Annotated in this window: 103 protein-coding genes and 1 pseudogene (2 of these 104 running past the window's edge); 37 read left to right on the top strand and 67 right to left on the bottom strand. The window is 55.8% G+C overall.

Annotated elements, in window-relative coordinates:
• Positions 1 to 387, top strand: partial view of a nitrite transporter NirC gene (gene nirC, locus ACA108_01600; protein ID XEX96271.1) — the final stretch only. The gene continues 420 nt to the left of window position 1, outside the view; the window shows 387 of its 807 coding nt (coding positions 421–807); its start codon lies off the left edge, out of view; the stop codon is at positions 385 to 387.
• Positions 388 to 400: 13 nt separating this feature from the next.
• Positions 401 to 1,774 (top strand): siroheme synthase CysG, encoded by a 1,374-nt coding sequence (cysG, locus tag ACA108_01595; protein XEX96270.1) that lies wholly within the window; start codon positions 401 to 403, stop codon positions 1,772 to 1,774.
• Between the two features lie 106 nt (positions 1,775 to 1,880).
• Here the strand turns inward: cysG and trpS are convergent, their stop codons facing one another.
• The 12 genes from trpS to pilM all read right to left on the bottom strand — a co-directional run bounded on the left by trpS (position 1,881) and on the right by pilM (position 12,039).
• Positions 1,881 to 2,885, bottom strand: a complete 1,005-nt coding sequence (trpS, locus tag ACA108_01590) for a tryptophan--tRNA ligase (protein ID XEX96269.1) — start codon at positions 2,883 to 2,885, stop codon at positions 1,881 to 1,883.
• On the bottom strand, positions 2,878 to 3,591 hold the full coding sequence (locus ACA108_01585) for a phosphoglycolate phosphatase (protein ID XEX96268.1): 714 nt from the start codon (positions 3,589 to 3,591) through the stop codon (positions 2,878 to 2,880). Before ACA108_01585 ends, trpS begins: the two co-directional genes overlap by 8 nt.
• Positions 3,584 to 4,261, bottom strand: a complete 678-nt coding sequence (gene rpe / locus ACA108_01580) for a ribulose-phosphate 3-epimerase (protein XEX96267.1) — start codon at positions 4,259 to 4,261, stop codon at positions 3,584 to 3,586. Before rpe ends, ACA108_01585 begins: the two co-directional genes overlap by 8 nt.
• A 43-nt stretch (positions 4,262 to 4,304) precedes the next feature.
• Positions 4,305 to 5,123: an adenine-specific DNA-methyltransferase gene (gene dam / locus ACA108_01575; GenBank protein XEX96266.1), complete on the bottom strand. Its 819-nt coding sequence runs from the start codon at positions 5,121 to 5,123 to the stop codon at positions 4,305 to 4,307.
• A gap of 64 nt (positions 5,124 to 5,187) precedes the next feature.
• Positions 5,188 to 6,534, bottom strand: a complete 1,347-nt coding sequence (damX, locus tag ACA108_01570) for a cell division protein DamX (protein XEX96265.1) — start codon at positions 6,532 to 6,534, stop codon at positions 5,188 to 5,190.
• A 96-nt stretch (positions 6,535 to 6,630) separates the two neighbouring features.
• Positions 6,631 to 7,719: a 3-dehydroquinate synthase gene (aroB, locus tag ACA108_01565; GenBank protein ID XEX96264.1), complete on the bottom strand. Its 1,089-nt coding sequence runs from the start codon at positions 7,717 to 7,719 to the stop codon at positions 6,631 to 6,633.
• 57 nt (positions 7,720 to 7,776) lie between these two features.
• The gene (gene aroK / locus ACA108_01560) at positions 7,777 to 8,298 is read right to left on the bottom strand and encodes a shikimate kinase AroK (protein XEX96263.1); all 522 of its coding nucleotides are present in this window, start codon (positions 8,296 to 8,298) and stop codon (positions 7,777 to 7,779) included.
• A gap of 319 nt (positions 8,299 to 8,617) precedes the next feature.
• A complete protein-coding gene (pilQ, locus tag ACA108_01555; GenBank protein ID XEX96262.1) occupies positions 8,618 to 9,865 on the bottom strand; it encodes a type IV pilus secretin PilQ in 1,248 nt (415 codons plus the stop codon).
• Positions 9,804 to 10,190 carry a HofP DNA utilization family protein gene (locus tag ACA108_01550; GenBank protein ID XEX96261.1) on the bottom strand — a complete coding sequence of 129 codons (387 nt, stop codon included), beginning with the start codon at positions 10,188 to 10,190 and terminating at the stop codon, positions 9,804 to 9,806. The genes pilQ and ACA108_01550 overlap by 62 nt, the downstream gene beginning before the upstream one ends.
• Positions 10,180 to 10,650, bottom strand: a complete 471-nt coding sequence (locus ACA108_01545) for a hypothetical protein (GenBank protein XEX96260.1) — start codon at positions 10,648 to 10,650, stop codon at positions 10,180 to 10,182. The genes ACA108_01550 and ACA108_01545 overlap by 11 nt, the downstream gene beginning before the upstream one ends.
• On the bottom strand, positions 10,631 to 11,179 hold the full coding sequence (locus ACA108_01540) for a PilN domain-containing protein (protein XEX96259.1): 549 nt from the start codon (positions 11,177 to 11,179) through the stop codon (positions 10,631 to 10,633). Before ACA108_01540 ends, ACA108_01545 begins: the two co-directional genes overlap by 20 nt.
• A complete protein-coding gene (gene pilM / locus ACA108_01535; protein ID XEX96258.1) occupies positions 11,176 to 12,039 on the bottom strand; it encodes a pilus assembly protein PilM in 864 nt (287 codons plus the stop codon). Before pilM ends, ACA108_01540 begins: the two co-directional genes overlap by 4 nt.
• 80 nt (positions 12,040 to 12,119) lie before the next feature.
• On the opposite strand from pilM, the gene mrcA reads away from it, so the two are divergent.
• A complete protein-coding gene (gene mrcA, locus ACA108_01530) occupies positions 12,120 to 14,672 on the top strand; it encodes a peptidoglycan glycosyltransferase/peptidoglycan DD-transpeptidase MrcA (GenBank protein XEX96257.1) in 2,553 nt (850 codons plus the stop codon).
• 147 nt (positions 14,673 to 14,819) lie between these two features.
• Here mrcA and ACA108_01525 read toward each other — a convergent pair whose 3' ends face one another.
• A complete protein-coding gene (locus tag ACA108_01525) occupies positions 14,820 to 15,095 on the bottom strand; it encodes a PAAR domain-containing protein (GenBank protein XEX96256.1) in 276 nt (91 codons plus the stop codon).
• Between the two features lie 216 nt (positions 15,096 to 15,311).
• Here ACA108_01525 and ACA108_01520 point away from each other — a divergent pair.
• The 5 genes from ACA108_01520 (at position 15,312) to ACA108_01500 (ending at position 20,538) form a co-directional block, all read left to right on the top strand.
• A protein-coding gene (locus ACA108_01520) for an IS3 family transposase (GenBank protein XEX96255.1) occupies positions 15,312 to 16,447 on the top strand; the annotation gives its coding sequence in 2 pieces (ribosomal slippage) (positions 15,312 to 15,558 and positions 15,558 to 16,447; 1,137 coding nt in all).
• Positions 16,444 to 16,839, top strand: coding sequence for a hypothetical protein (locus ACA108_01515; protein XEX96254.1), 396 nt, complete (start codon positions 16,444 to 16,446; stop codon positions 16,837 to 16,839). The genes ACA108_01520 and ACA108_01515 overlap by 4 nt, the downstream gene beginning before the upstream one ends.
• Positions 16,836 to 19,112, top strand: a complete 2,277-nt coding sequence (locus tag ACA108_01510; GenBank protein ID XEX96253.1) for a DUF3274 domain-containing protein — start codon at positions 16,836 to 16,838, stop codon at positions 19,110 to 19,112. Before ACA108_01515 ends, ACA108_01510 begins: the two co-directional genes overlap by 4 nt.
• Entirely contained in the window at positions 19,109 to 19,825 is a 717-nt protein-coding gene (locus ACA108_01505) for a hypothetical protein (protein XEX96252.1), read from the top strand. The genes ACA108_01510 and ACA108_01505 overlap by 4 nt, the downstream gene beginning before the upstream one ends.
• Positions 19,822 to 20,538: a hypothetical protein gene (locus ACA108_01500; GenBank protein XEX96251.1), complete on the top strand. Its 717-nt coding sequence runs from the start codon at positions 19,822 to 19,824 to the stop codon at positions 20,536 to 20,538. The genes ACA108_01505 and ACA108_01500 overlap by 4 nt, the downstream gene beginning before the upstream one ends.
• A 57-nt stretch (positions 20,539 to 20,595) precedes the next feature.
• On the opposite strand, the gene nudE is transcribed toward ACA108_01500, so the two are convergent.
• Positions 20,596 to 21,156 carry an ADP compounds hydrolase NudE gene (gene nudE, locus ACA108_01495; protein ID XEX96250.1) on the bottom strand — a complete coding sequence of 187 codons (561 nt, stop codon included), beginning with the start codon at positions 21,154 to 21,156 and terminating at the stop codon, positions 20,596 to 20,598.
• Between the two features lie 330 nt (positions 21,157 to 21,486).
• On the opposite strand from nudE, the gene ACA108_01490 reads away from it, so the two are divergent.
• The 5 genes from ACA108_01490 to pckA all read left to right on the top strand — a co-directional run bounded on the left by ACA108_01490 (position 21,487) and on the right by pckA (position 27,585).
• A complete protein-coding gene (locus tag ACA108_01490; GenBank protein ID XEX96249.1) occupies positions 21,487 to 23,628 on the top strand; it encodes an intracellular growth attenuator family protein in 2,142 nt (713 codons plus the stop codon).
• Between the two features lie 58 nt (positions 23,629 to 23,686).
• Positions 23,687 to 24,364: a GMP/IMP nucleotidase gene (gene yrfG, locus ACA108_01485; protein ID XEX96248.1), complete on the top strand. Its 678-nt coding sequence runs from the start codon at positions 23,687 to 23,689 to the stop codon at positions 24,362 to 24,364.
• 2 nt (positions 24,365 to 24,366) lie between these two features.
• The gene (gene hslR / locus ACA108_01480; GenBank protein XEX96247.1) at positions 24,367 to 24,768 is read left to right on the top strand and encodes a ribosome-associated heat shock protein Hsp15; all 402 of its coding nucleotides are present in this window, start codon (positions 24,367 to 24,369) and stop codon (positions 24,766 to 24,768) included.
• 24 nt (positions 24,769 to 24,792) lie between these two features.
• Complete coding sequence (hslO, locus tag ACA108_01475; protein ID XEX96246.1) at positions 24,793 to 25,671, top strand: Hsp33 family molecular chaperone HslO; 879 nt, start codon at positions 24,793 to 24,795, stop codon at positions 25,669 to 25,671.
• Positions 25,672 to 25,965: 294 nt separating this feature from the next.
• Positions 25,966 to 27,585 (top strand): phosphoenolpyruvate carboxykinase (ATP), encoded by a 1,620-nt coding sequence (pckA, locus tag ACA108_01470; GenBank protein ID XEX96245.1) that lies wholly within the window; start codon positions 25,966 to 25,968, stop codon positions 27,583 to 27,585.
• Positions 27,586 to 27,714: 129 nt separating this feature from the next.
• On the opposite strand, the gene envZ is transcribed toward pckA, so the two are convergent.
• Positions 27,715 to 29,067, bottom strand: coding sequence for a two-component system sensor histidine kinase EnvZ (gene envZ, locus ACA108_01465; GenBank protein XEX96244.1), 1,353 nt, complete (start codon positions 29,065 to 29,067; stop codon positions 27,715 to 27,717).
• Positions 29,064 to 29,783, bottom strand: coding sequence for a two-component system response regulator OmpR (gene ompR / locus ACA108_01460; protein ID XEX96243.1), 720 nt, complete (start codon positions 29,781 to 29,783; stop codon positions 29,064 to 29,066). Before ompR ends, envZ begins: the two co-directional genes overlap by 4 nt.
• Before the next feature lie 238 nt (positions 29,784 to 30,021).
• Between ompR and greB the strand changes: the two genes are divergently transcribed.
• From greB to feoC, 5 genes are all read left to right on the top strand, one after another.
• Positions 30,022 to 30,495 (top strand): transcription elongation factor GreB, encoded by a 474-nt coding sequence (gene greB / locus ACA108_01455; protein XEX96242.1) that lies wholly within the window; start codon positions 30,022 to 30,024, stop codon positions 30,493 to 30,495.
• Between the two features lie 131 nt (positions 30,496 to 30,626).
• Positions 30,627 to 32,960, top strand: coding sequence for a Tex family protein (locus ACA108_01450; protein XEX96241.1), 2,334 nt, complete (start codon positions 30,627 to 30,629; stop codon positions 32,958 to 32,960).
• 568 nt (positions 32,961 to 33,528) lie between these two features.
• On the top strand, positions 33,529 to 33,753 hold the full coding sequence (gene feoA / locus ACA108_01445) for a ferrous iron transporter A (GenBank protein XEX96240.1): 225 nt from the start codon (positions 33,529 to 33,531) through the stop codon (positions 33,751 to 33,753).
• A 55-nt stretch (positions 33,754 to 33,808) separates the two neighbouring features.
• Positions 33,809 to 36,130, top strand: coding sequence for a Fe(2+) transporter permease subunit FeoB (feoB, locus tag ACA108_01440; protein XEX96239.1), 2,322 nt, complete (start codon positions 33,809 to 33,811; stop codon positions 36,128 to 36,130).
• Positions 36,131 to 36,147: 17 nt separating this feature from the next.
• Positions 36,148 to 36,387, top strand: a complete 240-nt coding sequence (feoC, locus tag ACA108_01435) for a [Fe-S]-dependent transcriptional repressor FeoC (GenBank protein XEX96238.1) — start codon at positions 36,148 to 36,150, stop codon at positions 36,385 to 36,387.
• Between the two features lie 7 nt (positions 36,388 to 36,394).
• Here the strand turns inward: feoC and bioH are convergent, their stop codons facing one another.
• Entirely contained in the window at positions 36,395 to 37,171 is a 777-nt protein-coding gene (bioH, locus tag ACA108_01430) for a pimeloyl-ACP methyl ester esterase BioH (protein XEX96237.1), read from the bottom strand.
• Positions 37,172 to 37,209: 38 nt separating this feature from the next.
• Here bioH and gntX point away from each other — a divergent pair, with 38 nt between their 5' ends.
• Complete coding sequence (gntX, locus tag ACA108_01425; GenBank protein XEX96236.1) at positions 37,210 to 37,893, top strand: DNA utilization protein GntX; 684 nt, start codon at positions 37,210 to 37,212, stop codon at positions 37,891 to 37,893.
• Between the two features lie 58 nt (positions 37,894 to 37,951).
• A complete protein-coding gene (gene nfuA / locus ACA108_01420) occupies positions 37,952 to 38,527 on the top strand; it encodes a Fe-S biogenesis protein NfuA (GenBank protein XEX96235.1) in 576 nt (191 codons plus the stop codon).
• A 136-nt stretch (positions 38,528 to 38,663) separates the two neighbouring features.
• On the opposite strand, the gene malQ is transcribed toward nfuA, so the two are convergent.
• On the bottom strand, positions 38,664 to 40,745 hold the full coding sequence (gene malQ, locus ACA108_01415; protein XEX96234.1) for a 4-alpha-glucanotransferase: 2,082 nt from the start codon (positions 40,743 to 40,745) through the stop codon (positions 38,664 to 38,666).
• A gap of 9 nt (positions 40,746 to 40,754) precedes the next feature.
• The gene (gene malP, locus ACA108_01410; protein XEX96233.1) at positions 40,755 to 43,157 is read right to left on the bottom strand and encodes a maltodextrin phosphorylase; all 2,403 of its coding nucleotides are present in this window, start codon (positions 43,155 to 43,157) and stop codon (positions 40,755 to 40,757) included.
• Positions 43,158 to 43,676: 519 nt separating this feature from the next.
• On the opposite strand from malP, the gene malT reads away from it, so the two are divergent.
• Complete coding sequence (gene malT / locus ACA108_01405; protein ID XEX96232.1) at positions 43,677 to 46,382, top strand: HTH-type transcriptional regulator MalT; 2,706 nt, start codon at positions 43,677 to 43,679, stop codon at positions 46,380 to 46,382.
• A gap of 85 nt (positions 46,383 to 46,467) precedes the next feature.
• Here malT and glpD read toward each other — a convergent pair whose 3' ends face one another.
• Positions 46,468 to 47,976 (bottom strand): glycerol-3-phosphate dehydrogenase, encoded by a 1,509-nt coding sequence (gene glpD, locus ACA108_01400; protein ID XEX96231.1) that lies wholly within the window; start codon positions 47,974 to 47,976, stop codon positions 46,468 to 46,470.
• Between the two features lie 204 nt (positions 47,977 to 48,180).
• Here glpD and glpE point away from each other — a divergent pair, with 204 nt between their 5' ends.
• The 3 genes from glpE to ACA108_01385 all read left to right on the top strand — a co-directional run bounded on the left by glpE (position 48,181) and on the right by ACA108_01385 (position 50,187).
• Positions 48,181 to 48,510, top strand: a complete 330-nt coding sequence (glpE, locus tag ACA108_01395) for a thiosulfate sulfurtransferase GlpE (GenBank protein ID XEX96230.1) — start codon at positions 48,181 to 48,183, stop codon at positions 48,508 to 48,510.
• Between the two features lie 65 nt (positions 48,511 to 48,575).
• On the top strand, positions 48,576 to 49,409 hold the full coding sequence (gene glpG / locus ACA108_01390) for a rhomboid family intramembrane serine protease GlpG (protein XEX96229.1): 834 nt from the start codon (positions 48,576 to 48,578) through the stop codon (positions 49,407 to 49,409).
• 19 nt (positions 49,410 to 49,428) lie between these two features.
• Positions 49,429 to 50,187, top strand: coding sequence for a DeoR/GlpR family transcriptional regulator (locus tag ACA108_01385; GenBank protein XEX96228.1), 759 nt, complete (start codon positions 49,429 to 49,431; stop codon positions 50,185 to 50,187).
• A gap of 52 nt (positions 50,188 to 50,239) precedes the next feature.
• Here ACA108_01385 and glgP read toward each other — a convergent pair whose 3' ends face one another.
• From glgP to asd, 6 genes are all read right to left on the bottom strand, one after another.
• The gene (glgP, locus tag ACA108_01380; GenBank protein XEX96227.1) at positions 50,240 to 52,687 is read right to left on the bottom strand and encodes a glycogen phosphorylase; all 2,448 of its coding nucleotides are present in this window, start codon (positions 52,685 to 52,687) and stop codon (positions 50,240 to 50,242) included.
• A 20-nt stretch (positions 52,688 to 52,707) separates the two neighbouring features.
• On the bottom strand, positions 52,708 to 54,141 hold the full coding sequence (gene glgA, locus ACA108_01375) for a glycogen synthase GlgA (protein ID XEX96226.1): 1,434 nt from the start codon (positions 54,139 to 54,141) through the stop codon (positions 52,708 to 52,710).
• A 109-nt stretch (positions 54,142 to 54,250) separates the two neighbouring features.
• Positions 54,251 to 55,534 (bottom strand): glucose-1-phosphate adenylyltransferase, encoded by a 1,284-nt coding sequence (gene glgC / locus ACA108_01370; protein ID XEX96225.1) that lies wholly within the window; start codon positions 55,532 to 55,534, stop codon positions 54,251 to 54,253.
• Between the two features lie 14 nt (positions 55,535 to 55,548).
• Complete coding sequence (gene glgX, locus ACA108_01365) at positions 55,549 to 57,531, bottom strand: glycogen debranching protein GlgX (protein XEX96224.1); 1,983 nt, start codon at positions 57,529 to 57,531, stop codon at positions 55,549 to 55,551.
• Entirely contained in the window at positions 57,528 to 59,714 is a 2,187-nt protein-coding gene (gene glgB / locus ACA108_01360; protein ID XEX96223.1) for a 1,4-alpha-glucan branching enzyme, read from the bottom strand. The genes glgX and glgB overlap by 4 nt, the downstream gene beginning before the upstream one ends.
• 245 nt (positions 59,715 to 59,959) lie before the next feature.
• Positions 59,960 to 61,066: an aspartate-semialdehyde dehydrogenase gene (gene asd, locus ACA108_01355; protein ID XEX96222.1), complete on the bottom strand. Its 1,107-nt coding sequence runs from the start codon at positions 61,064 to 61,066 to the stop codon at positions 59,960 to 59,962.
• Positions 61,067 to 61,227: 161 nt separating this feature from the next.
• Here asd and ACA108_01350 point away from each other — a divergent pair, with 161 nt between their 5' ends.
• Complete coding sequence (locus ACA108_01350; protein XEX96221.1) at positions 61,228 to 61,824, top strand: YhgN family NAAT transporter; 597 nt, start codon at positions 61,228 to 61,230, stop codon at positions 61,822 to 61,824.
• Between the two features lie 200 nt (positions 61,825 to 62,024).
• Here the strand turns inward: ACA108_01350 and ACA108_01345 are convergent, their stop codons facing one another.
• The 7 genes from ACA108_01345 to ACA108_01315 all read right to left on the bottom strand — a co-directional run bounded on the left by ACA108_01345 (position 62,025) and on the right by ACA108_01315 (position 70,563).
• Positions 62,025 to 63,980 carry a bifunctional 2',3'-cyclic-nucleotide 2'-phosphodiesterase/3'-nucleotidase gene (locus ACA108_01345; GenBank protein ID XEX97998.1) on the bottom strand — a complete coding sequence of 652 codons (1,956 nt, stop codon included), beginning with the start codon at positions 63,978 to 63,980 and terminating at the stop codon, positions 62,025 to 62,027.
• Positions 63,981 to 64,042: 62 nt separating this feature from the next.
• Positions 64,043 to 65,224: a NupC/NupG family nucleoside CNT transporter gene (locus ACA108_01340; GenBank protein XEX96220.1), complete on the bottom strand. Its 1,182-nt coding sequence runs from the start codon at positions 65,222 to 65,224 to the stop codon at positions 64,043 to 64,045.
• A 347-nt stretch (positions 65,225 to 65,571) separates the two neighbouring features.
• Positions 65,572 to 66,912, bottom strand: a complete 1,341-nt coding sequence (gene gntU, locus ACA108_01335; GenBank protein ID XEX96219.1) for a gluconate transporter — start codon at positions 66,910 to 66,912, stop codon at positions 65,572 to 65,574.
• Complete coding sequence (gntK, locus tag ACA108_01330) at positions 66,909 to 67,439, bottom strand: gluconokinase (protein XEX96218.1); 531 nt, start codon at positions 67,437 to 67,439, stop codon at positions 66,909 to 66,911. Before gntK ends, gntU begins: the two co-directional genes overlap by 4 nt.
• Before the next feature lie 168 nt (positions 67,440 to 67,607).
• On the bottom strand, positions 67,608 to 68,603 hold the full coding sequence (gene gntR / locus ACA108_01325) for a gluconate operon transcriptional repressor GntR (protein XEX96217.1): 996 nt from the start codon (positions 68,601 to 68,603) through the stop codon (positions 67,608 to 67,610).
• A 102-nt stretch (positions 68,604 to 68,705) separates the two neighbouring features.
• Entirely contained in the window at positions 68,706 to 69,401 is a 696-nt protein-coding gene (locus ACA108_01320) for a pirin family protein (protein XEX96216.1), read from the bottom strand.
• 124 nt (positions 69,402 to 69,525) lie between these two features.
• The gene (locus tag ACA108_01315; protein ID XEX96215.1) at positions 69,526 to 70,563 is read right to left on the bottom strand and encodes an oxidoreductase; all 1,038 of its coding nucleotides are present in this window, start codon (positions 70,561 to 70,563) and stop codon (positions 69,526 to 69,528) included.
• A gap of 438 nt (positions 70,564 to 71,001) precedes the next feature.
• Between ACA108_01315 and yhhY the strand changes: the two genes are divergently transcribed.
• Positions 71,002 to 71,499 (top strand): N-acetyltransferase, encoded by a 498-nt coding sequence (gene yhhY, locus ACA108_01310; protein XEX96214.1) that lies wholly within the window; start codon positions 71,002 to 71,004, stop codon positions 71,497 to 71,499.
• Between the two features lie 94 nt (positions 71,500 to 71,593).
• On the opposite strand, the gene ggt is transcribed toward yhhY, so the two are convergent.
• The gene (gene ggt / locus ACA108_01305; protein ID XEX96213.1) at positions 71,594 to 73,348 is read right to left on the bottom strand and encodes a gamma-glutamyltransferase; all 1,755 of its coding nucleotides are present in this window, start codon (positions 73,346 to 73,348) and stop codon (positions 71,594 to 71,596) included.
• A 123-nt stretch (positions 73,349 to 73,471) separates the two neighbouring features.
• Here ggt and ACA108_01300 point away from each other — a divergent pair, with 123 nt between their 5' ends.
• Positions 73,472 to 73,909 carry a DUF2756 family protein gene (locus ACA108_01300; protein XEX96212.1) on the top strand — a complete coding sequence of 146 codons (438 nt, stop codon included), beginning with the start codon at positions 73,472 to 73,474 and terminating at the stop codon, positions 73,907 to 73,909.
• Between the two features lie 45 nt (positions 73,910 to 73,954).
• Here the strand turns inward: ACA108_01300 and ugpQ are convergent, their stop codons facing one another.
• From ugpQ to livK, 10 genes are all read right to left on the bottom strand, one after another.
• Positions 73,955 to 74,698, bottom strand: coding sequence for a glycerophosphodiester phosphodiesterase (gene ugpQ, locus ACA108_01295; GenBank protein XEX96211.1), 744 nt, complete (start codon positions 74,696 to 74,698; stop codon positions 73,955 to 73,957).
• The gene (locus ACA108_01290) at positions 74,695 to 75,780 is read right to left on the bottom strand and encodes a sn-glycerol-3-phosphate import ATP-binding protein UgpC (protein XEX96210.1); all 1,086 of its coding nucleotides are present in this window, start codon (positions 75,778 to 75,780) and stop codon (positions 74,695 to 74,697) included. The genes ugpQ and ACA108_01290 overlap by 4 nt, the downstream gene beginning before the upstream one ends.
• Before the next feature lie 3 nt (positions 75,781 to 75,783).
• Positions 75,784 to 76,629, bottom strand: coding sequence for a sn-glycerol-3-phosphate ABC transporter permease UgpE (gene ugpE / locus ACA108_01285; protein XEX96209.1), 846 nt, complete (start codon positions 76,627 to 76,629; stop codon positions 75,784 to 75,786).
• Entirely contained in the window at positions 76,626 to 77,513 is an 888-nt protein-coding gene (gene ugpA, locus ACA108_01280) for a sn-glycerol-3-phosphate ABC transporter permease UgpA (protein XEX96208.1), read from the bottom strand. Before ugpA ends, ugpE begins: the two co-directional genes overlap by 4 nt.
• Before the next feature lie 107 nt (positions 77,514 to 77,620).
• Entirely contained in the window at positions 77,621 to 78,940 is a 1,320-nt protein-coding gene (gene ugpB / locus ACA108_01275) for a sn-glycerol-3-phosphate ABC transporter substrate-binding protein UgpB (GenBank protein XEX96207.1), read from the bottom strand.
• Positions 78,941 to 79,364: 424 nt separating this feature from the next.
• The gene (livF, locus tag ACA108_01270; GenBank protein ID XEX96206.1) at positions 79,365 to 80,078 is read right to left on the bottom strand and encodes a high-affinity branched-chain amino acid ABC transporter ATP-binding protein LivF; all 714 of its coding nucleotides are present in this window, start codon (positions 80,076 to 80,078) and stop codon (positions 79,365 to 79,367) included.
• 1 nt (position 80,079) lies between these two features.
• On the bottom strand, positions 80,080 to 80,847 hold the full coding sequence (livG, locus tag ACA108_01265) for a high-affinity branched-chain amino acid ABC transporter ATP-binding protein LivG (protein XEX96205.1): 768 nt from the start codon (positions 80,845 to 80,847) through the stop codon (positions 80,080 to 80,082).
• Entirely contained in the window at positions 80,844 to 82,130 is a 1,287-nt protein-coding gene (locus ACA108_01260) for a high-affinity branched-chain amino acid ABC transporter permease LivM (protein ID XEX96204.1), read from the bottom strand. The genes livG and ACA108_01260 overlap by 4 nt, the downstream gene beginning before the upstream one ends.
• Entirely contained in the window at positions 82,127 to 83,053 is a 927-nt protein-coding gene (gene livH / locus ACA108_01255) for a high-affinity branched-chain amino acid ABC transporter permease LivH (protein ID XEX96203.1), read from the bottom strand. The genes ACA108_01260 and livH overlap by 4 nt, the downstream gene beginning before the upstream one ends.
• 67 nt (positions 83,054 to 83,120) lie before the next feature.
• Positions 83,121 to 84,230 (bottom strand): high-affinity branched-chain amino acid ABC transporter substrate-binding protein LivK, encoded by a 1,110-nt coding sequence (gene livK, locus ACA108_01250; protein XEX96202.1) that lies wholly within the window; start codon positions 84,228 to 84,230, stop codon positions 83,121 to 83,123.
• Positions 84,231 to 84,651: 421 nt separating this feature from the next.
• Between livK and panM the strand changes: the two genes are divergently transcribed.
• On the top strand, positions 84,652 to 85,032 hold the full coding sequence (gene panM, locus ACA108_01245) for an aspartate 1-decarboxylase autocleavage activator PanM (protein ID XEX96201.1): 381 nt from the start codon (positions 84,652 to 84,654) through the stop codon (positions 85,030 to 85,032).
• Positions 85,033 to 85,130: 98 nt separating this feature from the next.
• Here the strand turns inward: panM and ACA108_01240 are convergent, their stop codons facing one another.
• The 5 genes from ACA108_01240 to ftsY all read right to left on the bottom strand — a co-directional run bounded on the left by ACA108_01240 (position 85,131) and on the right by ftsY (position 90,941).
• On the bottom strand, positions 85,131 to 86,234 hold the full coding sequence (locus ACA108_01240; protein XEX96200.1) for a branched-chain amino acid ABC transporter substrate-binding protein: 1,104 nt from the start codon (positions 86,232 to 86,234) through the stop codon (positions 85,131 to 85,133).
• Positions 86,235 to 86,456: 222 nt separating this feature from the next.
• The gene (gene rpoH / locus ACA108_01235; GenBank protein ID XEX96199.1) at positions 86,457 to 87,311 is read right to left on the bottom strand and encodes an RNA polymerase sigma factor RpoH; all 855 of its coding nucleotides are present in this window, start codon (positions 87,309 to 87,311) and stop codon (positions 86,457 to 86,459) included.
• Between the two features lie 267 nt (positions 87,312 to 87,578).
• A complete protein-coding gene (gene ftsX, locus ACA108_01230) occupies positions 87,579 to 88,634 on the bottom strand; it encodes a permease-like cell division protein FtsX (protein ID XEX96198.1) in 1,056 nt (351 codons plus the stop codon).
• On the bottom strand, positions 88,627 to 89,292 hold the full coding sequence (gene ftsE / locus ACA108_01225) for a cell division ATP-binding protein FtsE (protein XEX96197.1): 666 nt from the start codon (positions 89,290 to 89,292) through the stop codon (positions 88,627 to 88,629). The genes ftsX and ftsE overlap by 8 nt, the downstream gene beginning before the upstream one ends.
• Positions 89,293 to 89,294: 2 nt before the next feature.
• Positions 89,295 to 90,941 (bottom strand): signal recognition particle-docking protein FtsY, encoded by a 1,647-nt coding sequence (gene ftsY / locus ACA108_01220; GenBank protein ID XEX96196.1) that lies wholly within the window; start codon positions 90,939 to 90,941, stop codon positions 89,295 to 89,297.
• A 194-nt stretch (positions 90,942 to 91,135) separates the two neighbouring features.
• Here ftsY and rsmD point away from each other — a divergent pair, with 194 nt between their 5' ends.
• Together rsmD and ACA108_01210 are read left to right on the top strand one after the other, a co-directional pair.
• Positions 91,136 to 91,729 (top strand): 16S rRNA (guanine(966)-N(2))-methyltransferase, encoded by a 594-nt coding sequence (gene rsmD, locus ACA108_01215; protein ID XEX96195.1) that lies wholly within the window; start codon positions 91,136 to 91,138, stop codon positions 91,727 to 91,729.
• Positions 91,723 to 91,995, top strand: a complete 273-nt coding sequence (locus tag ACA108_01210) for a DUF1145 family protein (protein XEX96194.1) — start codon at positions 91,723 to 91,725, stop codon at positions 91,993 to 91,995. The genes rsmD and ACA108_01210 overlap by 7 nt, the downstream gene beginning before the upstream one ends.
• A 7-nt stretch (positions 91,996 to 92,002) precedes the next feature.
• Here the strand turns inward: ACA108_01210 and ACA108_01205 are convergent, their stop codons facing one another.
• Positions 92,003 to 92,368 carry a DUF2500 domain-containing protein gene (locus tag ACA108_01205; protein XEX96193.1) on the bottom strand — a complete coding sequence of 122 codons (366 nt, stop codon included), beginning with the start codon at positions 92,366 to 92,368 and terminating at the stop codon, positions 92,003 to 92,005.
• A gap of 140 nt (positions 92,369 to 92,508) precedes the next feature.
• On the opposite strand from ACA108_01205, the gene ACA108_01200 reads away from it, so the two are divergent.
• Both ACA108_01200 and zntA read left to right on the top strand, forming a co-directional pair.
• Complete coding sequence (locus tag ACA108_01200; GenBank protein XEX96192.1) at positions 92,509 to 93,135, top strand: lysoplasmalogenase; 627 nt, start codon at positions 92,509 to 92,511, stop codon at positions 93,133 to 93,135.
• Positions 93,136 to 93,218: 83 nt separating this feature from the next.
• Positions 93,219 to 95,420 (top strand): Zn(II)/Cd(II)/Pb(II) translocating P-type ATPase ZntA, encoded by a 2,202-nt coding sequence (gene zntA, locus ACA108_01195; protein ID XEX96191.1) that lies wholly within the window; start codon positions 93,219 to 93,221, stop codon positions 95,418 to 95,420.
• A 200-nt stretch (positions 95,421 to 95,620) separates the two neighbouring features.
• On the opposite strand, the gene ACA108_01190 is transcribed toward zntA, so the two are convergent.
• The 4 genes from ACA108_01190 to tusA form a co-directional block, all read right to left on the bottom strand.
• The gene (locus tag ACA108_01190; GenBank protein ID XEX96190.1) at positions 95,621 to 96,907 is read right to left on the bottom strand and encodes a TRAP transporter large permease; all 1,287 of its coding nucleotides are present in this window, start codon (positions 96,905 to 96,907) and stop codon (positions 95,621 to 95,623) included.
• Between the two features lie 17 nt (positions 96,908 to 96,924).
• Positions 96,925 to 97,434 (bottom strand): TRAP transporter small permease, encoded by a 510-nt coding sequence (locus tag ACA108_01185; protein ID XEX96189.1) that lies wholly within the window; start codon positions 97,432 to 97,434, stop codon positions 96,925 to 96,927.
• Between the two features lie 30 nt (positions 97,435 to 97,464).
• Positions 97,465 to 98,448, bottom strand: a complete 984-nt coding sequence (locus tag ACA108_01180) for a TRAP transporter substrate-binding protein (GenBank protein XEX96188.1) — start codon at positions 98,446 to 98,448, stop codon at positions 97,465 to 97,467.
• A 194-nt stretch (positions 98,449 to 98,642) separates the two neighbouring features.
• Positions 98,643 to 98,888 carry a sulfurtransferase TusA gene (gene tusA, locus ACA108_01175; protein ID XEX96187.1) on the bottom strand — a complete coding sequence of 82 codons (246 nt, stop codon included), beginning with the start codon at positions 98,886 to 98,888 and terminating at the stop codon, positions 98,643 to 98,645.
• 188 nt (positions 98,889 to 99,076) lie between these two features.
• On the opposite strand from tusA, the gene ACA108_01170 reads away from it, so the two are divergent.
• From ACA108_01170 to ACA108_01160, 3 genes are all read left to right on the top strand, one after another.
• A complete protein-coding gene (locus tag ACA108_01170; GenBank protein XEX96186.1) occupies positions 99,077 to 99,742 on the top strand; it encodes a 7-cyano-7-deazaguanine/7-aminomethyl-7-deazaguanine transporter in 666 nt (221 codons plus the stop codon).
• A 73-nt stretch (positions 99,743 to 99,815) separates the two neighbouring features.
• Complete coding sequence (locus ACA108_01165) at positions 99,816 to 100,373, top strand: DcrB family lipoprotein (protein XEX96185.1); 558 nt, start codon at positions 99,816 to 99,818, stop codon at positions 100,371 to 100,373.
• 142 nt (positions 100,374 to 100,515) lie between these two features.
• On the top strand, positions 100,516 to 101,574 hold the full coding sequence (locus tag ACA108_01160) for an AI-2E family transporter (GenBank protein ID XEX96184.1): 1,059 nt from the start codon (positions 100,516 to 100,518) through the stop codon (positions 101,572 to 101,574).
• An 18-nt stretch (positions 101,575 to 101,592) separates the two neighbouring features.
• On the opposite strand, the pseudogene ACA108_01155 reads toward ACA108_01160, so the two are convergent.
• From ACA108_01155 to ACA108_01115, 9 genes and pseudogenes are all read right to left on the bottom strand, one after another.
• Positions 101,593 to 101,706, bottom strand: a pseudogene (locus ACA108_01155) (phenolic acid decarboxylase).
• A gap of 32 nt (positions 101,707 to 101,738) precedes the next feature.
• A complete protein-coding gene (locus ACA108_01150; protein ID XEX96183.1) occupies positions 101,739 to 103,019 on the bottom strand; it encodes an MFS transporter in 1,281 nt (426 codons plus the stop codon).
• Positions 103,006 to 105,426 carry a lantibiotic dehydratase gene (locus tag ACA108_01145; GenBank protein XEX96182.1) on the bottom strand — a complete coding sequence of 807 codons (2,421 nt, stop codon included), beginning with the start codon at positions 105,424 to 105,426 and terminating at the stop codon, positions 103,006 to 103,008. The genes ACA108_01150 and ACA108_01145 overlap by 14 nt, the downstream gene beginning before the upstream one ends.
• On the bottom strand, positions 105,423 to 106,208 hold the full coding sequence (locus ACA108_01140; GenBank protein ID XEX96181.1) for a hypothetical protein: 786 nt from the start codon (positions 106,206 to 106,208) through the stop codon (positions 105,423 to 105,425). The genes ACA108_01145 and ACA108_01140 overlap by 4 nt, the downstream gene beginning before the upstream one ends.
• Positions 106,195 to 107,109: a DUF692 family multinuclear iron-containing protein gene (locus ACA108_01135; protein XEX96180.1), complete on the bottom strand. Its 915-nt coding sequence runs from the start codon at positions 107,107 to 107,109 to the stop codon at positions 106,195 to 106,197. Before ACA108_01135 ends, ACA108_01140 begins: the two co-directional genes overlap by 14 nt.
• Positions 107,110 to 107,163: 54 nt before the next feature.
• Entirely contained in the window at positions 107,164 to 107,295 is a 132-nt protein-coding gene (locus ACA108_01130; protein ID XEX96179.1) for a TglA family RiPP precursor, read from the bottom strand.
• A 14-nt stretch (positions 107,296 to 107,309) separates the two neighbouring features.
• Positions 107,310 to 108,422, bottom strand: a complete 1,113-nt coding sequence (locus ACA108_01125; protein XEX96178.1) for a M50 family metallopeptidase — start codon at positions 108,420 to 108,422, stop codon at positions 107,310 to 107,312.
• Positions 108,391 to 109,332, bottom strand: coding sequence for a class I SAM-dependent methyltransferase (locus tag ACA108_01120; protein XEX96177.1), 942 nt, complete (start codon positions 109,330 to 109,332; stop codon positions 108,391 to 108,393). Before ACA108_01120 ends, ACA108_01125 begins: the two co-directional genes overlap by 32 nt.
• A gap of 10 nt (positions 109,333 to 109,342) precedes the next feature.
• On the bottom strand, positions 109,343 to 110,101 hold the full coding sequence (locus ACA108_01115; protein XEX96176.1) for a methyltransferase domain-containing protein: 759 nt from the start codon (positions 110,099 to 110,101) through the stop codon (positions 109,343 to 109,345).
• A 391-nt stretch (positions 110,102 to 110,492) separates the two neighbouring features.
• Between ACA108_01115 and ACA108_01110 the strand changes: the two genes are divergently transcribed.
• Positions 110,493 to 110,669, top strand: a complete 177-nt coding sequence (locus ACA108_01110; protein XEX96175.1) for a hypothetical protein — start codon at positions 110,493 to 110,495, stop codon at positions 110,667 to 110,669.
• A 40-nt stretch (positions 110,670 to 110,709) separates the two neighbouring features.
• Positions 110,710 to 112,113, top strand: coding sequence for a M24 family metallopeptidase (locus ACA108_01105; protein ID XEX96174.1), 1,404 nt, complete (start codon positions 110,710 to 110,712; stop codon positions 112,111 to 112,113).
• Here ACA108_01105 and ACA108_01100 read toward each other — a convergent pair whose 3' ends face one another.
• The 4 genes in view from ACA108_01100 to ACA108_01085 are tightly spaced (at most 7 nt apart) and all read right to left on the bottom strand, a layout consistent with a single transcriptional unit that may run on beyond the window.
• Entirely contained in the window at positions 112,114 to 112,905 is a 792-nt protein-coding gene (locus ACA108_01100; GenBank protein ID XEX96173.1) for a helix-turn-helix transcriptional regulator, read from the bottom strand.
• Positions 112,868 to 113,833, bottom strand: a complete 966-nt coding sequence (locus ACA108_01095; GenBank protein ID XEX96172.1) for a DMT family transporter — start codon at positions 113,831 to 113,833, stop codon at positions 112,868 to 112,870. Before ACA108_01095 ends, ACA108_01100 begins: the two co-directional genes overlap by 38 nt.
• Before the next feature lie 7 nt (positions 113,834 to 113,840).
• On the bottom strand, positions 113,841 to 115,100 hold the full coding sequence (locus tag ACA108_01090) for an ATP-grasp domain-containing protein (GenBank protein XEX96171.1): 1,260 nt from the start codon (positions 115,098 to 115,100) through the stop codon (positions 113,841 to 113,843).
• Positions 115,100 to 115,343, bottom strand: the 3' portion of a protein-coding gene (locus ACA108_01085; protein XEX96170.1) for a class I SAM-dependent methyltransferase. The gene runs 500 nt beyond the window's last position; 244 of the gene's 744 nt are visible here — the last part of the coding sequence; its start codon lies beyond the right edge, outside the window — the gene reads right to left on this strand; the stop codon is at positions 115,100 to 115,102. The genes ACA108_01090 and ACA108_01085 overlap by 1 nt, the downstream gene beginning before the upstream one ends.

Here is a 115,343-nt window from a genome sequence, read left to right as displayed (position 1 = left end):
GTTGCGCTGGCAAAAACCACAGCTCCGGCCACGGTGCTGTTCTTTAAAGGGGCGCTGTGTAACTGGCTGGTTTGTCTGGCGATCTGGATGGCAATCCGTACCGAAGGTGCGGCGAAGTTCATCGCTATCTGGTGGTGCCTGCTGGCGTTTATCGCCTCCGGCTATGAGCACTCCATCGCCAACATGACGCTGTTTGCGCTCTCCTGGTTCGGTCATCACAGCGAGGCCTATACGCTTGCCGGTATCGGTCATAACCTGCTGTGGGTGACCCTCGGTAATACCCTTTCAGGTGTAGTATTCATGGGTCTGGGTTATTGGTATGCTACGCCAAAAGCCGAACGCCCGCAGCCTGAGCGCATCGCAACTGCTGAGACTGCACGCCAATAATTGAGGACCGTACGTGGATCACCTGCCGATATTTTGTCAGTTACGAGGTCGCGCCTGCCTGTTAGTTGGCGGTGGCGACGTCGCAGAACGTAAAGCACGTTTATTGCTGGAGGCAGGTGCGCTCGTCACCGTTAATGCCCTGGAGTTTACCCCGCAGTTTCAGGCGTGGGCGCAACAGGGCATGCTTACCCTTGAACAGGGTCCTTTCTCCCCTTCACTGCTCGATGTCAGCTGGCTGGCCATCGCCGCCACCGACGACGATGCGGTGAACCAGCAGGTCAGCGATGCCGCTGAGTCCCGCCGTATTTTCTGCAACGTGGTAGACGCCCCGAAGCAGGCCAGCTTTATCATGCCGTCGATTATCGACCGCTCGCCGCTGATGGTTGCCGTCTCTTCCGGTGGTACCTCTCCCGTGCTGGCGCGCCTGCTGCGTGAAAAGCTGGAGGCTATTCTTCCGCTGCACCTGGGCAAAATTGCGGGCTATGCGGGTACGCTGCGTGGCCGCGTCAAAGCGAAATTTGCCACGATGGGCGAACGCCGTCGCTTCTGGGAAAAGTTCTTCACCAATGACCGTCTGGCACAGTATCTGGCTAACGAAGACCAGAAGGCCATCGACCAGGAAACCGAATCGCTGTTTAACCAGTCGCTGGATCACCGCGGTGAAGTGGTGCTGGTCGGCGCGGGGCCGGGCGATGCGGGTCTGCTGACGCTCAAAGGCCTGCAACAGATCCAGCAGGCGGACGTGGTGGTTTATGACCGCCTGGTATCGGATGACATCATGAACCTGGTACGCCGCGATGCGGACCGGGTGTTCGTCGGTAAACGCGCTGGCTTCCACTGCGTGCCGCAGGAAGAGATCAACCAAATCCTGCTGCAAGAAGCCCAGAAGGGGAAACGCGTAGTGCGTCTGAAAGGCGGCGATCCGTTTATCTTTGGGCGCGGTGGCGAAGAGCTGGAAACGCTGTGCAACGGCGGCATTCCGTTCTCTGTAGTTCCGGGCATTACCGCCGCTTCCGGCTGCTCTGCCTATTCCGGTATCCCGCTTACCCATCGTGATTACGCACAAAGTGTGCGCCTGGTTACCGGGCACCTGAAAACAGGTGGCGAGCTGGACTGGCACAACCTGGCGGCTGAAAAGCAGACGCTGGTGTTTTACATGGGCCTGAACCAGGCTGCCGCGATTCAGGAAAACCTCATCAAGCACGGCATGCCGGCAGATATGTCCGTGGCGCTGGTCGAAAACGGCACGTCCGTGAAGCAGCGTGTAGTGAACGGTGAGCTGAACCAGCTTGGCGAGCTGGCAACCCAGGTGGAAAGCCCGGCGCTGATCATTGTTGGCCGCGTGGTTGCTTTGCGCGACAAGCTGAACTGGTTCTCTAATCACTGATCCAAAAGGGAAGCTTTCTCTCTCTTTTTGATCCATGCCTACAACCTGCCATCAAAATAAAAAAACCCGCCGAACAGGGCGGGTTTGTAAGCCAGATAAATATCGCTTACGGCTGAGGCACGAAGCCGATGACTTCGTAGACCTTTTTCAGCGTCGCGCTGGCGTGGCTGCGGGCTTTGGCAGCACCGTCTTTCATCACCTGCTGCAGGAAGGCCTCGTCGTTGCGGAAGCGGTTATAGCGCTCCTGCAGTTCGATAAGCATGCCGGAAACAGCTTCTGCCACTTCGCCCTTCAGGTGACCATACATTTTGCCTTCAAAATGCTGTTCCAGCTCCTGAATGGATGTGCCCGTCACGCCGGACATGATATCCAGCAGGTTGGACACCCCGGCTTTGTTCGCTACGTCATAACGTACTACAGGCGGCTCTTCCGAGTCAGTGACCGCGCGCTTGAGCTTTTTCACCACGGACTTCGGATCTTCCAGCAGGCCGATCACGTTGTTGCGGTTTTCGTCCGACTTGGACATCTTACGGGTCGGCTCAAGCAGAGACATGACGCGTGCACCGGATTTAGGAATAAATGGCTCCGGCACTTTGAACACTTCGCCGTACAGGGCGTTGAAGCGGGCGGCGATATCGCGGCTCAGCTCCAGGTGCTGCTTCTGATCTTCCCCCACCGGCACCAGGTTGGTCTGATAAAGCAGGATATCGGCGGCCATGAGCACCGGGTAGTCGAACAGGCCGGCGTTGATGTTTTCAGCGTAGCGCGATGACTTGTCTTTAAACTGGGTCATGCGGCTCAGCTCGCCAAAGTAGGTGTAGCAGTTCAGCACCCAGCTCAGCTGCGCATGCTCCGGCACGTGGGACTGCACGAAGATGGTACTTTTTTCCGGGTCGATGCCGCAGGCCAGGTAGAGCGCCAGCGTATCAAGCGTTGCCTTGCGCAGCTTAGTGGCATCCTGACGCACGGTGATCGCATGCTGGTCAACGATACAGTAAACGCAGTGGTAATCGTCCTGCATCTGAACCCACTGACGCAGCGCACCCATGTAGTTGCCGATGGTTAATTCGCCAGAGGGCTGCGCGCCGCTAAATACGATGGGTTTACTCATGATCTGCTTCCTGATTATCTTTGCAAGAGAGCCCGAACGCGGGCAATAGGTCACTGAACTTATCCAGTATGTAATCTGGTTTGCTCAGCGCTATGGACTCGCCATAGTTGTAGCCGTAGGTCATCCCAACGCTCGGGCAGCCTGCGGCCTGCGCGGCGAGGATATCATTGCGGGAATCCCCGACAAACAGCATTTCAGCCGCGCTGATGTTCAGCTTTTCCATCACCTTAAACAGCGGTTCCGGGTGCGGCTTTTTGTTCTGCACGTCGTCGCCGCCGATGATGACGGTGAAGTGTTTCGCGATGCCGAGGCTTTCAAGCAGCGGCAGCACGAACAGCGTAGGCTTATTGGTGACCAGCCCCATCGGCACACTTTTTTCAGCAAGCATTGCCAGCGTATCAGCAACGCCGGGGAACAGGAAACTGCCTTCGTCGACGGTTTGCGCATAGTAGCTGTCGAAGAGCTTACGGGCCATCAGGCACTGGTCGAACGTCGGCTCCTGGCCTTTCAGCGCCCAGGTCAGCGCGCGCTGTACCAGCACGTCCGCGCCGTTGCCAATCCACTTCTCGACGTTCTCTTCCCCTGCCGTTGGCAGTTCGAGGGCATAGAGCGCCTGATCCATCGCCTGGGCCAGGCCCAGCGCAGTATCCACAAGGGTGCCGTCTAAATCAAAGGCGACACCGCGAATTATTTCTAACTTATCCATGACTTACCTTTGCCAGCTCGTCGCGCATGCGATCGATGACTTCTTTATAATTCGGTTGGCTGAAGATGGCTGAGCCAGCAACAAACATGTCGGCGCCCGCTGCGGCTATCTCGGCGATATTATCAACTTTCACGCCACCATCGACCTCAAGGCGAATATCGTAGCCGGAGGCATCGATACGTTCACGGACCTGGCGCAATTTTTCCAGCGTATGCGGTATAAAAGATTGCCCGCCGAAGCCCGGGTTGACCGACATCAGCAGGATAACGTCCAGCTTATCCATTACGTGATCCAGCCAATTCAGGGACGTTGCCGGGTTAAACACCAGGCCTGCCTTACAGCCGTGCTCTTTAATCAGCTGAAGCGAACGGTCAACATGCTCGGAGGCTTCCGGGTGGAAGGTAATAATACTCGCGCCCGCACTGGCAAAATCGGGAATGATGCGGTCGACGGGTTTGACCATCAGATGAACATCAATGGGTGCGGTAATACCGTAATCACGCAGGGATTTGAGCACCATCGGGCCTATGGTCAGATTGGGAACGTAATGGTTATCCATAACATCGAAATGGACGACGTCACTACCTGCAGCCAGCACGCTGGCCGTGTCTTCACCCAGACGGGCAAAATCGGCAGACAGGATTGAGGGGGCAATCAAATACTGTTTCATCCGCTTCTCCAGTAGCATTTCATTTTGAGGCGAACGAAACGGCTCAGGCTACCCCATAGAGCGCCAGCAGTTCGTCCACCTTGTTACGCGTTCCACCATTGCTGCTGATGCTGCGTCTGACCTGTAGCGTCAGCAGCTGCGTCGCCTGTTGATACCAGACGCGGGTCAGCTCCGTCGCATGGTTCGATATCAGCACAGGCACATTGTTTCGTTGCAGACGTTCCGCCAGTTCAGCCAGATGCTGCTGCTGCGTCATGCTGAAGCTGTCCGTATGGTAGGCCGTGAAATTCGCCGTGGCCGATAACGGCGCATACGGCGGATCGCAGTAGACCACCGATCCCGGCGCGACGCCCGTCATGCTGACATCATACGACTGGCAGATAAAGGTGGCATTTTGCGCGCGTTCGGCAAAGTTATGCAGCTCTTCTTCCGGGAAGTAGGGCTTGCTGTAACGACCAAACGGCACGTTGAATTCCCCACGCAGGTTATAACGGCACAAGCCGTTGTAACAATGACGGTTCAGGTATAAAAACAGCACCGCGCGACGGAACGGATCCGTACACTGGTTAAACTCCATGCGGAAGCGATAAAACACTTCGCTGTCGTTGCACTCGGGCGTAAACAGGCTGCGTGCTTCCTGAACATACTCGTCAGTTCGCGCTTTGACAATGTTGTAGAGGTTAATCAGATCGCTGTTGATATCCGCAAGGATATAGCGGGAGTAGTCAGTGTTCAGAAAGACTGAGCCTGCTCCTACGAACGGCTCAATCAGACAATCACCTTCTGGCAGGTACTTCTTAATGTCATCGAGCAGGGGGTATTTCCCCCCTGCCCATTTCAGAAAAGCGCGATTTTTTTTCATGCTGCCTAACTATTTACACCTTCTCCAGCTGTGGAAAAGTTCCGACAGCGACTGCGCTTCTTCATTACTTCAGATCGGACTGCACCTGATGTATTGGTTTTGCCCACGGGTTTTTTGCCTGCACGTCAGCTGGCAGTGTTGCAACTGCACGTTTCGCTTCTTCCTTGCTGGCATAAATCCCGCTGACCAGTACATACCACGGCTGCCCGTTACGCACGGTCTGGTAAACCATATAGTGCTGCAGATTCTCTTTCTTCGCCCACGCGTTCAGGTTGTTCGAGTTAGAAGAAGAGCTGAGCTGCAAGGTGTAATGGCTGCCCGGTGCGCCTTTAATCGCACCCGCATCACCACTAACCGCAGCGCCGCTGGCAGCCGGTGCCGGAGTGCTACTGGTTCCCGCCGTCGCTGTACCGGCAGCAGAAGTCGTTGCCGTAGGGCCGACCGCTTTCGGTGTAGACGTGGATGTCGTAGCCGGAGCTTTCACAGGTTCTTTCGCTGCAGCTGGTGCGCTGACAGGTGCGCTGCTCTTAGTTGTAGCAACCGGTTTTGGCGCAGCTTTTGGCTCACTCGTAGTGGTTTTCGCCGTTGTCTGTGGTTTAGTCGCTACGGGCTGAGTCTTACGCGGCTCAATCACGGTTTTCTTACGTTCAGGGCGTGAAGCAGTATGGTGTGCAGGCTGGCTGTTCGTTGCATGGGCTGGTTCGGTCGTGGAATTACTTCCCGCCATGCGAGCAACCGTTGCAGGCTGGGTCGGCAGCGTAGAGCCGCTGGCCGCATTGTCGATCTGGCCCTGCTGCTGAGTCAGCGCATTGTTCAGATCGCCCGGAACCTCTACCCGCTGCTGGCCTTGCGGCGCTGGCTGCGTTTGCGCTTCAGTCGGGGTTGACGAGATAGGCGGCAGATTAACTTCCTGCGGATTTCCCGCGTTGCCCTGCTGAGGCTGGCCATGGGTCATCTGGGCGGCGTTATTAGGCTGAGCGCCGGTGTTCAGGTCGATATTTTTCTCAGCGCCAGCGTTAGTATTGGCGGTCTCAGTATCGGAGGACGGCGACTTCAGCGCGGAGCCAATACCAATAATCAGTAGCAGCAGAACCAGAATACCGATGCCCATCATCAGGTGCTGACGTGACACAGGGACTTTCTGCTTAGGTGCTTTTTTGCGGCCACGCGCAGGGCGGCGTTCGGCGGCTTCAACTTTGAGCTCGTCTCTCAGCTCATCTTCTTCTTCGTATGCTTCTTCTTCGTTACGCGGTCGGCGGGAGCGCGATGGGCGAGGCTCATCGGCATCCAGGTCGACATCATCGACATTTAGCTGAGGTTCGTTATCGAACTCTTCAGATTTGCGCGTACGGTCCCGACGGCGATCGCTGGGATCGGGTTTTAGCTCGTCTTCCGGTTTAAATTCATCCATTTAACACCCCACTCAAAGGCTCATGCCAGCGTTAGCTTATGCAATAAGCTTGAAGTTAAAAGTCGCCAGATTGCAACGACCAATTATTTCTAATAGTTACGCCTGCTGACAATCAGCAATGGCGGACAAAACGACATTGTGTGGCACTCCGCCACGTACTTCACTCTTCCCTATAGCAAGCGGCAGTACAAGACGCAGCTCACCTGCCAGTACTTTCTTATCACGCATCATGTGGGGCATATATGCGTCTGCTGACATTTCCTGCGGCCCGGTAACGGGCAGCCCGGCACGCTGTAAAAGCATAATAACCCGCTGAACATCGGCTTCACTAAATTGCCCCAGACGAAACGCTGTGCGGGCGGCCATAACCATGCCAGCCGCAACCGCTTCACCGTGTAGCCATTTTCCATAGCCCATTTCAGCTTCAATCGCATGACCAAACGTATGGCCCAGATTGAGTAAAGCACGTAAGCCGCTTTCGCGCTCGTCCGCTGCAACAACTTCTGCTTTTAGCTCACAACAACGACGAATACAGTAAGCCATCGCTTTACCGTCAAGGGCTAACAGCGCATCGAGATTCTCCTCAAGCCAGCGAAAGAAAGCCGTATCGAGGATTATCCCATACTTGATCACTTCAGCCAGGCCCGACGCCAGTTCCCGTTTCGGTAAGGTATTAAGACAGTCAAGATCCACCACCACCGAAGCCGGCTGGTAGAACGCGCCAATCATATTTTTACCAAGGGGATGGTTAACGGCCGTTTTGCCGCCAACGGAGGAGTCCACCTGCGAAAGCAGCGTGGTCGGAACCTGGATAAAGCGAACGCCCCGCTGATAACTCGCTGCGGCAAAACCGGTCAAATCTCCCACGACGCCGCCACCGAGGGCGATTAGCGTTGTGTCACGACCGTGAGGTTTTTCCAGCAGTGCCGTAAAGACGGTATCGAGTACAGCCAGACTTTTGAATTGTTCGCCATCCGGAAGGATGACGGAATCGACTTTAACGCCCGCCTGCTCAAGCACACCACGAACCTTATCCAGGTAAAGTGGCGCAAGGGTTTCGTTGGTCACCAGCATCGTCTGATCGCCCGCCTGTAGCGGCCAAAAAGACGCCGAGTCATTAAATAACCCGGCCGCAATGGTGATAGGGTAACTACGTTCCCCGAGAGTAACTGCTAACCTCTCCATAACGCGAAGTCCACCTTTTGAAGCTTTGCCCGCAGGCGTTTTTCGATTAAGCCAGAATCAATTGCTTTCCAACATATGAATAATCTGGTTAGCAACCACTTTGGCACTTTGGTCGTCAGTGCGAATCGTCACATCAGCAATCTCTTCATACAGAGGATTGCGTTCTTGCGCCAGGGCTTCAAGAACTTCACGCGGCGGTGTTTCAACCTGCAGCAACGGACGCTTTTTATCACGCTGTGTACGAGCAAGCTGTTTCTCGATTGTGGTTTCAAGATACACCACAACGCCACGGGCTGAGAGGCGGTTACGGGTTTCGCGAGACTTCACAGAGCCGCCACCAGTCGCCAGCACAATGCCCTGTTTTTCAGTGAGTTCGTTAATGATTTTCTCTTCGCGATCGCGGAAGCCATCTTCGCCTTCAACGTCGAATACCCAGCCCACATCAGCTCCGGTACGTTTCTCAATCTCTTGATCAGAATCGAAAAATTCCATATTGAGTTGCTGAGCTAACTGACGCCCAATAGTGCTTTTGCCGGCACCCATAGGCCCAACCAGAAAGATATTGCGTTTCTCTGCCATTTTTTCGGTACTACTAAGACAATTCGTTGATGATAAACCCACCGGGTAACATACTGCTGCGGCGGGACATGAACTGAAACCTCATAAGCGATAGTGCGAGAGTCAGACTAAAAATTATCTCAACACTCAAGGTAGTTTGGCAACCGATTAAATCACTCAACGTCTTCAGGGAGCGATAAAAGCATAAATCAGGTTTATCGGTCACAGGATTTCATTACCCTGCCTCTCGAAACGGTACACCTTGTAAGCTAATTCCTCTCTGGCGTCAAACACCTGAGCAGGGATTGGCAGAAAAACCCCTGGATTGCGCAGAAAATGACTACGGATGGGGAATAAGTCTTGGGGTGATAAAAACCACCAGCTCCCGGCGTTGACGATCTTTCGCGTCATGCCGGAAAAGACCGCCCAGCAGCGGTATACTTCCCAGTAAGGGGACGCTGTCCCTGCTCTCTTTATTATGCTGCTGAAAGATACCGCCCAGCGCCAGCGTCTCTCCCTCTTTCACCGAGACAACCGTTTCAATTTCCTGCTTATCTATAGCCAGCACTTCGCCCTCTGCCTGTTGAATACTTCTGCCGGGCATGTTCTGGCTAATTCGCAATTTCAGACGAATATTGCCCTGCGGTTGAATAGTAGGCGTAACTTCCATACCTAGCACGGCTTCTTTGAATTCAATTGACGTCGCTCCGCTTTCACCGCTGGAAACCTGGTAGGGAATTTCCGTTCCCTGCTTAATGCTCGCCGGCTGCTGGTGCGCCGCCATCAGCCGAGGGCTGGCGATAATCTCCAGCTGCTGCTGTTGCTCCAGGGCAGAGAGCTCCATTTCCAACAGGCGACCGTCGATGCGCGCAATATTAAAACCGGCGTGCGCCGTTGCAGCAGCCACGGCGACATCGGCACTTAAGGAATCCGGGTGAGGCAATATCTTACTCTTCTCCCCGTCCGCAAGGCTCCACTTCACGCCCAGCTCGCGCAGCTTGTTTTGATTGATCGTCACGATATGCGCGGCGATCTCTACCTGGCCCATCGGCAGATCCATCTCATTCACCCACCCGGCGACGTTTTTTAACACCGCAGCCGTATCCTGGATAATCAGACGATTAGTTCTGCCGTCTACCGACACGCTGCCGCGTGGGCTGAGCAGTTTATCTCCCATTCCTTTCAGGGATTCCGCAAGCGCGCCAGCTTCAGCGTGGACCGGCGAAAAAACTCGATGGGCCAGAGGCAGCTTAAGCGCCCGTTGTTTCTGCCGTTCCTCTTCAAGCACCTGCATCTGCCGCTGGCGCTCCTTCGGCCAGATCTGCACCACGCTCCCTTCCCGTTGCTGGGCCAGCCCGGCGGATTTTAGCACCAGCGCAAACGCCTGCTTCAACGGGATATTTACCAGATGCAGGGAAACCGCCCCCTCCACGCCCGGCGCAATCAGCAAGTTGATATTTTGATTCACTGCCAGCGCCTGAAGGACCTGAGCCACCGGCGCGTTATCGAGCACCAGCGAGACACCTTTATCGCCAAGGCTTACCGGCGGCCATGCCGCCAGCAGCACGAACATTCGCATCCATGTCATGATTTACTCCTTTGATTTTCCATTGATAAACAGACGGCCCACACTTTGCGGGCAGAGCGGCCGTTAATTGCTGTTGAGAGATGCTGGTGACCGGCGTACCGGGCTCGGTATCCATCCCAGTGGTGATTCGCCGCCAGCGCCCGCTGGGATCCTGCATAATTGCAATTGCGTCAGCCGCTGAGCTGACCACCCCCTTAAGCTGCCACTTATCCAGGCTGCCGGTCAGGGCATCGCAGGGCGTAACCAGTGGCTGGAAGGGATTGCGAGGCATAGCGCCTGATGCCTGCGCCGCCATCAGTAATAACAGAAGCAGATTACGGGGCATTGGCGAGCTCCAGCCTCAGAGTCAGGCGTAAGCGAGTGCCTACAGGTTCGATAGAAAAAGCCTGCAGATGAACGGCATCGTAACCGGACAGTACGGCAAACAGCCCGGGCAGCTTTTCCCAGGCCATGCGCAATTCCAGCGTGGCCGGTTTATCCGCCGGTAACCATTTGTGCAGCTCACCGCCGCTTGCTGACAGCAGCTCTACCAGAGAGAACGGGCGAGGAGAGGCTTCTGCGCTGGAGCGTGTGCGCGCTCGTGTTGAAACAGCCAGTCCGACGACCTTATGCCGAAGCTGAGCGACTTTAAGTCGGGCCTGTTGCTGCGCCACAAGCGCTTCATGAAGCCTGGCCTGACGTGGCTGAAGGACAGCAAACTCAAAAATTGTCGTCAGAAGACCGCAAGCGGCAAGCAAACTTAACGCCTTCGCCCAGGCCGGGCCGCTAATCCAGCGTTCGACCATCCTTACCTCCCTGCGCCAGACCCATGCTCATTGCAAAACCGATACGACCTTCGCCTTCCTGATTCACCTCACCCCACTGGACGGTATCGACACCGTCCAGTGTTTGAAAATGCCTGCCGGCCAGATGAATGTCCTCAGCCGCTGCCGCGTAACCCTGCACGTTCACTTTATCGCCGGTAAGAGAAAGGGCCTTCAGCCACACGCCGACCGGTAACCCGGCGGCCAGCTGGATAAAGCGTGACTCCCACGCCTTTACCCTCTGTCGCCGGACTTTAAGCTGCTGCTCTGCCTGCTGCTGGCGTTCAAGCTCCAGCAGCGTCTGCTGTTTATGCTGCAACGCGCCCTGTAGGTCCGCCAGGGAGCCCTCGTACAGGCGTTGCTGCGCCGCCTGCCCGCTAAGCGATACGGCCCGGGCAAGCTCCGTAAGCAAAAGCGCCAGCAAACAGCCTGCTGCCAGCAGGCTCCAGAAGCGCAGCCGAATAAGGCGCTGATGCTGCCGCCACGGCAGAAGATTGATAACGCCTCTCATCGACAAATCCGCCCGATTGCCAGAGCAATAGCAACGGTGAAGCAACCGCCGTGCCGCGGCAGCGGAGGTTGCAAACGCGCCAGCGCCCGCCAGGCATCGAGAAGCTGTACTCCCGGTGGCAACGGCTCCGGTAGCGAACTACTGAGGGCGATTTCATGCGGTGCAGCGTGCAGATGCAGACAGAGATCGGCGAAGGTTGCGGCCTGGCGGCTATCCACCCACCCCCACTCCGCAGGCTCGTCTGTTGTGGCCCACAGCCAGTGGTCGACTTCCCTGTGCACCAGCAGCCGGGGAGTGTCCGGCTGACAACATTTGCTCAGCGCGGACAGGACGCTGGCAGCGGGCGTCAGCGTCGCAGGAAAAAGCCTTTGTTTTGTGAAGCAATGAAGAAGCGCATCCACATCGCTGCGCCGGGCTGCGGTGACCAGACGCTTATCGGCATCCTGAGGCTGTATCTCGTAATCCCAGCTAAGCTGTGCTGGGGACATCTGAAGTTGCCTGGCAGCTGCGGCGGCGAGATAAGCCTCGCGCTCCGGCTCCCGCAGACGGTTATCAGGGGCGGGGACGGGCCGTTGCAGGGTACGCTGTGAAGGAAAGGCAACGCGGAGCTGATGGCGTAAGGGGAGTTCCCGCCGCCACTGCGCCAACACTTTAATCAAGCTTTCTGATGACTGCACCACGCCATCGCGGAAGGTGTGCTCAGGCACAGGGAGCTGCCACCAGTGGCGTAGCTGCCAGCCCTGACGCTGCCGCTGAACGGCCACGGCGCACAGCATTTCCCGTTGAATTTCCAGGCCTATTTGCCAGGTATTGATAACCATAGTGACGATCTCCGTATCGTTTGCTTGCGAATTTGGCATATCAAAGCTACTGGCTTGCCTTTATACTACTGCGCTTTTGTTTATAAACTGCCCAGTGGAAACGTAATGGGAAATTTAAGGTGAAGTTCGTAAAGTATTTATTAATCCTTGCAGTCTGTTGCATTCTGCTGGGAGCCGGCTCGATTTACGGTTTGTACAAATTTATCGAGCCGCAGCTGCCCGATGTCGCCACACTGAAAGATGTGCGTCTGCAGATTCCAATGCAGGTCTACAGCGCTGACGGGGAATTAATTGCCCAGTACGGTGAGAAGCGTCGTATTCCGCTGACCCTCAGTCAGATCCCGCCCGTCATGGTGAAGGCATTTATTGCCACCGAAGACAGCCGTTTCTATGAGCACCATGGCGTTGACCCGGTGGGGATCTTCCGTGCGGCGAGCATTGCGCTGTTCTCAGGCCACGCATCCCAGGGCGCGAGTACCATTACTCAGCAGCTGGCGCGTAATTTCTTCCTGAGCCCCGAGCGCACGCTGACTCGTAAGATCAAAGAAGCCTTCCTCGCGATTCGTATTGAGCAGATGCTGAGCAAAGACGAAATTCTCGAGCTGTATCTGAATAAGATCTACCTCGGTTACCGCGCATACGGCGTGGGTGCCGCAGCACAGGTTTATTTCGGAAAACCTGTCGATCAGCTGACGCTCAGTGAAATCGCGGTCATTGCCGGTTTGCCTAAGGCACCGTCAACGTTTAACCCGCTGTATTCGCTTGAAAGAGCAACATCTCGTCGTAATGTCGTGCTCTCTCGTATGATGAGCGAGGGTTACATTACCCAGTCCCAGTACGATGAAGCCCACAGCCAGCCTATCGTTGCCAACTACCATGCCCCGGAAATCGCGTTCTCTGCGCCTTATCTGTCCGAACTGGTCCGTCAGGACATGGTTAGCCGCTACGGCGATAAAGCCTATGAAGACGGCTACAAGGTTTACACCACCGTTACCCGTAAGATTCAGCAGGGTGCGCAGCAGGCCGTGCGTAACAACGTGATGAACTACGACATGCGCCATGGCTACCGCGGCCCGTCTAACGTGCTATGGAAAGTAGGTGAAGGCGCATGGGACGATAAGAAGATTATCGACTCGCTGAAAAGCCTGCCGGTCTACGGCCCGCTGTTCCCGGCGGTTGTGACCCAGGCGAGCCCAGCGGAAGCCACGGCACTGATGGCCGACGGCACGTCAGTGGCGCTGAACATGGAAGGCATGCGCTGGGCGCGACCGTACCGTTCAGATACTTCGCAAGGCCCAACGCCGCGCAAAGTCACCGACGTGGTACAGGCAGGGCAGCAAATCTGGGTTCGCAAGGTTGATGACGCATGGTGGTTAGGCCAGGTGCCGGACGTCAACTCCGCGCTGGTGTCTATCAACCCGCACGACGGTGCCGTGATGGCGCTGGTCGGCGGCTTCGACTTTAACCAGAGCAAATTTAACCGTGCTACTCAGGCGCTACGCCAGGTTGGATCGAACATCAAACCGTTCCTCTACACCGCGGCAATGGATAAAGGCCTGACGCTGGCGAGCATTCTCAACGATGTGCCTATTTCCCGTTGGGATGCCGGTGCCGGTTCCGACTGGCGTCCGAAGAACTCCCCGCCGCAGTACGCCGGGCCGATTCGTCTTCGTCAGGGTTTAGGCCAGTCGAAGAACGTGGTCATGGTTCGTGCAATGCGTGCAATGGGCGTGGATTATGCAGCCGAGTACCTGCAACGCTTCGGCTTCCCGGCACAGAACATCGTGCACACGGAATCCCTGGCGCTGGGCTCCGCGTCGTTTACGCCAATGCAGGTGGCCCGCGGTTACTCGGTAATGGCAAACGGCGGCTTCCTGGTCGACCCTTACTTCATTGCGAAGATTGTGAACGACAGCGGCGACACCGTGTTTGAGGCCAAACCGAAAGTTGCCTGTCCGGACTGCGATCTGCCGGTGATTTACGGCAATACGCCAAAATCTGACGTGCTGGAAAATAAGGACGTTGAGGATGTTGCAACGTCCCAGGAACAGCAAAACGCCGCCGTGCCGATGCCAAAACTGGAGCAGGCCAATAACGATTTGGTTGCGCAGACTACCGCGCCAGACTACGCGCCCCACGTGATTAACACGCCGCTGACCTTCCTGATTAAAAGCGCGCTTAACACCAATATTTACGGTGAGCCGGGCTGGCAGGGTACGGGCTGGCGCGCAGGTCGCGATCTGAAGCGCCGCGATATCGGCGGTAAAACAGGCACCACCAACAGCTCGAAAGATGCCTGGTTCTCCGGCTACGGTCCTGGCGTAGTGACTTCCGTGTGGATTGGTTTTGACGATCACCGTCGCAATCTGGGCCGCACTTCTGCAAGCGGCGCCATTAAAGACCAGATCTCCGGCTATGAAGGCGGCGCGAAGAGTGCGCAGCCAGCATGGGATGATTTCATGAAGGTGGCGCTGGACGGCGTACCGGAAGAGCCGCTGACGCCGCCGCCGGGCATCGTGACGGTGAATATCGACCGCAGCACGGGCCAGCTGGCCAACGGCGGTAACAGCCGCGAAGAGTATTTCATTGAGGGCACGCAGCCAACGCAGCAGGCGGTGCATGAAATGGGTACCACGATTATCGATAACGGCGAGACGCACGAGCTGTTCTGATACCAAGCGGTTGGACGATTCGGCAGGTGTATCACAACAAGCCTCATCATTTCGATGGGGCTTTTTTCATTCTTGCAGCCTGGCTCGAAGAGCCTCAACCCGGTCTGAACACGGATCAGCACACGATGGGCGCGTCGGCCCCTGACCTTATCCTTTCGCCCCCGTTTCTGATATACCCGTTTTAAAACGGCTAATTACTCTGGCTCCGCAGGTCGTTGTATCACCATGCAGCACCCGACGCTGACCATTAACCGTTACATGACTCGATCCGATTAAAGTTGCCTCTCTGCCGCATTGGGGACAATTGAACTTATGACAGGTGATAACCATTGGAACACATTCAACCGTGTGCGTGTATAGGCCCTGAATGATTGTGCCGCCGTGTGTAGTAGTGTCGCCCACCAGAATAAATCGCTGATTCATCTCAATCCGTCCTTGCGTGAAATATCTCAAAATAACTCAAAAAATTGCGTTGCAGCATATTTATACAGATAACCACTCAAAAACCACGGCCTTTTATTGTATGGTTTGTCATCAGTCTGAATAGACCCGGATTTCCTAGACGGTTCAGTGCCTCATGTGGACTGACCCCGCCCCGGTAGACGATCCTGCCCTATAGTTTGAGCATAGGAGGAGCGTATGGGCACACCACGATTTACACCTGAATTTAAGGAAGAGGCTGTCCGTCAGATAACGGAACGCGGTTATTCCGTCGCCGAAGTATCTGACCGTCTGGGCGTTTCTGCACACAGCCTCTACAAGTGGCTACGGGCGATTAAACCCGATAACAGCGAGCAGCATGCCCGGGATTTACTGGAGGCCAAAAGCGAGATCCTGAAACTACGGGCGCAGCTAAAACGTACCGAAGAGGAACGGGATATTTTGAAAAAGGCCGCGCGGTACTTTGCAAGGGAGCCCGACTGAAGTACCGCTTTATCAATGAGCACCGCACTGTATGGGGTGTGATGACGATGTGTCGGGTACTCAATGTCGCCCGGGCCGGGTTCTATGCGTGGCTGCACAACCCGGTCTCGGCACGTGATAAAGATAACCAGCGCCTGCTGACGCTTATCCGTGACTCATATTCACTGAGCGGAGGCGTATACGGTTACCGGCGGGTTCATGGCGACCTGAACGAAATCGGGGAAACCTGCGGCAAAAACCGGGTGGGTCGTATTATGCAACTGAACCGGATCAAAGCCGTACGCGGCTATAAAGCGCCGCGTCGTATCGCTGGTCGACCTTCAGTGGTTGCCCCGAATCGCGTGCAGCGGCAGTTTACTGTTGTCCGGGCCAATCAGGTCTGGGTCACCGACATCACTTACATCCGCACCTGGCAGGGCTGGTTGTATCTGGCGGTGGTTATCGATCTCTTCGCCCGTAACGTGGTCGGCTGGTCGATGAAACCCACTCTCTCACGCGAACTGGCGCTGGATGCGCTGATGATGGCGGTCTGGCGACGTAAACCCGACGGCGAGGTTATCGTGCACTCAGACCAGGGCAGCCAGTACGGCAGTGACGACTGGCAGCGCTTCTGCCGGGCCAATAACCTGGCTCCGAGCATGAGCCGGCGTGGCAACTGCTGGGATAATGCGGTGGCCGAATCGTTCTTCAGTTCACTGAAAAAAGAGCGCATCAGGAAGAGAATATACAAAACCCGGGATCTGGCCCGGGCGGATATCTTCGATTACATTGAAGTGTTCTATAACCGGTCCCGGCGCCACCGTCATCTCGGCGGCGTCAGTCCGGAGGCCTTTGAACAGGCCTCATCGTGAGGACAGAATTTGTCTACTGTCGTGGGGTCAGTCCACTTTTGCTGATGTGCGGAGGCGCTGGCATCCGTCTCAAAGATGGTGAAATTGAGTTTATCGCACCGCATTACGTCAGGTTTAAAGCGCCTGCCGTCGATTACATGGCGAAGGCGAGCCTTGATCATCTGAAGCCAACCTTTGCTGCAGGGGAGTTGGCCCAACAGTTCCGGCTGCATGCCCCTGACGACCCGGATCATATTCTGAAAGGTCAACGTTTCAGGCTCCATAAAAAAGGCGAAGTCATTGAGGGGATCACCGATGATAACGGTGAATCGCCACTGCTGAACACATCTGAACTTGACACCTGGTCGCTCGAATTAGTCCATGATATTGAAACCACGGAAGGAACCGTATGAGTGAGTCATCTGATACGCAGAATGCCAACCCATTTGATCAGTCTCCAGAGCCACAAGATCCGCAAAGTTTCGGCGCACACAATAACCGTTACCTGGCACAGCAGTGTATCGGCGTTCCGGTAAATGCCGGTAAACCGATGTACACCACGAACTGCCCTGTTCACCGTCCAATGCCCGGAATTGTGATATTGGTTCATGGCGTCAATGACGTGGGGGAAGCCTATCAGAACCAGGAACGCGGCATCATCGAAGGGCTGAAAAAGCGGCTTGGCCGCGATGATTTATGGCCGCATGAGTGGGAAGAAAAAACCTACGAAATCCGTAATGCGGAAGGGGTAATGGAGGACTGTACCGATACACAGAAAAAGCAGATGGTCTGCACCAGCACCGCGGTGCGCTCACCGGTAATCCCGTTTTATTGGGGTTATCGTCCGGTAGATAAGGAAATATGGGAGGAAGACCAGCGAACGTATCGTGAGGCCATGCGCAACAGCGGCAACAGCCCACAAACTCCTTTACCGTATGATGCCTATCGCGAAAATGACCCGGCGATTCTGAAACGTTTCGGTGGCAAGCATGCGATGGACTACTTTCATAATACCCTGGACTTAAACGGTGTCTGGGGCGGTGGGACGTTCGCCAACGCCACAACAAACATCCCTGATTTGCTTGGGCCGGGGGCCGGAGGGGCGGCGCTGGGCGCAGTCGGATTTTTGAGTCGTAGCGAACTGGCAAACGGCGGTGACTTTACCCAGCCGGTCTACAAAAATCCGCACAGGATTTACCAGTTTTATGCAGCACAAAGGCTGGCAAACCTGATATTAAGAATTCGGCGTAACCCGGCTACTCGCACCGATACGATTAACATTGTGGCGCACAGTCAGGGCACCATTATCACCATGCTGGCAAACATGCTGGTTAAGCAGGCAGATATGGCACCGGCTGACTGCGTGATCCTCAATCACTCCCCGTATTCTCTGGAAAATCGTTGGCTTGAGAACGGCCAGCCTGGTCATCATCAGACCGATACCGCCCGGCAGCAAACCTTTGAGAACTTTTGCCGCCTGATGGCGACGAACGAGAAGTTCGCGGCCAGCGGCGATGGCCTGATGAGTGCCGCCGACCAGAAGGCGCTTCTCGATACGATGACGCTCCCGCGCAAGGCATTCAGTAGCAGCTGGTATGATACTCCGTTAAATCAGCGCAACAATTTCGGAAAGGTCTATAACTATTTTTCCCCGCATGACGGCACGGTATCCCTGCTGCCTGTACAGGGCTTTGGCTGGCGCGGTGTTTCTCAAAAGCTGGCCGACACCATCCCCAATTTACGCCAACGCGTATTTTTCCAGAACGGCAGCGTCGGCCATGCGCCGGACGGAAAACCGTTTCGTAAGCCTGCTGCGGGAAAAGGCGATTTCGCTTATTCAGCGCTGACGAACGCAAGCTGGGATTTTGGGGACGTGGTGGCCAATGGTGAACAACTGCCAGAGCCATTTATCTTCACGCTGATGGGGCAGCCAGACCCGCTCGATACCCAATCCGACCAAAACAACGCCTACAAAACCCCCGTTAGTGGTAATGACGAGATGGTTTCGTATAACGCGAAAGCTGGGGCAGCCAGCCATGCCCGGCGCACAAAAGAGGAAGTGTTCAACTGCCCGCCTTACGATCCCTTTAAACATCTTCAGCCCGGTCACGTTCTTACCCAGAGGGAAATTGATGTGCTCAGAAACTGGCGGCAAATGGATATCGTCAGCGGCAAAATCACCGGCGTAAACGACGCTAACAAAAAGATCGTCGTTCGCCGTAATTTGACCGAAGCCGAGCGGCATAAGCTATTCACCTCCTCTGACGATGTGATGTTCAGCCAGCATTCATCAATTGTCATGTCGCCTAAAGTACCGGAACTGGCGATGGCTTACGACCTGGCTATCGGCCCCTGCAAGTCGTTTGATTATGAGCATGGTGCATTCTGGCGGGAATTAATCGCATTGGCCGACTGGCGTAGTTGGTCAACAGATAGCTATGCCAGGAACTATTATCGGACAGGAGAGCTGCCGGAACCGGAAACCAAAATTTTCATGAACAAGCCCGATCAGATCTTACCGCAAGGGGAATTTGGCGTGGTGAACCAGTTTATGAATGCCACCCGCGTGATCCCGGCTCGTTATCCGGAAGTCCATAATCGTGAAGTAGCAAATCTGCAATGGCCGATGCCCCCGGTTCAAGGATTTAATACTGTTCCCTCTGAACCGAGAAGGAAAATCGGATGACATCAAGAACTTTAAGCGTAGCGCTCCTGACTACACAGTTATTAGTTGCAGGATGTACGTCCTCGCAGGAGCCACCTACACAGGTGATTTATCGCTTTGACGATCATCGCTATCTGGAACTGAAGGGCTGGAACTGCCAGGGGGCGTTGTACTACGTTGACCCGGTCCGCGGGATCCGTTCTGAAGTCGCAAGCCAGTTTTATCGGGCATTTGCTGATAAATATATACATCCTTCGGAGCGCTATATTGCCGTTCCTTCGTGGGATTCTTCTGCCTTCCTTGTTTCAAAAAATTACGGTGAGACCTGGCAGGTCGCGCATTTTGATACAGGATTTCATACCGTTGAACCGGACGGCTCAAGCAGTCCATCCAGAGAAAATATGCTCTCGTTCACGGTCGTAAACGATCAGGGATTTTTGCTTACTCGCCAGGGCAATCTTTACATGAGCTCAAAACCCTTCGATGATCCGCGCATAATGCCGGGGGGAAAAGGGGTTGATTATATTGATGAGGACGGAGATAAGCACCATATGCGGCCAGGCTTTGCAGGGCCAGGATGGGGACTGTCGTATATTCCACCGAAAACAATCGACCAGTTAACTTACCAGTACCTGACTAACTGGCAGAACCTGCCGATCCGCGTGCCAGAGGTCAGCAATTACAAGGGCTGGGACCATATGCAGTGCAACCCGGATCGTGGGGTTAAGGAATGAACAACCTGATTCGGGTAATCCAGACGCTCTGCATGGGGATATTATTAGCGGGATGTACGGCCGCGCAGGAGTCGCCGACGCAGGTTATTTACCGGTTTGACGATCATCGTTACCTGGAGTTGAAGGGTTGGAACTGTGAGGGGGCATTATTCTACGTTGACCCGCAGCGCGGTATACGTTCAGAAGTTTCTAGCCAGTTTTACCGGGCCTTTGCTGACAAGTATGTGCATCCTTCCGAGCGCTATATTGCCATTCCGTCCTGGGATACGGATGCCTTCGCAGTTTCAAAAGATTACGGAAAAACATGGCAATCAGCAACGTTTAACACTGGGTTTCATACGGTCGAACCGGACGGCTCAAAGAGTCCATCCAGAGAAAATATGCTCTCGTTCACGGTCGTTAACGATCAGGGCTTTCTCTTAACTCGCCAGGGCAATCTTTACATGAGTTCAAAACCCTTCGATGACCCACGGATTTTGCCCGGCGGCTCCGGCGTTGATTATGTCGATGAAGACGGTGATAAGTATCATCTTCGACCGGGCTTTGCAGGTGCAGCCTGGGGGTTATCGTACATTCCACCGAAGTCTCTTAAGTACTTAACGGCTTCTCAGTTAGCTAACTGGCAGAACCTGCCGACCCGCGTACCAGAAGTCAGCAATTACAAGGGCTGGGATCACATGCAGTGCAACCCGGATCGGGGGCTTAAAGAGTGAGCACGGTGAATTAAATCATCTAAAGTGAGAACACTTTCAAACGAGGTGTTTTAAACGCTACAGGCGGCCCTGCTCTTTCAGCCATTCGCGCAGCAGGAACAGCGCGCTGACGTTTCGCGCCTCGCTGAAGTCTTCTTCATCCAGCAGGTCGAGCAGTTTTGCCAGCGGCCAGCGCACCTGCGGCAGCTCTTCCGGCTCATCCCCTTCCAGTGACTCAGGGTAGAGGTCTTCGGCGACCACGATATTCATCCTGCTGGAGAAATAAGAAGGCGCCATGGTGAGTTTTTTCAGGAACGTTAGCTCGTTGGCTCCAAAGCCAACCTCTTCCTTCAGCTCGCGGTTCGCAGCTTCAAAAACGGTTTCACCCGGGTCAATAAGCCCCTTAGAAAAACCGAGCTCGTATGATTCCGTCCCAACCGCATATTCACGAATCAGAATGACATGATCGTCGACCACCGGGATAATCATTACCGCTTCGCGCGAAGAAGGCCGCATGCGTTCGTAAACGCGGCGTACGCCATTGCTGAACTCCAGGTCCACGGTCTCGACATTAAACAGGCGTGAACGCGCCACGGTCTCAACATGTAAAATGGTCGGCTTCTGTAAGGATTTGCTCATCGTGACTGGTTTAAAGAGTGGGACAGGTGTGTCATTGTGCGGTATGCCGCACACCTCGTGCAATGCACATTGGTTATTATTTACATTTTTGTAACCTTATCCGATCGTTCATAGCGGTGCATGTATCTGTCAAGCATGCGCAATGAAATAGGAATTTGCTGATATTTGCCGGGAAGTCGCTTTGCTAACATCAAGTTACCGCAGGTTTTACCCTACAAAAGACTCAAGTTCACATTTGTACCTGCCGATAACAACTCATACACCCATAATGCTTTAAGGTGTGCATCTTGCTGCGCTTGAATAAGAAAACGATGATTTAATGGGGATGGCATGAGCACCTTACTCCTTTTTTTAGCTGCTATGCTGGCCTGTGTAATCATTGCCGGATGGTTGGTCTGGCGCAGCCTGCGGCTGCGTTCCCGGCCTGCAAACGTACAATCCTTTACCGGTGCTACCGCCCGTAAACTCACCGCTGAAGAGCGCACTGCCGTTGAAGCTTATATCGAGACGCTGACCCGAACCCAGGACATCGTCGGGCCAACCGGTGCCAGTACGGCGCCCGTGAGGCTGGTGCTCAACGCGCAAAGTAGTACCGTCCTCTCGCTTACTCGCTCCATTACCCGCTACGGACTGTCGACGGATGACGCCAACAAATGGCGCTACTACCTCGATTCCGTGGAGGTCCACCTGCCGCCGTTCTGGGAGCAGTACATCACCAACGATAATAACGTTGAGCTGATCCGTACCGAGACCGTGCCGCTGGTTATCTCGCTGAATGGTCATACTCTGGGGGAAGAGAGGATTGATAACCGCGGCTTCGCGCTGGAACGGGCGACTAACAGCCAGGCCTCGATTCGCGGCGAAGAGAGCGAGCAAATCGAACTGCTGAATATCCGCCAGGAAACGGCAGAGGAAGCAGCCCTCAGCCGCCCGGACGGACTGCGCGAGGCGATTCTGTTATGCGTCGCGTTTGTCATGCTCTATCTGTGCCTGGTCAGCCCGATTGTCGTGCTGCCCTGGCTGCTGGGCGGCGCGATTATGCTGCTGGCCGCAAGCCTCTGGGGGCTGTTTGCCCCTCCGGCTAAAAATACGCTGCGTGAGATCCACTGTCTGCGCGGCACGCCCAAGCGCTGGGGTCTGTTTGGCGAATCCAACCAGGAGCAGATTAACAATATCTCGCTGGGCATTATTGACCTGATTTATCCGCCGCACTGGCAGCCCTACGTCGCACAGGATCTCGGGCAGAAGACCGATATTGATATCTATCTCGACCGTAACGTGGTGCGCCAGGGGCGCTTCCTCTCGCTGCACGATGAGGTTAAAAACTTCCCCATTCAGCACTGGATGCGCAATCTGGTTATCGCCACCGGCGCGCTGGCGGTGCTGCTGATGCTGCTGATTTGGGTGCCGCTGGAAATGCCGCTGAAATTAAGCATCTCCTGGCTTAAGGGCGCGCAAACAATCGAGGCGACGACCGTTGCGGATCTGCAGAAAACTCAGCTGCGAGTTGGCGACACCCTGCGCGTCTCCGGCACCGGCATGTGTAATATTCATCTGCCCGGCGCCTATCCGACAAAACAGAACAACCCGTTTACGCCTTTCGACTGCTCACAAATTGTCTGGAACACGGCCCGGCCGCTGCCGCTGCCGGAGTCTGACGTCATGGATAAAGCCACGGCGTTAACCCAGGCGGTCAGCAGCCAGCTCCATCCGCAAACGGAAGCAGACTCGAAGGTTAACCCGCAGCTAAGAACGGCCATTCAGAAATCGGGTATGGTGCTGCTGGATGATTTCGCCAGCATCGTACTGAAGACCCAGGCGCTCTGTACAGCGGACGATGAATGCGTTCGCCTGAAGAACGCACTGATCAATCTGGGCAATACCAAAGACTGGGAATCGCTGCTCAAAAGGGCCGATGCCGGCAAGCTGGACGGCGTGAACGTGCTGCTACGACCGGTGAGCGCCGAGTCCCTTGATAACCTCGTCACCACCTCCACCGCGCCGTTCTTTATCCGCGAAACGGCCCGCGCCGCACAGAAGCTCAACAGCCCGGCTCCCGGCGGTTTTATTATCGTCAGCGACGAAGGCAGCGATCTTGTCGATCAACCTCTGCCGCCGGTTTCGCTGTATGACTTCCCGGCCCAGGAGCAGTGGGAAGAGTTTCAGCGCCTGGCCGATATGCTACTGCGTACGCCGTTCAGCGCCGAGGGGATTATTACCGGCCTGAGCACCGATGCTAACGGCACCCAGCACGTGACGCTGCACCGCATTCCTGACAGCAGTAGCCTGTGGCGCTATATCGCAACTACCCTGCTGCTGTTGAGCATGCTGGTTCTGGCACTGTTCAACGGCGTGCTCGCCTGGCGTCGCTACCACCGTAGCCGCAACCGTCTGGCACAAATTCAGCAGTACTATGAAAGCTGTATGAACCCTTCGCTCACGGCTATCCCGGCGGTACGCCCACTGTTCTGACCTCACGCGGCAGGTTGTGCTAACCTGTCGCGCAGTTTCCTTCAATCAGGTTTACCCCATGCATATTGATATTGCCTGGCAGGACGTTGACACCGTTCTGCTCGATATGGACGGCACGCTGCTGGATCTCGCCTTTGATAACCATTTCTGGCAGAAGCTGGTCCCGGAAACCCTCAGTCTCGATCGCGGCATTCCTCTGGATGAAGCCCACCAGCTTATACGCCAGGAATATCACGCCGTGCAGCATACGCTAAACTGGTACTGTCTGGACTACTGGAGCGAGCGGCTGGGGCTGGATATCTTTGCCATGACCACCGCACAGGGGCCAAACGCGATACTGCGTGAAGATACTGCGCCATTTCTGGCGGCGCTGAAAGCGTGCGGGAAAAGGCGAATTCTGCTGACCAATGCGCATCCGCACAACCTGGCCGTGAAGCTTGAACACACTGGTTTAGCCCAGCACCTTGATTTATTGCTTTCCACCCACACATTTGGTTATCCGAAAGAGGATCAGCGTTTGTGGCAGGCCGTCGCCGCGCATACCGGGCTTGAAGGGGCGCGCACCGTCTTTATTGACGACAGCGAGCCGATTCTGGACGCCGCGGCGCAATTTGGTATTCGTTACTGCCTGGGCGTCACTAACCCTGACTCCGGCGTGGCAGACAAAACCTGGCAGCGCCATCCCGCGCTGAACGACTACCGCCGCCTGATCCCTTTGCTTTCCGTAAAGGAGTAGCCATGAAAGAAAAGCCCGCGACAGGCGTACGCCTCGACAAATGGCTTTGGGCCGCCCGCTTTTACAAAACCCGCGCCGTGGCGAGGGAGATGGTTGAGGGCGGCAAGGTGCATTACAACGGACAACGCAGCAAGCCCAGTAAACTTGTTGAACTGAACGCGATGCTGACGCTGCGTCAGGGCAACGACGAACGTACGGTGACCGTCCTCGGCATTACCGAACAGCGCCGCCCGGCAGCGGAAGCGGCGCTGCTGTACGAAGAGACGGCGCAAAGCGTCGAAAAACGGGAAAAGGTGGCGCTGGCCCGCAAGATGAACGCGCTGACCATGCCGCACCCCGACCGTCGCCCGGATAAAAAAGAGCGTCGGGATCTGATGAAATTTAAACACGGTGGCAACGAGTAGCTGCCGCCTGACCGAGAGAAAATTATGGCTCAACACGACCAACTCCACCGTTACCTGTTTGAAAACTATGCCGTGCGCGGCGAGCTGGTGACGGTTTCCGAAACCTGGCAGCAGATCATGGAAAACCATGACTATCCGCAGCCGGTAAAAACGATCCTCGGCGAACTGCTGGTTGCCACCAGCCTGCTGACGGCAACGCTGAAGTTTGACGGTGATATCACCGTGCAGCTGCAGGGCGACGGCCCGATGAACCTCGCGGTGATCAACGGCAATAACAAGCAGCAGATGCGCGGTGTGGCTCGCGTTCAGGGCGATATTCCTGCGGACGCGGACATGAAAACCCTGATCGGCAACGGTTATCTGGTGATCACCATCACCCCAAGTGAGGGCGAGCGCTACCAGGGCGTTGTTGGGCTGGAGGGCGATACGCTGGCCGAGTGTCTGGAAGATTACTTCCTCCGGTCCGAACAGCTGCCAACGCGCCTGTTCATCCGTACCGGCGACGTGGATGGCAAAGCCGCTGCGGGCGGTATGCTGCTGCAGGTACTACCGGCGCAGGACGCCCAGGCCGATGACTTCGCGCACCTGGCCGCGCTGACCGAAACCATTAAAGCGGAGGAGCTGCTGAACCTGCCTGCTAACGACGTTCTGTGGCGCCTGTACCACGAAGAAGAGGTCACGCTCTACGATCCGCAGGCCGTTGAGTTCAAATGCACCTGCTCCCGCGAACGCTGTGCCGACGCGCTGAGCACCCTGCCGGACGAAGAGGTGGACAGCATTATTGCCGACGACGGCGAAATCGACATGAACTGTGATTACTGCGGTAACCACTATGTGTTCGACGCAATGGACATCGCAGCTATCCGCAACAATGCCTCACCGGCGGATCCGCAGGTACATTGATCGTTGAAGCTCCCTCTCTCACAGGAGAGGGAGCAAAAAAAACCTCGTTTGCACGCAAACGCGCGCTCAATCACAAAGCGTCCGTTTATCGCACTAATTTTTAACATATTCAGACTATTTTCCCCGACCTTTTGCCATTTCCTGCCATACTCTCCACCCGTTGTGACCAGCCTCACAGCGTTTTCCGCTACCCGATTTGAGTCGGATGCTCAAATCTATGAGTTTGGTCGCGGTTAACAACCAATAAACAACCCTACAATCTAAGGCAGTACAAATTGGCTAAGGAGCAGTGAAATGCGAGTTAAAGGCATAACCCCGCAGGATCTCAAGGCTTATGGAATTCACGATGCGAGTGAGGTGCTTTACAACCCCGATTACGAAACGCTGTACCGCGAAGAGCTGAACCCCAGTCTGCAAGGCTTTGAGCGTGGAGTAGAAACAAGTCTTGGTGCGGTGGCAGTCGATACCGGTATATTTACCGGCCGCTCACCGAAGGATAAGTACATCGTCCGTGACGATACTACCCGCGACACCCTGTGGTGGGCAGACAACGGCAAAGGCAAAAACGATAATAAACCCCTTTCTGAAGAGACCTGGCGCAGCCTGAAGGGTCTTGTCACCGAACAGCTCTCTGGTAAACGTTTGTTCATTGTCGACGCGTTCTGCGGTGCCAATGCAGACACGCGTCTGTCGGTACGTTTTATTACCGAAGTGGCCTGGCAGGCTCATTTCGTTAAAAACATGTTTATCCGCCCAACCGACGAAGAGCTGGCAACATTTAAACCTGATTTTGTGGTGATGAACGGCGCCAAATGCACCAATCCTCACTGGCAAGAGCAGGGACTGAACTCTGAGAACTTCGTAGCCTTTAACCTTACCGAGCGCATGCAGCTGATTGGCGGCACCTGGTACGGCGGCGAAATGAAAAAGGGCATGTTCTCCATCATGAATTACCTGCTGCCGCTGAAGGGCATTGCTTCCATGCACTGCTCGGCAAACGTGGGTGAAGATGGCGACGTGGCCGTGTTCTTCGGGCTTTCCGGCACCGGCAAAACCACCCTGTCCACCGATCCGAAACGCCGCCTGATTGGCGATGACGAACACGGCTGGGACGACGACGGCGTGTTCAACTTTGAAGGCGGCTGCTACGCGAAGACGATCCGCCTGTCTGAAGAGGCGGAGCCGGACATCTTCCACGCTATCCGTCGCGACGCGCTGCTGGAAAACGTCACCGTGCGTGCCGACGGCTCCATCGACTTTGACGACAGCTCAAAAACGGAAAATACCCGCGTCTCCTACCCGATTTACCACATCGACAATATCGTTAAGCCGGTGTCGAAAGCGGGCCACGCGACGAAAGTGATTTTCCTGACCGCAGACGCCTTTGGCGTGCTGCCTCCGGTATCCCGCCTGACGGCAAACCAGACGCAGTACCACTTCCTGTCTGGCTTTACCGCGAAGCTGGCAGGTACCGAGCGCGGCGTCACCGAACCAACGCCAACCTTCTCCGCCTGCTTCGGCGCGGCATTCCTGTCGTTGCACCCAACGCAGTACGCGGAAGTGCTGGTGAAGCGCATGTTGGCATCCGGCGCACAGGCTTATCTGGTGAATACGGGCTGGAACGGCACGGGCAAACGTATCTCGATTAAAGATACCCGCGCGATCATCGACGCAATACTGGATGGCTCGCTGGACAACGCCGAGACCTTCACGCTGCCGATGTTCGATCTGGCGATCCCCATCGAGCTGGGGGGCGTTGACCCACATATTCTCGACCCGCGTTGCACCTACGCGTCCCAGGAACAGTGGCAGGAGAAAGCAGAGCAGCTGGCAAAGCTTTTCGTGGCTAACTTCGAGAAGTACACCGATACCCCGGCGGGGGCTGCATTAGTGAGCGCAGGGCCTAAGATCTAAGTTCTTTGTCGGTGGTAGATGGCGCTGGCGCTTATCCACTCTACGACTCGAACGATTTGTAGGTCGGATAAGCGCCATCCGACATAAAAAAAACGAACCCCGAGGGGTTCGTTTTTTATTTTCAGCGCATCAGGCTTCTTTGGTTTGCGTCACGACCTTACTTATCGGCAGTGACAGATAAGCCCTGATCCGTAAACCACCGCGTTCGCTGCTGCCGATATCAAGCAGGCCGTTATGGTTGTCGATAATACGCTGGACTATCGCCAGGCCCAGCCCTGTGCCGCTGGTGGTACGGGCACTGTCACCGCGCACAAACGGCTGGAACAGGTGCTTAAGCTGCTCGGGCTTGATCCCCGGGCCGTCGTCTTCCACCTGGAACCAGGCACGGTTCAGCTCGCCGCCGCTGCTGACTTTGATCCAGCCGTTACCGTAGCGGGCAGCGTTAACCACCATATTGGCAACCGCACGCTTAATGGAGAGCGGGTGGATGTTGACCAGCAGTTCCCCCTCCTGCAAATCTGTTTCGATTTCGCGTTCGTAGCCGCTTTCTGCGGCCACTACTTCGCCCAGTACGCCGTTCAGGTCCGCCGTTTCCAGCGGCATCTCCTGCCCGGTGCGCAGGTAGTCGATAAACTGTTCGATAATCGCGTTGCACTCTTCGATATCTTTATTAATCGACTCGGCGAGATAGCCATCTTCCTGGCCCATCATCTCCGTAGCAAGACGGATACGCGTCAGTGGCGTTCGCAGGTCATGGCTGACCCCTGCCATCAGCAGCGTACGGTCATCCGCCAGCTGTTTAACGCCCGCTGCCATATGGTTGAACGCACGGGTTACCGAGCGGACCTCCGAGGCACCGTATTCGCGCAGCGGCGGCGGAATAATACCTTTACCGACCTGAAGCGCAGCGTGCTCGAGGTCGACCAGCGGTCGGTTCTGTATGCGGATAAACAGCCACGCGCCCCCTATCGCCAGCAGCATAATGGCAAGCGTATAGCGGAACAGCGGCGAGAAATCACCCTGGTGAATTTCAGTGAGCGGAACGCGGACCCAGATATTCGGCGACAGCCAGGTCTTCAGCCAGACTACCGGCGAGCTTTTGTTGACTTCGACGCGGACCTCCGTCGGGCCGCCCAGTTGCTGCGCCATCTGCTGGCTTAAAAACTCATAGTGCTGCGCCCAGCGCAGGCCGGCATCTTCCGCCGCCTCGTTGGAATACAGAGAAATGCCCAGCTCGCGGTAAATCTCACGGCGGAAGGCCGGCGGCACCACCAGCTGCGTGCCGTCTTCAAGCTGCAGTTTATCCGTCATCAGCATACGGACTTCGTAGGCGAGGACTTTATTAAACTGCTGCAGGCTTGGCAGGATCGCGAAGTTAAGCACCACAAGGTAGGTCGTCACCAGGCTGACAAACAGCAGGGTGACGATCAGGAGCAACGTACGGGCAAACGAGCTTCTTGGTGAGAAGCGGACTCGCCTCATGCCTTAGAACCGTCCGGCACGAAGACGTAGCCCAGACCCCATACGGTCTGAATATAGCGCGGATGCGCCGGGTCCTCTTCCACCATGCGGCGCAGGCGGGAGATCTGTACGTCGATAGAACGTTCCATGGCGCTGTACTCACGGCCACGGGCAAGGTTCATCAGTTTGTCACGGGAAAGGGGTTCACGCGGATGGCTTACCAGGGCTTTCAGTACCGCGAATTCACCGCTGGTCAGCGGCATAGGCTCATCTTCACGGAACATCTCGCGGGTGCCGAGGTTCAGTTTGAACTTGCCGAAGGCGATAACCGCTTCTTCCTGAGAAGGCGCGCCCGGCAGTTCGTTCGCCTGACGACGCAGGACTGCACGGATACGGGCTAACAGCTCACGCGGGTTAAACGGTTTTGGAATGTAGTCATCAGCACCGATTTCCAGGCCCACAATACGGTCCACTTCTTCACCCTTGGCGGTGACCATAATGATCGGCATCGGGTTGCTCTGGCTGCGCAGGCGGCGGCAGATAGACAGGCCATCTTCGCCGGGCAGCATCAGGTCCAGCACCATCAGGTGGAAGGACTCACGGGTTAACAGACGATCCATCTGTTCCGCGTTGGCGACGCTACGAACCTGGAAGCCCTGTTCGGTCAGGTAACGCTCCAGCAGAGCACGCAGACGCATATCATCATCCACGACCAGAATTTTATAGTTCTCTTGCATTCTTATAACTCCCAAAGGCTCGAACAGTTGAGTGCGTATTCTTAAAAAACTGTGTCAATACGACCAGTCAAATCTGGTATACATTCTAGTCGAAATTGTTACAAAGCATATTAAACAGATGGTTATCAGCTCCTTTTCACCAAAAAGAATGACCTGACTCGCAAATACCGGGGATTGCCATCATCCTGATATTTCGGTTTAAATCACTCCCATTGTTCCCGACGCCAAAGGCTTACTGATGAAAACGCCGCTGATTACCCGAGAAGGCTACGAAAAGCTCAAGCAAGAAAAGGATTACCTGTGGCGAGAAGAGCGTCCGGAGGTGACCAAAAAGGTCACGTGGGCGGCAAGCCTTGGCGATCGCAGTGAAAACGCCGACTACCAGTACAACAAAAAACGGCTGCGCGAGATAGACCGCCGCGTACGTTATCTGACGAAATGCCTCGAATACCTAAAGATTGTCGACTATTCCCCCCAGCAGGAGGGCAAAGTGTTCTTCGGCGCCTGGGTCGAAATTGAAAATGACGATGGTAATCAGCTGCGCTTCCGCATTGTCGGCTACGATGAAATCTTCGGTCGTAAAGACTACATCTCCATCGACTCGCCGATGGCCCGCGCCCTGCTGAAGAAAGAAGAGGGCGACCTGGCGGTCGTGCAGACCCCCGGCGGCGAAGCCCAGTGGTACGTTAACAAAATTGAATACGTGAAGTAGCACGATGCCGGTCACAGAACCGTCCGATTAATCGCCACTCAGGGGCTGCGGCTGGCATTTTCACCCTCCAATCCGTATAACTGTCCCCTGATTTTTGCACCTAATGACCTACTCAACACAGATGAAAAGCCATGATGAATGATTCGCTCTGCCGCATTATTGCAAGTGAGCTTCATGCCAGAAACGAACAGGTGGAAGCCGCCGTTCGTCTTCTTGATGAAGGGAATACCGTGCCGTTTATTGCACGTTATCGTAAGGAAGTCACCGGCGGTCTGGATGACACGCAGCTGCGTCAGTTAGAGACCCGTCTTAGCTACCTGCGCGAGCTTGAAGACCGCCGCCAGGTCATTCTGAAATCCATTACCGAGCAGGGTAAACTGACCGACGAGCTGGCGAACGCGATTAGCGGCACGCTGAGCAAAACCGAGCTGGAAGATTTATACCTGCCGTACAAGCAAAAGCGCCGCACGCGCGGGCAAATTGCCATCGAAGCGGGCCTTGAGCCGCTGGCTGACCTGCTGTGGAACGAACCGTCCCACGAGCCGGAACAGGAAGCCGCCCGCTTTGTGGATGCCGACAAAGGCGTCGCCGATACCAAAGCCGCCCTTGATGGCGCACGCTATATTCTGATGGAGCGCTTCGCGGAAGACGCAGCCCTGCTGGCGAAAGTTCGCAACTACCTGTGGAAGAACGCGCACCTCGTTTCCACGGTTGTCAGTGGCAAGGAAGACGAAGGCGCGAAATTCCGCGACTACTTCGATCATCACGAACCTATTGCTACCGTGCCGTCCCACCGCGCGCTGGCCATGTTCCGTGGCCGCAACGAAGGCATTCTGCAGCTGGCGTTGAACGCCGATCCGCAGCACGATGAGCCGCCTCGTGAAAGCTACTGCGAACAGCTGATTATCGAGCACCTCGCCCTGCGCCTGAATAACGCCCCGGCGGATGCCTGGCGTCGCGCCGTGGTGAGCTGGACCTGGCGCATCAAAATACTGATGCACCTGGAAACCGAGCTGATGGGCACTGTGCGCGAGCGCGCCGACGAAGAAGCCATCAACGTCTTTGCCCGTAACATGCACGACCTGTTGATGGCCGCCCCTGCCGGCCTGCGCGCCACGATGGGGCTGGATCCCGGCCTGCGTACCGGCGTAAAAGTCGCGGTTGTCGATGCAACCGGTAAGCTCGTCGCCACAGACACTATCTATCCACATACCGGCCAGGCTGCGAAAGCCGCCGCTGCCGTAGCTGCGCTGTGTGAGAAGCACAACGTGGAGCTGGTGGCGATTGGCAACGGCACCGCCTCCCGCGAAACCGAACGTTTCTACCTTGACGTTCAGCAGCAGTTCCCGAAAGTTACCGCCCAGAAGGTTATCGTCAGCGAAGCGGGTGCTTCCGTATATTCAGCATCCGAGCTGGCTGCTCTGGAATTCCCGGATCTCGACGTATCGATCCGTGGCGCGGTGTCCATCGCCCGCCGCTTACAGGACCCGCTGGCAGAACTGGTGAAAATCGATCCGAAATCCATCGGCGTGGGCCAGTACCAGCACGACGTCAGCCAGTCGCAGCTTGCTAAGAAGCTGGATGCGGTGGTTGAAGACTGCGTGAACGCCGTTGGCGTGGATCTGAATACCGCTTCAGTCCCGCTGCTGACCCGCGTAGCAGGCCTGACACGCATGATGGCTCAGAATATTGTTAACTGGCGCGATGAGAACGGCCGCTTCCAGGATCGCCAGCAGCTGCTGAAAGTCAGCCGCCTGGGGCCAAAAGCCTTTGAGCAGTGCGCGGGCTTCCTGCGTATCAACCACGGCAACAATCCGCTGGATGCCTCGACCGTTCACCCGGAAGCCTATCCGGTGGTTGAGCGCATTCTTGCCGCTACCGAGCAGGCGCTGGCAGACCTTATGGGCAACGGCGAAGCGCTGCGCGGCCTGAAGGCGAGCGAGTTTACCGACGAACGCTTTGGCGTGCCGACCGTTACCGACATCATCAAGGAGCTGGAAAAACCGGGTCGCGATCCGCGCCCTGAATTCAAAACGGCGAAATTTGCCGACGGCGTGGAAACCATGAACGACCTGACGCCGGGCATGGTGCTGGAAGGCGCGGTAACCAACGTTACCAACTTCGGTGCCTTTGTGGATATCGGCGTGCACCAGGACGGACTGGTCCACATCTCTTCACTCTCCGACAAGTTCATCGACGATCCGCATAAGGTGGTGAAGGCCGGTGACATTGTTAAAGTGAAGGTGCTGGAAGTGGATTTGCAGCGTAAGCGTATTGCGCTGACCATGCGTCTTGACGAGCAGCCGGGCGAAACCAACGCCCGCCGCAGCAGCGCGCCACGCGAGCAAAACAACGGCCGCCGCCCTGCCCAGCAGCAGGCAAAACCGCGCGGGCGTGATAACGCCAGCAGCGGCAACAGCGCGATGGGTGACGCGCTGGCAGCGGCGTTTGGTAAGAAGAGCTAACCTTCCGGCGGATGACGCTGCGTTTTCCCACTCTGCTCCCTTTTATGGGTCAGCGTGGATAAACAAAGCGTCATCCACCGTATTTAGCACAATTTGTTCTAATTTCCCGACGCACCATTCATAAATAACATTTCATTATCAGCCGGGTTATTTCCTCAACCATTATAAAGCGTTCCCCGCCCGCTATATTTCTGCGAATGTTTAATTAATAAACCTGCGCGCATCATTCATGTAACACATGAAATGCCTGCGCAACATTAATCCACGAAATATAATGACGTTACGCTTTATTCACGTTCTTAAGCCTTTGTAATAATTTGCTTAAATTAAAGACCCATGTTAAATATTTCCACACTGATATCATCACCCACCGTGGCATTTAATAATAAAAAATGAGCGCTGATTCATAAAATAACTATTGCTGATAGAAACCATTCTCATTATCATTGTGGTGTTTATTACGCTTACCTTACCTTTAAAGATAAAGGCGATCGCCGCGCAACGGGACGTGCCGGTGAAATCAGTAGCTCAGCCAGCGGGAAATCTGCGTCTCGCTTAAGAAGGTCCTATGCACTTCATACCGAAAAGCACCTGGAAAATAACCGGCTTTGCCCGTGACATAAGCCCGGCGTACCGTCAGAAATTATTATCTCTGGGTATGCTTCCCGGCTCCTCTTTTAACGTTGTTCGCGTCGCCCCTTTAGGCGATCCGGTGCATATCGAAACGCGTCGCGTGAGCCTGGTGCTGCGTAAAAAAGATCTCGAATTATTAAACGTCGAAGTCGTTGCCTGAAAGGCGGGTTGGGCGTACGCGCTCTGGTTTTAATTCTCTCTAGTTCACGAAAAAAATGAAAAACTTAACTATAGGTTTAATCGGTAACCCCAATTCAGGCAAAACCACGCTGTTTAATCAGCTGACCGGTTCACGTCAGCGCGTGGGCAACTGGGCGGGCGTGACCGTCGAACGAAAAGAAGGACAGTTCTCCACGCTGAACAATAAAGTCACGCTGGTTGACCTGCCGGGCACCTACTCCCTGACCACCATCTCGTCGCAAACGTCGCTCGACGAGCAAATCGCCTGTCACTACATTCTGAGCGGCGACGCCGACCTGCTGATTAACGTCGTCGACGCGTCAAACCTTGAGCGCAACCTTTACCTGACGCTACAACTGCTGGAACTGGGCATTCCCTGCGTTGTGGCGCTTAATATGCTCGATATCGCCGAGAAGCAGGCCATTCGTATCGATATCGATGCCCTTGCCACTCGCCTTGGCTGCCCTGTCGTGCCGCTGGTTTCAACCCGTGGGCGCGGCATCGAAGGGCTGAAACTCGCCATCGACCGCCGGGAACCTAACAGCCGCCCAGACCTGGTGCTTTACCCCCCCGCCCTGCTTAAAGAGGTCGACAGCCTGGCGGCGGATATGTCCGGCGAGATGCCGGAACAGCAACGCCGTTGGCTGGCCCTGCAAATGCTTGAAGGCGATATTTACAGCCAGGCCTTTGCCGGCAGCACTACGGGCAAGCTCAAAAAAGCGCGTAAAAATCTCTCTCAAACCCTTGAAGATCCGGCCCTGCTGATTGCCGATGCGCGCTACCAGTGCATTGCAGCAGTATGCGATACCGTCAGCAACAGCCTGACCGCCGAGCCAAGTCGCATGACGGCGATGATGGATAAAATCATCCTTAACCGCTTCCTCGGCCTGCCGATCTTTTTGCTGGTCATGTACATCATGTTCCTGCTGGCGATTAACATCGGCGGCGCGCTGCAGCCAATATTTGACGGCGGCTCTGCGGCCATTTTTATTCACGGCATCCAGTGGATTGGCGCCACGCTACACTTCCCGGACTGGCTAACCATCTTCTTAGCCCAGGGCATCGGCGGCGGTATTAACACGGTGCTGCCATTAGTGCCGCAAATCGGCATGATGTACCTGTTCCTCTCCTTCCTTGAGGATTCCGGGTACATGGCCCGAGCGGCGTTCGTAATGGACAGGCTGATGCAGGCGCTCGGCCTGCCGGGGAAATCCTTCGTACCGCTGATTGTCGGCTTCGGCTGTAACGTGCCGTCCGTGATGGGCGCCCGTACCCTGGACGCCCCGCGTGAACGCTTGATGACCATCATGATGGCACCGTTTATGTCCTGCGGTGCACGTCTGGCAATCTTCGCCGTCTTCGCCGCCGCGTTCTTTGGCCAGGACGGGGCGCTGGTGGTCTTCTCTCTCTATATCCTCGGCATCGTGATGGCGATCCTGACCGGGCTGATGCTCAAGTACACCATCCTGCGCGGCGAAGCGACGCCGTTCGTGATGGAGCTGCCGGTTTATCACGTGCCACACCTGAAAAGCCTGCTGATGCAAACCTGGCAGCGCCTGAAGGGCTTCGTGCTGCGCGCCGGTAAGGTGATTGTCATCGTCAGTATTTTCATCGGTGCCCTGAACAGCTTCTCGTTCAGCGGCAAGCCGGTGGACAACATCAACGACTCCGCGCTGGCCTCCGTCAGTAAAGTTTTGACGCCGCTGCTTAAGCCAATAGGCGTACATGAAGATAACTGGCAGGCCACAGTAGGGCTGTTTACCGGTGCGATGGCGAAAGAGGTCGTCGTCGGGACGCTCAACACCCTCTACACCGCAGAAGACATGCACAACGAGGCGTTTGATGCCGCCAGCTTCAACCTGTGGGACGAACTGGGTGGTGCCGCCGGGGAAACCTGGCAGAGCCTGAAAGACACCTTCAGCCTGAGCGTGCTGGCCAACCCCATCGAAGCCAGCAAAGGCGACGGTGAAATGGCGACCGGCGCAATGGGCGTGATGAGCGATAAGTTCGGCAGCGCGGCGGCAGCTTACAGCTACCTGATTTTCGTCCTGCTCTATATCCCGTGCATTTCGGTAATGGGCGCGGTTGCCCGTGAGTCGAGCCGCGGCTGGATGACCTTTTCCATTCTTTGGGGGCTGAATATCGCTTATTCCCTCTCCACGCTCTACTACCAGACCGTGTCGTTCAAAGAGCATCCTCAGTACAGCCTGATCTGCATTCTGGTGGTGATCCTGTTTAACGTGGTGTTAATGGGCGGCCTGCGCCGCGCCCGAAGCCGCGTGAACCTCAGCCTGCTGGCAACCCGAAAAACGGCAGCAGCGGCCTGCTGCGAAACCAGCACCGGCGACTGCCACTAAGGCAACAGGGGAAAGTTATGGCGAGCTTAATTGATATCCGCAACGCGCTGGCTCTGCAGGGCCGTATGGATGCCGCACAGATAAGCCAGCTGCTCGCCACCCCGCTGCCGCTGGTGAACGCTATGCTCGGTCGCTTAGAGGCGATGGGTAAAGCGATGCGGATTCAGGAAGACCCGCGTGACTGCCTGGCGGGTGGCTGTAAGAGCTGCCCCGAAGGAAAAAAATGCCTGCGGGAAGTCTGGATGCTGCAGGGCTAAACCATCGCTATTCATCAACAAGCTTTGCGAACCGGTCAATCTGCTCGCAGAACTCAGCGGGATGCGAAATAAACGGCGCGTGGGCGGCCTTAGGAAAAATAGCGGACCCGCTTTGCGGATAGCGCTCATCCAGCAGCGCCGCGATTTTGCGCGGCACCAGCCCGTCGAGATAGCCGTAAAGCCGCAGGAACGGCACGGTGAGCGTGTCCATCTCCTCGCGCAGGTCGACAGTTTTCAGGATCTCCAGCCCGCCGTTAAGCACATTCACCTCCGGCATTGGCTGTTCCAGCACCACCGCTTTTAACCGGCGAGCGTCCTGACGGGCCGTTTCCGTGCCCAGCGTCTGCAGCGCGAGGAAGCGCTCAACGGTACGCTGAAAATCTTCACTTAACTGCCGCTGGAAACCAGCGAGCACGTCCGGCTTGATGCCAGGCCACTCTTCATGGGCGGTAAAACAAGGCGATGAAGCAACGGTGATTAATCCGCGCACGCGTTCAGGGTGCCCAAGTGCGACCCGGCTTGCCACCAGCCCGCCCAGACTCCAGCCCAGCCAGATAGCCTGCTGTGGAGCCTGCGCCAGCACCACCTCCGCCATCTCTTCCAGCGTCAGCGCGCCAAAACCCTGGCTGCGGCCATAGCCGGGCAGATCCACAAGATGTAAACGAAACTGCGAGCCGAGTTCCTCGCCAATGCAATGCCATACCTCGGCGTTCAGCCCCCATCCGTGCAGCAGCACAAGATCGCTTTTTCCTTCACCTTTTGTCTGCCACCAGAGCTTGCTCATCAGTTATTGTTCTCGTTTTGCCATACAGGGAGGTGGCTATGCTAACAATCCCGGGGCTGTGTTGGCTATGCCGGATGCCGCTTGCCTGCCCTGCATGGGGGATGTGCTCACGCTGCAAGGCGGCCATGCCGGTGGTTCCACCTTGCTGCCCGTGCTGTGGCCTCCCGGCCATGTGGACAGCATCGCCCTGCGGCAGGTGCCTGCAAAATCCTCCGTTGTGGGACCGATTGCTGTTCGTCACGGACTATCAGCCGCCGCTGAGCAAGCTTGTTCATCGCTTTAAGTTTGAGGGTGCCACCGCGCTCGCCCCGGCGCTGGCCCGCTTACTTTTGCTAAAAGTGCTGGATAGCCGCCGTCGGGGGGATTATTTCAGGCCGGACGTCATCGTTTCAGTCCCCCTCCACACCCGCCGGGCCTGGCGTCGGGGATATAACCAGAGCGCCCTCCTCGCCATCCCCCTCGCCCACTGGTTAAACTGTGAATATCAGCCCAAAGCCGTCCGGCGCGTCAGGCCAACGGCCACTCAGCATCAGCTCACCGCAAGGCAACGGCGAGGCAATCTTAAGGGGGCGTTCAGGGTTGATATTCCGGTGGCGGGACGCCATATGGTTATTGTGGATGATGTCGTCACGACGGGCAGTACCGTGGCGGAAATTGCGCGACTGCTGAAAAAGCAGGGCGCGGCGACTATCCAGGTATGGTGCCTTTGTCGAACCTTGTAGACCCTCGATGATGGGCGTATTATAACCGACTAAAATAGTCAACTATTGAGCAATCGTTATGATCCGTATTTCCGATACTGCACAATCCCACTTCGCCAAACTGCTGGCGGGACAGGAAGAAGGGACGCAAATTCGCGTATTTGTTATCAACCCTGGTACTCCAAACGCGGAGTGCGGGGTGTCCTATTGCCCGCCGGATGCGGTAGAAGCTTCAGATACAGCGTTGAAATTCGAGCAGCTGACCGCCTACGTGGACGAGCTGAGCGCGCCTTACCTCGAAGACGCTGAAATCGACTTCGTGACCGACCAGCTCGGTTCCCAGCTGACGCTAAAAGCCCCGAACGCCAAAATGCGCAAAGTGGCTGACGATGCGCCGCTGATGGAGCGCGTTGAGTATATGCTGCAGGCGACGGTCAATCCACAGCTGGCAGGCCACGGCGGCCGCGTGACGCTGATGGAAATCACCGATGAAGGCTTCGCCATCCTGCAGTTCGGCGGCGGCTGCAACGGCTGTTCAATGGTGGACGTGACCCTGAAAGAAGGCATCGAGAAGCAGCTGCTGGCTGAATTCCCGGAGCTGAAAGGCGTTCGCGACCTGACCGAACACCAGCGCGGTGAGCACTCTTATTACTGATACTTGTGGTGGATGACGCTGACGCTTATCCACCCTACGACTGATCATTGCGGTGGATGACGCCTGTACTTCCCTACCCTACGAGTCCTTCCCGTAGGGCAGATAAGTAGCGCGTCATCCGCCGTGGGTTTTGTCGTTAACCCTTCCTGCGCCGCTTATCCAAATCCTTCAGCAGCTTGTTAACCTCGGCGTCGGCAAACATCGCTTCAAGCGAGGTCGACAGCTTGCGGCGCCAGTTCTTGTATTGATAGCTCGTCCCGGGGATATTCACCGGTTCCGCCATGCCCAGCCAGTCTTCCGGCTGTAATCCCAGCAGCGCACTGCCGCTGTCTGCGATATAGCGCTGCATCCCACGGTTGAGCGTTGCCGTCATCGCCATCAGCGAAGCGTTATGTCCGGCCCGCTTCGGCAGGCAGCCATACTTGTGCAGCCCTTCCAGTAGGCCCTGCTTCGCACGTTCGCGATCCTGATACAGCTCGCTCAGCACGTCCGCATCCGGATACAGCCCCAGGGTTTTACCCAGCGTCAGATCGCCGTTTTCCCAGTAGCCTCGCAGCGTCGGTAAATCGTGGGTGGTCGCTACCGCCATGGACTGTTTTGGCCATGACTGAGGCGCGCGGAACCGCTTCTCGTTGTCGTGTTCAAAATAGAGCACTTTATACGAGTAAACGCCGCTGTCCTTCAGCTTGCCGACGATTTCCACCGGCACCGTGCCCAGATCCTCGCCGATCACCATACAGTTATGACGCTTGCTTTCCAGCGCCAGAATCGACAGCAGATCGTCCACCGGATAGTGCACGTAGGCACCTTTATCCGCCGTTTCGCCGTAGGGGATCCACCACAGGCGCAGCATCGACATAACGTGGTCAATACGCAGCGCGCCGCAGTTGGTCATGTTAGCGCGCAGCATTTCGATGTAAGGCTGATAGCCACGAGCCACGATGACGTGCGGATCCATCGGCGGCAGGCCCCAGTTCTGGCCCAGCGGGCCGAGAATATCCGGCGGGGCGCCTACCGAGGCCTTCAGGCAGTACAGCTCCCGGTCGCACCAGGTTTCCGAGCCGCCTTCCGCCACGCCAACCGCCAGGTCACGATACAGGCCAATCGGCATCTTAAAGCCCTGGCTGGTCTGCCAGCAGGCTGCAAACTGCACGTGGGCAAGATACTGCAGCCAGAGACAGAAATTCACCTCATCGCGGTGTTCCTGACAGAACGCTTTAACTGCGGGATTGTGCGCATCGCGGAAGCCTTCCGGCCAGACCGGCCAGCCCCAGCGCATCTCATCTTCTTTAACCTGATAAGCGTGCAGCGCGTCGAAAGCGGCCTGGTAATAAAGACTGTCGCCGCCGTTGGCCACAAATGCCTGGAAAGCCTGCATCTGCTCATCGCGAACGGTGCGCAGCGAAAACTGTTTCCAGGCCATGCGCAGCGCCGCCATTTTTAGCGCCGTGACGGTAGCATAATCCACCCACTGCGCGTCACGCGCCGACTGCAGAGTCTGCTGCGTGCTCGGCATCTTCCACCAGGCCTGCGCCTCATCGCTCAGCAGAAAGTCATCCACGCCGTTGACGTCGATATAAATCACGTTCAGCCAGCGGCGCGATGAAGGGCTGTACGGGCTGGCGCTCTCCGGGTTAGCCGGGTAAAGCGCATGAATCGGGTTCAGGCCGATAAACGACCCGCCGCGCTTCGCCACGTCCATCAGCATGCGCTGCAGATCGCCAAAGTCACCGATACCCCAGTTGTGATCCGAACGCAGCGTATAGAGCTGTACGCAGGCACCCCAAAGCTTCTTGTCCTGCAGCAGGGCATCTGGCTCATAGCAGCGCTTCGGCGCGACAATGACGCGGCACTGCCACTGGTGTTCGCTCTGGCTGACGATCAGCTCGTGGTAGCCCTCCGGCAGCTTTGCGGGCAGCGCCAGCTTCTTTCCGGCCTGCGCGTGCCCCTTATGATGCTTCCCCTCTTCCGTAATGAGCTGCCAGCTGAATTCGCCATGGCCCTCCAGCGGCAGCGTCATTTTGGCTCCGGCGGTAAATACCTGCACGTTGGGCACCGGCGCGACCGCCACCTTTTTAGGGGCAGCGGTACGGCTCATGGCTTCCAGCAAACGCAGCTTGGTCTCCGCCGGAATGGCCTGCGGCTTGCCGTGAGCATTGATGTAGTTTGGGCTTATTCCTGCCGCCAGCGCGGCGTTATCAAGGCGTTTGCTGTCCATATCTTCCCCTTAGCGCTTCGCCTGCCAGATGCGTTGCTGGTAATCGCGGATTGAGCGATCCGAGCTGAACATGCCGCAGCGGGCGGTGTTCAGGATGGCGGCGCGCGTCCAGGCTTCCTGGTCGAGGTAGAGCGCATCCGCCAGCTTCTGCGCTTCGGCGTAGGCCGTGAAGTCCGCCATGACCAGGTACGGGTCGCCGCCCTGCTTGCCGATGCTGTGCAGCATCTGGTCGAAGGCATGCTTATCGCCGTCGGCGTAAATACCTTTCTCCAGCTCTTTCAGCACCGCATCCAGCACTTTGTCTTTCTTACGCCATTTAACCGGGTCGTAGCCTTTGGCCTTAAGCGCTTTCACCTCTTCCACGGTGTGGCCGAAGATAAAGATGTTCTCGTTGCCCACCTTCTCGGCGATTTCAACGTTCGCGCCGTCCAGCGTGCCTACGGTCAGCGCACCGTTCAGCGCCAGCTTCATGTTGCCGGTGCCGGAAGCCTCTTTACCCGCGGTAGAAATCTGCTCCGAGATATCCGCCGCCGGGATCATGATTTCCGCAGCAGAGACGCAGTAATCCGGAATGAACACCACTTTCAGCTTGTCGCCAACTACCGGGTCGTTATTAATCGCCTGCGCAACCTTGTTGATAGCAAAGATGATGTTCTTGGCGAGGTAGTAGCCAGGCGCAGCTTTCGCGCCGAACAGATAGACACGCGGCACGCGGTCAGCCTGCGGGTTCTCGCGGATCTCTTTGTACTGCGCCAGGATGTGCAGCAGGTTAAGGTGCTGACGCTTGTATTCATGCAGACGTTTGATTTGCACGTCGAACAGCGCATCCGGGCTGATGACGATGCCGGTACGCGCCTTCACGAACGCCGCCAGCTTCACTTTGTTCTGGTATTTGATGTCGCGATATTCCTTGCGGAACTTCGCGTCGTCGGCGTATTTTTCCAGCCCTTCCAGCACGTCCAGATCGTTCGCCCACTCTTTCTTCAGCTTCTTGTCGAGAAGCCCGGCAAGCGCCGGGTTGCACTGTTTGATCCAGCGGCGCGGCGTAATGCCGTTGGTGACGTTGTGGAATTTGTTCGGCCACAGCTGGTGGTATTCCGGGAACAGATCTTTCACCACCAGATCAGAGTGCAGCGCGGCGACGCCGTTGACCGCAAAGCCGCTCACTACGCACATATTCGCCATGCGCACCTGCTTGTCGTACACCACCGCCAGCTTAGCCCAGACGGCCTCATCGCCCGGCCAGGTCTTATCCACCAGCTTTTTAAAACGGGCGTTGATTTCGTTGACGATCTGCATGTGGCGCGGCAACAGAGCCTTCACCAGCTTCTCGTCCCAGCACTCCAGCGCTTCTGGCATGAGCGTGTGGTTGGTGTAGGCGAAAGTTTTGCTGGTGATAGCCCAGGCGTCGTCCCAGCTCATCTGGTGCTCGTCAATCAGCACCCGCAGCAGCTCAGGAATGGCGATGGTCGGGTGCGTATCGTTAAGCTGAATCACTTCGTAATCCGCCAGCTCTGCCAGCTTACGGCCCGCCAGGTGGTGGCGACGCAGGATGTCCGCCACGGAGCAGGCGCACTGGAAATACTGCTGCATCAGGCGCAGCTTTTTGCCGTTCAGATGGTTGTCGTTCGGGTAGAGAACCTTGGTCAGCTTCTCAGCGTCGATGCCCTGCTGCTCTGCCTTCAGGAAATCGCCGTCGTTAAATTTTGTCAGGTCGAAAGGATGGGCATGCTTAGCCTGCCACAGACGCAGCGGCTGGGCGACGCCGTTACGGTAGCCCAGCACCGGTAGATCCCAGGCTTCGCCCTGGAAGATAAACGCCGGTTCCCAGCGGAGGGTCTTGCCGTCTTTAACCACTTTGCCGCCCACGCCAACCTGCACGTCGAGAGCGGAATTATGCTGGAACCACGGGTAGCTGCCGCGATGCCAGTCGTCCGGCGCCTCCATTTGCTGGCCGTCTTTGAAGGACTGGCGGAACAGGCCGTACTGGTAGTTCAGGCCGTAGCCAATCGCCGGCTGGCCGACCGTCGCCATGGAATCCAGGAAACAGGCTGCCAGACGCCCCAGACCGCCGTTGCCCAGCGCCGGGTCAGTCTCTTCTTCAAGCAGGTCGGTCAGGTTGATAGCAAAGCCTTTCAGCTCATCCGCCACCTCCTGATACCAGCCCAGGTTCAGCAGGTTGTTGCCCGTCAGACGGCCAATCAGGAATTCCATAGAGATGTAGTTCACATGGCGCTGTTTCGCCTGCGGTTTCGCAACGGGCTGGGCGGCCAGCAGTTCGGCTAATGCGCCGCTCACGGCCTGCCACCACTGGTGCTGGGTCATATCCTGCGCGGAATGCAGGCCAAAACGCTGCCACTGGCGGGTCAGCGCAGCCTGAAATTGTGCTTTATTGAAGGTCGGCTGTGACATAGGGAATCGGGTCCTGTGATTGTTCTGAATTCATTGCCCGCTAGTGTGCCGGGCAGCCTGGGCTTATTCCTCATCCTGAGGGGGATTAGACGGGGAGGAGCGATGGGGATGAGTGAAAAGTGTGATCGCCACCTCTAAATACCTGCCCTGTGGGTACGCAAGACCCGCCCAAGTTCGGACAACAAATGACCAGCTACGTTCGTTTAAGGCTTTCGACTGAAACCGCTTTCTTTTCAGGCCGGGCGCGGATTTCATGCAATTTTAGAGCGGGGTAAATGAATGGCTAACATGAAACTTATTACTTAAAAATATGGAATTGTGACAAGGTGCAACTTACCAGGCACGAAAAGTTCAACATTCTTGCAATAAAGTGCAATCTGGCCGACCTTACATTCAGGCATTAATTACGAAGCGTAAAAAAAATCATTCCTTAATCTTTTTTCCTGCATCTGTCGCGCTGCAACCCTCTCCGGCTGCGGCTCGAAAAATGACGGAAAAGACACAGTGAAGTGACTGACTATGTTGATCCCATCCAAATTGAGTCGCCCGGTACGGCTGGAAAATACCGTGGTACGCGACCGTCTGCTGGTGAAATTATCCACAGCCGCCAACTATCGGCTGGCGTTGGTAACAAGCCCGGCAGGCTATGGCAAAACCACACTGGTCTCCCAGTGGGCTGCAGGGAAAAATGAGTTGGGTTGGTACTCCCTTGATGAGGGTGACAACCAGCAGGAACGCTTTGCCAGCTACCTGATCACCGCCGTTCAGCAGGCGACAGGCGGCCACTGTGTCAGTAGTGAAGTGATGGCCCAGAAACGCCAGTACGCCAGCCTCTCGTCGCTGTTTGCCCAGCTGTTTATCGAACTGGCTGAGTGGCACCGTCCGCTGTTCCTGGTGATAGACGACTACCACTTGATCAACAACCCGGTTATTCATGAAGCAATGCGCTTTTTCATCCGCCACCAGCCTGAGAATCTGACGCTGGTGGTGCTTTCGCGTAACCTCCCGCAGCTCGGCATTGCTAACCTGCGCGTACGCGATCAGCTGCTGGAAATCGGCAGCCAGCAGCTTGCCTTTACCCATCAGGAAGCGAAGCAGTTCTTTGACTGCCGCCTGACCGCGCCCATAGAGCCTGCGGACAGCAGCCGCCTGTGCGACGACGTTGCCGGATGGGCAACCGCCCTCCAGCTTATCGCCCTCTCCGCACGCCAGACCAACACCCCGACGCACCATTCCGCGCGCCGCCTGTCAGGCATTAATGCCAGCCACCTGTCCGACTATCTGGTGGATGAAGTGCTTGATAATGTCGATGCCAACACGCGAAACTTCCTGTTACGGAGTTCTATCCTGCGCTCGATGAACGATGCGCTGATCGTGCGCGTGACGGGTGAAGAAAATGGCCAGATGCGGCTGGAAGAGACCGAGCGCCAGGGGCTGTTTTTGCAGCGTATGGACGACTCCGGCGAATGGTTCTGCTTCCATCCGCTGTTCGGCAGCTTCCTGCGCCAGCGCTGCCAGTGGGAACTCGCCGCCGAATTACCCGATATCCACCGTGCCGCCGCCGAAAGCTGGATGGCGCAAGGGTTCCCGAGCGAAGCCATTCATCACGCACTAGCTGCGGGCGACGCAAATATGCTGCGCGACATCCTGCTGCACCACGCGTGGGCGCTGTTTAACCACAGCGAACTGGCGCTGCTGGAAGAGTCGCTGAAAGCCCTGCCGTGGGAAAGCCTGCTGGAAAATCCTAAGCTGGTGCTGCTGCAGGCCTGGCTGATGCAAAGCCAGCACCGCTACAACGAAGTTAACCTGCTGCTGGCGCGGGCCGAGCAGGAAATGAATCTTGAAATGGACGACACGCTGCACGGCGAATTTAACGCCCTGCGCGCGCAGGTCGCCATTAACGACGGCGATCCGGAAGAAGCCGAGCGGCTGGCGATGGTCGCCCTCGACATGCTGCCGCTGGCTAATTACTACAGCCGCATTGTGGCAACGTCCGTTCACGGCGAAGTGCTGCACTGCAAAGGTGACTTAACGAAATCCCTCTCCGTCATGCAGCAGACCGAGCAGATGTCCCGCCGCCACGACGTCTGGCATTACGCGCTGTGGAGCCTGATCCAGCAAAGCGAAATTCTGCTGGCACAGGGCTTTTTGCAGGCGGCGTGGGAAACGCAGGAAAAAGCGTTCATCCTCATCCGCGAGCAGCATCTTGAACAGTTGCCGCTGCATGAATTCCTGCTGCGCATTCGCGCACAGCTGCTTTGGGCCTGGTCGCGCCTTGATGAGGCAGAAGCCTCCGCGCGTTACGGTGTGGAAGTCCTCGCCGGGTATCAACCTCAGCAACAGCTGCAGTGCCTGGCCTTACTGGTTCAGTGCTCGCTGGCCCGTGGCGATCTGGACAACGCGCGTAATCACCTTAACCGCCTGGAAAACCTGTTAGGCAACGGGCCGTACCACAGCGACTGGGTATCGAACGCAGATAAAGTGCGGGTGATTTACTGGCAGATGACCGGCGATAAAAAATCCGCCGCCAACTGGCTGCGCCTGACGCCAAAACCAGAGTTTGCCAACAACCACTTCCTGCAAAGCCAGTGGCGCAACATCGCCCGCGCGCAGATCCTGCTCGGTGAGTTCGACCCGGCGGAAATGGTGCTGGAAGAGCTAAACGAAAACGCACGCAGCCTGCGCCTGATGAGCGACCTCAACCGCAACCTGCTGCTGCTCAACCAGCTTTACTGGCAGTCTGGCCGTAAGAGCGACGCGCAGCGCGTGCTGATGGAGGCGCTGTCGCTGGCTAACCGCACCGGGTTTATCAGCCACTTTGTGATTGAGGGAGAGGCAATGGCGCAGCAGCTCCGCCAGCTAATTCAGCTCAATACCCTGCCGGAGCTGGACCAGCACAGGGCCCAGCGCATCCTGCGCGAGATTAACCAGCACCATCGCCACAAGTTCGCTCACTTCGACGAAAACTTCGTTAACCGTCTGCTGACCCACCCGGAGGTGCCGGAGCTTATCCGCACCAGCCCGCTCACCCAGCGTGAATGGCAGGTTCTGGGGCTGATTTATTCAGGTTACAGCAACGATCAGATCGCCGGTGAGCTGGACGTGGCGGCCACGACCATTAAAACGCACATCCGTAACCTGTACCAAAAGCTGGGAGTCGCGCACCGTCAGGACGCGGTGCAGCATGCGCAGAAGCTGCTGAAGATGATGGGCTACGGGGTCTGATAAATGGCGGATGGCGCTTACGCTTGTCCGCCCTAAATCTTTGAATTTGTAGGTCGGATAAGCCTGCGCCTTCCGCCACTTCGCCTTATGAAGCCAAAGAGAGCTGGGCCTTACCGTTCCGCTTTGCCAGCCACTGCGCCACCCGCGACTGCTGCTCGTCCGTCAGCCACATGCCTAATTTCGTCCGGCGCCAGATAGCATCCTCCACGCGTCTTACCCACTCATGCTCGGCCAGATAGCGCAGTTCGGCCTCGTAAAACTCATGGCCAAAATCTTCGCCTAAATCTCTGATACTCGCCGCATCCGCCAGAATCAGCTCGCTGTTGCTGCCGTAGGTTCGGGCAAAGCGACGGGCAAGGCCCTCACTCAGGAACGAATAGCGGCGGCGCAGCTGGGCGGCAAAATCATCGCGATCGCCGGAGATATCCCCACCCGGCAGCCTGCTGTCTTTCGTCCAGGCCGGTCCCATTTTAGGGTAGTAGGTTTGCAGCTTGTCCAGCGCGTGTTCGGCCAGTTTACGGTAAGTTGTCAGCTTGCCGCCAAAGACGGACAGCAGCGGCGCCCTGCCGTTTTCATCATGAATATCCAGCGTGTAGTCGCGGGTTACGGCCTGCGGAGAGTCGGACTCGTCATCACACAGCGGCCGCACCCCAGAGTAGGTCCACACCACGTCTTCACGGCTCAGGTTTTTTTTGAAGTGTTCGTTATAGACGTCCAGCAGGTATTTCACTTCGCTTTCGTCAATGTGCACCGCTTTCGGGTCACCTTTGTATTCCACGTCGGTCGTGCCGATGATGGAGAATTCGTCCATCCACGGGATCACGAACACGATGCGCTTATCTTCGTTTTGCAGAATGTACGCCTGCTTCTGGTTATGCACGCGCGGCACCACGATATGGCTCCCCTTGATCAGGCGGATACCGTAAGGAGACGGCAGTTTCAGCCCGTCGTCGAAAAAGTCTTTTACCCACGGTCCGGTAGCATTAACCAGGCCGCGCGCGCGCCAGGAAAAGGTTTCGCCGGTGTCGATGTCCTGCGCCTCCACGATCCAGTGGCCGTTTTCACGGCGGGCGCTGGTTGCGCGGGTGCGGGTTTTCACCTCGCCGCCTTTTTTGGTCACCATCTGCGCGTTCGCCAGCACAAGGCGTGCATCGTCTACCCAGCAGTCGGAATATTCGAAACCGCGCACGATCTCGGATTTCAGTACTGAATCTGAGCCAAAACGCAAACCGGTGGAAGCTGGCAGGCTGGTACGTTTGCCCAGATGGTCGTACATAAACAGACCGATACGGATCATCCACGCCGGGCGCAGATGCGGGCGGTGCGGCAGGCGGAAGCGCATCGGGAAAGCAATATGCGGCGCCATGTTCAGCAGCACCTCGCGTTCGGCGAGCGCTTCGCTCACCAGGCGGAATTCGTAGTGTTCCAGGTAGCGCAGGCCGCCGTGGATTAATTTCGAGCTGGCGGATGAGGTGGCGCAGGCCAGGTCCTGCCCCTCCAGCATTAACACGGACAGGCCGCGGCCCGCGGCGTCAGCTGCAATACCGGCGCCGTTGATACCGCCGCCAATGACAATCAGATCTTTGGTTTCCATGCTGCCCTCACACACTTTCGTTAAAGCTCATAAATGTTCGTTATCGCTCATGATAGCAAGTGACCGGACTTTTGGTAACGAAAAAAAAACATTTCTGCGTGATATAGATAACATTATGGCGTTAATATCAGCGGCCGGCGCTGGCTTTCGCTTAGTATTGCGCTCAGCCAGCCCCTTTTCCTTTATTTGTATACGAGCAACGTTATGGATCAATTTGAATGTATTGGTGTGGAAGAAGCACACCAGAAGCTGCACCAGAAGCTGGCGGTATTAGTTGATATCCGCGATCCGCAAAGCTTTGCGATGGGCCACACGCCGGGCGCTTTCCACCTGACTAACGACCGGCTGGTCGCTTTTATGCAGCAGACGGATTTCGACACGCCGGTGATGGTGATGTGCTATCACGGTAACAGCAGCAAGGGCGCGGCCCAGTATTTGCTGCAGCAGGGGTATGACAGCGTCTACAGCGTTGACGGCGGCTTTGATGCCTGGCATCGCCATTTCCCGGCTGAAGTCACCCACGGCGCAGCCTGAAGGTAATAAAAGCGTCGTTAAGCGGGTATACTGCTTCCCTTTGTACGGATTTGGCTGAAAACCCTATGATCATGATTACCTCGTTTGCCAACCCCCGGGTTGCGCAGGCGTTCGTCGACTATATGGCGACCCAGGGCGTTGTCCTGACCCTGCAGCAGCATCAGCAGCAAAGCGATGTCTGGCTGGCGGACGACGCTCAGGAAGCAAAAGTCCGCAGCGAACTGGAGCAGTTTCTCGCCAACCCAGGCGACGCGCGCTATCTGGCTGCCAGCTGGTCTGCGGGCGATACCGCAAGCGGGCTGCGCTACCAGCGCTATCCCTTCTTTGCCACCATCAAACAAAAAGCCGGGCCGTTCACGCTGGCGATGATTGCCGCCTGCGTGCTGGTCTATCTGGCAATGCAGGTAATGGGCGATCGCACCGTCATGGCCCTGCTCGCCTGGCCGTACGCGGACAGCCTGAAGTATGAGTTCTGGCGCTATTTCAGCCACGCGCTGCTGCACTTTTCCATCCTGCACATCACCTTCAACCTGCTATGGTGGTGGTATCTCGGCGGCCCGCTGGAGAAACGCCTCGGCAGTGGAAAACTCATCGTGCTGACCCTTATTTCGGCGCTGCTCAGCGGCTACGTGCAGGCTAAATTCAGCGGCCCGCTGTTCGGCGGCCTGTCCGGTACGGTCTACGCGCTGATGGGCTACGTCTGGCTGCGCGGTGAGCGCGACCCGGAAAGCGGCATCTTTATGCAGCGCGGCCTGATGGCCTTTGCCGTGCTGTGGATTGTGCTTGGCTACTTCGATATTTTAGGCATGTCGATTGCCAATGCCGCCCACGTCACCGGATTACTGGTTGGACTTGCGATGGCGATGGTGGATACCCTGCATGCGCGAAAACGAACATAAAAATCAGAGGTAGGCCTGCGTGAAACAAACACAACGTCACGACGCGATTGTCGAACTGGTTAAAAAACAGGGCTATGTCAGCACCGAGGAGTTGGTGGAGCAGTTTGCGGTCAGCCCGCAGACCATTCGCCGGGATCTGAACGACCTGGCGGATCAGAATTTAATTATGCGCCACCACGGCGGGGCGGCGCTGCCGTCCAGTTCGGTGAATACTTCATGGCACGATCGCAAAGCTACCCAGACGGCAGAGAAAGAGCGCATCGCCCGTAAAGTGGCAAGCCAGATCCCGAACGGCGCCACGCTGTTTATCGACATCGGCACCACGCCGGAGGCAGTTGCCCATGCCCTGCTGGACCACAGCAATCTGCGCGTCGTCACCAACAACCTGAACGTCGCCAACACGCTGATGGTGAAAGAGGATTTTCGCATCATTCTGGCAGGCGGTGAGCTCCGCAGCCGCGACGGTGGGATCATCGGCGAGGCGACGCTCGATTTTATCTCCCAGTTCCGTCTCGACTTCGGCATTCTGGGGATCAGCGGCATCGACAGCGACGGCTCGCTGCTGGAGTTTGATTACCACGAAGTGCGCACCAAAAAGGCGATTATCGAAAACTCCCGCTGCGTGATGCTGGTCGTAGACCACTCCAAATTTGGCCGTAACGCGATGGTGAATTTGGGCAGCATCAGCCTTGTGGATCAGGTCTATACCGACGTGCCGCCACCGCCGGGCGTGATGCAGGTGATCAAAGATAACAATCTGGTGCTGGAGCTGTGCTGAGCCTTTAACGGTTTTTTAGGGCGGAAAAGCGTAGCGTTTTCCGCCCTAATCTTTAAAGCCGCACCGGCTTGATATGCCAGATTTCGTCGGCGTACTCCTGAATCGTCCTGTCAGATGAGAAATAACCCATGTTGGCAATGTTGTACATGGTGCGAATGGTCCATTCTTCTGGCTGACGGTATAGTTCGTCCACCTTGTCCTGGCAGTCCACGTAGCTGCGGTAGTCCGCCAGCACCTGGTAGTGATCCCCAAAGTTAATCAGTGAATCCAGCAGATCGCGGTAGCGCGTCGGTTCGCCGGGGCTGAAGGTGCCGCTGCCAATTTGCGTCAGCACCTGGTGCAGCTCTTCATCCTGTTCGTAATACTCGCGCGGCTTGTAACCGTTGCGCCGCAGCTCTTCGACTTCCTCCGCCGTATTACCAAAGATAAAGATGTTGTCCTCACCGACGTGCTCCAGCATCTCGACGTTTGCGCCGTCCAGGGTGCCAATGGTCAGCGCGCCGTTGAGGGCAAACTTCATATTGCTGGTGCCGGAGGCCTCTGTGCCCGCAAGCGAAATCTGCTCGGAGAGATCCGCAGCCGGAATGATGATCTGCGCGAGGCTCACGCTGTAGTTCGGAATAAAGACCACTTTCAGACGATCTTTCATATCCGGATCGTTGTTGATCACCGCCGCCACATCGTTAATAAGATGAATAATGTGCTTCGCCATGTAGTAAGCCGATGCGGCCTTACCGGCAAAAATATTGACGCGCGGCACCCAGTCCGCCGTTGGGTCGGCTTTGATGCGGTTATAGCGCGTGATAACGTGCAGCACGTTCATCAACTGGCGCTTGTATTCATGTATGCGCTTGATCTGCACGTCAAACAAAGCGTTAGGGTTCACCACCACGTTCAGCTGCTGGCCGATGTATTCCGCCAGCCGTTTCTTGTTGGCAAGCTTCGCCTTGCGCACGTCCTGATGCACGGTCGGGTAATCGATATGCTGCTTCAGCTCATTAAGCTGGCCCAGATCGGTGCGCCAGGTACGGCCAATGTTTTCGTCCAGCACGTCTGACAGCGGCGGGTTCGCCAGCGCCAGCCAGCGACGCGGCGTGACGCCGTTGGTTTTATTGCTAAAGCGCATCGGGAAGATGGCGGCAAAGTCGGCAAACAGCGACTGCACCATCAGGTTTGAGTGCAGCTCGGAGACGCCGTTCACCTTGTGGCTGGCGACCACCGCCAACCAGGCCATGCGCACGCGGCGACCGTTGGACTCGTCTATGATTGAGGTGCGCCCCAGCAGGCCGGTATCGTTCGGATACTGCTCTTGCAAGGTTTTAAGGAAGTAGTCGTTAATCTCGAAGATTATTTGCAGATGGCGCGGCAGGATTTTGCCGAGCATGTCTACCGGCCAGGACTCCAGCGCCTCGCTCATCAGCGTGTGGTTGGTGTAGGAGAACACCTGGCAGGTCACCTCAAAGGCGTCTTCCCAGCTGAATTTATGCTCGTCCATCAGCACGCGCATCAGCTCAGGGATAGACAGCACCGGGTGGGTGTCATTGAGGTGAATCGCAATCTTATCTGCCAGATTGGCGTAGGTTTTATGGAGCTGGTAATGACGGCTGAGAATGTCCTGCACGGTGGCGGAGACCAGGAAGTACTCCTGCCGCAGACGCAGCTCGCGCCCCGAATAGGTCGTATCGTCCGGATAAAGCACGCGGGAGACGTTCTCGGAATGGTTTTTATCCTCCACCGCCGCGAAGTAGTCACCCTGGTTGAATTTGCCGAGGTTGATTTCGCTACTGGCCTGGGCGTTCCACAGGCGCAGGGTGTTGGTCGCATCGGTGTCGTAGCCGGGAATAATCTGGTCGTAGGCCACTGCGAGGATCTCTTCGGTTTCCACCCAGCGGGATTTTTTGCCTTCAAGCTGCACGCGCCCGCCGAAACGCACTTTGTAGCGGGTATTGTGGCGCTTAAACTCCCACGGGTTACCGTATTCCAGCCAGTAGTCTGGGGACTCTTTCTGCCGCCCGTCCACAATATTCTGTTTGAACATGCCGTAGTCGTAGCGGATACCGTAGCCGCGTCCCGGTAAACCGAGCGTAGCAAGCGAATCGAGGAAGCAGGCCGCAAGACGCCCGAGGCCGCCATTACCCAGTCCGGGGTCGTTTTCTTCGTCGATCAGCTCTTCGAGGTCGAGGCCCATCTCTTCGAGGGCGTTCTTCACGTCGTCATAAATGCCCAGCGAAAGCAGCGCGTTGGAGAGCGTGCGGCCAATCAGAAATTCCATCGACAGGTAATAAACCTGACGAACTTCCTGGGAGAGCTGCGCGCGGTTTGAGCGCAGCCAGCGTTCCACCAGCCGGTCGCGGACGGCGAACAGCGTGGCGTTCAGCCACTCGTGCTTGTTGGCAATGGCAGGATCTTTACCCACCGTAAACATCAGCTTATACGCTATCGAGTGCTTTAACGCTTCGACGCTCAGCGTAGGCGACGCATAGGAAAAGGGTGCGTTCATAATCAGTGATTCCTGGATGATTACAACAAGCGTTGATATAGGTCGCGGTAGGACTGCGCCGCTACCTGCCAGCTAAAATCCATATTCATGGCCTGACGCTGGACAAAACGCCACAACGACGGGCGGGACCACAGCACGAAAGCACGTCTGATCGCACGCAGCAGCGACCAGGCATTACTGTCTTCAAAGACAAAACCCGTTGCGATTCCGTCCGCCAGATTCTCAAGGGAGGTGTCGGATACCGTATCCGCCAGTCCGCCCGTGCGCCGCACCAGCGGCAAAGTGCCATATTTCAGGCCGTACAATTGCGTTAAGCCGCATGGCTCAAACCTGCTTGGAACCAGAATAACGTCCGCGCCGCCCATAATGCGGTGGGAGAATGCTTCGTGATAGCCAATCTGCACGCCAACCTGGCCGGGATGCTCGGCAGCCGCCGCCAGAAAACCTTCCTGTAAGACCGGGTCGCCCGCCCCCAGCAGCGCCAGCTGGCCGCCCTGCTCCAGCAGCCCCGGCAGCGCTTCGAGCACTAAATCCAGCCCTTTCTGGCTGGTTAAGCGGCTCACGACCGCAAACAGCGGCGCTTTGTCGTTCACCTTCAGGCCCATCGCCACCTGCAGCTGTCGTTTGTTCTCCGCCTTCTCCTCCAGCGAGTCGCGGTTGTAGCGCGAACTCAGCAGCAGGTCATGGGTCGGATCCCAGATTTTGTCATCGACGCCGTTCAGGATGCCGGACAACCGTCCTTCGCGGTGGCGCTGAGTCAGCAGCCCCTCCATCCCATAGGCGAAGTGCGCCTCGGTAATTTCCCGCGCGTAGGTTGGGCTGACCGCCGTAATATGATCAGCATAGTAAAGGCCGGCCTTCAAGTACGAAATTTGACCGTTGAACTCCAGGCCGTTGACGTCATAGAACGACCATGGCAGGTCAATTTCATTCATATGATGGGCGTAAAAGAGTCCCTGATAGGCCAGGTTATGGACGGTAAATACCGACTTTGCCGGGTTGCCACGCGCGCGTAGATAGGCTGGCGTCAGCCCCGCATGCCAGTCGTGAGCATGCACGATATCCGGGCGCCAGAACGGGTCCAGCCCGCAGGCCATCTCGCTACCTGCCCAGCCGAGCAGGGCAAAACGCAGCACGTTGTCTGGATAGGCAAACTGGTTGGTGTCGTGGTACGGACTGCCCGGACGGTCGTATAAATGTGGCGCGTCTATCAGGTAAATCCCCACTCCGTTTAGCTGGCCGTACAACAAAGTCATATGACCCGCGAAGGTATCGCGATGTGACACCACCTGCACATCGGTAATACCGCGACGAATATCAGGAAACGCAGGCAGCAATACGCGTGTTTCCACACCCCCGGCAATTTGAGCCGCGGGCAGCGCGCCAAGTACATCAGCAAGTCCACCGGTTTTTAACAGTGGGAATATTTCAGAACATACATGTAAGACCTGCATTCTCGCTCCCGTATAGCAAGTCTCGGCGCTGCGTTTTGTCAGGAACAGACGCCGAACGATAAAATGACCACGCACGGCACGCGCCGCGCATGGGTCAATCCTTCACTTCTTAACCTTGCAGCCTGGCCAGCATTTCCCGGGTCACCAGCACGATGCCTTCTTCCGAGCGATAGAAACGGCGCCCGTCTTCTTCAGCATTCTCGCCAATAACCATGCCTTCAGGGATCACACACGCCCTGTCGATAATGCAGCGGCGCAGACGGCAGGAGCGCCCGACTTTTACGTCCGGCAGCAGCACCGACGAATCGATATTACAAAACGAGTTAACGCGCACCCGCGGGAACAATACCGACTGCACCACCACCGATCCGGAGATAATGCAGCCCCCGGAAACCAGCGAGTTCAGCGTCATGCCGTGGCTGCCCGAGCGGTCCTGCACGAACTTGGCTGGCGGCAGCGGTTCCATATGGGTACGGATGGGCCATTCCTGGTCGTACATATCCAGTTCGGGCGTCACCGACGCGAGGTCAAGGTTGGCCTTCCAGTAGGCTTCAAGCGTCCCAACGTCGCGCCAGTAAGGCTCGGCGTCCGGGTCTGACTGCACGCAGGAGAGCGGGAACGGGTGGGCAAACGCCTGGCCGGATTTCATGACGTAAGGGATGATGTCCTTACCGAAATCGTGGCTGGAGTTCTCATCGATGTCGTCGGCCTCAAGCAGCTCGTAGAGATAATCGGCATCAAAAACGTAGATCCCCATGCTGGCTAACGCTTTGCTGTCGTCGCCCGGCATCGACGGCGGATGGGCAGGTTTTTCCACGAATTCGATAATTTTGTCTTCTTCGTCAACCGCCATCACGCCGAAGGCTGTCGCTTCATGCAGCGGTACCGGCATGCAGGCCACGGTACAGCGCGCCCCTTTTTCGACGTGGTCAATAAGCATGCGCGAGTAGTCCTGCTTGTAGATATGGTCCCCGGCCAGGATCACCACGTATTCGGCCTTGTAGCGACGAATAATGTCGAGGTTCTGGGTGACGGCATCCGCCGTACCGCGATACCAGTTTTCCCCGTGTACGCGCTGCTGCGCGGGCAGGAGATCGACAAACTCGTTCATCTCTTCGCTGAAGAACGACCAGCCGCGCTGGATGTGCTGCACCAGCGTGTGCGACTGATACTGGGTGATCACGCCAATACGGCGGATGCCGGAGTTAATGCAGTTAGATAGGGCAAAATCAATAATGCGAAATTTGCCGCCGAAGTGGACGGCGGGCTTCGCGCGCGTAGAAGTTAAGTCTTTTAGTCGGGTACCGCGGCCACCTGCCAGAATCAGCGCAACTGATTTATTCGGCAGCTGTCTTGCCAGCATTAGAGGGTCGTTCTTCTCAAGTCTAACCATGACTGACTCCTTTATTATGACTTCTGGAATACGCAGACTCCGTGCGCAGGACCATGCCAAACAGCCATCACCACCGGGTTGTCCTCTCCGGCAAAGGGAGGAATGGCTCGCCACTCCCCTTCGGGTAATACGATGTCCGCAACTTCTTCGGTGGCATTTATCGTAATAAGCCAACGTTCACTGAGCAGGATTTGCAGGCGGTGGACCCCGCCTTGCCATTCATCGGCATTCAGTGGTTGAGCCTCTTTGTTAAGCCAGCGCACATTGTCATCACCGTCCTCCCACCAGTCGTTCCGGGTAAGGGCCGGAATGGTCTGGCGCAGATGAATCAACGCCGCGGTAAAGGTCGTTAAACCGTCGTTACAGTGCTCCCAGTCAAGCCAGGTAAGGGCATTGTCCTGGCAGTAGGCATTATTGTTGCCGTGCTGGCTGTGTCCGTGTTCATCCCCCGCCAGCAGCATCGGAGTCCCCTGAGAGAGCAGCAGCGTTGTCAGCAGTGAGTGCACGCTGTCACGCCGCCGTTCTTTGATAATCAGGCTGGCTTCCAGTCCCTCGAAACCATAGTTGTTGCTGTAGTTATTGCCCGTCCCGTCGCGGTTATCTTCGCCGTTGGCTTCGTTGTGCTTATGGTTAAAACTTACGCAGTCGCGCAGGGTAAAGCCGTCATGGGCGGTAATCAGGTTGATGCTGGCTGAAGGGCGGCGATCGCCCTCGCGGTAGACATCGCTCGACCCGGCAAAGCGGCAGGCGAATCCCCCCAGCGATAAATCTTGCTGCAGCCAGAAGCGGCGCATCCCGTCGCGGAAATGATCGTTCCATTCGGCAAACAGCGGTGGATAGTTCCCCACCTGGTAACCCCCCGCACCGATATCCCAGGGTTCAGCGATCAGCTTGATCTGCGACAAGACGGGATCGTTCTTGATCGCCTCAAACAGCGGCGCATCCTGACGAAACTCCGGGGTTCTCCCCATGATCGACGCCAGATCGAAGCGGAAGCCGTCAACATGGCAACTGTCGACCCAGTAACGCAGGCAGTCCACCATCTGGCTGACCACCCACGGCGTGCTGAGATTCAGCGCGTTACCGCAGCCCGTCCAGTTGTGGTAATCGCCGTTGTCCATTAACCAATAATAGCTACGGTTATCGATTCCGCGCAGGGAGAAGGTTGGCCCGTCCAGATCCAGCTCCGCGCTGTGGTTAAGCACGATGTCCAGAATCACTTCGATGCCCGCCTTGTGCAGCGCTTTGATTGCCCCGCGTAGTTCGTTGGCGGCATTGAGCGGGTCATGATTGATGGCGTAGTAGCCTTCAACGGCGTAGAACGCCCGCGGGTTGTAGCCCCAGTAGTTGCTCAGTCCTAAGTGGGCGACGCGCGGCTCGGTAACAAAATGCGCCACCGGCAGCAGTTCGATCGCCGTGATCCCCAGGCGTTTGAAATACGCGATCATCACCGGATGGCCGAGCGCGGCGTAGGTGCCGCGGATCTCCTCAGGAATGCCGGGATGCTTCAGCGTCAGGCCGCGAACGTGGGCTTCATAAATAATCGTGTTGCCCCACGGCGTGCGCGGGTGCTCGTCGTCTTCCCAGTCGAACGTCTCCCTTACCACCACGCACTTCGCCATCTCATGGGCGTCGTCCTGCATGTCCGGCTGGTCATGGCCGCCGTGAAAATGGGGATGGTCGTTCAGACCGCCAACCACCACGCGGGCGCAGGGATCGAGCAGCAGCTTCGCCGGATTAAAACGATGGCCGTTATGCGGCTCCCACGGGCCGTGAACCCGGTAGCCATACAGCAGCCCCGGTTTGGCATTGGGCAGATAGCCGTGCCAGATGTCCCCGGTGCGCACCGGCAGGTCATAGCGCTGTTCATGGCCGTGCTCGTCAAAGACGCACAGCTCCACCTTGTGCGCGTGGGCGGAAAATAGCGTGAAGTTCACTCCTTTTCCGTCATAGTGCGAGCCGTACGGCGCCGAATTCCCGGCGGTAAGCTGCGTCATTCGCCCTCCCGGACCAGCCAGATAGTGGCCAGCGGCGGCAGCGTGATGCTCAGGGAGTGCTCGCGCCCGTGGCTGGCGATTTCATCGCTGTGAACAACGCCGCTGTTGCCGGCGTTGCTGCCGTGATAGTGCATGGAGTCGGTGTTCAGCTCTTCGCGCCAGCGGCCCGGCTGGTTGATACCGAAACGATAGTTATGGCGCGGCACCGGCGTGAAGTTAGCCGCAACGATCACCTCATTGCCCTCCGAGTCACGACGCACGAAGATAAATACCGAGTTGGCTTTGTCTTCCACCACCAGCCATTCAAAGCCGTAGGGATCAAAATCAAGCTGGTGCATGGCGGCGTGGTGGCGATAGATGCGGTTCAGGTCTCGCACCAGGCGCTTCACGCCGTGGTGCCAGTTGTCGCCGCCTTCCAGCAGGTGCCAGTCCAGGCTGGTGTCGTGGTTCCACTCGCGGCCCTGGGCGAACTCGTTGCCCATGAACAGCAGCTTCTTGCCGGGGAAGGCCCACATCCAGCCGTAGTAGGCGCGCAGGTTGGCAAACTTCTGCCACGCGTCGCCTGGCATTCTGTCCAGAATCGATTTCTTGCCGTGGACGACCTCATCGTGGGACAGCGGCAGCACGAAGTTTTCGGTGCTGTTGTAGAGCATGCCGAAGGTCATTTTGTCGTGATGATGCTGGCGATAGACCGGGTCGAGCTTCATGTAGTCCAGGGTGTCGTGCATCCAGCCCAGGTTCCACTTGAACCAGAAGCCCAGGCCGCCCATTGACGCCGGCCGCGACACGCCGGTGAAGTCGGTGGACTCTTCCGCCATGGTGACCGCGCCCGGCGTTTGCTCGCCAATAATGCGGTTGGTGCTGCGCAGGAACTCAATGGCCTCTAAGTTTTCGCGCCCGCCTTTGTCATTAGGGATCCACTCCCCCGGCTCGCGGCTGTAGTCGCGGTAAATCATTGAGGCCACCGCATCCACCCGCAGGCCGTCTATGCCGAAGCGTTCAATCCAGTACAGAGCGTTGCCGACCAGATAATTGCTGACTTCGCGCCGCCCGTAGTTGTAGATCAGCGTGTTCCAGTCCTGATGAAAACCTTCGCGAGGGTCGCCGTGCTCGTAAAGCGAGGTGCCATCGAACTTCGCCAGCCCGGCGTCGTCCGTCGGGAAATGGCCGGGCACCCAGTCGAGCAGCACGTTCAACCCTGCGGCGTGGGCAGCGTTGATGAAGTAGCGGAAGTCTTCCCGGGTGCCGAACCGCCGGGTTGGCGCATACAGCCCCTGCGGCTGGTAGCCCCAGCTGCCGTCAAACGGATGTTCGTTAATCGGCAGCAGCTCCAGGTGCGTGAAACCCATCTCCTTGACGTACGGCACCAGCTGGTCCGCCAGCTCGCGGTAGCTTAGCCAGAAATTGTTGTCCGCGTGGCGACGCCATGAGCCGAGATGCACTTCATAGATAGAGATTGGCTGGTCGAAGCCGTTGGCCTTTTGTCGGGCCGGGCTGAGCACGGTTTTCTCCGGCAGGCCACAGATAAGCGAAGCCGTTTCCGGGCGCATCTGGGACTCAAAGGCGTACGGATCGGCCTTCAGGCGCAGGTGGCCTTCGGTATCGATCAGCTCAAACTTATAAAGCTGGCCGGGATGCGCACCGGGGATAAACAGCTCCCAGATGCCGCTTTCCCGGCGCAGGCGCATCGGGTGGCGGCGGCCATCCCAGTAGTTGAACTGGCCCACCACGGAGACGCGGCGGGCGTTTGGCGCCCAGACTGAGAAGCGCGTCCCCGTCACGCCGTCCATTGTATCGGCATGAGCGCCCAGGGTTTCATAAGGGCGCAGGTGGGTACCTTCAGACAGCAGCCAGCTGTCAATTTCCTGGATCAGCGGGCCAAAGCGGTACGGATCATCAATCAGATTTTCCTGACTATGCCAGACGACGGCCAGCTGATAGCGAAAAGGATTTTTGCGGCGCTGAATAATGCCGCTGAAGAAACCGCGCGAGTCGAGGCATTCAAGTTTGCCGACCTTGCGGCCGGTTTTTGGTTCGATAACCCAGACCTCGGTGGCGTCAGGCAACAGTGCGCGGACTTCCAGCCCGGCTTCTGTTTTATGCATCCCCAGCAGGGAAAAGGGGTCGGCGAAATGACCCGCAATAAGCGCATTGATTGCGTCTTTATCGGGAAGAACAGACATGGTATTCGTCCTGTTTATTGTATGTGCCCGACAACCCGGCACTTGTCATTGACCCTAACGGGCAGCGTAAAAAGAACTCCTGTAAGCTGCTCCGCCCAACTAATCATCATGACGGTTTATTCCGCCCTGACTTAAGCATAGCCAACGTGCTGTTTTACTCCTGGGAAATAATGGCCAACATCACGACATCCATGTATGACGCGAAAAAAAAGGGGCTGCAATGCCCCTTTGGTATGTAAGTGTAATTATGCGAGCAGCCGCAACATTCTGCGCAAAGGCTCGGCGGCCCCCCACAAGAGTTGGTCGCCGACGGTGAACGCGGAGAGATACTCCGGCCCCATATTCAGCTTGCGCAGACGGCCAACCGGCGTGGTCAGCGTGCCGGTCACCGCCGCAGGGGTCAGCTCACGCATGGTGATGTCGCGATCGTTTGGTACCACTTTCGCCCAGTCGTTGTGGGAAGCGAGCATCGCTTCGATGGTTGGAATCGACACGTCTTTCTTCAACTTAATGGTGAAGGCCTGGCTGTGGCAGCGCAGCGCGCCGACGCGGACACAAAGCCCGTCAACCGGAATCACGGTGCTGGAATTCAGAATCTTGTTGGTCTCCGCCTGGCCTTTCCACTCTTCACGGCTCTGGCCGTTATCCAGCTGCTTGTCGATCCATGGGATCAGGCTGCCCGCCAGCGGCACGCCAAAGTTATCCACCGGCAGATTGCCGCTGCGGCCCAGGTCCGTCACTTTGCGTTCGATATTGAGGATGGCGGATGCCGGGTCTGCCAGTTCGGTCGCCACTTCGCCATACAGCTGGCCCATCTGGTTTAGCAGTTCACGCATATGACGCGCCCCGCCGCCGGATGCTGCCTGATAAGTCGCCACGGATACCCAGTCAACCAGGTCGTTGGCGAACAGGCCGCCCAGCGACATCAGCATCAGGCTCACGGTGCAGTTGCCGCCCACAAAGGTTTTCACGCCTTTGTTCAGGCCTTCCTGGATGACGTGCTGGTTTACCGGGTCAAGGATGATGATGGCGTCGTCTTTCATGCGCAGCGAAGAGGCCGCGTCAATCCAGTAGCCCTGCCAGCCGCTTTCACGGAGCTTTGGGTAGACTTCATTGGTATAATCGCCACCCTGGCAAGTAATGATGATATCCAGTGCCTTCAGTGCTTCCAGATCGTAAGCGTCCTGAAGCGTGCCGGTAGACTGGCCAGCAAAAGACGGGGCGGCAAGGCCCAGTTGAGAAGTAGAGAAGAAAACGGGACGAATGGCGTCAAAATCACGCTCTTCTACCATGCGCTGCATGAGTACAGAGCCGACCATACCGCGCCAGCCAATAAAACCTACATTTTTCATAGCGACTTATCCTGCAGAGATGTTTGCGTTGTGTACATTTATGGAACGTCACCCCACATTACAAAATGCAGCCAAAGTCGCAAGTGAATTTAATCAATGATATCCGCGCGATCAGTAACAGAGCTTATTAGGCGGATTTTTTTAGATTTTGGGAAAAACAGATGAACGATATTTTATCCGCGGCGGTACTGCTGATTCTGATAATGGATCCGCTCGGCAACCTGCCTATTTTTATGTCGGCGCTCAAACACACTGAGCCAAAACGCCGCCGGGCGATCATGATTCGAGAGCTGCTTATCGCATTGATTATCATGCTAATTTTCCTTTTCGCCGGGGAGAGAATCCTCGCCTTCCTTAACCTGCGCGCGGAAAGCGTGTCGATTTCAGGCGGGATCATCCTGTTCCTGATCGCCATTAAAATGATTTTCCCGAGCCACGACGGCGGCAACGCCAGCGGCCTGCCCGCCGGTGAAGAACCTTTTATCGTCCCGCTGGCCATCCCGCTGGTCGCCGGACCTACGTTGCTGGCTACGTTGATGCTGCTCTCACACCAGTATCCCAATCAAATGGGCCATTTAGTGGCGGCACTGATGCTGGCATGGGGCGGAACAGTAGCTATTTTGCTCCAGTCATCGCTGTTTTTACGCCTGCTGGGCGAAAAGGGCGTAAATGCGCTGGAAAGACTGATGGGGCTGGTGCTGGTGATGCTGGCAACGCAAATGTTCCTGGATGGCATCCGCGTCTGGATGAAAGGCTAAGCGCAGTCATGCTCTACAGCTGAGGAGCGAGAAGTTAAAGGCGTCGTTAAATCACGCTTCCAGGTTCGTCCCAGTTAAGTGAATTAAAGCTAACTTCTCCCTTCTCCCCGCGCAAGATAGAGCAAGCAGGAGAAAGGAGAAGGTTCCAGGCTCATCAAAGCACGTGCTTTATTCTGCAAAAGAATAAAACACGTTAGTTATTATTTTTTCTGCAAATCAATACGGTAGACGGCAAAACCAATCTCATCTTTCTCAAGCAAGTGCATCGGATGCTGTGCCTGTGACTTAATAAAGTCTGCCGCGCGCTGCGTAGGTGAAGTTTCTATTCTGACATCCAACGGCGTATCGCTGCTGATGGGCGCAATCCGCCAGTTATTATTAACCTTCGGCGTATATTGACCATGCTGCTTCGTTTGTTGATTAAGATAATTGGCGACTATCGTGCGCACTTCATCCGGCGCGGATAAAACCACATTCTTTTCACCTGTGCCGGCAAATTTACCGGTGAAAGCCCGGTAATTATTTACCGCAACAAGGAATGTTGCATCCTTCTGCAACGGTTTGCCTCGCCATGTTAGAGAGTGTATCCGCTGCGCTTTAGGATCGACCAAATGACAATCGGTGTCGTAGCGCGCGGGTTGCGTCACGTCAATCTGGTAATGTAACTCATCGAACATATCGAAGTTGTAAGCCCGGAATCCATCCCAGTTAAACAAGTATTGCGGTTTGGTACTGCTGGGATCGATGCGGTTATACATGCCTGCAGAGCATTCCAGCCACTCTTTTATATCGCTGCCGTTCACTTTAACGGCTGCCAGCGTATTGGAATACTGATAAAGGTCTGCGGCGTTACGAAAGCTTAACGGCCCTTTTGGCATATCGACAAAAGCGGCGGGATCGTTTTTGCGCCCACCGGCTTTAAAAGGTGCTGCAGCCGAGAGCACGGGGAGATCGGCCAGATCGGGATCGCCCTGTATAAAACGTTCCACCCACGCCTTTTGTGCGGCGCGGACTATTTCAATAGCCGATGAGTCCTGTACCAGCGCGAGAAAAGTATTGCTATCTTCGGCAAGCGTACCAATCGGCTTGTTCACAAACTGCCGAGTATTCTCATGAGCTTTCTCAAGCGTTTTAACCAGCGGAATGCTGGCGGAGACCAGTGCTTTTCCCTGCTTCTTATCGAAGACAGGTCGGGCCTGCGCATGGCCAGAGATGACTTTCCATTTCCCCGTCTCGCCTTCCAACACGAGATCGATGATACCAAGGTTATCGGCCCAATGCCCCGGCATAACGGCAGGCACACCGTTTACGGTACCCTTTTCAATATCGGCTCCCGGAATCGACGCGAAGTTTTTGCCTGGGAAGATACCGTGTGAATGGCCAAAAACAATGGCATCAACGCCGGGGACCTGCGTAAGGTAGTACACTGAGTTTTCTGCAAGGGCCTTATAGGGATCTGCCGAAATGCCGGAGTGTGCGATGGCCACTACGATATCAGCCCCTTCCTGACGCATCTGCGGAACCAGGGTTTTCGCGGTTTCGGTAATATCTTTGGCAACTACCTTGCCAGCCAGTTTAGCTTTATCCCACAGAACAATCTGAGGCGGCACAAATCCAATGTAGCCAATGCGCAGGGTGTGCGATTTCCCTTCACTGTCTTTGACAGGGGTATCTACGATCAGATACTGCTTAAAATAAGGTTGATTTGTGCTGGCGTCATAGACATTGGCATTGATATACGGGAATGCTGCACCACTTATGGCTTTTTTCAGATAGTCCAGGCCGTAATTGAACTCGTGGTTACCGAGGCTGCCCACGGTATAATCCAGAGTATTCATCGCCTGATACACCGGATGAATCTCACCTTCTTGCAGGCTGGCCGCGGCATAGTCTGCCATCGGGCTACCCTGAATAATATCGCCATTATCCACCAGCACGCTATTGGTTGCTTCTTCACGTGCGGCTTTAATCAGCGAGGCGGCTCGGACCAGGCCATACTGCTCCGTGGGCGCGTCTTTGTAATAGTCATAGTCCATCATATTGCCATGGACGTCCGTCGTTTCCATGATACGCAGATTGACTGTTGCCGCATTGGCCGTGCAGCAAACCAGCAACGCCAGCAGAGACACTTTCAGTGGATAAAGAGTTTGCATCATCATTTCCCTATTAATAATGGTATTTCGTGCCTTCACCCCCAGTGAGACACGCTAACCTAAAATTAAAAGAACAGCCCCACAACGGTGGCGTTCAATAAACTGACCAACGTAGAACCATAGAGCAGTTTGAGACCGAAGCGGGCGGCATTGTTACCTTGTTGAGTATCAAGCGCCTTGATTGCTCCCACGATAATGCCGATGGACGAAAAGTTGGCGAACGACACCAGGAACACTGAGATAATGGCGACGGTGCGTTCAGAGAAGTTGAAGTTACCCTGAGACATGTTAAGCATGGCAACGAATTCATTGCTGACGATCTTGGTGGCCATCAGGCTACCTGCCTGAACGGCTTCAGCCCAGGGTACACCCACCAGGAATGCCAGAGGAGCAAACAGGTAACCCAGAGCCTGCTGGAATGTCACGCTGAACACGGCGCTAAAAATACCGTTAGCCATGGAAATTAACGCAATAAAGCCAATCAGCATCGCTCCAACAATAATCGCCACTTTGAAGCCATCAAGGATGTATTCCGCCAGCACTTCAAAGAAGCTTTGTTTTTCAGTCTCAACAACAACGAGAATGTCCTCTTCCGGGCTGACCTGATAAGGGTTAATCAGTGAGGCCATAATAAATCCGCCAAACAGATTCAGCACGAGGGCGGTGACCACATAGCGCGGATCCAGCATCACCATATAGGCACCCACAATTGCCATTGATACGGTAGACATCGCAGAAGTACAAAGCGTGTACAGCCGTTTTTCCGGCAGCAGCGCAAGCTGCTTTTTAACCGAGATAAAGACTTCAGATTGACCAAGAATCGCTGACGCCACCGCGTTATAGGATTCCAGCCGCCCCATGCCGTTGACTTTACTTAGCGCAAGACCGATGTATTTGATAATAAATCCGAGGATTTTCCAGTGTTGCAGAATGCCAATCAGTGCAGAGATAAACACGATGGGCAGTAACACTGAGATAAAGAAAGTAATTTCCCCTTTGTTAACCAGGCCACCAAAAACAAAGTTCACCCCTTCCTGAGCATAGGCAAGCAAGTTACCAAACACGTCGGCAATAACGCTAATCACCGTGTTACCCACATTGGTTTTTAACAGCAATGCCGTCATCACAAACTGGCAGCCCAGCATGACGACCAACGGGCGTTTACGGATCTCCCTGCGGTTTTTGCAGACCAAAATCGCCAGAGCGAAGATAACCAGAATACTAACTATCCCTATGATGTACTTCATAATTTCCTCAAAACATATAATCAGGCAAGTTTCTTGCGATTTTTCCGCCGCTCAATCTGTGAGACATCGCCGCAAACATGGATGTTATTATGCGAACATTTCCAGGCTAAAAATGTTACTCAAATAACAAAAAATGGATTTAAGGAGGAAATAATGATCAAAATAAGGATTGTCATGTTGAAATTTTCACACCCCACCGCCGCCTGACTTTATGCCAGAATCGGAGCTGGAGATTTTCGGAGGAAAGCTGAACGATTTTTCCAGAACATGCGGCAAGGAAGGCTATCTCTTTATCCCAAAGAAAAAGGCAGCCTCCGGGGAGTACTGCCTTTTTCACTGCTGAAAACTCAGCTCAACAAACTGAAAGCATTCATCCCGACAAGTGCCCCCGTGGTGCCGAGGATGGTTTCCATCATCGTCCAGGTTTTTAGGGTTTGCCCTTCCGTTGCGCCGGTAAATTTACCGAACAGCCAGAAGCCCGCGTCGTTGACGTGGCTCACTACGATTGAACCGCCTGCGATACAGATGGACAGCGCGGCCATCTGCGCGCCGCTGTAGTTCAGTTGCTCAATAACCGGCATCACCAGGCCAACCGCCGTCAGGCAGGCGACCGTTGCTGAACCCTGGATGATACGCACTGCCGCTGCCAGGATGAAACAGGTCAGCGCAATCGGCAAACCCATTCCCGTCAGCGCTTCACCCAGTGCCGGACCCACGCCGGAATCCACGAGCACCTGTTTGAATACGCCGCCCGCACCGATAACCAGCAGGATGATGCCCGCAGGCTGCAGCGCGGCGCCGCAGATTTCCATCACCCTTTCTTTCGCCATGCCCTGACGGTAGGCCAGACCATAAATCGCTACCAGACAGGCAACCAGAATCGCGGTGAACGGGTGGCCGACGAACTCCATCCACTCATAAAGGGTGGAGCCCTGCGGCACGAAGCGCGCGGCGATAGTTTTCAGGCCAACCAGCACCAGCGGCAACAGGATCAGCGACAGGCTGAAGCCGAACGACGGCAGCTTGCCTTCGCCCAGGTGCGGCTCGGTGATATCGTCAGGAATTTTCAGCTCAACGTATTTGCTGATGAAGTTTCCCCACAGCGGCCCGGCGATAATCATGCCGGGAATGGCCGCACACAGGCCGATGAGGATCATCCAGCCGAAGTCGGCGTGCATCTGGGAGGCCAGCAGCATCGGCGCAGGCCCCGGCAGCAGAAACGCGGCGGCGGCGGCAACGCCCGCAAACAGAGGAATAACCAGCTTAACGAGATTGGTGCCGGTATGGCGCGCCATGGAGAACGCCACGCTTATCAGCAGCACGATGGCCACTTCAAAGAACAGTGGCAGCGCGCAGATTAAGCCTGCCAGGCCAATCGCATAATGGGCGCGGCTGTGGCCGAATGACTTGAGCATTTTGACCGCAATCTGGTCAACGGCGCCCGTTTCATGAAGGATTTTCCCGAACATCGCGCCGAGCGCGACGACGATAGCCAGGAAGCCTAGCGTACCGCCCATTCCTTTTTCCATGGTTGTCGCGATCTTATCAAGCGGCATCCCGGAAAACAGCCCTGCACCTATAGAAACCACCATCAAAGCAACGAAGGCGTGCATGCGCGCCTTCATCACTAAAAACAGCAGCAGCAAAACGGAGCCGACTGCCGTTAAAATAAGCGTTAATGTACTCACTTCGCACTGCCTTTGTTAATCACATCAATTGTGCTGGCGACAACGTCCTCCAGCGGCTGGTCGATATCCACGACCAGAACATCATTTTCTGCAGTTGGCTCTTCGAGCGTTTCAAACTGGGTAACCAGCATCTGGGTTTTGAAGAAGTGACCTTTACGCGCCTTCAGGCGGCTTTCGATCACCTCGAAATCCCCTTTCATGTAGATGAATGAAAGGTTCGGGTTTCCGTCGCGCAGCTGGTCGCGGTAGTCCTTTTTGAGGGCCGAGCAGACAATCAGGGAGACTTTGTTGGTGCGCTGCATTGCAAAGGCGGCATCGTTCAGCGCCTTCAGCCACGGCTTACGGTCTTCGTCGTTTAGCGGCTCGCCGGAAGCCATTTTCATAATGTTGCAGCGAGGATGCAGGAAATCGCCGTCCAGGAAGGCGGCTTTTAGCTGATGGGCCACTTCGCTGGCGACGGCCGATTTGCCACTGCCAGAAACGCCCATCAGGACGTAGATGTGGTGGTCATGGTTAGTAGTGCTCATAGCGTAGCTCCGACTGGCACAATGATTTCAGAAGTCAGCTTCCCGCGAACACATACATTTGTTACGGGTAACTGTTATCGGTAACATTGTCAGCAGTGGTTGAGCAATAAGCAATAACCATTCTGTTGCAAAGTGAATAAGTGTGAACTACATCATACTTTGAAAATCTTAGATCGAGCCGCCCGGCGACAGGGTAAAGCCCAGGTCCAGCAGCTTCGGCGTCACCTCTTCGCCGCGAATTCTCGCCAGCAGGCGCTCTGCGCCAATACGCCCCATACGCTCACGCGGCGTGAGGACGCTGGCAAGCCTTGGCTCCATCACCTGCCCGATGTCGTGGCCGTGGAAACCGGCAATCGCGATGTCATGGGGAATGCTCAGGCCCTGGCGCTGGCATTCGAACGCGGCGCCTATCGCTAAATCATCGTTGGTACAGAAGATGCTGTCCAGCTCGGGATATTCGCGTTTCGCCTGGCGGAACAGTTCTATCCCGGTGGAATAGGAAGAGGATTGCTCGACCATTACGCTGTAGGGCACCAGCCCCGCGTCCTGCATTGCCTGCTCATAGCCGCGCTTCTTGATGACGGTACGTTCATCGAGGCGAGCGCCGAGATAGGCCACGTGGCGGTGGCCCCGGCTGATAATGGCGGCGGTCATCTGGCGGGCGGCTTCGAAGTTGTCGAAGCCGACGGCGATATCCAAACAGGGTGAAACGCTGTCCATCAGCTCAACCACCGGAATACCGGCTACCTCAATCATTTTTAGCGTGCGCGGCGTGTGTGAGCGTTCGGTCAGAATCAGCCCGTCAATGTTCCAGGAGAGCATGGACTCCAGGCGCTCTTCTTCCAGCTCCGGCTTGTAGCCGTAGTGGGCGAGCATGGTCTGGTAACCGTAGGCGTCGATCACGTTTTCGATGCCGCGCAGCACTTCCGCGAACACCTGGTTGGTAAGAGAGGGCAGCAGAACGCCGATGGCGCGGCTGGTTGAATTGGAAAGGATATCGGGAGCGCGGTTAGGAATGTAGCCCAGCTCGTCGAGGGCAGCGGCAATCTTCACCTGCAAAGCGGCGGAAACCTGATCGGGATTGCGTAAAAAACGGCTCACCGTCATTTTGGTGATCCCTACGCGATCCGCAACGTCCTGTAGTACCGGTCTTTTCTTTTTCATATTCCGCGCGCGCTTCCTCAACAATGACGCCGAAGTTTAGCACGGACAAAGCACAACCTTCCCCTGTTTAAGAGGAAGGTTGTGACCGGTAACTAATCAGATTTAGACCGGAGGGAGATCAAAAAGTAGGATCTCGCTCGCTTCGTTGGCGTGAACAGAAATTGCCTGCTCATCCCACACGGCAACCGCATCGCTGGTTTTTGCCTGCGTGCCGTTAATGGACACGTCGCCTTTAACAACCTGGATCCAGATGCGACGGTTGGCCGGAACCTGATACACAGACTGCTCGTCTTTCGCCAGCGCCCAGCGGGACAGCTCCATATCCTGATTCACCTTCAGCGAACCGTCACGAGCATCCGGGGAAAGCACTAGCTGGCGGCCCTGCGGCGCATCAAAACGGCGCTGATCGTAACGCGGTGTGATGCCGGTTTTTTCTGGAATGATCCAGATCTGGTACAGGCGCAGACGCTCAGTTTTGCTCGGGTTGTACTCGGAGTGGGTGATCCCCGTCCCGGCGCTCATGATCTGAAACTCACCGGCAGGCACTTTCTCTTCGTTGCCCATGCTGTCCCGGTGCGCCACCGCCCCTTCCAGCACGTAGGTCAGGATTTCCATGTCTTTATGCGGGTGGGTTCCGAAGCCTTCACCGGCTGCAACCACGTCTTCGTTAATGACGCGCAGCGCGGAGAATCCCATATAGTTGGCGTCGTAATAGTTGGCAAAAGAGAAGGTGTGCCAGCTATCCAACCAACCATGATTCGCGTGACCACGTTCTTCGGCTTTTCTTAAGTAGATCATTTCACTTCTCCTCGATTTGTTTGATGGAGTAAGTGTGGACCCGAAGCGGAGGAGATCATAGAGGGTGAAGTTTGACGCCTCTGTTCAAAAAATATGAATGAGTTTGAGGCGTCAGCGGAGAGGGTTAAGCCAGCGTCACCGTTGAAGGGGAAGCCTGTTCGAAGCCGCGTTCGAGGATCTCAAGGTTGGTTAATGCTTCAGATTCACTGACGAAATTAGGCTTACCGTTTACGATGGTTTCATAAAGTGCGTCGTACACGCGGCCATAGTCGCCCTGCTCCGGCGTCAACTCTTCACGCACGGTCTCACCAGCATCGTTAACGTACTCCAGCACGCCGACGGTGCTGTCTGCCGCAAAGCCAGGCTCGCCGGGCATGATGTACGCCTTGAGGCTGGTTTCCTGCTGGTCGATACCGTATTTAACGAAAGAACCTTTGGTGCCGTGGACGATAAACTTCGGATAGTCGATTTTCACCAGATGGCTGGTTTTCACGATGGCTTTAAGGTCGCCGTAGAAAAGCTGGGCCTCAAAGGTGTCGTCAGGGTTGGCCTTGTTGCGCAGGCTGCGAATGTCGTAGGCGACGTGGTCCGGGCGGCCAAACAGCGAAATGATCTGATCCATGGTGTGTACGCCTAGGCCGTAGAACGCGCCGTCGGCAGGCAGGCCTGGCGTGGTTGCCGCCTCCGGGCGATACATATCAAAATGGCTTTCCACTTCCACCACGGTGCCCAGCTTGCCGCTGTCGATGGCCTTTTTCATGGTCAGGAAGCAAGAGTCAAAGCGGCGGTTCTGATAAGGCGAGACGGTCAGCCTTTTGGCACGCGCCAGCTCGAATAGTTCTTTGGCTTCTTTTAACGTTGGGGTGAACGGCTTTTCCACCAGCACATTTTTACCGGCCTCCAGCGCCTTCTTCGCGTAGTCGAAGTGGCTATCCTGATGGGTGCAGACCACAACCAGCTTCACCTTCGGGTCGTTCAGCACCTCATCCAGATCGCTGGTGAAATGGATATGCCCGTACTGCGGCTGCTGCTCGACGTCCGGCTTTTCATGACGACGGTAGATATGGGCGACGTGGAATTTGTCTTTGCGAACCAGAACGTAAGGAAGATGGTAGCGGGTGGTGCTTTTGCCAAAACCAATAAAAGCGCAGTGGAGGGTCATTGCTTCGTCCTTTTGACTTTGAATTGTCTTAACCCTACTGCATTCGGCTACGGATGGCATGCATTTTTGGTGGATGGCGCTGGCGCTTATCTACCCTACGAAACCCTTGTCTCATGGCACTCTTTGGTGGATGGCGCTAACGCTTATCCACCCTACAAAACCACGCCCTACGTAGGTCGGATAAGCGTTAGCGCCATCCGACACTCTCGAAAAATGGCAAAAAAAAAGCCAGCACCCGGCTGGCTAAGTAATACTGGAAGCAATGTGAGCAATGTCGTGCTTTCAGGTTGTCTCTGTAAGGGTCTCCCCTGAATGCATGGCAATAATAATCATTATCATTCGCACTTGTAAAGCTTAATTTGAAAAAATGTGTCGTTGACTTCACAAACAAAGTCAATGATGTTTAAAGGGTTTAACTAACCCATTGAGGATAAAAGGATGAGTGAAATCGTAGTGCGTCACGCAGAAATTGGCGATGCGGAAGCCCTGCATCAAATTTACAGCCAGCCGACGCCGCAGCGCGACACGCTACAGATCCCTCATACCCCTCTAAAAATGTGGAAGGATCGCCTGGCGGAGCCAAAACCGGGCAGCCGCAATCTTGTCGCCTGTATCGACGGCAAAGTCGTCGGCCAGCTGATGCTGACGGTAGAGCCGTCCCCGCGCCGCAGCCACGTCGCCACCTTTGGGATGGGCGTGGACAGCAACTTTCATGGCAGGGGCGTCGCCAGCGCATTAATGGCCGCAATGACGGACCTGTGCGACAACTGGCTACGTGTCGATCGGATTGAACTGACGGTGTTCACCGATAACGCACCGGCGCTGGCGGTGTACCGTAAGTTTGGCTTCGAAGTGGAAGGCACCGGCAGAAACTTCGGCCTGCGCGACGGGAAGTATGTGGACGCGCACTTTATGGCGCGGCTGAAGCCGGTCTAGGCTGGAGGGAAATGGCGGATGGCGCCTGCGCTTATCCGCCCTACCGCTTTGATTCGTAGGGTGGATAAGCGCGAGCGCCATCCACCGCCACAGCTCAATACCCCTCAGTCAAATCCTCAACCGTACGCGGGTCAGAGGCCCCGTACAGCTTGCCATCAGGTGCAATCATGATGCTCTGCGTGCTGCCCATCGCTTCCTTCACCACGACCTTTTGTCCCTTCTCAGCCAACAGTTTCAGCGTGTCCGGGCTAAAGCCTTTCTCCACCCGCAGCTCGTCCGGCAGCCACTGATGGTGGAAGCGCGGCGCGTTGGTCGCTTCGGCGACGTTCATCCCGAAATCGACCGAGTTAATCACCATTTGCAGCACGGTGGTGATAATACGGCTGCCGCCTGGGCTGCCGGTTACAAGCCAGGTCTTGCCCTCTTTCACCACAATTGTGGGCGACATCGACGACAGCGGGCGCTTATGCGGCCCTACCGCGTTGGCATCGCCACCCACCAGCCCATAAACGTTCGGCACGCCCGGCTTCGCGGAGAAATCGTCCATCTGATTGTTCATCAGGATACCGGTGTTGCCCGCCACGATGCCGCTGCCGAAGTTGGTGTTCAGCGTGTAGGTCACCGCGACGGCGTTACCGTCTTTATCCACCACCGAGAAGTGCGTGGTCTGGTTGCTTTCATACGGCGCGAGCTTGCCCGGCTTGATATCGCTCGACGGGCGCGCCTTGTTGACGTCGATTTTCTCCGCAAGCGATTTGGCGTAAGCCTTGCTGGTCAGCGCCTGCCAGGGCACTTTGACGAAGTCCGGGTCGCCCAGATATTCCGAGCGGTCGGCGTAAGCGTATTTTTCCGCCTCGGCTATCAGCTGCATCGCATCGGCGCTGCCGAAGCCGTATTTCGCGAGATCGAAGTTTTCGAGGATATTCAGGATCTGTACGATGTGGATCCCGCCTGAAGATGGTGGCGGCATGGAATACACCTCGTACCCCCGATATTCACCGCTGATGGGCTTACGCTCCACGGCTTTATAATTCGCCAGATCGGCTTTGCTGATTAACCCGCCGCTGTTCGCCATTTCGTTGGCAATCTGGTCGGCAATCGGGCCTTTATAGAAGGCATCAGGGCCGTTTTCGGCAATCAGCTCCAGGCTTTTGGCAAGATTAGCCTGCACCAGCCTGTCGCCCTTTTGCAGCAGGTTACCGTTCTTCTTCCAGAAGATGGCCTTGCTGTTTTCATGGCCCGGCAGCACTTCTGAGCCGTACTGCTTCAGGTCATCTGCCAGCGCTTCGTTAACGATATAGCCATCTCGCGCCAGCTTATATGCAGGCTGAATGACCTTGGCCAGCGGCATAGTGCCGTACTTTTCCAGCGCCAGAGAGAAACCGGCGACCGTGCCAGGTGTGCCGGAAGCGAGCGGAGAGGTAAGGGATTTTTTACTGTCGGCATTACCCTGCTCGTCGAGGAACATGTCGCGAGAGGCCTTTTCCGGCGCCATTTCACGGAAATCGATGGCGGTGGTTTTACCGTCTTTGGTACGCAGCAGCATAAAGCCACCGCCGCCAAGGTTACCGGCCTGCGGATGGGTGACCGCCAGCGCGTAGCCCACCGCAACGGCGGCATCCACAGCGTTCCCGCCCTGTTTAAGAATATCAACGCCAACCTGTGTCGCCAGCGCGTCAACGGAGGCAACCATGCCGTGTTCAGCACGCACAGGGTGATAAATATCTGTTTCAACACCATAGGAGACGGGAGGAGGTGCGGCCCCCGCGGTCAAACAAAGGCTCATCATCAGTGCAAGAATGGCAATCCATCGCCTTGTTTTAATCCAGAAGGTATTCAACGTCTTCATCGTTATTTTCTCCATGTTTTCAGGGTCAATCCCCAGATAATCCTGGTCTAAAAATCCTAAATAACCATCGTGCTGACAGAAACAGAGTAAACTTAGAAGATCCCCCAGATGGAGGAAGTGAAGATGAAAAAACTATTGCTTCTGACGGCCCTGCTGCCTTTTGTCAGTCTTGCACAGCCGCTCAATACCATGAATAACCCGAACCTGCCGGATTATCAAAACCCGACCCACCAGCGCATGCAGACGCAAATGCAGTCGCAGCAAATCCAGCAGAAAGGGATGCTCAACCAGCAGCTGCAGACCCAGAACCGGGTTCAGCAGCAGCAGCTTGAATCGCAGATAAACAATAATTCGCAGCGGGTGCTGAGTTCGCAGCCGGGTGAGTTGAATAACAGCGGGCAGCAGATGCTGCCGAACACCAACGGTGGGATGCTAAGCAGCGGAGGAAGCGCGGTTCAGCAGGAACATATGCTACAGCCGAAGGCCAACGGCAGCATGCTGAACCAAAATAATTCCAGCATGATGCAGCCTAACATTCCCTTGAAAACGATTGGGCCTTAACGATGGTGGTGGATGGCGCGAATGCTCGCTTATCCACACTACGAGTTATTGAGCTTTAAAGTCCGGGCCGATCTCATCGATTCGGTCCGTGCAAATCGCATCGACACCCCAGCGCAGCAGCTGTGCTGCTCGTTGGGGCGTGTTTACCGTGTACACCAAAATATGCAGCCCCGCGTCTTTTATTGCCCGCACCCGCCCTTCATCCAGCAATTTGTGATTCAGATGGAGTGAGACGCACTCGAGGCGGGCAGTGAGCGCTTGCCAGTCGTCTCGCCACTCATCCAGCAGCAAGCCTCGCGGCTGCTCTGGTGCGGCAGTCTGGGCCGCCTCAAGCGCTTCAATGGCAAAGGAAGAGAGCAGCGGCGCCGTTTGTCCAGCCCATAGCTCACGGGCCGCCAGCGCGATGACCCTGCCGGTCTCGGTTTCCAGACCGGTGGTCGGCTTAATTTCAATATTCGCCATCATGCAGTGGAGCCTGCAGCGCTCCGCCACCTGCGAAAGCAGCGGCAGCGGCTCACCCTTGAACCTGCTGCCAAACCAGCTTCCCGCATCGACGTTTAGCAGCCGATCCCACGGCAGTTCCCCCGCAACACCCCAGCCGTTGCTGGTGCGCTCGAGCGTATCGTCATGTAGCAGGAAGATTTGCCCGTCCTTCGACAGCTTCGCGTCGAATTCGATCATCGTGTGGCCGTAGTGCGCGCCGATGTCGATGGCCGCCAGGGTATTTTCCGGCGCCAGTTTACCGCCGCCGCGGTGGGCGACGATGGAAGGGTATGGCCAGTTGCTCATAAACGTTGTCCATTTTCTGCGTCAAAGCTGTCATTTTTAAAGAAATGCAAATTTTGTTCCGGAAGATGCAGCCACAACTCGCTGCCCTGCTGCGGCCTGACCTGATGCGAAAGCCGTACAACCACTTTCTGCTTGCCCCAGCGCCCGTGCGCCAGGTTATCTGCGCCGAGCATTTCGAGCGTTTCTAAACACCAGGGGATTCCACCTGCAGATTGTGAGCTTAACGCAATATGTTCCGGGCGGATACCCAGCGTAATGGCCCGTCCGGCCCAGGATAATCTCGGGCTGCCCAGCGGCAGCGCAATGCCCCCATCCATCTCGAAACGGTAGCCGTCCACGCTAATTTTCCCTTCCAGCAGGTTCATGGCCGGCGAGCCGATAAAGCTCGCCACGAAGCGGCTTGCCGGGCGCTCGTAGACTTCAACCGGGGTGCCGATCTGCTCGGCAATGCCTTTGTTCATCACCATCACCCGCTGCGCCAGCGTCATCGCCTCCACCTGATCGTGGGTGACGTACAGGCTGGTGGTATTCAGACGGCTGTGCAGCTGCTGCAGCTCAAGGCGCATCTGCACGCGCAGTTTGGCATCCAGGTTAGAGAGCGGCTCATCGAAGAGGAACACGGCCGGATCGCGCACGATGGCACGTCCCATCGCCACGCGTTGACGCTGGCCCCCGGAAAGCTCGCGCGGGCGGCGCTTGAGCAGGTTATCCAGTTCCAGAATACGGGCCGCTTCCAGCACCTTCTGGTGGATATGATCTTTGCCCATGCCGCGGATTTTAAGCCCCCAGGCCATATTCTCTTCCACGCTCATATGCGGATAGAGCGCGTAGTTCTGGAATACCATGGCGATACCGCGCTCTTTCGGCTCCATCTCGGTGACGCGCTGGCGGTCAATCCAGATATCGCCGCTCGTCACGCGCTCAAGCCCCGCCACCATGCGCAGCAGGGTGGACTTCCCGCAGCCGGAAGGGCCAACCATAACGATAAATTCGCCGTCCGCCACGTCCAGCGTCAGCGGTTGAATCACCTGGGTTTTACCGTCCCAGCTCTTGGATACTGCCTGTAATTTCAGTCCTGCCATGGGTTATTTCTCACTGTCTACCAGGCCACGCACAAACGCGCGCTGCATTGCTAAAACGATAATTACCGGAGGGACCAGGGTCAGCAGCATGGCCGCCATCACCTGGTTCCACTGGGTGGTGCCCTCGCCGGAGGACATCATCCCTTTGATACCGGCCACTGCGGTGCCGAGGTTCACATCGCTGATAATCAGCAGCGGCCATAGATACTGGTTCCAGCCGTAGATAAAGGTGATGACGAACAGCGCCGCCAGATTGGTTTTTGACAGCGGCAGCACGATGTCCCGAAAGAAGCGCATCGGCGACGCGCCGTCGATGCGTGCGGCCTCCATCAGCTCGTCCGGCAGCGTCATAAAGAACTGGCGGAACAGGAAGGTGGCGGTTGCCGAGGCCATCAGCGGCAGCGTCAGGCCCGCGTAGCTGTCGAGCATGTTCAGGCTGGCGATGACCTCCACCGTCGGGAAGATCCGCACTTCGACCGGCAGCATCAGGGTGATAAAAATCATCCAGAAGAACAGGTTGCGCAGCGGGAATCTGAACCAGACGATGGCGAAGGCGGAAAGCATTGAGACGGTGATTTTGCCCACGGTGATCGCCAGCGCCATCACGAAGCTGTTTAGCAGCATCAGGCCAAACGGCGCGCTGTTCGCCCCTACGCCGTGCCGCCATATGTACGCCATGTTCTCCAGCAGGTGGCCACCGGGGATCAGCGTCATCGGCGTTTCAAACACGGCTTTGTTGTCCAGCGTAGCGGCGACGAAGGCCACGTACAGCGGGAACAGGATCGCCAGAATGCCGATAATCAACATGGTATGGCTGAAGAAAGTCAGCCCGCGACGGTTCTCGATCATTGGTAGCGCACCTTACGTTCCACGAAGCGAAACTGAACGACCGTCAGCACGATAACCAGCAGCATCAGCACCACGGACTGCGCCGCCGATGCGGACAAATCCAGCCCGGCAAAGCCTTCGCGGTAAATTTTATAGATAAGCGTGGTGGTCGCCTGCACCGGGCCGCCGCCGGTTGCCGCGTCGATAACCGGGAAGGTATCGAAGAAGGCATAAACCAGATTGACCACCAGCAGGAAGAAGCTCACCGGCGCAATCAGCGGCAGCGAGAGCTTAAAGAAGCGGCGCACCGGCCCGGCACCGTCAATCGCGGCGGCCTCCACCAGCGAGCGGGGAATAGACTGGAGCGCCGCGAAGAAGAACAGGAAGTTGTAGCTGATCTGCTTCCAGACCGAGGCGAACACCACCAAGAACATCGCCTGTCCGCTGTTCTGGGCGTGGTTCCAGTGGTAGCCGAACTGCTCCAGCAGATGAGTCAGCAGACCGCGTCCGGGATTAAAGAGAAAAATCCACAGCACCGCCGCGATAGCGGGCGCAACGGCGTAAGGCAGCAGCATCAGGGTTTGATATAAACGGCTGCCCCGCACGACGTAATCCACCAGGGCTGCGAAAAACAGCGACACCAGCAGCCCGCAGCCCGCCACCAGCCCGCTGAAATAGAGCGTGGTGTAGAACGAATCCAGATAGTAGCTATCGTGAAATAGCTGCGTGAAGTTATCAAACCCAACGAAGGTGCTGGAAAGCCCAAACGGATCGACGCTCTGCAGCGAGTACCACAGCGCCTCGCCCGCGGGCCAGATGAAGAAGATGACGGTGATAATCAGCTGCGGCAGAACCAGCGCGTAGGGTAGCCAGCCTGAGCGGAATACCGGACGAGAAGATGACATAAACGATTTTTTCCTGAAAATGTCGGGTGACGGCTTCGCCTTACCCGACCTACAGATAGCACTTCGTAGGTCGGATAAGCGCCAGCGCCATCCGACACAACTCAGGCTCAGGACTTTGTCGACTGCTCAAAGCGGCGCAGCAGAAGGTTCCCGCGTTCGACGGCTGAGTCCAGGGCCTGCTGAGGGCTCTTCTTGCCGGTCCAGACTGACTCCAGCTCTTCATCCACAATGGTGCGGATCTGCGGCATGTTGCCCAGGCGCAGACCTTTGGTGTACGGCAACGGTGGCTTATTCAGCATCTGACGGGTGGCGATGTCCGCCCCTGGGTTTTTCTCGTAGAAGCCCTGCTCCCGGGTTAGGTCGTAAGCGGCTTTGGTAATCGGCAGGTAGCCGGTTTTCTGATGCCACTCGGCGGCAATTTCCGGCTGGGCAAGGAACTGCATAAACTCGGCCACGCCTTTGTAGGTCGCCTTGTCTTTGCCCTGCATCACCCACAGGCTGGCCCCGCCGATAATGGCGTTCTGCGGCGCGTCCTTCACATCGGCATCGTAAGGCATCATCCCCACTCCGTAGTTGAATTTGGCATACTGCCGAATGTCGGCCAGTGAGCCAGAAGAGGCCGTGGTAATGGCGCAATCGCCGCTGTAGAACTTCTCGGTGGATTCGTCCTTGCGGCCGAAGTAGCTGAAATCACCCTTCTTGTTCAGCGCTTCCAGCAGGGCGATATGCTTTACCTGCTCCGGCTTGTTGAATTCCAGTACCGCGTCGGTGCCGTCAAATCCGTTGTTTTTTGTGGCAACCGGCAGGCCGTGCCACGCGCTGAAGTTTTCAATTTGGATCCAGCCCTGCCAGCCGCTGGCGTAGCCGCACGTCATGCCTGCCGCTTTCAGTTTGGCCGTGTACTCCGCCAGCTCCTGCCAGGTTTTTGGCGGCTGGTCCGGGTTCAGTCCGGCTTTTTTAAAGGCGTCTTTGTTGTAGTACAGCACAGGGGTGGAGCTGTTAAACGGCTGGGAGAGCAGATGCCCGGTTTTCGCGTCGGTGTAATAACCGGAAACCGTCGGCACGAACTGGGATTCGTCGAACTTAATGCCCGCATCGTTAAACACTTCGTAGACAGGTTTGATAGCCTTTGAGGCCATCATGGTCGCCGTGCCCACTTCGTAAACCTGAAGAATGGCCGGAGCGTTACCGGAACGGAACGCCGCAATACCCGCCGCCAGGTTCTGTTCGTAGTTGCCCTTATAGACCGGAACAATCTTGTAATCAGGGTGGGTCTGGTTGAAGCGGCTTGCCAGGGAGTCGACCTCTTTACCCAGCTCACCTTCCATGGAGTGCCAGAACGGGATGGACGTTGCGGCAATAGCGTTGCTGGTCAGCGCACAGCCAAGGGCCATGCAAAGGGCTGTACGTCGTAACGATGCAGTCATGTCTTATCTCTCTTGTTATGAGGCTAAAAGCGCGATAACACGCGTTTTTGTTCGCATCAAAACATGCCATGCGCGAATGACAGAAAAATAACCGGGAGGTGACAGGATCGTGACGGTTGCATGTTGGGAAGATGACGGAGAGCTTACGGCATCCTCCCCGACGGTTTATCGATAGCCGTTTTTTTCAGCTTGGTTATTCAGCCACTTGTCGTAACGGCGCTGCTTTTCCCGCTGAATATCCGTCTGGCTGTCATAGGCGTCCGGGCAAACGCTGTAAAGCCGCCATTGACGCCAGAAACAATAGATATTTCATATCGACCTCCTTATCGTTTTCGTTACGGTTAAGCCATTATCGTAGGGCGGATAAGCGCAGCGTCATCCGCCACAAGTTTCAAAACACTGTGTCTTAGCCGCCCTACTGGAACTAGCCGCCCAGATAGGCGCTGCGCACCGCTTCGTTAGCCAGAAGCGCGTCGCCGGTATCTTCCAGCACGACGTGGCCGTTCTCCAGCACGTAGCCACGGTCCGCCAGCTTCAGCGCCTGGTTGGCGTTCTGCTCCACCAGGAAGATGGTCATGCCTTCGCTGCGTAGCTGTTCGATGGTGTCGAAAATCTGCTGGATGATGATCGGCGCGAGGCCCAGCGACGGCTCGTCGAGCAGCAGCAGGCGCGGCTGGCTCATCAATGCACGGCCAATGGCCAGCATCTGCTGTTCACCGCCGGACATGGTACCGGCACGCTGGATGCGGCGTTCATACAGGCGTGGGAACAGATCGTAGACGCGCTTGATGCGGGTCTGGAACTGGTCACGCTCCGCGAAGAAACCGCCCATCGCCAGATTCTCTTCCACCGTCATGCGTGAGAAGACGCGGCGGCCTTCCGGCACAATCGCAACCGCTTCGCGCATGATGCGCGCGGTTTGCCAGTCGGTAATGTCTTTGCCATCAAACGTAATTTTGCCGCTGGATGCACGCGGGTCGCCGCAAAGCGTACCCAGCAGCGTAGTTTTACCCGCACCGTTCGCGCCAATCAGGGTCACGATCTCACCCTGCTTGATGTGCAGACTGACCTCGTGCAGCGCCTGGATCTTGCCGTAGTGGGCGCTTACGTGGTCAAAGGACAGCATGATATTTTCCATCTTAAGCCTCTCCCAGATAGGCGCGGATCACGTCAGGGTTGTTACGGATTTGCTCCGGTGTGCCGTTGGCAAGCGGAGTTCCCTGGTTTACCACGTAGATCCGGTCGGAAATGCCCATCACCAGCTTCATGTCGTGCTCAATCAGCAGCACGGTGGTGTTGTGGTGATTACGTAGCTCCATGATCAGCTCATCGAGCTCGTGGGTCTCTTTCGGGTTAAGGCCAGCGGCAGGTTCATCCAGCATCAGGATTTCCGGTAGGGTGACCATGCAGCGTGCGATCTCGAGACGACGCTGGTCACCGTACGCCAGGTTGCTCGCCTGGCGGTTTGCCTGCTCGAGCAGGCCGATACGTTCAAGCCAGGTGGCGGCCCGGTCCAGCGCTTCACTTTGCGCGCGGCGGAAGCCAGGGGTTTTCAGCAGTCCGGAAAACACGCCGGTTTTCAGCTGCATATGCTGCGCAACCAGCAGGTTTTCGATCACCGTCATTTCGCGGAACAGGCGCACGTGCTGGAAGGTACGCACCACGCCCATGCGGGCAATCTGCTGACCCGGCAGGCCTTCCAGGTGCTGGTCGCGCAGCATGATGGTGCCGCCGGTCGGCTTATAAAAGCCCGTCAGGCAGTTGAAGACGGTGGTTTTACCGGCGCCGTTCGGGCCGATTAACGAAACAATTTCCCGAGGATGCAGCTCAAGAGCGACATTGTTGACGGCGAGCAGGCCGCCGAAACGCATCATCAGGCCGTTTACGGATAACAGTGGCTGACTCATGCCTGCTCCCCTTTCACTTGTTCTATCTGCGCCTTCTTCAGCTTAAGCTGCGGGCGGGTCATTGGCAGCAGCCCCTGCGGACGCCAGATCATCATCAGCACCATCAGGCCTCCCAGCACCAGCATGCTGTACTCATTCAGATCGCGCATCAGCTCACGGGAGACAACCAGCAGCACCGCAGCCAGAATAACGGCAAACTGCGAGCCCATCCCGCCCAGCACAACGATGGCCAGCACGAAGGCCGACTCGGCGAAGGTGAAGGATTCCGGGCTAACGAAGCCCTGGCGCGCGGCAAACAGCGTACCGGCAAAACCGGCGAATGCGGCGCTGATGGTGAAAGCGGTCAGCTTAATGCGCGTCGGGTTGAGGCCCAGCGAGCGGCAGGCGATTTCATCTTCACGCAGCGCTTCCCATGCACGGCCCAGCGGCATGCGCAGCAGGCGGTTAATCACGAACAGAGAAAGCACCACCAGCAGCAGCGCGACCAGATAAAGGAAGATAATCCTGTCGCCCGGGTTGTAGGCAATATTGAAGAAGTTGCTGAACGTATCCCAGCCCCCTTCCCGCGCGGTGCGGCTGAACTCCAGGCCGAACAGCGTTGGCTTAGGGATCTGGCTGATGCCGTTCGGACCACCGGTGATCTCGGTATTGTTCAGCAGCAGGATACGGACGATTTCGCCGAAGCCGAGCGTCACAATGGCCAGATAGTCACCACGCAGACGCAGTACCGGGAAGCCGAGCAGGAAGCCCGCAGCAGCCGAAACCAGTCCCGCCAGCGGCAGGCAGGTCCAGAAGCCCAGGCCATAATAGTGGTTCAGCAGCGCGAAGGTATAAGCGCCAATGGCGTAAAAGCCGCCGTAGCCCAGCACCAGCAGGCCAGACAGGCCAACCACCACGTTCAGACCCAGACCTAGAATGATGTAGATCATCGTCAGCGTCGCGATATCCACCGTGCCACGTGAAACGACGAACGGCCATGCCACAGCGAGGATCAGCAGAGCAATCAGGAAGATTTTTTGTTTCGGCGTGGAGCCGTCCAGCGCGGGCAGCACAAACTTCGGCCCGGAGACCTTTTTAAGCCCCTTCTGGAACGCCGGGCGCAGCAGTTGGAAGACGAAAACAATTACCGTACCGATCCACACCCACTCCCAGCGCACGGAACCCGCACTGTTGACCACCAGTTTGGTGCCGTCCAGGCTCAGCTGCACGCCCATAAAGACGCCGGCCAGCACGAAGAACATCGCCGCCGACAGGGCAGAAAAAACAATATGCATCGGTTTCATACTTTCTCAACCTCCGGACGACCCAGAATCCCGGTAGGCATCACCAGCAGCACCACAATCAGCAGGGCAAAGGAGACAACGTCTTTGTATTCCGTACTCAGATAGGCGGAGGTCAGCGCTTCGGCCACGCCCAGAATCAGGCCGCCAATCATCGCGCCTGGAATGCTGCCAATGCCGCCAAGTACCGCGGCGGTAAAGGCCTTCATACCAGCCATAAAGCCGATGTACGGGTTGATAACGCCGTAGAACTGGCCGAGCAGCACGCCCGCCACCGCGGCCATCGCAGCACCGATAACGAAGGTTAAAGAGATAACGCGGTCGGTGTTAATCCCGAGCAGGCTCGCCATTTTCAGGTCTTCCGCACAGGCACGACATGCGCGGCCCATGCGTGAATAGCGAATGAACAGCGTCAGCGCCAGCATCGCCAGGAAGGTCACCACCCAGATAACGAGCTGCATGGTGGTAATGGTGGCGGTGAAGTTTTCGCTCGCACCCACCACCCACTGCCCGTTAAACAGGCTTGGCAGGGCGATATCGCGGGAACCTTCGGTGAGGCTGACGTAGTTTTGCAGGAAGATGGACATCCCGATGGCGGAGATCAGGGCAATCAGGCGCTTGGAGTTACGCACCGGCTTGTAGGCCACGCGTTCAATACTCCAGCCGTAGGCGCTGGCGATGATAATCGCCCCGATGAAACCTGCGCCTACCAGCATCCAGCCCACGTCGATACCCAACATCATCAGCGCGGCGATGATCATAAACGAGACGTAGCTGCCGATCATATAGACTTCGCCGTGGGCGAAGTTGATCATGCCAATAATGCCGTACACCATGGTATAGCCGATGGCGATCAGCGCGTAGGTGCTGCCCAGCGTGACGCCGTTAAACATCTGCTGCACGAAATAGAGAAACTGCTCGGACATAACTTAACCTTATTATTCCTTCCGGGCGTTGCGCCCGGAAGGTGGGATGACTGAAGTAGCCTTCGCCTTATTTCGCCACGGAGGACGAACCGTCGGCGTGCCACTGGAAGACACCAAACTCAAATCCTTTCAGATCGCCTTTCTCATCCCAGCTCAGCGGCCCAATCACGGTTTTCGCACCGCTTGCTTTAAGATCTTTTGCTAAATCAGCCGGTTCTGAGCTGCCGGTACGCTCAAGTGCGGTTGCCAGAGACTGCACGGCTGCGTAGGTGATCCACACGTACGGGCCGCTCGGGTCTTTTTTCTCGGCCTTCAGCGCGTCGACGATAGCTTTGTTTGCCGGATCCTGGTCATAACGTTTTGGCATCGTCACTAGCATGCCTTCACCCGCCGGGCCCGCGATATTCGACAGGGATGCGTTACCCACGCCTTCCGGTCCCATAAACTGCGTTTTCAGGCCAACGGCACGCGCCTGGCGCAGGATCTGCCCCATTTCCGGGTAGTAGCCGCCGTAGTAAACGAAGTCGATGTTTTCTTTTTGCAGACGGGCAACCAGCGTGGAGAAGTCTTTGTCGCCTGCGGTGATGCCGTCAAAGAAGACGATGTTCGCGCCGCCTTTTTTCAGCCCGTCCTGCACGGAGCGCGCCAGGCCTTCACCGTACTGTTGCTTATCGTGAATGATGGCGATGCGCTGCGGCTTAACGTGCTGAAGGATGTAGTTAGAGGCGGTTGGTCCCTGGGAAGAATCCAGACCGGCGGTACGCATGATCATCTCGTAGCCGCGGCTTGTCAGCTCCGGGTTGGTCGCGCCAGGCGTAATCATCAGAATGCCTTCGTCTTCATAGATATCAGAAGCGGGCTGCGTTGATGATGAGCAAAGGTGGCCAATGACGTAGCGCACGCCGTCGTTAACGATTTTGTTAGCGACCGCAACGGCTTGTTTTGGATCGCAGGCGTCGTCGTATTCTACCGCGACAAGCTTGTCGCCTTTAATGCCGCCTTTGGCATTGATGTCTTTGATAGCCTGGCGTGCACCGTTGAACTCCATGTCACCCCATTGCGCTACCGGGCCGGACATCGCCCCGACAACGGCGACTTTAATGTCTGCAGCGGTTGCCGCGTGAGACATCGCCAGAGCAACCATGCCTGCGAGTAACGTCTTCGCGTTCATTTTCATCCGTTTCAATCCCCATTCTTTCGTGATTTGGTGGTTTTATGCTGGTCAAAAAACGGCTGCGCTTTTTGTAATCAATTTAAGATTTTTACCAGTGCCTTTAATGGCTTAGCGGCAGAATTTACAATATTTGCGGCTAAAAGCTCTATTTTTCAGGCGATTAAGCAGAGATATTATTCTGTATTTGAGCAGAGTGAAACAAAAAAAAGTGCCATTTTCAGCATAAAATAGCGGTACAAAGAGCGGAATAAAATGCTGGGTTTTAGGGTTTTATACTGACCATATTTCAATCTGACGTTTTTCTAACTGCTTAATGTTTGTCACAGAATGCAATCGGCTGCCAGGGCGCAGAAAAAAGATAAAGCGTCTGGGGTAAATAAATTGGTTACACTCTGTGTTTTCCCGCTTTTTGGTTAGCTCGATTATGAAACTCACCATCATTCGTCTGTTTGAGTGTAGTGCCCAGGATGAGATCGATCTCGCTAAGATCTGGCCTGAATATTCCCGCGCTTCGCTCCAGCTTTCCGATCCCCATCGCATCTATGCAGCGAAGTTTAACGATCGTCTGCTCGGCGCGGTGCGCGCTACGCTGGCAGGGACATCGGGCACGCTGGACTCTTTGCGAGTGCGTGAAATCACGCGTCGGCGCGGTGTGGGACAGTATCTGATTGAAGAAGTGCTGCGCGATAACGCGGAAATCACCAGCTGGTGGATGAACGACGCCGGCGTGGAAGATCGCAGCGTGATGGCGGCGTTTATGCAGGCTTTAGGGTTTCGGGCGCAGACGGGCGGCTGGGAGAAATAGGACAAGAACGTCGGATGACGCAAGCAGCTCAGTTGTAGGAGGGATAAGCGTCAGCGTCATCCCTAAATACCCGCCCTGACGGGCGGGTCCTTCAAACCTTACTTAGCGTCGGTCGCTGTACCGTTGGCATGCCAGGTAAAGATGCCGAACTCAAAGCCCTTCAGGTCACCTTTCTGATCCCAGGACAGTGGACCCATTACGGTATCCACGGAGCTGGCTTTAAGGTACGTAGCAATTTCAGCAGGATCTTCTGACTTATTCAGACCAGCCGCCAGAGACTGCAACGCAGCGTAGGTAGTCCACACGAATGCACCGCTTGGATCCTGTTTCTTCGCTTTAATCGCATCGACGACCGGTTTGTTAGCAGGGACCTGATCGTAGTTCTTCGGCTTAGTCACTAACAGACCTTCGGCGGACTCACCGGCGATGTTAGACAGCGAAACGTTCGCCACGCCTTCCGGCCCCATGAACTGAGTTTTCAAACCCGCCGCGCGAGATTGGCGCAGGATCTGGCCCATCTCAGGGTGGTAACCGCCGTAGTAGACGAAGTCGATGTTCTCTTTCTTCAGGCGCGCGACCAGCGTGGAGAAGTCTTTCTCGCCTGCGGTGATGCCGTCAAAGAACACCACGTTAGCGCCGCCCTTCTTCAGATTGTCCTGAACGGAACGCGCCAGGCCTTCGCCATACTGCTGCTTGTCGTGGATAACCGCGATGTTTTTCGGCTTCACGTGTTCAAGAATGTACTTAGCCGCGGTTGGCCCCTGGTCAGAATCCAGGCCGGTAGTACGCAGCGTCAGCTTGTAGCCACGCGCGGTCAATTCTGGCGCCGTTGCCGCCGGGGTGATCATCAGTATGCCTTCGTCTTCATAAATATCAGACGCAGGCTGTGTGGATGAGGAGCACAGGTGGCCAATAACGTATTTGATGCCGTCGTTAACCACTTTGTTGGCAACCGCTACCGCTTGTTTCGGGTCGCAGGCGTCGTCATATTTGGTGATGACCAGCTTGTCGCCTTTAATGCCGCCTTTGGCATTGATATCCGCAACGGCCTGCTCTGCACCGGTGAATTCCTGGTCGCCGTACTGGGCAACCGGGCCGGACATGGCACCGACTACTGCAACTTTAATATCCTTGGCGAATGCCGCATTGCTCATAGCGAGCGCGATACAACCAGCCAATAAGGCTTTGCCCTTCATTTTCATCCTGAGAATCCCCGTTCTTGTTGTGATTGGTCTTTGTTGTGTTGTTCTGGCACTGTTTTTTTTGATGTGGAGATTACCGCGCAGGCCATCGCCGCACTCCGTGCTAAAAACATACCCGATTTTGGGCTTTTTGGAATAACAATTTTGTCACGTTTGAGAAGGGGATATCGCGAGCATAAAAAAACCGCCCCGGGAGGCGGTTTTTTATCTGACTTGAAAAACTCAGGCTTCGATAGCCATACGCAACTTTTTCATCGCGTTCTTTTCAAGCTGGCGAACACGCTCTGCGGAGACACCGTAACGGTCTGCGAGCTCCTGCAATGTGCTCTTGTTGTCTTCGTCTAACCAGCGTGCGCGGATGATGTCCTGGCTACGCTCGTCCAGGCCCAGCATAGCATCGCTGAGTTTGTCAGCGGCATGGGATTCCCAGTTATCGTCTTCAATACCATCGGCAAAGTTAGACGTTTTGTCCTGTAAGAACAGAACCGGGGCCATTGGCGCGCTTTCGGCATCGTCATCGTTGCCCATATCAAAGGTCATGTCCTGCGCTGCCATGCGCGATTCCATTTCACGCACGTCTTTGCTGGAAACCCCCAGCTCGCTGGCGACCATTTCCACTTCGTCCTGGTTGAACCAGCCCAGACGCTGCTTACTTTTACGCAGGTTAAAGAACAGCTTACGCTGAGCTTTAGTCGTAGCGACCTTCACAATACGCCAGTTACGCAGTACGTATTCGTGAATTTCAGCTTTAATCCAGTGCACGGCAAAGGAGACCAGACGCACACCCACTTCCGGGTTAAAGCGGCGCACGGCTTTCATCAGGCCGATGTTACCTTCCTGGATGAGGTCAGCCTGCGGCAGGCCGTAGCCTGAATAGTTACGAGCGATGTGAACAACAAAGCGCAGGTGAGACAGGATCAGCCTTTTCGCTGCTTCCAGATCGCCCTGGTAATGCAGCTTTTCAGCCAGCTCCTTCTCTTCCTCAGCCGTTAACATCGGCCAGGTATTAGCAGCCCGGATATAGGATTCCAGGTTACCAACAGGGGCTAAAGCTAAAGTATGCATATCTTTGGTCATTCAAACCCTCTCTTAGAGATAACGTACAGGTTGCCACAACGATGTACATGGCAAAGGCACTGACTCCACGTCAGGACGCCAACCGTACCCTTCACACTACTCTCAGACAGTGATCTTATCCACAAGTTCAATGTATGGCTGTGTATAGATTACACACAAAATGTGACAGCACAATGAAACATAGCAGGTGAGCTAGCGAACCGGAGTGGAACTTGCTCCCCTGCTGACGGGTACATTGTAGCAGGGGAGAAGTATATCAAAAATTTATTACTCTGGGGTAAAGCGACGTAAATGTTGTACGGTGGCAAGCCAGGCGGCCAGCCAGCCAATCATGGAGGACACCAGCAACAACAGCAGGCATTCGTCAAAGCCTAAGCCAGAAATATCGAACTTCGTGCCGAATACCTGGGCGACGTCGGTCACCGCAGATGACAGCCTGAGCACGAGAATTTCGGACAAAATCAGCGATAACAGTGCGCCGCTAAAGCCCAGAAGCGCGCCGCCGTAAAGGAACGGGCGCAGGATAAAACCATCCGTTGCGCCGATGAGTTTCTGCACGTTTATTGAATCACGGCGGGCGAAGATGCTCAGGCGAACCGAGTTACCAATCACCAGGAAGACCGCAGCAACCATCAGCAGGCCAATCATCGCGGCAACACGCCCCACCAGGCCGGTCAATGCTGCAAGGCGGGCAAACCAGCTGTCGTCCATGCGCACTTCATCAACGCCGTTAATGCGCGCTACACGGTCGCGGAGGGTGTTCAAATTGTCGGTAGTCTGGAAATCCAGCTTCGGATTGACCACCGCCACGGCTGGCAGCGGGTTTTCTTCCAGCATATCCAGCGCGCCGCCGAAGCCCGACCAGTTGCGGAATTCGCCCAGGGCTTCGTCGCGGGACAGATAATTAACTTTGTCGACACCCTCTTCCGCCTGAATAGCCCCGACGACCTGCGCCGCCGCGTTGTCATCCAGCGCCTTGTCGAGATAAACCGTGATTTGTGGAGAAGGGTAATACTGCGTCGCGGCCTGATTCACATTCTTGTAAACCATGTAGCAGACGCTTGGCAGGGTCAACGAGATGGCGATAACCATCACGGTGAGGAAGGTGGCAAGCGGTTTGCTTTTCAGATCCTGAAGCGCGCCTTCCCAGGCGTAACGGAACTGTTCGTTCACGCCGCCTTTCAGGGAACGGGCTTTAGACTGCGGCCCTTTGCCACGCTTCTTCACCGAGCGACCTAGATCCCCCAGCTTATTGAGCTTATTGATTTTGTCCAGTCTGTTACTGAAGCGTTTGATTTGGTTGAGCGCAGAACGTTTATTCACCGAGGCCTCCATGCAAATGGCCATCGCTTAACGTCAGCATCCGGTAGCTGCGACGAGAGATAAGCCCCATGTCGTGCGTTGCCATCAGGACCGTTACCCCAACGCGGTTAAACTCTTCGAACAGGCGCAGAATGCCTTCCGAAAGGGCGTCGTCAAGGTTACCGGTCGGTTCATCCGCCAGCAGCACGGCAGGTTTATTCACCACCGCACGGGCGATGCCCACGCGCTGCTGTTCACCGCCGGACAGCTGAATCGGGAAGTTTTTCGCTTTATCCAGCAGGCCGACCTTATCGAGCGCTGCGCTGACGCGGCGGCGAATATCTTCCCCGCTGGCACCGGCGATAATCAGCGGGATAGCCACGTTGTCGTAAACGGTTCTGTCCATCAGCAGGTGGTGGTCCTGGAAAATCATGCCGATTTGGCGCCGCAGGAACGGCACCTCACGGCTCTTCAGACGGCTGATATCATGACCACTGAAGGAGATCTTCCCGGCGCTTGGCCGTTCAATGCCGCAGATAAGCTTGAGCAGGGTACTTTTCCCCGCGCCGGAGTGGCCGGTCAGAAATGCCATCTCGCCCGGCTGCATGTGGAAGGTGACTCCCTGCAACGCCTGGCGTCCACCGAGATAGGCTTTACTGACGTGTTCAAAGCGAATCATTGTTAATCCTCTCGGGCAAAAAGTGCCTCAATAAAATCGTCCGCCTTAAACGGACGTAAATCCTCAATTCGTTCGCCAACGCCGATATAGCGAATCGGAATGCCAAACTGGTCAGCAACGGAGAAAATCACGCCGCCTTTGGCTGTGCCATCCAGTTTTGTCAGGGTGATCCCCGTCAGCCCTACGGCTTCGTGGAACAGCTTCGCCTGGCTTATTGCGTTCTGACCCGTGCTGGCATCGAGGGTGAGCATAACCTCATGCGGGGCGTCTTCGTCCAGCTTTTTCATTACCCGGACAATTTTCTTTAGCTCTTCCATCAGGTGCGCTTTGTTCTGCAGGCGCCCGGCGGTATCCGCCAGCAACACATCAACGCCACGGGCCTTAGCGGCCTGAATGGCATCGAAAATTACCGATGCGGAATCCGCGCCGGTATGCTGAGCGACAACAGGAATATTGTTGCGCTGGCCCCAGACCTGGAGCTGTTCAACGGCCGCCGCACGGAAGGTATCACCCGCCGCCAGCATGACCGATTTGCCTTCCTGCTGGAACTGGCGCGCCAGTTTACCGATGGTGGTTGTTTTACCTACACCGTTAACACCAACCATCAGAATGACGAAGGGGGTTTTGCCTTCAACGTTGAGCGGCTCGTCGACCTTCGCCAGGATCTCGCTCATTTCGTCTTTCAGCAGGCCATACAGCGCTTCCGCATCGCGCAGTTCTTTGCGGCTCGCGCCTTCAGTCAGATTGGTGATGATTTTGCGCGTGGTTTCCACGCCCACGTCCGCAATCAGCAGCTGCTCTTCCAGCTCTTCAAACAGATCGTCGTCGATTTTCTTGCCGCGGAACAGGCTGATAAATCCAGAACCGAGATTTTGCTTCGTTTTTAGCAGGCTGCGCTTAAGGCGGGCAAAGAAACCTTCTTTAGTTGGCCTCTCCTGTTCCTGCTGGGCGTCGTCCTGCGCGTTTTCTTCCGCCTCTTCTTCTGGCTCGATAACTTCGGCAGGCGCCTCTTCTACAGGGGCATAGTCGACGTGCGCAGCAATTACTTCTTCGACTTCAGCAACGGTTTCGTCGGCGGCCTGTTCCTGCTCAGCCAGCCACTCTTCTGGCTCAGGCTCGCTTGCAGCAGTCTCTTCGGCGATCTCTTCTGGCAGCGGCAGCTCTTCATGCTCAATGGCCGCCTGCGGCTGAACGGCTGGCTCTGGCTCAATGATTTCAGGCTGTGGCTCAGGCACGACTACCTGCTCTGCTACTGGCTCAGCTTCAGCTTCAGCTTCTGCTTCTGCTTCTGCTTCTGCTTCTGCTTCTGCTTCTGCTTCTGCTTCTGCTTCTGCTTCGCGTACGGCCTGCGGCTCGGGGGCGTCTTCAACCAGCTTTTCGCTAACTTCCACGACGTCCTGGGCAAAGGCTTCTGTTTCCTGCGGGGAATGCGCGGCTAGCTGTTCAGGCTTTTCCTCGGCAACAGGCTGCTCTGCCTCTTCGATTTGTTCAGCGATTTGCTCTGCGTTCTGCTCAGCAATCTCTTTGGCAACCGGCTGTTCCTGTTCTGATTTTTGTTCTGATTTTTGTTCTGGTTCCTGTTCCGGCTCCTGCTCTTTCTGACCAAAGCCCAACCAGGAAAAAAAGCCACGTTTTTTGTCTTTCGCCATTTGCGAATGTACTCCTCGCTGTTGATTCATGGCACAGACCCGATCGCACAGGCTCCGGGCACTGAAAATAATCGTCGATTGAATATGTTAGTCTATCACTTTCCAGGCGCTTACGGCACTCTGGCGGATTAAGGTTTCCCCGCATCCGCAGCGCCGTTAGAATAGCTGACAAAAATCGCATCCCAGTGAGTCTCATGAAGAAACCCCAATCCTCCGGCACCGGCCAAATCCGCATCATCGGCGGGCAGTGGCGCGGCCGTAAACTTCCGGTTCCGGACAGCCCGGGGCTGCGCCCGACCACCGACCGGGTGCGCGAAACCCTGTTTAACTGGCTGGCTCCGTCGATGGTCGATGCCAGCGTGCTGGACTGCTTCGCAGGCAGCGGCGCGCTGGGGCTGGAAGCGCTGTCACGCTATGCGGCAAGCGCTACGCTGCTGGAGATGGACCGCAGCGTTTCGGCACAATTACAGAAAAATCTGGTGACGCTCAAGGCGGCTAACGGCACGGTGGCGAATACCAACACCCTGAATTATCTGGCGCAGCCTGGCACCCCGCACAGCATCGTGTTTGTCGATCCGCCGTTCCGTAAGGGGCTTCTGGAAGAGACGTTAACGCTGCTGGAAACCAACGGCTGGCTGACGGAAGACGCCCTGATTTATGTGGAAAGTGAAGTGGAGAACGGTATGCCGCCGGTTCCTGCGAGCTGGACATTACACCGTGAGAAAGTGGCCGGCCAGGTCGCCTATCGCCTCTACCTTCGCGAAGTCAAAGGAGAAACACCGTGCTGATTAACATAGGCAGACTTTTGATGCTGTTCGTGTGGGCATTTTTGCTGCTGAATATCGTCCACCCGTTCCCGCGCCCGCTGAACATTTTTGTCAACGTGGCGCTGATTTTCACCGTGCTGATGCACGGCATGCAGCTGGCTCTGCTGAAGTCGACCCAGCCCAAAGACGCGCCGCCGCTGAGCCGCCTGCAGCAGTTTAAGATTTTCGTCTTCGGCGTGTTTGAACTGCTGGCCTGGCAGAAGAAGCTGCGTCAGGGCAGTAAGTAAGCGCGCATTACTGAGTGGTATCAGGGACGAAGCCAATAAAGCGCGTCCCTTTGTATTGCAAAGTCCCCTTATCCCCCACACTCATTTCATGATACTGCGCGGCCTGCACGCGCATTTTCAGCTCCATGCCACCCGCCTGCGGACGGAACCACACTTCATACCGCATTGCCTCCCCGGCAGGCGTCACATCGCGCTGGCGCGAGCGTCGGTCGTTGGCAGGCTTTTCACGTTTTGTAGAGACAACTACGCTTTTCTGGCTCAGCGGCGCGGCGTCATTTTCGGCGTTCTGACGGCGCTGGTGCATAAAGCGAAAAGAGGCGACAACCACGATTAACACGATGATTGCTATAAAGATAACGGGCGGCTTGCTCATGGTTTTTTCTCATATTGTCGGTCACTTTTAAGAATACAGCGCACGTCCGGGCGTTGTCATCACCCGGCGTTGCCCACTAGACTGAAGGGATGAACACGGGCGACCGTGCCGTACGCCAACAATTACAAAAGGGACACGCCATGCTTTGGTCATTTATCGCTGTATTCTTTTCGGGATGGCTTTACGTCGACGCCTCCTACCGCGGCCCTGGCTGGCAGCGCTGGGTTTTTAAGCCGGTTACGCTGCTGCTTTTACTGCTGCTGGCCTGGCAGGCGCCGATGTTCGAAGCCACCGGCTACTTAATTCTCGCGGGCCTGCTGGCAACGCTTGTGGGCGATGCCCTGACCCTGCTGCCCACCCAGCGCATGCTGTACGCGATCGGCGCATTTTTCCTGTCACACCTGCTCTATACCCTCTATTTCGCCAGCCAGATGACCTTCTCGTTCTTCTGGCCATTGCCGCTGGCCCTGCTGATCGTCGGCGCGCTGCTGGTGGCGCTGATCTGGACGCGGCTCGAAACTTTCCGCTGGCCAATCATGACCTTTATCGGCATGATGCTGGTGATGGTGTGGCTCGCCGGTGAGCTTTACTTCTTCCGTCCGACCAGCGCCAGCTTCTCAGGGTTTGTGGGCGCGGCTCTGCTGTTGCTGGGAAATATCGTCTGGCTGGGCAGCCATTACCGCCGCCGCTTTGCTGCGGACAGCGCCATCGCTGCCGCCTGCTACTTTGCCGGTCACTTTATGATCGTGCGGGCGTTATATATTTAATTCGCGCAAACCCTCTTGACTCTGGAGTAAGCTCCAGAGTGTAACATCGGTAATGAGAACTTTATCATTACCCAGGAGGGTGCATGTTCAACTCTAAAAATCCCCCGCAGTTTGCGAAGGCAAAGCTTAGCCCGCTGCCTGTTGAGGCACCCTCTTGCTGCTCTGACGAGCAGTGTGTCGCCGGGCCGGAAACCGCCACGCTTCCCGATAGCGGCGAGCGATACAGCTGGCTGGTGGCCGGAATGGACTGCGCGGCCTGCGCCAGAAAAGTTGAAAATGCCGTGAAGCAGATTCCTGACGTTCAGCGCGTTCAGGTACTGTTTGCCACGGAAAAGCTGCTGGTCAGCGCCCCGCGCGACGTTCGTTCGGAGGTAGAAAAAGCAGTCAAGGCCGCCGGATATACTCTGCGCAACAGCGATGCGCCCAAAACTGAGCCTCCCTCCGGCTGGCGTGAAAACCTCCCGCTCCTCTCTCTGATTGCCATGATGGCGATCAGCTGGGGTCTTGAGCAGTTTAACCACCCATTTGGCAATCTGGCCTTTATCGCCACCACGCTGGTCGGCCTGTGCCCCATCGCGCGCCAGGCCGTGCGCCTGATCCGCAGCGGCAACTGGTTTGCCATTGAAACGCTGATGAGCGTTGCCGCCATCGGCGCGCTGTTTATTGGTGCCACGGCCGAAGCCGCGATGGTGCTGCTGCTGTTCCTGATTGGCGAACGGCTTGAATCCTACGCCGCCAGCCGCGCTCGCCGTGGCGTCAGCGCATTAATGGCGCTCAAACCCGAGGTAGCAACGCGCATCCGTAACGGCGAGCGGGAAACCGTCGCGCTAAGCGAGCTGCGTCCAGGCGATATCATTGAGGTCTCTGCCGGTAGCCGTCTGCCTGCGGATGGCCGCCTGCTTGGCCAGGCCGCCAGCTTCGATGAAAGCGCGTTGACCGGCGAATCCGTTCCCGTGGAGCGCGAGCAAAACGAGAAGGTCCCGGCGGGCAGCACCAGCGTTGACCGGCTTGTACAGCTCGAAGTAATTTCCGGGCCGGGCGACAGCGCCATCGACCGCATCCTGCGCCTGATTGAGGAAGCCGACGAGCGCCGCGCGCCGATAGAGCGTTTTATCGATCGTTTCAGCCGTATTTATACGCCGATTATTATGGCAATAGCCCTGCTGGCGGCAGTCGTTCCGCCGCTGCTGTTCGGCCAGAGCTGGAGCGAGTGGATCTATAAAGGGCTGGCGCTGCTGCTTATCGGCTGTCCGTGCGCGCTGGTTATCTCAACGCCTGCGGCAATCACCTCCGGGCTGGCCGCCGCTGCACGACGCGGGGCGCTGATTAAAGGCGGAGCGGCCCTGGAGCGTCTTGGCAAAATCCAGCATATTGCGTTCGATAAAACGGGTACGCTGACCGAAGGTAAACCGCAGGTCACCGCGATAGAAACCTCGGGTTCGCTTAGCGAAAACGAACTGCTGGCCCTTGCCGCTTCCGTAGAACAAGGCTCAACGCACCCTCTGGCGCAGGCAATTGTCCGCGAAGCGCAGAGCAGATCCTTAGATCTTCCGCCTACCCAGGCACATCGCGCTCTGACGGGGACTGGCGTGGAAGCGACCTTCAAGGGTGAAACGGTACTGCTAAGCACGCCGGGCAAACTCCCCGCCGGTTTGCTGACTGAAAGCTGCCAGCAGCGCATTACCCGGCTGGAAGCGGAAGGCCAGACGGTCATCGCAGCGATCCGCCAGGACGAGCTATTGGGCGTTATCGCCATGCGAGATACCTTGCGCAGCGATGCCCGAGAAGCAGTAGAGGCATTGAATAAAATCGGCGTACAGGGTGTGATGCTGACCGGCGACAACCCTCGCGCCGCAGCCGCTATCGCAGGTGAGCTGGGCATGGACTACCGCGCCAGCCTGCTGCCCGCCGATAAAGTCAAAGCGGTAAATGAGCTGAACGCGCAAAGGCCGCTGGCAATGGTGGGAGACGGCATTAACGACGCCCCAGCCATGAAAGCGGCAACCATCGGGATCGCCATGGGCAGCGGCACGGACGTTGCTCTGGAAACCGCCGATGCGGCGCTGACGCATAACCGCCTGACCGAGCTTGCGGGCATGATCGGCTTAGCAAGAGCCACCCATAACAACATCCGCCAGAACATCACCATCGCGCTGGGCCTGAAAGCCATTTTTCTGGTTACCACGCTCTTGGGCCTGACCGGCCTGTGGCTGGCGGTACTGGCAGATTCAGGCGCAACGGCACTGGTCACGGCTAACGCGCTGAGGCTGCTGCGGAAAAAATAATAGCTGGATGACGCTGAACCTTCCGGCCCCAACTTGACGGTTTTTTTGTCGGATGACGCTTCGCTTATCAGACCTACGACTACGACAAAGGAGTTAACCTGGTTTTGTAGGGCGAATAAGCGCCAGCGCCATCCGACCTACGACAGAGAGAGTTAACCTGGTTTTGTAGGGCGGATAAGCGCCAGCGTCATCCGCCGGATTTAGTTCATCCCCAACGCATGCGGCAGCCAAAGCGACACCCACGGGATGTAGGTCACCATCGCCAGCACCACCAGCAGCATGGCGTAGAACGGCAGCATGGCCTTCACCACCACTTCGATTTTCTGCTTGCTGACCGCGCTTGCCACAAACAGCACCGAACCCACCGGCGGGGTGATTAGCCCGATTCCCAGGTTCACCATCATGATCATCCCGAAATGCACCGGGTCGATGCCCAGCGCGTTGGTCACCGGCAGCAGCACCGGCGTTAAGATCAGGATGATCGGCGCCATATCCATCAGCGTGCCGATCAGCAGCAGCATGACGTTAAGGTACATGAGGATCACGTACTTGTTGTCGGACAGCGACGTGAAGAACTCAGTGATGCGCGCGGGCAGCTGCATGTAGGTCATCACCGCGCCGAAGGCCGCCGCAAAACCAATCAAAATCATGACGATCGAGACGGTTTTCACCGTGCGGAACATCAGCTTCGGCAGCTCGTTCCATTTGTAGTCACGGTAGATAAACATGGTGACGAAGAACGCCCAGACGCAGGCCACCGCCGCCGATTCCGTGGCGGTGAACACGCCGGTCAGAATGCCGCCGAGGATAATCACCACGGTCATCAGGCCCCACAGCGCATCAAAGAAGATTTTTAAAGCCTGTTTGTACGGAATGCGATCGCCCTTCGGATAGCCGCGCTTGTGGGCAAAACCCAGGCACATCACCATCAGGCTGGCCCCCAACAGCAGTCCGGGCAATATCCCGGCAATAAACAGCGTGGCGATGGAGACCGTGCCCCCTGCCGCCAGCGAATAAATCACCGAGTTGTGGCTGGGCGGGATAAGTATCGCCTGTACCGATCCGCTCGCCGTTACCGCCGCCGCGTATTCCCGCGGATAGCCCTTTTTCTCCATTTCCGGGATCATCACGCTGCCGATGGAGGCGGTATCCGCCACCGACGACCCTGAAATCGCCCCGAAGAAGGTCGACGCCACGATATTCACCAGCGACAGGCCGCCACGAATAAACCCGACAAAGATGTAGGCGAAGTTCACCAGACGTCTGGCAATGCCCCCTTCCGCCATAATCGCCCCCGCCAGAATAAAGAACGGGATGGCCAGCAGCGTGAATTTGTTCACCCCGCTGGTTATCTGGATCATGATCGCCTCGAGCGGTAAATCAATCCACAGCGCGCCGACCATGGCGCTGAGGCCCACGGCAAAGGCGACGGGCATCCCCACCGCCAGCAGCACGGCGAGGGTGGCTAATAATATAAATGCATCCATTTTGGATCCCCTGGCCGTTAACCGTGATTACCCAGCAGCACTACCGGTCGGTTCTCCTGGGAACCAAACAGCAGCCGCTCGATAACGAACAACATCAGCAACACCGCGCCAACAGGCAGCGGCAGATAGGTCTGCCCTGAAGTCAGGATGGGGAACTCGGCCACCGGCTGCTCCCACAGATCCGCACACAGGAAATAGCTGTAATAAAGCATCACGCCTGAAATCAGCAGCATCAGCAGGTCAACCACCCGTGCGCAGAACGTCTGCGCCGCCGCTGGAAGCCGGTCGGTCAGCATGTTTACCGCAATATGCGAACCTGCGCGGTAGCTCACCGCCGCGCCGATAAACGTAAAGGTCACCATGCAGATAATCGCCACCGGCTCCGGCCAGGACTCCCCACGGTTGAGCACATAGCGCGAGAAAATCCCAATCGGAATAATGATGGTCATGACAAGCAAGGAGAAACCGGCGACGACCATCGCCGCCAGGTAGACTTTATCCATCCAGTTTGAGTAGCTTTGGGACATACGTCCTCCACGAAAGCGTTAGCGTCAGAATTACTGGACGTCAGCAATGGCTTTCATCAGTTCCTGATGCTTGTCGCCGTACTGTTTGCGGACCGGCTCGGTCGCCTTCACGAACCAGGCCTTGTCGATTTCGTGGAACTGCACGCCGCCAGCCTTCATTTTATCCAGGGCCTGTTTGTTGTAGGCATTCCACAGCTCGCGCTGTTCCATCTGCGCTTCGCGGGCAAGCTTGAGGATTTTCTGCTGGTCGTCGGCGCTCAGCTTGTCCCACTTCACCTTCGAATAGAGCAGCATTTCTGGGGTGATGAAGTGGCCGCTTAAGGTGTAGTTTTTCGCCACCGGCATGTAGTTGTGGGCAATGAACGTTGGCGGGTTGTTTTCCGCGCCGTCGATAACACCGGTCTGCATACCGCTGTAAACCTCGCTAACGCCCATCGCCACGGAGTTAGCCCCCATGTCTTTCAGCGTTGCCAGCGCAACCGGGCTGCCCTGCACGCGGATTTTCATCCCCTTCAGATCTTCCGGCTTCACGACCGGTTTTTTGGTTATCAGGTTACGCGTGCCGGAGTCCATCCAGCCGAGGAACACCAGGCGGGACTTCGGGTTAGCGGTGAGCTTGTCGCCAATTTGCTTGCCGAGATCGCCGTCGATGACTTTATGCATATGGTCTTCATCGCGAAAGACGTACGGCAGGGTAAAGACCTCAACGTCGGGCAAAATAGCGGCAACCGGAGCCATAGAGACGCGAATCATGTCAATTGCGCCCATCTGCGCCTGCTCAATCATCTGCTTTTCATCGCCCAGCACGCCGCTTGGGAAGACTTTAATCTCCAGCTCGCCGTTGGTCTCTTTTTTAAGCTTTTCGCCCATGTGCTGAACGGCAACTACGTTCGGGTACCCTTCAGGGTGGACGTCGGCGGCTTTGATCACTTGCGCGTAACCGGCCTGCGCAAAGAGCAGCGTCGCGGTGGACAGGCACAGGCCGGCAAAAGCAGGCAGTAAAGTCTTCTTCATCGTGTCGCTCCAGCAGATATAGGTAAGGGAGGTAAGAATTAAAACAATGTTTTAGTTTGACGAATAAAAACTAGACCACGGGGGAAAAAGCGGAGGTGAAGCACTTCACAAAAGCGACAATATCTGAAACAAGAGTTCAGGAATGATGCAAAGAAGGTTCAAAACCCTGCGCTGGCGCACAGGGCCGACAGAGATTACTGGCCTTTGCGCAGCAGATAGCGATAAGGCAATGATTCGACGTGCTGCGCGAGCAGTTCGTGCTCCATAAAGCGGCAGAAACCGGGAATATCGCGCGTGGTGGCCGGGTCGTCGGCGATAACCAGCAGCGTTTCACCCGTCTGCATATTGCGCACGGTTTTGCGCACCATCATTACCGGCTCGGGGCAGCGCAGGCCGAGGGCGTCCAGCGTGTGGTCGGGGTTGGCAAACAGATCGGTCATGGTCGGTCTCACATTTTAAAAACCGCGCTAGTTTACGCCTGGTAAATTCCTGCGCAAGAGACGTTAACGATTGCGCTAAAATTAACCGTTGCAAAGCGGGGCTAACGCAGTATCATGCCCGCCGTCCAGCTTGCTGGCAGACATTGTTTACTGGGTTCCCTCACCCCATTCACTAAAAAGGCTAAAAAATGACGCAGTTCACTTCGACTCAGCGCGTAAAGGCGCTGTTCTGGCTATCGCTATTCCATTTGCTGGTGATCACCTCCAGCAACTACCTGGTGCAGCTTCCCGTTTCGGTGTTTGGTTTCCATACGACCTGGGGCGCGTTCAGCTTCCCGTTCATCTTCCTGGCAACCGACCTGACGGTGCGAATTTTTGGCGCGCCCTTAGCACGCCGTATCATCTTCGCGGTGATGATGCCCGCGCTGATTATCTCCTACGGCATTTCCGCCCTGTTCTATATGGGCAGCTGGCAAGGGTTTGAAGCGCTGACGCACTTTAACCTGTTCGTCGCCCGCATCGCCGCCGCGAGTTTTATGGCCTACGCGCTGGGCCAGATCCTCGACGTCCACGTGTTTAACCGCCTGCGTCAGAGCCGCCGCTGGTGGCTTGCGCCAACGGCCTCTACGCTGTTTGGCAACGTCAGCGACACGCTCTCCTTCTTCTTTATCGCCTTCTGGCGCAGCCCGGACGCGTTTATGGCCCAGCACTGGGTGGAGATCGCCATCGTTGATTACTGCTTCAAGGTATTAATCAGTTTAGTGTTCTTCCTGCCGATGTACGGCGTACTGCTGAATATGCTGATGAAACGCCTGGCGGATAAATCTGAAATGTCGTCGTTACAGCCGGGTTGACCGTGACTGAATTATCTTATGCTAAGATGCTGAGATCGGCCTCAATGGCTAGTTAACATTAAAGGAAGATGTCATGCGTAACCTGGTAAAATATGTCGGTATCGGCCTGCTGGTGCTGGGTCTTGCTGCCTGCGACAACAACGACACCAAAACCCCGACCGAAGGCGCTGCGGCGGAGAGTAACGCCAGCGGCCAGCCGGTAACCCTGCTGGACGGCAAGCTGAGCTTTGCGCTGCCTGCGGATATGACCGACCAGAGCGGAAAATTAGGCACACAGACTAACAATATGCATGTCTATTCGGACGCCACGGGCCAGAAAGCCGTGATTGTGATCGTGGGCGATAACAGCCCGGATGACCTGGCTGCGCTGACAAAACGTCTGGAAGATCAGCAGCGCGCGCGCGACCCGCAGCTGCAGGTCGTCACCAACAAATCCGTCGAGGTTAAAGGCCATACGCTGCAGCAGCTCGACACCGTTATCTCTGCGAAAGGGCAGACTGCCTACTCTTCAGTCATTCTGAGCAAAGTAGACAACAAGCTGCTGACCATGCAGATCACCCTTCCGGCTGACGATCAGCAGAAAGCGCAGTCCGCCGCTGAGAACATCATCAATACCATCACCATCAAATAAGGTTTTGCGGGTGTAGCACGGCCTCCGGTTACCATCGGGGGCCGTTTTTTTTGCCTGAAATCAGGACTTTCAGACACCCCCTCTGCGTAGGATACAAACGAACCGCTACACTATGAAGATCGATCACAGAAAGGAATCCTCCATGCGCACCCTGCCCACCCCGGAAGCAGATAAAGTCGGGCTACACATCCTGTTAAAACTCTCTGCTCTGGTGATTATTCTCGCGGGCATTCACGCGGCGGCAGATATCATCGTCCAGCTGCTTCTGGCGCTGTTTTTTGCCATCGTGCTCAACCCGCTGGTGACCTGGTTTATTCGCCGTGGGGTGAACCGCCCGCTGGCGATTTCCATCGTCGTGTTCGTGATGCTTGTCGTGCTCACCATGCTGATCGGCGTGCTGGCCGCGTCGATGAGCGACTTCATGGAGCTGCTGCCGAAGTACAACAAGGTGCTGACGCAAAAGGTACTGGAGATTGAGAGGATGGTGCCTTTCATGCATCTGCGCCTGTCGCCCGAACGCATGCTGCAGCGCATGGATTCTGAGAAAGTGATGGCCTTCGCCACCACGATGATGACGGGCTTTTCCGGCGCGATGGCGAGCATCCTGCTGCTGGTGATGACCGTCGTGTTCATGCTTTTCGAAGTACGCCACGTCCCTTACAAGCTGCGCTTCGCGCTCTCCAATCCGCAAATTCATATCGCCGGCCTGCACCGCGCGCTGAAAGGCGTAACGCATTATCTGGCGCTGAAAACCTTAATCAGCCTGTGGACGGGTGCGATCATCTGGGCGGGGCTTGCGCTGCTCGACGTGCAGTTCGCGCTGATGTGGGGCGTGCTGGGCTTCCTGCTTAATTACATCCCGAATATCGGTTCGGTGATTTCCGCCATACCGCCGATGTTTCAGGCCTTCCTTTTCAACGGCACCTACGAAATGATCATGGTCGGCGTGCTGTTCCTCGTCGTGCATATGGTGCTGGGGAATATCGTGGAGCCGCGCATGATGGGCCGCGGCCTCGGGATGTCCACCTTCGTGGTGTTTCTCTCGCTGCTGTTCTGGGGCTGGCTGCTCGGCCCGGTGGGCATGCTGCTCTCCGTGCCGCTGACCAGCGTCTGTAAAATCCTGATGGAAACAACGAAAGGCGGGGCCAAGCTGGCGATTCTGCTCGGCCCTGGGCGGCCAAAGAGCCGCTTACCGGGTTAATCCCCTCGTCCCTCAGGGTTACAGGCCCTGGGGGAATATTTTCGGCAGCTCGCTTGCCGGGCAGGCAATCACGCTTTCATTGTTTTCGCCGCAGTCTCGCACGAAGGTAATCGCCGCGAGTTCGTCAATGACCCGTTGGTAAAAAGACCTTATTCCCGGCAAAACTAACGTGTCAGCAGTTGCTCTCTACGCCACGGTTTAAAAGTGAGCCACAGCAACAGGCCAGGCAATTGCAACACAATCAGCAACCCAAGCGACCACTGGTAAGCTACTGCGGGATAACTGTCATTAATGCTCTGCCAGTGGCCAATGACTCCGCCAACAATCCATTGCACTATAAACGCCAGCACAAACACGACAAGGTTAAAGGAAGAACTGACTCGCCCGGCAAGTTCCGGGGAGACGGACTGTGCCACAATGGCGTAATTCATGGTGGTAGACGTGCCAAAAAAGCTGAACCCTACGGCGATAAGCCATGGAGGAACCGGCATACCACTTATCATCAGAGCCTGGAAAAAAACGAAAATACATACGCCAGTGCCGCAAATCATAATCGGCTGCACACCAAATTTTCGCAGAGAGTCCGTCAACCAGCCAAAGCTCAAAGAGCCAGCCACCATAGCGACCGTCCCGTACATCAACACGGTTGCCATCTGCACCTCGTTCAGCCCGGCCACGTCGCGCAGCCAGGGACCCATCCATAACGCCAGAATCGCCATATAGGTTGCGTGAGCGAAAACCGAGTAGAGCGCCAGACGCCAGAAGGTCCACGAACGATACAAACTGACCACCGCCAACGACATATCGTGAAGCCGGGTGTTTTTCGGTGTGTAATCACGACGTACGGTGCAGTGGATAACCAGGCTGACAGCCAGCGTCAAAGCCGCCAGCAATAAAAAAACCTCCCGCCAGCTCATCCAGTGCATCAGGATTTGAATCGGCGCGGTAGAGGCCATCGCCCCCAAACCACCGACGGATAACAAACAGGCGGTGCTCAGAGGAAGACGTTCTACAGGCAACCAGATTGAGCAAGCTTTAATCGCACTCATTAGCGATCCGGCAACCCCAAGGCCAATCAAACCCCGCCCGATAATCAATCCTATTTCAGAATGCGAAAGCGCAAAAATCACCGACCCAGCGGCTGCTATCAACAGCATCGGGCTTTGCACTGAACGTGGGCCATAGCGGTCAAGCATCACGCCCAGCGGAATTTGTGCGGCAGCGAATGTCAGGAAATATGCGCCCGTCAGTAATCCCATACTTTGTGCTGGCAGATGCAGCGAAGAAGCCAGATCGCTATAAATAACCGCATTGACGGTCCTGAAAAGGTAAGAGATGAAATGCCCCATGCCAAACGGAATAAAAATGGTCAAAAACAACATCGCAAAACTTTGCTTTGCCTGCTGTACAGCTTCCTCTACTGCTAGTGGATCATTTTGCATCATCGGCCGCCTTGCGTTCTGGTAAAGAAAATGTCGTTCTGATTTCGCAACATACCCGCCCACGGGCATCGTTTAGCCACAGCTGATCGGGTGCCGGAAGCATTTCCGACACCTGTATGCGCTGCGCTTTTTTGAGTACGGTTGTCAAAGCATCGATAGCCAGGGGGTTATCGAAATCAATAAACAGAGGTTTTGGTTCGCTATCGCACTTGATAAATACCCAACGAGGCAGGCTATGGCTTTGTTGCCAACAGCGCCAACCGACAAAGGCATGGAAATCATCAGCTTCCGGGGAAGGCCACTGAGATTGCGCGAAAACCCAGGTTTGCCGCTTATAGATAGTCTGGTTGAAGCGTATTCTGCGTTTTTCGTGGCGTGGCACAACGTCATGAGCCAGTTCAAATACCAGACGATGCAATGCGCTGCCGTAAACGCATAGCAAATCTTCATCGAAGGCATTTTGGCTATCAACTACCCACAAGCGCCCTTCCCGTACAGTAACCTTCGCTCGTCCTATCGGATAACGGCGCTCATGCGCAACACAGCCGCCACCGCCAGGTAATATCAATTGGCTGTAGCGTTCAACCAAAGGCCAGTCAATATGCGAACGCTGATAGCTTTGGGGTGAATCAGCGAGGATTAAACGGGAGCGGCCCATCAACAAACTGACATGCTGCGCAATTTCGGCATTAAACGGGCTGAACGGTGCGGCAACCGGCTGGCTAAGAGTATGAACGGCGGGATGTGTTTCCCCGAGAACCAATGTGAACTCCCCACGGTTCAAGGCGTGATTGTCAGTGGCCGCCAGCATAATATCGGGCGAATGGAAGCTATCACCAAAGACAGAAAACTCACCGGCCAGGGGACAAAGCAAATAAAGGCGTTCCACTACGCCATGCAGAACCGCTTCATCAAGCACCACTTCCTTACCCTGCGCTGATGCCAGCACAGGCTGCCAGGCAGTTTCCAGCATGGTGAGGAGCTTTTTCTGAATAGCGTGCTGAGTTACAGCCTGCTGCGCATTCAGGTGGTGTAGCAAAGCCAGCAAACTCACCCCCGCAGGATGATTAGCTGCTTGCCGCTGATACACAGCCAGCCAGGCTTCATGTAGTAAGGCTCCACTGGCGCGGGTAAGCCAGGTATAAATAGCCATCAAACCTGAGAAATCACGCTCCAGATGCCGTTGCAGGTCACGACTGAACGTCACTACACTCTCACTGGCGCAGTCTTCGTAGATGGGATAGCGCCCAACGTACATCTTGCCGCTCTCACGCTGCAAAGAAACGCCCGCATCGCTAAACAATTGGTTTAAAGCATCAAGCGAGGATTGCCGCTGCGTAAGATCGCCACCAGCATACTGATCCCTTAAACGCTGTGCCTGCTGGAAGACCGCCTGCCAGTGGCAAATAAAATGTGCGGGTAAAGACGCCTCATCCATTTGCTGAAGTAGTTGTTCAAGCGGCTCTGCTGCTCCTGGGGCTATTTCAAAACCCTGGTCAAGCACGCGAGACGCCACAAGGCTTTCCACCAGCCCAGCCGGGGGGGTGCTTAATTGCGCAGTGGTAATACCGGGGGTAGCGATGATTTCGGTCAGTAGTTCAAGTACCTGACCTGTCAGTTGCCGCGATTTCTCCAGAGGGTAATAGAGAATGTCCTGCTGCAAATGACAGCCCGCATTCAGCCGTAGAGGCAGCAGTGAGAGTTGAGGGCAGCATTGATTAATCTTTTCTACCAGCCGCTGAATCAACCAGCTCTCAAAAAAAGTACGCCTTTGTTTGAGTCCATTACCGGGCTGCCAGTCCACAACCACGCGGGTAGATTGCTGCTCGCTGAACGCCCCCCATCCAATTGGACCAAAAAAGCTGCAGGTATCATTTTTGGTACATAGACGTTGCGCATAGCTCCAGCCCAAACGAATTTTCTGTTTTTTGCGGCTGTCATTGGCGCAATGACGTTCGGCAATTAATGCGGTCATTCGTTGGGCTGCATCTGGATTGGAGATAAAAATTGCCTCTGCCACCTGCGGGGAAGAGAGAAAATCGATCAACTTCTGGCGGGTCTGCTCGCATCCTTCCGTGAAGCGCTGACGCAGGTCGGCTTCCTGCTCTCCCAGCAACTGGTTGAGATGATCCCATTGTTGCAAATCAATTTCCAGAGGCGCTCGTAGCGCAAGCGGCAAGTCACTCACCGCCAGGGGTTGTTTAGCCTGAAGCTTGCGTAAAAACTTTTTGCATTGATCCTCGCCACAGTCCAAAGCCTGTTTCTCCAGACGCGTCGACAGCTCTTCACGCCGTACAAGTAAGCCAGTGAAATCACGGAGTGGAGCGATCAACGCCACGGGCGTCAGATGCAGAATGTGGTCTATGGAAAATCCAGTGGAGCGTAGCCAAAAATAGTCAGCACACTTCATCTTGCCTCCCCGCTAACCAGTGCGTTACAGGCCAACAGACGAGCCAAATGCAATTCGTCCTGGTGTTCCGGCTGAACATTTGCCAGTGAAGGGGCGTTAAACAGTGCCGCACAGCGGTCCGGAACGCGCAGATATTTATGCCGGCTGCTGTAATCGGGTAGCACAACCAGCAGATTTTCCTCCCCGATAGCGGGTTCGTGAAGCCCGAGGCTTTTTTTATCGCGCAGCCAGTTGGTGAGCTGATAGCGGCTACGATAAAGCCGCGCCATGCCGGACTGCTGATACTCAGCTCGCCCAGCCGTCACCAGGCCAGGACGATTTTGCAAGGAGAGGTAAAGCGTTACGGTCGTTTTTTCCAGCCATATTAAATCGACCAGAGCTGCGGACAAGCCGAGAAGGTGCTGTTTTTCAATAAGCCAGTCCAATGCTTCAGAGCCATACTGATACACGCGCGGACCATAATCGTGCCAATGATGCTGACGCAAAAAGCGGTGTGATAGCTCTGCCATCTCGAAGCCACTATTTAGCAATGCGCGCAGCGTCAGAGGTGCTCCAGTTTCCAGCGCGTTGATAAATGAGTTCACCAGCCTAAACTGATAGTTTTCAATGAACCATTTCGCACGATCACGGCTATCGGCATAAGCTGCGATAACATCCTGTTCCGCCGGACTTAAACTCGTATCGTTTGCCCCCGACCAGGTCGGGTCAAAGACGCGCTGCTGGAGCATTTCATCACGCAGGATTTTTCGCCAGGTGTGCCAGACAAGTTTAGCATCCATCATTGACCACCTTCGTCTGTACCGTCGCTCGCCGCCAGATCTCCTGCGCGCGTTTGACATCTTTCACGATCATCGACTCATCGCCCTGATCCATTACGCGGGTCAGGGTGTGATGCGCCTGACCCTGGTATTCCAGAATAATTGCCGAAGGCGTCGTCCGTTGCAGCAGCGTTTCGTAAAGCTCCCATACCGGCTCCGGGACCGCGGCATCGTGCCAATCATGATATAGCCCCTCAGCCCAACTGCCACCGGCCAGATGCACAGCGATCACCCGCTCAAGCGGGATGGTGTCCAGGTAATCACGCAGATCGAAATGGGGCAAATTTATGGAGTTAGCATAGATGTTATGTAAATCGAGATGCAAAAACGTGCCTGACCTTGAGACAAGCTGGGCCAGAAATTCCGCTTCGCGCATTTCGCTACCGGGACAGGAGAGATAATAGGCCGCATTTTCATGTGCCAGCGGTATCCCATAACGTTGCTGAAGCTCTGCCGCACGGTCGGCACAACGCAGCATCTCCCGATGAGAAAATTGCAATGGGCTGCTCCAGATATCTAACCAGGAGTCGTCACCATAGAAACAGTGATTTGCCACCCATGGGCTATTTATCATTTTTGCCAGCGGAACGTGGCGCTGGACCGCAGCAGTAGACTCCAGTGGATTAAAACCAAAATCGCAGCCGTAGTTTGAATGGGCCAGCAGGGTAAAACGCTCACCCAACTTTTCAAGCGTCGCCCGCACTTCAGGGCGTAAGATGTGTGGCCCATCCAGCGGCGCCATAATGTTATCGAGCAGGACTTCCAGCACATCCACCTGCAAAGATTCAAACGGGAACCAGTCAAGGATCTCAGGGTTATATTGGATCCCAACCCCCACGGGCGCGGGTTTCGCCATCAAGGTCATCACAGTCTCTTTTATTAGTCATTAAAAAGCCCCCTGGACCGGGGGCTGGGATTATCAGGCGAAGACTTTGCTTTCAATGACTTCAATATCATCAAGGTCAAACTCTTCAAATAGCATCTCTGGTGACAGCAGGGAGGCTTCTTCCTTCGTTTCTTCCATCACTTCTTTTTTCAATTCTGGTTCCACAGTCATTTCCTCATTCACAAGACACGAATAATCAGGGCCACGATACCGCACCAGGCCAGTAGCCACCCGGCAGCGGTCAAGAGCGTTACCCCCCAGTAAAGATTGGCGTTGTCATCGACATCGGCTTTGCCTGCCAGACGTTTGCGACAATAAAGCAGTGCCCGCTGCCGCAGCCGCGGTTGGTTGTAAAACTCAGTGATGGCCAGATAGGTATCGCCATTGAAGCAAGGTAAAAGTGTCGGAATAAGAGAAAGGAAAGAGGCAACAATCATCACCACGCCCAGATCATGGAACACCACGCTGGAAGGGGTCATCGCCCAAACGACAATCCCGGCGGCTGCATAATAAAAGCTGGCAAGCGGTCCCATTAGAATCGTATTAGCACGCTGTTCAGCACTCAGATCTGACCAGCGTCGTTGTTCCGGGCGAACCCATCCGGTAGCAAGCAATAGATAGACACCAATACCAAAGTCCGTGACGCGCACACGATAATGTCGACAACTCAGCGCATGCCCAAGCTCATGAATCGCGATAGAACTGAGCACCACCGGGTAGTGCCATGCCAGCCACGACCAGCCCGAGGTATAGGTATGCAGCATGTCACGATAAAAAAGGGTCCAGTGGCTGAGTAAAAATACAAAGCAGCTGATGGTACACATCAACATTAACCCGACGATTAACGGACTGCACAGCCAGGTAAATCTGGGATACAGCCAGTCCAGCAGCGGCTGAGGGTCCATTTTGATGAGATTCACCAGCAGGAAACGTTTAAGGGGACCATAGGTGATGCCCGTCGCGGGATCGCGATGTAACCCCCCCTGCTCGCCATCACGGGCAAGTAAACCAAGGCGTAACATCTTCTCACCAAACGCGAGAATCCGCCGCTCGCTAAGATTGCCCCGCAAAGTGACACGAACCTGATGCTGAATGTCTTCGACATTACGCGCACCATCAAACAGTCTGACCAGCAAAAACTCGTTCTGCCCCAGTTCATAGGCAATATCATTCTTCGGATCGTAGACGCGGTATTTGGTTTCTCCCGCCGCCACAAATGACTCATGGGTTAACTCATTGCGGTAGCACAAACAGGGAGCTTCAGGCGTGCTGCACTCTACAGACTCGCTCATGGCGCCCCCTCATGTTGACAAATTGTGGTAGTAATTCGACTTGCAACCACTGCTGACCATTTTTTTGGGCCGCGCTGAGGGCCTTTTTATCTTTCACCCCCGCCCTTCCCAGCACAAATATTGCACCGGGTCGTGTTGGTCCGCACAATGGGGTGCTGGTTGTCATGACGGGCTGCCAGTCGTGCCGGAGCATCAACTGCTCTATGCTGTGCGCCGAAAGAAAGCGTCGATGGTTGTGGGTCAAATGACCTTGTTGTAAACCGTAACCCAGCGCGCGTCCTTCAATCAGCAACAGGCCGTTGCTGGCAGCAATCTGGCGACACCGGTTCATCACAGCATTCACATCGTAAACATGCTCAAGCGAACCGTTAATAATTATCAGCTCAGCCTGATTATCCGTCGGCATAGCTTCAGCGCCGATCGTCAGAATATCCAGCCCAATGCGGCGTCCATAATCGGCATAAACACCATCGGGGTCGTTACCCGCAACCTGCCAGCCACGCTTGGCGAAAGGGATCATCAGCCCCCCTGCCGAACAGCCTACGTCGAGAAGGCGTCCCGTTTCAGGTAACCAACTGGCAAGACTTTTAAATAAGGCATCACCACGCTTTATCTGATCAATAAAAAAAGCTTTGTCTGGCTCGCTGTCACCAAATAAGTTCAGCCGATAAAATTTATCGTAATAATGCTGATAAAAATCAGGGGAGAAACAACACTCCTGATAAATATGTCCACAGTCCTGACAACCGACCACAGACAAGTCAACCATGGCCCCTACTGGCCCTTCAACTGATTGCAGTAACGGTAGTTTTTTATCGCTATGACATATCTCACAATTAACCTTAATAGCTGAATAGTGACTATCCATATTAAGTAACGACAAATAATTCAAAATGCCCTGAGAATCCATACACCACCCATTACTTAATAGCGAAGAAGCCTTCAAAACAAATATGCTTAAACACAGACATAACGTCGACAAAGCCCGCCCGATTAAATAAATCAAGGTTACCCGCACTTGAAAAAGGTTCCATGACGCCTTTTAACGAACGTGACTTCGCAATAATTTCATGGGGCGCATAGCCCTGTTCAATTTTATAATCCACATACAGGTTACTGATAATGTCCTGAAATCGGGCATCTGGCCCGCGAACTTTCTCAAACAACACAAAAGCTCCACCCCAGTTTAACGATTCGTAAATCCGGTCGAACAACGCCTGCCGAATTCGTGGTGGAATAAACTGCACCGTGTAATAAGCAACGATAAAGTCACTTTTTTCAAATGGGTAATTAAGAATATTGTCCGTCACGAAGCTAACATTATTAATCGAGGGCATCTCAAGTAATTTTTCATTCGCCTGGAGGGTCATCGCTTCTTCAATATCGATACCGATAAATGAAGCTGCCTGCTTATGACGCTGGGCCATTTTACAGGTTAATGCTCCGGTTGAACTACCCAGTTCATATACAATAGAGTGCTTATTAACAAAGTAATCGCTTAAAGAAAGAATAATGTCATGCCCATCCTGATATTTTGGCACTGACTTTGAGACATGCGCGTCGAAATGCTTTGGTGTGTTACCACCAAAACTCCATGCCGCATTTAAAGAGTCAATACCATCACCCACATTCTCTTTGGCTGAAGATATATTCTCTACAGCCTCGCCAATATTCTGCATGATATCCCCACCTGAACATGAACATGAACATGAACATGAACGACATGTTAAAATTTAGTGAACTAGATATAACAAGAAAGACAAAAACTGACAATACGGGGATATAGATTAATTTCATTATTATTGTCACATTTCGCATAAGACACGCTGCAAGGCTTGTCGCGCAGGGTTTATTAAAATTATTTATAGCTGGAGGGCTGGCATTAATTATGTCGAGATATATTATATAGTTTATATTCTGATAATTAATCATCTAAAAGACAAAACAAATTACAACAATCTAAATCCCATTTTTTCCTTATCTTAGTTTCATATATTCAGCAAAAAACACAGTGATATAGCAGGTTATTACTTTAATGCAGCATTTGCAGCTACTGATGAGCATGACTCTATGCCCGAAGTGGTGCACAAGGGCGTTGCCGCCGGGATCTCCCTGCGGGCCGTTTCCCACATGTATTCGCCGGGAAAAAGCCAGTCGGGCGTGCTGCTGGGGCTGGGAGGCTTCACGGACGAGGAGATCTACGCCGCAGTTCGGACGCTGGGGCGGGTGTTGTTGGCTGCAATTTAGTAAGGTTGAAACCACAGACAGTTTATGGAGAAACCCTACCGTGCCACATTCAGCATTCAGCCTTGCAACCATAAAATCGCCTGCGATCTACTTTAATCTTCCCAGCACAACCTTGACCGGGCGGACGATTGAAGAGCGCCGCAGCAAAGTGCTTCAGCAGATGGCTCGCCAGCAGCTCGACACGCTTGTTGTGTATGCCGATAAAGAACACGGCGGCAACTTTGAATACCTGACGGGGTTTATCCCACGCTTCGAAGAGGCGCTGCTGATATTGCACGGCGACGGGCAGGCGGTTTTAGTGCTCGGCAATGAAAACCTTAAGCTGGCAGCGCACTCCCGCACGCCTGCAGAGGTGGTTCATGCTCCCTGGTTCTCACTGCCGAATCAGCCGATGGACACGGATTTAACGCTGAAAGAGGTATTACGCTGCGCAGGGCTTAAGGATCAAAAACGCGTGGGTATTGCAGGATGGAAACTTTTTACCGGTGCTTATGAAGATAATAAATCCTTTTTCGATATCCCCACCTTCGTGTTCCAGGCCATCCAGGCTGCCCTTCCTGCCGGAGCGACCTTACTGAACGCCACAGACGTCTTTATTTCGCCGCAGTTCGGCGCAAGAACGCGGAATAATGCCAATGAAATTGCCTATTATGAATACGGGGCGAATCTGGCTTCCAGCGCTGCGCTAACCGCGCTTGATGCCGTCGGGACGGGAAAAACGGAAAAAGAGATAGCGGCCCTGCTCGCCGCCGACGGACAGCTGAATAACGTGGTGACCATCGCCGCCACCGGGGAACGATTCGAATACGCCAACCTTTACCCATCTGATAAGCAGATCCAGCCCGGGGATAAGTTTTCGCTTACCGTGAGCTACAAGGGCGGGCTGACCAGCCGGGCGGCGTACGTGGTGAACGGTGCGGACGAGCTGAAGCCGGAAGTGCGGGACTATCTGGACGTCGTTGCCATCCCTTATTACCACGCGGTGGTGAGCTGGCTTGAGTTTATTAAAGTGGGCGTGAAGGGCCATGAGATTTATGACTTAATCGAGCGGGTGTTACCGCAGGCGGAGTACCACTGGCATCTGAATCCGGGCCATCTGGTGGCCGATGAAGAGTGGCTGTGTTCGCCGATTTCTCCGGCGTCCCAAATCCCGCTGGCCAGCGGCATGCTGCTGCAAATAGATATTATTCCGTCCCGCAAAGGCTACGCGGGAGCAAGCATCGAGGACACCATTGCCCTGGCCGATGAGGCTTTGCGGCTGGATATCGCCACGCTGTACCCGGCGCTGTGGCAGCGAATTACCGCTCGTCGGGCTTATCTCATAGACGTGCTGAATATTCACCTGCATGACGATGTTCTGCCGCTGTCGAACACGGTTGGCTATCTGCGCCCTTACCTGCTGGCCAAGGAAACCGCGCTGGTGCGGACGCAAACCCACGCTTAATCAGGCCTTCGCCAGGCGGAACATCTGCCCCGGCGTCACGCCGAACATATCCCGGAAGCTGTGCGTAAAGTGGGGCTGGTCGGAAAAGCCCAGCCCGGCGGCGATATCCGCCAGGGGCAGGCCGCGCAGAATAAGCTGCCTGGCGATTTTGAGCTTTTCCCCTTTCAGCCAGGCAAAGGGAGGCAGGCCAAAGTGGGCGTTGAAAACGCGGACAAGCTGCACCGAGGTCAGGCCGAATTCCGCAGAGAGGGCTTTCAGTGATGGAGGCTCGTACAGATCTTCGCGCAGGCGTAAGGCTATGCGCTCAGCCAGCAGCGCGTCCTTGTCGTGAACGCAAAATTTTGTGCGGCTCCCGGTGCGCTTAACCAGCGCGCAGAGCAGCGTTGAAAGCTTTTCGAGCATCTCATTTTCGCCGTGGTGGCCGATGAGGCAAAAAGCCCCGGTGCGGGCGATCAGCGCGGCGATATCCGGGGCGGCAAAAACGCTTTTTTTGAACTCTTCGTCGGCGGGCAGCCCCGTTAATTCCGCCATCATCTCCGGCTGAATATAGAAACTGTAATAAACCCAGTCGTACGGCGTCGGCGTGGCCGCCTGGACCTGGCCTGGGTTATAGACCGTTATCTCATCGATGCTCGCCTCGGAGCGCTTGCCGTCCAGCCAGATTTTTTCCCGGCCGGAGATGTTGGCCCCCAGATAAAACTCATCGTGAGAATGTTTGGGAAAAACGTGGTTAGTGCTGTCAGAGAGCGTTACCTCAACGCCCTCTATCTTCCGGTAGGCCGTGATACCCATTCTCGATAACCCGTTCTTTGTACTGAATGCGCCAGACTTCAGCCGCCAGCGAAAAGAAGCAGATTAACATTATCGCAACAAACGATGAAGCCGAAGGCGACAGGCGGGGATCAAAAAGTTGAAACGCGAAGGTAAAGACCGGACTCACAGAAATTAACACCATAATTTGTGACGGCGGTAACGCTTTTATGCCGTACTGCAGGCACCACAGCGGGATGATAACGCCCAGCAGCGCCAGGATCAGCACGCCCGGGAACATCTGCACCTCAAGGTGTTCGCCGCCGGGAAGCTGCATGCTCCAGGCGCAGGTCAGCAGCACGGTCAGGTAGAACCTGTGCGCCATAATGGCCTCCGGCGGACAGGCTTCTTCGCTAAGACGCTTGCTGAACACGTTAGAAAAGATGCTGAAAAACGCGCAGGCCACGCACAGCAGAATGCCGGTAATCACCTCTTCCGCCGTCAGGTTATAGACCAGATCGCCTTCCCGCAGGCTGATGAAGCTCAGCCACAGGGAGCTTGCGGCTATCCCCAGCAGCAACAGCAGGCGGTACTGCCGCCTGTCGGTGCTGAAAAACAGCGGGGAAATAAAGACCATTAATACGGGTGCCACCCCGGTGATAATTGCCGCGGCAACGGCCGGCTCCAGATATTTCAGACAGTAGAAGAAAGTTATCCACGACCCCGCCGTTGTGATATTCAGCAGAAAGACCACTTTTAAGTTACCCAGCGGGGCGGCGTAGCTTTGCTTCATCCTTAAATAGCAGTAGATCTGAAAGAAAATCAGGACGGTGCTGAAGATAATAAAAGTCACCTGCATTGGGTGAGCGGACTGGACTAAATAGCCTGAATAAACTTCCTTTCCCGCGTCGAGGAAGTTATAGCAAAACACCATAATCAAACCAAAAAGGGCACCCGTATTTTTATTCATAGCGGTCTCAGGCCAGTTCAAACAGGGAGCCCTGTTTTTCCATGTTGCGAATAGCCGCGTAGTCCGCTTCGATCTGCTTAAGCTCGGCGTGGCAAAGATAGATAATGCCCGGATTCGTAAAGAGATCCGTGGTGCAGAAGATCCGCTCCCCTTTCTCAGGCGTATGCATCACCCCGTAGAAAGAAGCCAGCTCGCCCAGCAAATCCTGGCAGCGGTTCTCTTTCACCGTTCCCTCACGCTCGGAGGCAAGCGTCACGCAGAAGAGTTCTTTATTCAGCTGATAAGGCGCGGCCAGCCGACCGGCAAAGCGATCCGGCTGCAGATACCGCTCGGCGGTCAGGGTAACGTGGCTGTAGCCAAGGGCGGCGATGACCGCGCTATGCATGATGGTGCCCTGCATACGGGCCGCCGTCTCAATCAGCACCGGGCCGGTGGCGGTCAACATCAGTTCGCTGTGGGAAGGGCCGTTTTCGATGCCCAGCAGCGTCAGGGCCTGGCGGGTGTAGTCGACCAGTTCGTCCTGGATCTCACCGTGGTAGGGCAGCAGCACCTCTTTTTCGCAGATCAGCGAGGCGTTTTTGACCTCTTTTTTATCGTCCGACCAGACTTCGCTTATCAGGTGCTCGCCGTTGATGCTCACGCCGTTAACGATAAACTGCCTGCCGATCAGCCTTTCCTGGAGCAGTACCTTGCGGTTGACCAGCCCCAGCCTGTTGGTTTTGCCGAAAATATTATGGAAGGCGTCCGCCAGCTCGTCATCGTTATGGCAAAAGCGCACACCGTCCGCCCCGGCGCTGTCCAGCGGCTTGACCACCACCGGCCAGCCGTTCACCTCTCTCACCCACTGCGAGGCCTCTGCCAGAGAGTCCGTGACCGTCTGACGAATGGCGCGCAGCCCGCCGGCACGCAGCGCCTCCTGCATAGAATATTTGTCGCGGCGAAGCGCGCTGGTCTGCCAGCTGTTGCCCGGCGTCCCCAGCTCGCTGGAGAGAAAATCCGCCAGCTCAACGCCGGTTTCAGTGCCGGGAATAATAAAGTCGGGCGCAAACTCTTTGAGCCTGTCAGCAAGCTCCCTTTTCGCCGCAATATCGTCGTTTCTGAGGATTAAAATCTTCTTAAAGGAGAGGGGGCGATAGGTGGCTAAATAATCGAGCGGGATCGATTCGCTCGACTGCACGTGAATACAGTTCCAGCCCTCTTTCACAAAAAGGGGAGCCAGTTCGGCACCGGTAGAATAGGCATCCACAATACAAATTGTTTTCGTCATTATGACAGTCCTTTTTGCGCGATAAGAATGAGATTGTTGTCTTCATGTTTTGGACGACGGTCGAAGCTGCCGTAGATTTCCACCGTTTTGAACCGCGCCTTCAGCAGCGCGCTGCGCAGCACTTCCTTTTCATACAGGCGGGTGACGCAGGACCAGTTCATATCGTCCTTTTCGTAATCGACGGTCAGCAGCTGCTTATCCCAGTCCATAAAGAGGTATTCCGTTACGCCCTGATTAATGCGG

It is taken from the genome of Dryocola sp. LX212, from assembly GCA_041504365.1.
In the GTDB taxonomy this organism is placed as follows: Bacteria; Pseudomonadota; Gammaproteobacteria; order Enterobacterales; family Enterobacteriaceae; genus Dryocola.
The sequence above is the reverse complement of the archived record's forward strand: the minus strand, read 5'-3'. Positions and strand labels throughout refer to the sequence as shown.

Coding starts and splice junctions, on each gene's coding strand:
- glpG (XEX96229.1), top strand. CDS start 48,576: ATGATCATGATTACCTCGTTTGCCAACCCCCGGGTTGCGCAGGCGTTC.
- ACA108_01135 (XEX96180.1), bottom strand. CDS start 107,109: ATGACCTTGATGGCGAAACCCGCGCCCGTGGGGGTTGGGATCCAATAT.
- ACA108_01205 (XEX96193.1), bottom strand. CDS start 92,368: ATGAGCAAGCCGCCCGTTATCTTTATAGCAATCATCGTGTTAATCGTG.
- ftsY (XEX96196.1), bottom strand. CDS start 90,941: ATGGCGAAAGACAAAAAACGTGGCTTTTTTTCCTGGTTGGGCTTTGGT.
- ugpA (XEX96208.1), bottom strand. CDS start 77,513: ATGTCATCTTCTCGTCCGGTATTCCGCTCAGGCTGGCTACCCTACGCG.
- ftsE (XEX96197.1), bottom strand. CDS start 89,292: ATGATTCGCTTTGAACACGTCAGTAAAGCCTATCTCGGTGGACGCCAG.
- ACA108_01345 (XEX97998.1), bottom strand. CDS start 63,980: ATGATGCAAACTCTTTATCCACTGAAAGTGTCTCTGCTGGCGTTGCTG.
- hslO (XEX96246.1), top strand. CDS start 24,793: ATGGCTCAACACGACCAACTCCACCGTTACCTGTTTGAAAACTATGCC.
- ACA108_01200 (XEX96192.1), top strand. CDS start 92,509: ATGCTTTGGTCATTTATCGCTGTATTCTTTTCGGGATGGCTTTACGTC.
- ACA108_01110 (XEX96175.1), top strand. CDS start 110,493: ATGCCCGAAGTGGTGCACAAGGGCGTTGCCGCCGGGATCTCCCTGCGG.
- envZ (XEX96244.1), bottom strand. CDS start 29,067: ATGAGGCGAGTCCGCTTCTCACCAAGAAGCTCGTTTGCCCGTACGTTG.
- ACA108_01550 (XEX96261.1), bottom strand. CDS start 10,190: ATGCCCCGTAATCTGCTTCTGTTATTACTGATGGCGGCGCAGGCATCA.
- ACA108_01240 (XEX96200.1), bottom strand. CDS start 86,234: ATGAAAATGAAGGGCAAAGCCTTATTGGCTGGTTGTATCGCGCTCGCT.
- ACA108_01315 (XEX96215.1), bottom strand. CDS start 70,563: ATGACCCTCCACTGCGCTTTTATTGGTTTTGGCAAAAGCACCACCCGC.
- damX (XEX96265.1), bottom strand. CDS start 6,534: ATGGATGAATTTAAACCGGAAGACGAGCTAAAACCCGATCCCAGCGAT.
- gntX (XEX96236.1), top strand. CDS start 37,210: ATGCTAACAATCCCGGGGCTGTGTTGGCTATGCCGGATGCCGCTTGCC.
- yhhY (XEX96214.1), top strand. CDS start 71,002: ATGAGTGAAATCGTAGTGCGTCACGCAGAAATTGGCGATGCGGAAGCC.
- glgA (XEX96226.1), bottom strand. CDS start 54,141: ATGCAGGTCTTACATGTATGTTCTGAAATATTCCCACTGTTAAAAACC.
- ACA108_01290 (XEX96210.1), bottom strand. CDS start 75,780: ATGGCAGGACTGAAATTACAGGCAGTATCCAAGAGCTGGGACGGTAAA.
- livG (XEX96205.1), bottom strand. CDS start 80,847: ATGAGTCAGCCACTGTTATCCGTAAACGGCCTGATGATGCGTTTCGGC.
- panM (XEX96201.1), top strand. CDS start 84,652: ATGAAACTCACCATCATTCGTCTGTTTGAGTGTAGTGCCCAGGATGAG.
- bioH (XEX96237.1), bottom strand. CDS start 37,171: ATGAGCAAGCTCTGGTGGCAGACAAAAGGTGAAGGAAAAAGCGATCTT.
- gntK (XEX96218.1), bottom strand. CDS start 67,439: ATGAGCACTACTAACCATGACCACCACATCTACGTCCTGATGGGCGTT.
- glgX (XEX96224.1), bottom strand. CDS start 57,531: ATGACGCAGCTTACCGCCGGGAATTCGGCGCCGTACGGCTCGCACTAT.
- pilQ (XEX96262.1), bottom strand. CDS start 9,865: ATGACATGGATGCGAATGTTCGTGCTGCTGGCGGCATGGCCGCCGGTA.
- asd (XEX96222.1), bottom strand. CDS start 61,066: ATGAAAAATGTAGGTTTTATTGGCTGGCGCGGTATGGTCGGCTCTGTA.
- ACA108_01300 (XEX96212.1), top strand. CDS start 73,472: ATGAAAAAACTATTGCTTCTGACGGCCCTGCTGCCTTTTGTCAGTCTT.
- pilM (XEX96258.1), bottom strand. CDS start 12,039: ATGCCAAATTCGCAAGCAAACGATACGGAGATCGTCACTATGGTTATC.
- ggt (XEX96213.1), bottom strand. CDS start 73,348: ATGAAGACGTTGAATACCTTCTGGATTAAAACAAGGCGATGGATTGCC.
- ACA108_01120 (XEX96177.1), bottom strand. CDS start 109,332: ATGGATTCTCAGGGCATTTTGAATTATTTGTCGTTACTTAATATGGAT.
- livH (XEX96203.1), bottom strand. CDS start 83,053: ATGTCCGAGCAGTTTCTCTATTTCGTGCAGCAGATGTTTAACGGCGTC.
- ACA108_01090 (XEX96171.1), bottom strand. CDS start 115,100: ATGACGAAAACAATTTGTATTGTGGATGCCTATTCTACCGGTGCCGAA.
- hslR (XEX96247.1), top strand. CDS start 24,367: ATGAAAGAAAAGCCCGCGACAGGCGTACGCCTCGACAAATGGCTTTGG.
- ACA108_01260 (XEX96204.1), bottom strand. CDS start 82,130: ATGAAACCGATGCATATTGTTTTTTCTGCCCTGTCGGCGGCGATGTTC.
- livK (XEX96202.1), bottom strand. CDS start 84,230: ATGAAAATGAACGCGAAGACGTTACTCGCAGGCATGGTTGCTCTGGCG.
- ACA108_01140 (XEX96181.1), bottom strand. CDS start 106,208: ATGATGGATGCTAAACTTGTCTGGCACACCTGGCGAAAAATCCTGCGT.
- nfuA (XEX96235.1), top strand. CDS start 37,952: ATGATCCGTATTTCCGATACTGCACAATCCCACTTCGCCAAACTGCTG.
- ACA108_01150 (XEX96183.1), bottom strand. CDS start 103,019: ATGATGCAAAATGATCCACTAGCAGTAGAGGAAGCTGTACAGCAGGCA.
- ACA108_01545 (XEX96260.1), bottom strand. CDS start 10,650: ATGGTCGAACGCTGGATTAGCGGCCCGGCCTGGGCGAAGGCGTTAAGT.
- rpoH (XEX96199.1), bottom strand. CDS start 87,311: ATGACCAAAGATATGCATACTTTAGCTTTAGCCCCTGTTGGTAACCTG.
- zntA (XEX96191.1), top strand. CDS start 93,219: ATGTTCAACTCTAAAAATCCCCCGCAGTTTGCGAAGGCAAAGCTTAGC.
- ACA108_01320 (XEX96216.1), bottom strand. CDS start 69,401: ATGATCTACTTAAGAAAAGCCGAAGAACGTGGTCACGCGAATCATGGT.
- ACA108_01450 (XEX96241.1), top strand. CDS start 30,627: ATGATGAATGATTCGCTCTGCCGCATTATTGCAAGTGAGCTTCATGCC.
- ACA108_01350 (XEX96221.1), top strand. CDS start 61,228: ATGAACGATATTTTATCCGCGGCGGTACTGCTGATTCTGATAATGGAT.
- ACA108_01095 (XEX96172.1), bottom strand. CDS start 113,833: ATGAATAAAAATACGGGTGCCCTTTTTGGTTTGATTATGGTGTTTTGC.
- ACA108_01540 (XEX96259.1), bottom strand. CDS start 11,179: ATGAGAGGCGTTATCAATCTTCTGCCGTGGCGGCAGCATCAGCGCCTT.
- glpD (XEX96231.1), bottom strand. CDS start 47,976: ATGGAAACCAAAGATCTGATTGTCATTGGCGGCGGTATCAACGGCGCC.
- pckA (XEX96245.1), top strand. CDS start 25,966: ATGCGAGTTAAAGGCATAACCCCGCAGGATCTCAAGGCTTATGGAATT.
- glgP (XEX96227.1), bottom strand. CDS start 52,687: ATGAACGCACCCTTTTCCTATGCGTCGCCTACGCTGAGCGTCGAAGCG.
- ACA108_01170 (XEX96186.1), top strand. CDS start 99,077: ATGACGCAGTTCACTTCGACTCAGCGCGTAAAGGCGCTGTTCTGGCTA.
- rsmD (XEX96195.1), top strand. CDS start 91,136: ATGAAGAAACCCCAATCCTCCGGCACCGGCCAAATCCGCATCATCGGC.
- malT (XEX96232.1), top strand. CDS start 43,677: ATGTTGATCCCATCCAAATTGAGTCGCCCGGTACGGCTGGAAAATACC.
- trpS (XEX96269.1), bottom strand. CDS start 2,885: ATGAGTAAACCCATCGTATTTAGCGGCGCGCAGCCCTCTGGCGAATTA.
- feoA (XEX96240.1), top strand. CDS start 33,529: ATGCACTTCATACCGAAAAGCACCTGGAAAATAACCGGCTTTGCCCGT.
- ACA108_01115 (XEX96176.1), bottom strand. CDS start 110,101: ATGCAGAATATTGGCGAGGCTGTAGAGAATATATCTTCAGCCAAAGAG.
- ACA108_01180 (XEX96188.1), bottom strand. CDS start 98,448: ATGAAGAAGACTTTACTGCCTGCTTTTGCCGGCCTGTGCCTGTCCACC.
- ACA108_01500 (XEX96251.1), top strand. CDS start 19,822: ATGAACAACCTGATTCGGGTAATCCAGACGCTCTGCATGGGGATATTA.
- ACA108_01100 (XEX96173.1), bottom strand. CDS start 112,905: ATGGGTATCACGGCCTACCGGAAGATAGAGGGCGTTGAGGTAACGCTC.
- feoB (XEX96239.1), top strand. CDS start 33,809: ATGAAAAACTTAACTATAGGTTTAATCGGTAACCCCAATTCAGGCAAA.
- glgB (XEX96223.1), bottom strand. CDS start 59,714: ATGTCTGTTCTTCCCGATAAAGACGCAATCAATGCGCTTATTGCGGGT.
- dam (XEX96266.1), bottom strand. CDS start 5,123: ATGAAAAAAAATCGCGCTTTTCTGAAATGGGCAGGGGGGAAATACCCC.
- ACA108_01185 (XEX96189.1), bottom strand. CDS start 97,434: ATGTCCCAAAGCTACTCAAACTGGATGGATAAAGTCTACCTGGCGGCG.
- ACA108_01165 (XEX96185.1), top strand. CDS start 99,816: ATGCGTAACCTGGTAAAATATGTCGGTATCGGCCTGCTGGTGCTGGGT.
- livF (XEX96206.1), bottom strand. CDS start 80,078: ATGGAAAATATCATGCTGTCCTTTGACCACGTAAGCGCCCACTACGGC.
- ugpE (XEX96209.1), bottom strand. CDS start 76,629: ATGATCGAGAACCGTCGCGGGCTGACTTTCTTCAGCCATACCATGTTG.
- ugpQ (XEX96211.1), bottom strand. CDS start 74,698: ATGAGCAACTGGCCATACCCTTCCATCGTCGCCCACCGCGGCGGCGGT.
- ACA108_01190 (XEX96190.1), bottom strand. CDS start 96,907: ATGGATGCATTTATATTATTAGCCACCCTCGCCGTGCTGCTGGCGGTG.
- glpE (XEX96230.1), top strand. CDS start 48,181: ATGGATCAATTTGAATGTATTGGTGTGGAAGAAGCACACCAGAAGCTG.
- ompR (XEX96243.1), bottom strand. CDS start 29,783: ATGCAAGAGAACTATAAAATTCTGGTCGTGGATGATGATATGCGTCTG.
- gntR (XEX96217.1), bottom strand. CDS start 68,603: ATGAAAAAGAAAAGACCGGTACTACAGGACGTTGCGGATCGCGTAGGG.
- aroK (XEX96263.1), bottom strand. CDS start 8,298: ATGGCAGAGAAACGCAATATCTTTCTGGTTGGGCCTATGGGTGCCGGC.
- malP (XEX96233.1), bottom strand. CDS start 43,157: ATGTCACAGCCGACCTTCAATAAAGCACAATTTCAGGCTGCGCTGACC.
- ACA108_01340 (XEX96220.1), bottom strand. CDS start 65,224: ATGAAGTACATCATAGGGATAGTTAGTATTCTGGTTATCTTCGCTCTG.
- glgC (XEX96225.1), bottom strand. CDS start 55,534: ATGGTTAGACTTGAGAAGAACGACCCTCTAATGCTGGCAAGACAGCTG.
- feoC (XEX96238.1), top strand. CDS start 36,148: ATGGCGAGCTTAATTGATATCCGCAACGCGCTGGCTCTGCAGGGCCGT.
- nudE (XEX96250.1), bottom strand. CDS start 21,156: ATGAGCAAATCCTTACAGAAGCCGACCATTTTACATGTTGAGACCGTG.
- ugpB (XEX96207.1), bottom strand. CDS start 78,940: ATGACTGCATCGTTACGACGTACAGCCCTTTGCATGGCCCTTGGCTGT.
- ACA108_01525 (XEX96256.1), bottom strand. CDS start 15,095: ATGAATCAGCGATTTATTCTGGTGGGCGACACTACTACACACGGCGGC.
- ACA108_01505 (XEX96252.1), top strand. CDS start 19,109: ATGACATCAAGAACTTTAAGCGTAGCGCTCCTGACTACACAGTTATTA.
- ACA108_01490 (XEX96249.1), top strand. CDS start 21,487: ATGAGCACCTTACTCCTTTTTTTAGCTGCTATGCTGGCCTGTGTAATC.
- tusA (XEX96187.1), bottom strand. CDS start 98,888: ATGACCGATCTGTTTGCCAACCCCGACCACACGCTGGACGCCCTCGGC.
- aroB (XEX96264.1), bottom strand. CDS start 7,719: ATGGAGAGGTTAGCAGTTACTCTCGGGGAACGTAGTTACCCTATCACC.
- greB (XEX96242.1), top strand. CDS start 30,022: ATGAAAACGCCGCTGATTACCCGAGAAGGCTACGAAAAGCTCAAGCAA.
- ACA108_01160 (XEX96184.1), top strand. CDS start 100,516: ATGCGCACCCTGCCCACCCCGGAAGCAGATAAAGTCGGGCTACACATC.
- ACA108_01585 (XEX96268.1), bottom strand. CDS start 3,591: ATGGATAAGTTAGAAATAATTCGCGGTGTCGCCTTTGATTTAGACGGC.
- ACA108_01125 (XEX96178.1), bottom strand. CDS start 108,422: ATGAGCGAGTCTGTAGAGTGCAGCACGCCTGAAGCTCCCTGTTTGTGC.
- ACA108_01145 (XEX96182.1), bottom strand. CDS start 105,426: ATGAAGTGTGCTGACTATTTTTGGCTACGCTCCACTGGATTTTCCATA.
- ACA108_01510 (XEX96253.1), top strand. CDS start 16,836: ATGAGTGAGTCATCTGATACGCAGAATGCCAACCCATTTGATCAGTCT.
- rpe (XEX96267.1), bottom strand. CDS start 4,261: ATGAAACAGTATTTGATTGCCCCCTCAATCCTGTCTGCCGATTTTGCC.
- yrfG (XEX96248.1), top strand. CDS start 23,687: ATGCATATTGATATTGCCTGGCAGGACGTTGACACCGTTCTGCTCGAT.
- malQ (XEX96234.1), bottom strand. CDS start 40,745: ATGGACAGCAAACGCCTTGATAACGCCGCGCTGGCGGCAGGAATAAGC.